77 protein-coding genes, 5 tRNA genes and 5 pseudogenes are annotated in these 96,053 nt (G+C 74.9%); 40 read left to right on the top strand and 47 right to left on the bottom strand.

Annotated elements, in window-relative coordinates; translation table 11 throughout:
* Window positions 1-105: 105 nt before the first annotated feature.
* The 4 genes from ACFC0B_RS23490 to ACFC0B_RS23505 form a co-directional block, all read right to left on the bottom strand.
* Complete coding sequence (locus ACFC0B_RS23490) at window positions 106-816, bottom strand: nucleoside/nucleotide kinase family protein (protein WP_376089014.1); 711 nt, start codon at window positions 814-816, stop codon at window positions 106-108.
* A 13-nt stretch (window positions 817-829) separates the two neighbouring features.
* On the bottom strand, window positions 830-1,786 hold the full coding sequence (locus tag ACFC0B_RS23495) for an LD-carboxypeptidase (RefSeq protein ID WP_376089017.1): 957 nt from the start codon (window positions 1,784-1,786) through the stop codon (window positions 830-832).
* 92 nt (window positions 1,787-1,878) lie between these two features.
* Window positions 1,879-2,958 (bottom strand): tryptophan--tRNA ligase, encoded by a 1,080-nt coding sequence (gene trpS / locus ACFC0B_RS23500; protein ID WP_376089020.1) that lies wholly within the window; start codon window positions 2,956-2,958, stop codon window positions 1,879-1,881.
* 217 nt (window positions 2,959-3,175) lie between these two features.
* Window positions 3,176-4,807: an APC family permease gene (locus ACFC0B_RS23505; protein ID WP_376089023.1), complete on the bottom strand. Its 1,632-nt coding sequence runs from the start codon at window positions 4,805-4,807 to the stop codon at window positions 3,176-3,178.
* 293 nt (window positions 4,808-5,100) lie between these two features.
* Between ACFC0B_RS23505 and ACFC0B_RS23510 the strand changes: the two genes are divergently transcribed.
* Entirely contained in the window at window positions 5,101-6,222 is a 1,122-nt protein-coding gene (locus ACFC0B_RS23510; RefSeq protein WP_376089026.1) for an ABC transporter substrate-binding protein, read from the top strand.
* Between the two features lie 199 nt (window positions 6,223-6,421).
* Window positions 6,422-7,396, top strand: coding sequence for a hypothetical protein (locus tag ACFC0B_RS23515; protein ID WP_376089029.1), 975 nt, complete (start codon window positions 6,422-6,424; stop codon window positions 7,394-7,396).
* A 53-nt stretch (window positions 7,397-7,449) separates the two neighbouring features.
* On the opposite strand, the gene ACFC0B_RS23520 is transcribed toward ACFC0B_RS23515, so the two are convergent.
* Window positions 7,450-7,986 (bottom strand): NUDIX hydrolase, encoded by a 537-nt coding sequence (locus ACFC0B_RS23520; protein ID WP_376089032.1) that lies wholly within the window; start codon window positions 7,984-7,986, stop codon window positions 7,450-7,452.
* A gap of 202 nt (window positions 7,987-8,188) precedes the next feature.
* Between ACFC0B_RS23520 and ACFC0B_RS23525 the strand changes: the two genes are divergently transcribed.
* Window positions 8,189-9,217 (top strand): ATP-grasp domain-containing protein, encoded by a 1,029-nt coding sequence (locus ACFC0B_RS23525; protein ID WP_376089035.1) that lies wholly within the window; start codon window positions 8,189-8,191, stop codon window positions 9,215-9,217.
* Between the two features lie 71 nt (window positions 9,218-9,288).
* Here the strand turns inward: ACFC0B_RS23525 and ACFC0B_RS23530 are convergent, their stop codons facing one another.
* The gene (locus ACFC0B_RS23530; RefSeq protein ID WP_376089038.1) at window positions 9,289-13,416 is read right to left on the bottom strand and encodes an ABC transporter ATP-binding protein; all 4,128 of its coding nucleotides are present in this window, start codon (window positions 13,414-13,416) and stop codon (window positions 9,289-9,291) included.
* A 354-nt stretch (window positions 13,417-13,770) separates the two neighbouring features.
* Window positions 13,771-14,484, bottom strand: coding sequence for a TetR/AcrR family transcriptional regulator (locus tag ACFC0B_RS23535; RefSeq protein WP_376089041.1), 714 nt, complete (start codon window positions 14,482-14,484; stop codon window positions 13,771-13,773).
* 134 nt (window positions 14,485-14,618) lie between these two features.
* On the opposite strand from ACFC0B_RS23535, the gene ACFC0B_RS23540 reads away from it, so the two are divergent.
* The 4 genes from ACFC0B_RS23540 to ACFC0B_RS23555 all read left to right on the top strand — a co-directional run bounded on the left by ACFC0B_RS23540 (window position 14,619) and on the right by ACFC0B_RS23555 (window position 21,028).
* A complete protein-coding gene (locus ACFC0B_RS23540) occupies window positions 14,619-16,307 on the top strand; it encodes a carboxyl transferase domain-containing protein (RefSeq protein WP_376089044.1) in 1,689 nt (562 codons plus the stop codon).
* Between the two features lie 113 nt (window positions 16,308-16,420).
* Window positions 16,421-18,685, top strand: a complete 2,265-nt coding sequence (locus tag ACFC0B_RS23545; RefSeq protein WP_376089047.1) for a biotin carboxylase N-terminal domain-containing protein — start codon at window positions 16,421-16,423, stop codon at window positions 18,683-18,685.
* A complete protein-coding gene (locus ACFC0B_RS23550) occupies window positions 18,682-19,701 on the top strand; it encodes a hydroxymethylglutaryl-CoA lyase (RefSeq protein ID WP_376089050.1) in 1,020 nt (339 codons plus the stop codon). The genes ACFC0B_RS23545 and ACFC0B_RS23550 overlap by 4 nt, the downstream gene beginning before the upstream one ends.
* A gap of 139 nt (window positions 19,702-19,840) precedes the next feature.
* Window positions 19,841-21,028, top strand: coding sequence for an acyl-CoA dehydrogenase family protein (locus ACFC0B_RS23555; protein WP_376089053.1), 1,188 nt, complete (start codon window positions 19,841-19,843; stop codon window positions 21,026-21,028).
* A 426-nt stretch (window positions 21,029-21,454) separates the two neighbouring features.
* Here the strand turns inward: ACFC0B_RS23555 and ACFC0B_RS23560 are convergent, their stop codons facing one another.
* Both ACFC0B_RS23560 and ACFC0B_RS23565 read right to left on the bottom strand, forming a co-directional pair.
* Window positions 21,455-21,613: a hypothetical protein gene (locus ACFC0B_RS23560; RefSeq protein ID WP_376089056.1), complete on the bottom strand. Its 159-nt coding sequence runs from the start codon at window positions 21,611-21,613 to the stop codon at window positions 21,455-21,457.
* Between the two features lie 185 nt (window positions 21,614-21,798).
* Window positions 21,799-22,230 (bottom strand): annotated as a pseudogene (locus ACFC0B_RS23565) (universal stress protein); the annotation flags it as partial.
* Between the two features lie 790 nt (window positions 22,231-23,020).
* Here ACFC0B_RS23565 and ACFC0B_RS23570 point away from each other — a divergent pair.
* The 6 genes and pseudogenes from ACFC0B_RS23570 to ACFC0B_RS23595 all read left to right on the top strand — a co-directional run bounded on the left by ACFC0B_RS23570 (window position 23,021) and on the right by ACFC0B_RS23595 (window position 29,855).
* A complete protein-coding gene (locus ACFC0B_RS23570) occupies window positions 23,021-23,854 on the top strand; it encodes an HAD family hydrolase (protein ID WP_376089059.1) in 834 nt (277 codons plus the stop codon).
* Window positions 23,855-25,640: 1,786 nt separating this feature from the next.
* Window positions 25,641-26,655, top strand: a pseudogene (locus ACFC0B_RS23575) (helix-turn-helix domain-containing protein); the annotation flags it as partial.
* Window positions 26,656-27,361: 706 nt separating this feature from the next.
* Window positions 27,362-27,964 carry an oligoribonuclease gene (gene orn, locus ACFC0B_RS23580; RefSeq protein ID WP_376089062.1) on the top strand — a complete coding sequence of 201 codons (603 nt, stop codon included), beginning with the start codon at window positions 27,362-27,364 and terminating at the stop codon, window positions 27,962-27,964.
* 127 nt (window positions 27,965-28,091) lie between these two features.
* Window positions 28,092-28,167: transfer RNA gene (locus tag ACFC0B_RS23585), tRNA-His, on the top strand.
* Window positions 28,168-28,346: 179 nt separating this feature from the next.
* Complete coding sequence (locus tag ACFC0B_RS23590) at window positions 28,347-28,793, top strand: DUF4442 domain-containing protein (protein ID WP_376089065.1); 447 nt, start codon at window positions 28,347-28,349, stop codon at window positions 28,791-28,793.
* A 159-nt stretch (window positions 28,794-28,952) separates the two neighbouring features.
* Window positions 28,953-29,855, top strand: coding sequence for a hypothetical protein (locus tag ACFC0B_RS23595; RefSeq protein ID WP_376089068.1), 903 nt, complete (start codon window positions 28,953-28,955; stop codon window positions 29,853-29,855).
* A 36-nt stretch (window positions 29,856-29,891) separates the two neighbouring features.
* Here the strand turns inward: ACFC0B_RS23595 and ACFC0B_RS23600 are convergent, their stop codons facing one another.
* The 3 genes from ACFC0B_RS23600 to ACFC0B_RS23610 form a co-directional block, all read right to left on the bottom strand.
* Window positions 29,892-30,356, bottom strand: a complete 465-nt coding sequence (locus tag ACFC0B_RS23600; RefSeq protein WP_376089071.1) for a GNAT family N-acetyltransferase — start codon at window positions 30,354-30,356, stop codon at window positions 29,892-29,894.
* A gap of 60 nt (window positions 30,357-30,416) precedes the next feature.
* Window positions 30,417-31,349 carry a spermidine synthase gene (locus tag ACFC0B_RS23605; RefSeq protein WP_376089074.1) on the bottom strand — a complete coding sequence of 311 codons (933 nt, stop codon included), beginning with the start codon at window positions 31,347-31,349 and terminating at the stop codon, window positions 30,417-30,419.
* A 105-nt stretch (window positions 31,350-31,454) separates the two neighbouring features.
* Complete coding sequence (locus tag ACFC0B_RS23610) at window positions 31,455-31,955, bottom strand: hypothetical protein (protein ID WP_376089077.1); 501 nt, start codon at window positions 31,953-31,955, stop codon at window positions 31,455-31,457.
* A gap of 370 nt (window positions 31,956-32,325) precedes the next feature.
* On the opposite strand from ACFC0B_RS23610, the gene ACFC0B_RS23615 reads away from it, so the two are divergent.
* Entirely contained in the window at window positions 32,326-33,915 is a 1,590-nt protein-coding gene (locus tag ACFC0B_RS23615) for a tetratricopeptide repeat protein (protein WP_376089080.1), read from the top strand.
* Window positions 33,916-33,976: 61 nt separating this feature from the next.
* On the opposite strand, the gene ACFC0B_RS23620 is transcribed toward ACFC0B_RS23615, so the two are convergent.
* Entirely contained in the window at window positions 33,977-34,627 is a 651-nt protein-coding gene (locus tag ACFC0B_RS23620; RefSeq protein WP_376089083.1) for a histidine phosphatase family protein, read from the bottom strand.
* 219 nt (window positions 34,628-34,846) lie between these two features.
* Between ACFC0B_RS23620 and ACFC0B_RS23625 the strand changes: the two genes are divergently transcribed.
* The 6 genes from ACFC0B_RS23625 to ACFC0B_RS23650 all read left to right on the top strand — a co-directional run bounded on the left by ACFC0B_RS23625 (window position 34,847) and on the right by ACFC0B_RS23650 (window position 40,659).
* Entirely contained in the window at window positions 34,847-36,091 is a 1,245-nt protein-coding gene (locus ACFC0B_RS23625) for a hypothetical protein (RefSeq protein ID WP_376089086.1), read from the top strand.
* A complete protein-coding gene (locus tag ACFC0B_RS23630; protein WP_376089089.1) occupies window positions 36,088-37,743 on the top strand; it encodes a hypothetical protein in 1,656 nt (551 codons plus the stop codon). The genes ACFC0B_RS23625 and ACFC0B_RS23630 overlap by 4 nt, the downstream gene beginning before the upstream one ends.
* Window positions 37,744-37,751: 8 nt before the next feature.
* A complete protein-coding gene (locus ACFC0B_RS23635) occupies window positions 37,752-39,122 on the top strand; it encodes an AAA family ATPase (RefSeq protein WP_376089092.1) in 1,371 nt (456 codons plus the stop codon).
* Window positions 39,123-39,416: 294 nt separating this feature from the next.
* Window positions 39,417-39,824 (top strand): hypothetical protein, encoded by a 408-nt coding sequence (locus ACFC0B_RS23640; RefSeq protein ID WP_376089095.1) that lies wholly within the window; start codon window positions 39,417-39,419, stop codon window positions 39,822-39,824.
* 84 nt (window positions 39,825-39,908) lie between these two features.
* Complete coding sequence (locus tag ACFC0B_RS23645; protein ID WP_376089705.1) at window positions 39,909-40,496, top strand: bifunctional DNA primase/polymerase; 588 nt, start codon at window positions 39,909-39,911, stop codon at window positions 40,494-40,496.
* An 89-nt stretch (window positions 40,497-40,585) separates the two neighbouring features.
* A tRNA-Lys gene (locus ACFC0B_RS23650) sits at window positions 40,586-40,659 on the top strand.
* A 164-nt stretch (window positions 40,660-40,823) separates the two neighbouring features.
* Here the strand turns inward: ACFC0B_RS23650 and pgi are convergent.
* Complete coding sequence (gene pgi / locus ACFC0B_RS23655) at window positions 40,824-42,485, bottom strand: glucose-6-phosphate isomerase (protein ID WP_376089098.1); 1,662 nt, start codon at window positions 42,483-42,485, stop codon at window positions 40,824-40,826.
* 268 nt (window positions 42,486-42,753) lie between these two features.
* Window positions 42,754-44,337, bottom strand: a complete 1,584-nt coding sequence (locus tag ACFC0B_RS23660) for a Na+/H+ antiporter (protein ID WP_376089101.1) — start codon at window positions 44,335-44,337, stop codon at window positions 42,754-42,756.
* Between the two features lie 184 nt (window positions 44,338-44,521).
* Here ACFC0B_RS23660 and ACFC0B_RS23665 point away from each other — a divergent pair, with 184 nt between their 5' ends.
* A complete protein-coding gene (locus ACFC0B_RS23665) occupies window positions 44,522-45,430 on the top strand; it encodes an NADP-dependent oxidoreductase (RefSeq protein ID WP_376089104.1) in 909 nt (302 codons plus the stop codon).
* Between the two features lie 74 nt (window positions 45,431-45,504).
* A tRNA-Lys gene (locus tag ACFC0B_RS23670) sits at window positions 45,505-45,578 on the top strand.
* Window positions 45,579-45,637: 59 nt separating this feature from the next.
* Here the strand turns inward: ACFC0B_RS23670 and hemC are convergent.
* A complete protein-coding gene (hemC, locus tag ACFC0B_RS23675) occupies window positions 45,638-46,573 on the bottom strand; it encodes a hydroxymethylbilane synthase (protein ID WP_376089107.1) in 936 nt (311 codons plus the stop codon).
* A gap of 17 nt (window positions 46,574-46,590) precedes the next feature.
* On the bottom strand, window positions 46,591-47,334 hold the full coding sequence (locus ACFC0B_RS23680; RefSeq protein WP_376089110.1) for a DUF2306 domain-containing protein: 744 nt from the start codon (window positions 47,332-47,334) through the stop codon (window positions 46,591-46,593).
* Window positions 47,335-47,518: 184 nt separating this feature from the next.
* Here ACFC0B_RS23680 and ACFC0B_RS23685 point away from each other — a divergent pair, with 184 nt between their 5' ends.
* On the top strand, window positions 47,519-48,691 hold the full coding sequence (locus ACFC0B_RS23685; RefSeq protein WP_376089112.1) for a sensor histidine kinase: 1,173 nt from the start codon (window positions 47,519-47,521) through the stop codon (window positions 48,689-48,691).
* Window positions 48,688-49,398: a response regulator gene (locus ACFC0B_RS23690; RefSeq protein WP_376089115.1), complete on the top strand. Its 711-nt coding sequence runs from the start codon at window positions 48,688-48,690 to the stop codon at window positions 49,396-49,398. Before ACFC0B_RS23685 ends, ACFC0B_RS23690 begins: the two co-directional genes overlap by 4 nt.
* Window positions 49,399-49,435: 37 nt before the next feature.
* Here ACFC0B_RS23690 and ACFC0B_RS23695 read toward each other — a convergent pair whose 3' ends face one another.
* Window positions 49,436-50,683, bottom strand: a complete 1,248-nt coding sequence (locus tag ACFC0B_RS23695; RefSeq protein ID WP_376089118.1) for an MFS transporter — start codon at window positions 50,681-50,683, stop codon at window positions 49,436-49,438.
* A gap of 65 nt (window positions 50,684-50,748) precedes the next feature.
* Here ACFC0B_RS23695 and ACFC0B_RS23700 point away from each other — a divergent pair, with 65 nt between their 5' ends.
* Complete coding sequence (locus tag ACFC0B_RS23700; protein WP_376089121.1) at window positions 50,749-51,111, top strand: MerR family transcriptional regulator; 363 nt, start codon at window positions 50,749-50,751, stop codon at window positions 51,109-51,111.
* Between the two features lie 42 nt (window positions 51,112-51,153).
* Here ACFC0B_RS23700 and ACFC0B_RS23705 read toward each other — a convergent pair whose 3' ends face one another.
* Window positions 51,154-52,860, bottom strand: a complete 1,707-nt coding sequence (locus ACFC0B_RS23705) for a chitinase (protein WP_376089124.1) — start codon at window positions 52,858-52,860, stop codon at window positions 51,154-51,156.
* Between the two features lie 137 nt (window positions 52,861-52,997).
* On the opposite strand from ACFC0B_RS23705, the gene ACFC0B_RS23710 reads away from it, so the two are divergent.
* The gene (locus tag ACFC0B_RS23710) at window positions 52,998-56,312 is read left to right on the top strand and encodes a S41 family peptidase (protein ID WP_376089126.1); all 3,315 of its coding nucleotides are present in this window, start codon (window positions 52,998-53,000) and stop codon (window positions 56,310-56,312) included.
* A gap of 82 nt (window positions 56,313-56,394) precedes the next feature.
* On the opposite strand, the gene ACFC0B_RS23715 is transcribed toward ACFC0B_RS23710, so the two are convergent.
* On the bottom strand, window positions 56,395-56,661 hold the full coding sequence (locus tag ACFC0B_RS23715; RefSeq protein WP_376089129.1) for a hypothetical protein: 267 nt from the start codon (window positions 56,659-56,661) through the stop codon (window positions 56,395-56,397).
* Between the two features lie 206 nt (window positions 56,662-56,867).
* Between ACFC0B_RS23715 and ACFC0B_RS23720 the strand changes: the two genes are divergently transcribed.
* Window positions 56,868-57,665: a phosphoribosyl-dephospho-CoA transferase MdcG domain-containing protein gene (locus ACFC0B_RS23720; RefSeq protein ID WP_376089132.1), complete on the top strand. Its 798-nt coding sequence runs from the start codon at window positions 56,868-56,870 to the stop codon at window positions 57,663-57,665.
* 21 nt (window positions 57,666-57,686) lie between these two features.
* Here the strand turns inward: ACFC0B_RS23720 and ACFC0B_RS23725 are convergent, their stop codons facing one another.
* The 4 genes from ACFC0B_RS23725 to snpA (ACFC0B_RS23740) form a co-directional block, all read right to left on the bottom strand.
* Window positions 57,687-59,774 carry a phosphocholine-specific phospholipase C gene (locus tag ACFC0B_RS23725; protein WP_376089708.1) on the bottom strand — a complete coding sequence of 696 codons (2,088 nt, stop codon included), beginning with the start codon at window positions 59,772-59,774 and terminating at the stop codon, window positions 57,687-57,689.
* Between the two features lie 297 nt (window positions 59,775-60,071).
* Entirely contained in the window at window positions 60,072-60,728 is a 657-nt protein-coding gene (locus ACFC0B_RS23730) for a pentapeptide repeat-containing protein (RefSeq protein ID WP_376089135.1), read from the bottom strand.
* Between the two features lie 210 nt (window positions 60,729-60,938).
* Window positions 60,939-61,568, bottom strand: coding sequence for a snapalysin (gene snpA / locus ACFC0B_RS23735; RefSeq protein WP_376089138.1), 630 nt, complete (start codon window positions 61,566-61,568; stop codon window positions 60,939-60,941).
* 163 nt (window positions 61,569-61,731) lie between these two features.
* Window positions 61,732-62,379, bottom strand: coding sequence for a snapalysin (gene snpA / locus ACFC0B_RS23740; protein WP_376089141.1), 648 nt, complete (start codon window positions 62,377-62,379; stop codon window positions 61,732-61,734).
* 312 nt (window positions 62,380-62,691) lie between these two features.
* Between snpA (ACFC0B_RS23740) and ACFC0B_RS23745 the strand changes: the two are divergent.
* Window positions 62,692-63,645: pseudogene (locus ACFC0B_RS23745) on the top strand (LysR family transcriptional regulator); the annotation flags it as partial.
* Window positions 63,646-63,923: 278 nt separating this feature from the next.
* On the opposite strand, the gene ACFC0B_RS23750 reads toward ACFC0B_RS23745, so the two are convergent.
* Window positions 63,924-65,117, bottom strand: a complete 1,194-nt coding sequence (locus ACFC0B_RS23750) for a low temperature requirement protein A (RefSeq protein ID WP_376089144.1) — start codon at window positions 65,115-65,117, stop codon at window positions 63,924-63,926.
* 497 nt (window positions 65,118-65,614) lie between these two features.
* Entirely contained in the window at window positions 65,615-67,321 is a 1,707-nt protein-coding gene (locus ACFC0B_RS23755) for an ABC transporter family substrate-binding protein (protein WP_376089147.1), read from the bottom strand.
* 388 nt (window positions 67,322-67,709) lie between these two features.
* Between ACFC0B_RS23755 and ACFC0B_RS23760 the strand changes: the two genes are divergently transcribed.
* The 5 genes from ACFC0B_RS23760 (at window position 67,710) to ACFC0B_RS23780 (ending at window position 72,828) form a co-directional block, all read left to right on the top strand.
* Window positions 67,710-68,693 (top strand): ABC transporter permease, encoded by a 984-nt coding sequence (locus tag ACFC0B_RS23760; protein ID WP_376089150.1) that lies wholly within the window; start codon window positions 67,710-67,712, stop codon window positions 68,691-68,693.
* Window positions 68,694-68,806: 113 nt separating this feature from the next.
* Window positions 68,807-69,730, top strand: coding sequence for an ABC transporter permease (locus ACFC0B_RS23765; RefSeq protein ID WP_376089711.1), 924 nt, complete (start codon window positions 68,807-68,809; stop codon window positions 69,728-69,730).
* Window positions 69,727-71,829 carry a dipeptide ABC transporter ATP-binding protein gene (locus ACFC0B_RS23770; RefSeq protein WP_376089153.1) on the top strand — a complete coding sequence of 701 codons (2,103 nt, stop codon included), beginning with the start codon at window positions 69,727-69,729 and terminating at the stop codon, window positions 71,827-71,829. The genes ACFC0B_RS23765 and ACFC0B_RS23770 overlap by 4 nt, the downstream gene beginning before the upstream one ends.
* 90 nt (window positions 71,830-71,919) lie before the next feature.
* Window positions 71,920-71,993 (top strand) — tRNA-Lys (locus ACFC0B_RS23775).
* 112 nt (window positions 71,994-72,105) lie between these two features.
* The gene (locus ACFC0B_RS23780; RefSeq protein WP_376089156.1) at window positions 72,106-72,828 is read left to right on the top strand and encodes a GPP34 family phosphoprotein; all 723 of its coding nucleotides are present in this window, start codon (window positions 72,106-72,108) and stop codon (window positions 72,826-72,828) included.
* A 42-nt stretch (window positions 72,829-72,870) separates the two neighbouring features.
* Here ACFC0B_RS23780 and ACFC0B_RS23785 read toward each other — a convergent pair whose 3' ends face one another.
* Window positions 72,871-73,761: an alpha/beta fold hydrolase gene (locus tag ACFC0B_RS23785; protein WP_376089159.1), complete on the bottom strand. Its 891-nt coding sequence runs from the start codon at window positions 73,759-73,761 to the stop codon at window positions 72,871-72,873.
* Window positions 73,758-74,531 (bottom strand): DUF998 domain-containing protein, encoded by a 774-nt coding sequence (locus tag ACFC0B_RS23790; RefSeq protein ID WP_376089714.1) that lies wholly within the window; start codon window positions 74,529-74,531, stop codon window positions 73,758-73,760. Before ACFC0B_RS23790 ends, ACFC0B_RS23785 begins: the two co-directional genes overlap by 4 nt.
* A 220-nt stretch (window positions 74,532-74,751) precedes the next feature.
* Between ACFC0B_RS23790 and ACFC0B_RS23795 the strand changes: the two genes are divergently transcribed.
* The 3 genes from ACFC0B_RS23795 to ACFC0B_RS23805 all read left to right on the top strand — a co-directional run bounded on the left by ACFC0B_RS23795 (window position 74,752) and on the right by ACFC0B_RS23805 (window position 78,789).
* A tRNA-Lys gene (locus ACFC0B_RS23795) sits at window positions 74,752-74,825 on the top strand.
* Window positions 74,826-75,081: 256 nt separating this feature from the next.
* Window positions 75,082-77,571, top strand: coding sequence for a transglycosylase domain-containing protein (locus ACFC0B_RS23800; protein ID WP_376089162.1), 2,490 nt, complete (start codon window positions 75,082-75,084; stop codon window positions 77,569-77,571).
* Between the two features lie 84 nt (window positions 77,572-77,655).
* Window positions 77,656-78,789, top strand: coding sequence for a DMT family transporter (locus ACFC0B_RS23805; RefSeq protein ID WP_376089165.1), 1,134 nt, complete (start codon window positions 77,656-77,658; stop codon window positions 78,787-78,789).
* A gap of 40 nt (window positions 78,790-78,829) precedes the next feature.
* On the opposite strand, the gene lepB is transcribed toward ACFC0B_RS23805, so the two are convergent.
* The gene (gene lepB, locus ACFC0B_RS23810) at window positions 78,830-79,615 is read right to left on the bottom strand and encodes a signal peptidase I (protein WP_376089168.1); all 786 of its coding nucleotides are present in this window, start codon (window positions 79,613-79,615) and stop codon (window positions 78,830-78,832) included.
* 147 nt (window positions 79,616-79,762) lie between these two features.
* Window positions 79,763-79,867, bottom strand: a pseudogene (locus ACFC0B_RS23815) (chorismate mutase); the annotation flags it as partial.
* Window positions 79,868-80,342: 475 nt separating this feature from the next.
* Here ACFC0B_RS23815 and ACFC0B_RS23820 point away from each other — a divergent pair.
* Both ACFC0B_RS23820 and ACFC0B_RS23825 read left to right on the top strand, forming a co-directional pair.
* Window positions 80,343-80,519, top strand: a pseudogene (locus ACFC0B_RS23820) (GntR family transcriptional regulator); the annotation flags it as partial.
* A gap of 42 nt (window positions 80,520-80,561) precedes the next feature.
* Entirely contained in the window at window positions 80,562-80,957 is a 396-nt protein-coding gene (locus ACFC0B_RS23825) for a UTRA domain-containing protein (protein WP_376089717.1), read from the top strand.
* Window positions 80,958-80,996: 39 nt separating this feature from the next.
* On the opposite strand, the gene ACFC0B_RS23830 is transcribed toward ACFC0B_RS23825, so the two are convergent.
* Window positions 80,997-81,209, bottom strand: a complete 213-nt coding sequence (locus tag ACFC0B_RS23830; protein ID WP_376089171.1) for a hypothetical protein — start codon at window positions 81,207-81,209, stop codon at window positions 80,997-80,999.
* On the bottom strand, window positions 81,206-81,793 hold the full coding sequence (locus ACFC0B_RS23835) for a hypothetical protein (protein WP_376089174.1): 588 nt from the start codon (window positions 81,791-81,793) through the stop codon (window positions 81,206-81,208). The genes ACFC0B_RS23830 and ACFC0B_RS23835 overlap by 4 nt, the downstream gene beginning before the upstream one ends.
* Window positions 81,794-81,929: 136 nt before the next feature.
* Between ACFC0B_RS23835 and ACFC0B_RS23840 the strand changes: the two genes are divergently transcribed.
* Window positions 81,930-83,288: a transcriptional regulator gene (locus ACFC0B_RS23840; protein ID WP_376089176.1), complete on the top strand. Its 1,359-nt coding sequence runs from the start codon at window positions 81,930-81,932 to the stop codon at window positions 83,286-83,288.
* A 60-nt stretch (window positions 83,289-83,348) separates the two neighbouring features.
* Here ACFC0B_RS23840 and ACFC0B_RS23845 read toward each other — a convergent pair whose 3' ends face one another.
* Window positions 83,349-84,248 (bottom strand): PP2C family protein-serine/threonine phosphatase, encoded by a 900-nt coding sequence (locus ACFC0B_RS23845; RefSeq protein WP_376089179.1) that lies wholly within the window; start codon window positions 84,246-84,248, stop codon window positions 83,349-83,351.
* 148 nt (window positions 84,249-84,396) lie between these two features.
* Here ACFC0B_RS23845 and ACFC0B_RS23850 point away from each other — a divergent pair, with 148 nt between their 5' ends.
* A complete protein-coding gene (locus ACFC0B_RS23850) occupies window positions 84,397-84,906 on the top strand; it encodes a hypothetical protein (protein WP_376089182.1) in 510 nt (169 codons plus the stop codon).
* A 59-nt stretch (window positions 84,907-84,965) separates the two neighbouring features.
* On the opposite strand, the gene ACFC0B_RS23855 is transcribed toward ACFC0B_RS23850, so the two are convergent.
* The 14 genes from ACFC0B_RS23855 to ACFC0B_RS23920 all read right to left on the bottom strand — a co-directional run bounded on the left by ACFC0B_RS23855 (window position 84,966) and on the right by ACFC0B_RS23920 (window position 95,942).
* Window positions 84,966-85,229 (bottom strand): hypothetical protein, encoded by a 264-nt coding sequence (locus ACFC0B_RS23855; RefSeq protein WP_376089185.1) that lies wholly within the window; start codon window positions 85,227-85,229, stop codon window positions 84,966-84,968.
* A gap of 122 nt (window positions 85,230-85,351) precedes the next feature.
* Window positions 85,352-85,600 (bottom strand): hypothetical protein, encoded by a 249-nt coding sequence (locus ACFC0B_RS23860; RefSeq protein WP_376089188.1) that lies wholly within the window; start codon window positions 85,598-85,600, stop codon window positions 85,352-85,354.
* A 12-nt stretch (window positions 85,601-85,612) separates the two neighbouring features.
* Entirely contained in the window at window positions 85,613-86,707 is a 1,095-nt protein-coding gene (locus tag ACFC0B_RS23865) for a peptidoglycan-binding protein (protein WP_376089190.1), read from the bottom strand.
* Window positions 86,708-86,775: 68 nt separating this feature from the next.
* Window positions 86,776-87,309 (bottom strand): hypothetical protein, encoded by a 534-nt coding sequence (locus tag ACFC0B_RS23870; protein WP_376089193.1) that lies wholly within the window; start codon window positions 87,307-87,309, stop codon window positions 86,776-86,778.
* A 9-nt stretch (window positions 87,310-87,318) separates the two neighbouring features.
* A complete protein-coding gene (locus ACFC0B_RS23875) occupies window positions 87,319-90,051 on the bottom strand; it encodes a hypothetical protein (protein WP_376089196.1) in 2,733 nt (910 codons plus the stop codon).
* Between the two features lie 13 nt (window positions 90,052-90,064).
* Window positions 90,065-91,975 (bottom strand): phage tail tape measure protein, encoded by a 1,911-nt coding sequence (locus ACFC0B_RS23880; protein ID WP_376089199.1) that lies wholly within the window; start codon window positions 91,973-91,975, stop codon window positions 90,065-90,067.
* A 155-nt stretch (window positions 91,976-92,130) separates the two neighbouring features.
* Window positions 92,131-92,541: a hypothetical protein gene (locus ACFC0B_RS23885; protein WP_376089202.1), complete on the bottom strand. Its 411-nt coding sequence runs from the start codon at window positions 92,539-92,541 to the stop codon at window positions 92,131-92,133.
* 13 nt (window positions 92,542-92,554) lie between these two features.
* Complete coding sequence (locus tag ACFC0B_RS23890) at window positions 92,555-93,055, bottom strand: hypothetical protein (RefSeq protein ID WP_376089205.1); 501 nt, start codon at window positions 93,053-93,055, stop codon at window positions 92,555-92,557.
* Window positions 93,055-93,465: a hypothetical protein gene (locus ACFC0B_RS23895; protein WP_376089208.1), complete on the bottom strand. Its 411-nt coding sequence runs from the start codon at window positions 93,463-93,465 to the stop codon at window positions 93,055-93,057. Before ACFC0B_RS23895 ends, ACFC0B_RS23890 begins: the two co-directional genes overlap by 1 nt.
* A 14-nt stretch (window positions 93,466-93,479) precedes the next feature.
* Entirely contained in the window at window positions 93,480-94,211 is a 732-nt protein-coding gene (locus ACFC0B_RS23900) for a hypothetical protein (protein WP_376089211.1), read from the bottom strand.
* Window positions 94,211-94,660 (bottom strand): hypothetical protein, encoded by a 450-nt coding sequence (locus ACFC0B_RS23905; protein WP_376089214.1) that lies wholly within the window; start codon window positions 94,658-94,660, stop codon window positions 94,211-94,213. The genes ACFC0B_RS23900 and ACFC0B_RS23905 overlap by 1 nt, the downstream gene beginning before the upstream one ends.
* 17 nt (window positions 94,661-94,677) lie before the next feature.
* Window positions 94,678-95,274, bottom strand: coding sequence for a phage gp6-like head-tail connector protein (locus tag ACFC0B_RS23910; protein ID WP_376089217.1), 597 nt, complete (start codon window positions 95,272-95,274; stop codon window positions 94,678-94,680).
* A gap of 2 nt (window positions 95,275-95,276) precedes the next feature.
* On the bottom strand, window positions 95,277-95,579 hold the full coding sequence (locus ACFC0B_RS23915) for a hypothetical protein (RefSeq protein WP_376089220.1): 303 nt from the start codon (window positions 95,577-95,579) through the stop codon (window positions 95,277-95,279).
* 12 nt (window positions 95,580-95,591) lie between these two features.
* Window positions 95,592-95,942 (bottom strand): hypothetical protein, encoded by a 351-nt coding sequence (locus ACFC0B_RS23920; RefSeq protein ID WP_376089223.1) that lies wholly within the window; start codon window positions 95,940-95,942, stop codon window positions 95,592-95,594.
* Window positions 95,943-96,053 lie beyond the last annotated feature (111 nt).

Consider the following 96,053-nt stretch of genomic DNA (forward strand, 5'->3'; position numbering starts at 1 on the left):
TAACGACACGCCTCGGCCCGTAACCGGGAAGAGGTGGTGTTTCAGAGGATTGGCCGCCCCGGGACCGTCCGCGCAAACGCGTGTCCGGTGCTCCCTGCCGAGCGACTAGAGAACACTACGCCCATTCGGGTGCGAAGGCAAACGTCCTACTCGGACGATGCGGGTGCAGGCCGCACGGCCGGCCTTCACGTACTCCCCGTTGGGGTGGTCGTTGCCGGTGACCCAGTGGCGGGCGGCGGCCTCGTCCCGTCCGCCGGTGCGGTGGCGGTCGAGGAGGCGGGCCTCGCGGACGGCGTCGTCGGTCTCGACGTACCAGAGTTCGCGCAGCAGGTCCCGGGCCTCGGGCCAGGGGTGGTCGGCGGCGGCGAGGTAGTTGCCCTCGGTGACGACGAGGCGGGTGTGCGGGTGGACGACGTGCCGGGCGGCCACCGGCTCGTCGAGGCCGCGGTCGAAGTCGGGGACGTAGATGTCCTGGAAGCGCTCGGTCGCGACCCGGCGCAGCAGGGCGACGTAGCCGTCGGCGTCGAAGGTGGCGGGTGCGCCCTTGCGGTGGCCGAGGCCGAGGCGGTCGAGCTGGGCGGTGGAGAGGTGGAAGCCGTCGAGCGGGAGGTAGGCGGCGCTGCCCGGGCCCTCGTGGCGTTCGACCTCGGCGACGAGGTGCCGGGCCAGGGTGGACTTGCCGGAACCGGGCGGGCCGGCGAGGCCGAGGATGGTCCGGGCGTTGCTGGCGGGGCCGCGCAGCAGGCCGAGGGCGAGGGCCGCGAGGCTGTCCGCGTCGAGGTCGGTCACGATCCCCGTGGAGCGGTCCGCGTTCATGGGCGAACCCTACTCAGCGTTCGGCGAGGGCGGGAAGGTCCAGGGTGAGGGTGCCGGCGTCGGCGTCGAGCAGGGCGGGAACGCCGAGCGGAACGGTGAGGGTGGAGGGGCAGTGGCCGAAGCCCAGTTCCCAGACGATCGGGACGCCGAGCGGTCCGAGGCGGTCGAGCATGACGTCCCGGACCCGGTCGAGCGGGCCGCAGCCCTCCCAGGAGCCGAGGGCGATGCCGGTGACGCCGTCGAAGGCGCCGGAGCGCAGGAGCTGGGTGAGGATGCGGTCGAGCTGGTAGGGGTGCTCGTTGACGTCCTCCAGGAGCAAGATGCTGCCGGCGTAGGAGGGGCGGGCGGCGGGGGTGCCGCGTTCGGCGGCGAGGACGTGGGTGCAGCCGCCGGCGGTGATGCCGCGGGCCCGGCCGGGGACCAGGGCGGTGGCGGTGGCCGAGGTGAGGACGGTCGTGGCGGCGGGGTCGAAGAGGGTGCGGCGCAGGTGCTCGGCCGTGGGGCCGTCCTCCAGGAAGGTCGCCGTGGCGCTCATCGGGCCGTAGAGGGTGGCGAGGCCGAGGCGCTGGGCGAAGGCCTCGTGCAGGGAGGAGACGTCGCTGAAGCCGATCAGCACCTTGGGCGGGGCGGCGCGCAGGGCCTCCCAGTCGAGGAGGTCGACCATGCGGTGGACGCCGTAGCCGCCGCGGGCGCAGATGACGGCGTCGACGGTCGGGTCGAGCCAGGCGGACTGGAGGTCGGCGGCGCGGTCGGCGTCGGTGCCGGCGAGGTGGCCGAGGACGGGGTGGGTGTCGAGGACGTGCGGGGCGACGGTCACGCGCAGGTCCCAGGAGCGGAGCAGGGCGGTGCCGGCGGCGAGCCGCCCGGGGTCGATGGGGCCGCTGGTGGCGACCACGGTGACGTGGTCCCCGGGGCGGAGGTGCGGCGGGCGGGTCAGTCCTCGGCCGGAGGTGGTCGGGTGTTGGTCCATGGCCGGGTTCCTTCCGGGGTGGAGCGGGCCGGGGCGGGGTGGTCCCGGGGCCGGTGCGGGACCGGCCCCGAGAGGTTATGCCCCTGCCGCGTTCACAGCGATCCCATGACCTCGCGCACTTCGGCGAGGGTGGCGTCGGCGATCGCGTTGGCGCGTTCGGCGCCGGCGCGCAGGACCTCGCGCAGGTGGCCGCGGTCGGCGGCGAGTTCGGCCCGGCGGGCGCGGATCGGGCGGAAGTACTCGTTGACGGCCTCGGTGACGGTGCGCTTGAGCGCGGCCGCGCCGCCGTCGCCGATCTCCTCGGCGACCTCCTCGGGGGTGCGGTCCTGGCAGAGGGCGGCGAGCAGGAGGAGGTTGGAGACCTCGGGGCGGCCTGCGGGGTCGTAGCCGATGCGGCGGTCGGCGTCGGTCTTCGCGCCCTTGAGGAGCCGCGCGGTGGTGTCCTCGTCGGCGCCGAGCGGGATGGAGTTGCCGCGGCTCTTGCTCATCTTGCCGCCGTCGGTGCCGAGCAGCAGAGGGGCGGCGCCCAGCAGGGCCCGGGGGCGGGGGAAGACGGTGGTGCCGTCGGGGCGCGGGTAGCGCTCGTTGAACCGGCGGGCGACCGTGCGGGCGACCTCCAGGTGGGGCAGCTGGTCCTTGCCCACGGGGACCAGGTCGGCCTTGCAGAAGAGGATGTCGGCGGCCTGGTGGACCGGGTAGGTGAGCATCAGTCCGTTGACGGCGGCCTGGCTGGAGTGGGCGATCTCGTCCTTGACGGTGGGGTTGCGGTGGAGTTCGGCGACGCTGACCAGGCTGAGGAAGGGCAGCAGCAGCTGGTTGAGGGCGGGGACGGAGCTGTGGGTGAAGATCGTGGCGCGGTCGGCGTCGATGCCGGTGGCGAGGTAGTCCAGGACGAGGTTCTCGGTGTGCTCGGCGAGGCGGTCGGCGATGTCCCGGTCGGTGATGACCTGGTAGTCGGGGATGACCAGGAGCATCTCGACGCCCAGGCGCTGGAGGCGGACGCGGTTGCGGAGGCTGCCGAAGTAGTGGCCGAGGTGGAGCGGGCCGGTGGGGCGGTCGCCGGTGAGGACGCGGTGGGCGGCCGGGTTGCCGCGGACGCTCCCGTCGAGGTCGGCGAGGTCGTCGCGGTCGTCGAGGCCGGGCCGGCCGGTGGTGGCGGTGGTCGTGGTCACGGGGTTTCTCCTCGGTACGGCGGTGGTGGCGGCCGTCCGGGGCACGGGGCCCGTCCCGTCGGAGAAACGCAACAGGGCCGTCCATCCCGGACGGCCCTGGTCAGGCGTGGCTGGTGGCCGTCCTAGGACGGCCACCAGCTGAGACCTGCGAAGCGCTTCATGGGTTCGAGGATAGCGGGTGCCCGCTCGGGCCCGCCGTTCGGTTCCCCGGTCGCCGTCAGTCCTCGACGACGAGGGCGGGCGTGTCCTTGCGGAGCGTCTCGCCGCGGAAGAAGGCGGGCCGGTACACGCCGTAGACGGCCATGAGCACCGCGCCGAGCAGCAGGATGCCGACGCCGATGACGAACACCGAGCCGATGCCGAACACCGCGCCGCTGCCGTACTCCGGGTCCCAGGCGTCGGTGAGGGTCTGCAGGAAGACGCCGCTGAGCAGGATGCCGCCGAGCAGCGGGGCGATGCCCTTGACGACGAGGTCGCGCAGGCTGTCGCGGAGCGAGCGGCGGAAGTACCAGACGCAGGCGAAGGCGGTCAGCGCGTAGTAGAAGCAGATCATCAGGCCGAGGGCCAGGATGGTGTCCTGGACGACGTTCTCGCTGATCACGCTCATGCCGACGTAGAAGGCGGCGGTGGCGATGCCGGCCGCGACGGTCGCGAAGCCGGGGGTGCGGTGGCGCGGGTGGACGGCGCCGAAGCGCGGCGGCACGGCCCGGTAGGCGCTCATCGCGAGCAGGGTGCGGGCGACCGGGATGAAGGTGGTCTGCAGGCTGGCGGCGGCGCTGGCGACGACGGCCACGAAGAGCAGGATGCTCCACGGGGAGCCGAGCACCGGCCGGGCCAGGGCGGCGAACACGTTGTCGGCGGTGTCGGGGTTGCCGAGGCCGGTGCCGGTGGTGCCGACGCCGGCGAACATCTGGGCGGCGATCGCGACCAGCAGGTAGGAGCCGACCAGGGTGACCATCGAGATCATCGCGGCCCGGCCCGGGGTCTTGGCGCTGCCGCTGGTCTCCTCGTTCATGGTGAGGCAGGTGTCCCAGCCCCAGTACATGAAGATCGACAGGGACAGGCCGGCGGTGAACGCGCTGAACGAGCTCACTTCGAGCGGGTTGAGCCAGGAGGCGGAGAAGCCGACCGAGTCGGGCAGGTCGCCGGCGGCGGCCTTGGCGACGGCGATGGCGGAGAACAGCAGCAGGACGGCGAGTTGGAGGCCGACCAGGCTGTACTGGAACCACTTGGTGGCCGTCATGCCGCGGTAGCTCATCGCGGTGGCGGCGGCGATCAGCACGACGACGGTGGCCAGGTGGACCGCCTTGTTGTCGTTGAGGTCGGCGACGGCGCCGCTGCCGGTCATCTCGCCGAGCATGAGGTACAGGAAGTCGGTGGCCACCCCGGCGAGGTTGGACAGCACGATGATCGTGGCGACCGTCAGGCCCCAGCCGGCCATCCAGCCGATCCGGGGGCCGAAGGCCTTGACCGTCCAGGTGAAGGACGTGCCGCAGTCCGGGAAGTCCTTGTTCAGCTCCTTGTACGCGAACGCGACGAGCAGCATCGGCAGGAAGCCGGCCAGGAAGACCGCGGGCATCTGGACGCCGACGGCGGTGACCGTCGGGCCCAGGGTGGCGGTCAGGCAGTAGACCGGGGCGACCGTGGAGACGCCCAGGACCACGCTGCTCAGCAGGCCGACGGAGTTGCCCCGTAGACCCTTGTCCCCCGCTGCCCCCGTTGCCCCCGCCGCCTCCGGCGCTGTGCCGGGGGCTCCACCACTGGCGCCACTGACCGGGGCACCCTGCGGAGCGGCGGGCGCCGTTGCCCGGCCGCTGCTTCCGTGCTCTGAGAGCTGCTGATCAAACACCAGCGCACCCTAGGTGCGGGTGCCGAAGGTTGAGTAGGCCAACCCTTGGTGATCTCGGACACTCCCTTCGATTTGCCTGACAGTGGCCAGTTGTTGACCGGTGATGCATGGGTCGTTAAGGCGTGTACCTTTATTTCGAAGGGTCGTTACCGAATTGATTTGCCGGATATGCCACGGTTTGAGACGTTTCGGGGGCCGGATTCCGGACCCTCGGACGACGCGGCGGAGAGCCCGCCGTGAGCGTCGGATAGGTTTGCCTCACCTAACCCGACCCCTCCGTGAAGGAGTGCCGCGTGTCCCCCACCGCCGGCCGCCCGACCACCCCCCGCCCCACCCGCCGGACCCTGCTCACCGCGGCCCTCACCGGCGGAGCCGTACTCGGCCTCGGCGGACTGCTCACCGCCTGCGGCAGCTCGGACGGTTCGGGTTCCGGCTCCGCGTCCGGCGCCTCCGGCGGCGGGACGGCCAAGCCCTCCGGCGGCACCTCGCCGGACCAGAAGTCGGTCAAGCAGGGCGGCGACGACTACGCCACCGTGATCGAGAAGATGAAGGGCTTCGGCACCGACGCCGCCCCCGGCGTCTACCCCCGGACGATCAAGCACGCGATGGGCGAGACCGTCCTCCCCGCCAAGCCGACCCGGGTCGTGGTCCTCGACACCGGCGAGCTCGACAACGTGGTCTCGCTCGGCATCCAGCCGGTCGGCGTCGTCCACACCGACGGCTCCAAGACGATGCCGTCCTACCTCGGGGACAAGGCCGGCAGCCCCGCCAACGTCGGCACCATCAACAGCCTCAACCTGGAGGCCATCGCCGCGCTCAAGCCCGACCTGATCCTCGGCAGCCAGCTGCGCGCCCAGGACCAGTACGCGCAGCTCTCCAAGATCGCGCCGACCGTCTTCTCGCTGCGCCCGGGCTACCCGTGGAAGCAGAACTTCCTGCTCAACGCGACCCCGTTCGGCCTGGAGGCGGAGGCCAAGGCCCAGCTGGACGCCTACCAGGCGTCCGCCGCGGCGATCGGCGCCAAGCTCGGCGACAAGCGGCCGACCATCACGCCGCTGCGCTTCATGCCCGGCAAGACCCGCCTCTACGCGGAGCTGTCCTTCATCGGCACCATCCTCACCGACGCGCAGCTGCCGCAGCCCAAGATCGAGCAGGTCAAGGAGCTCGCGGTGGAGATCAGCCCCGAGCAGATCGACAAGGCCGACGCCGACTGGGTCTTCTACGGCGTCTACGGCACGCCCAGCTCCACCAACCAGGACGCAGTGCTCGGCGGGGCGCTGTGGAAGACGCTCGGCGCGGTCAAGTCCGGGCAGGCCCGGCCGGTCCCGGACGAGACCTGGTTCCTCGGTCTCGGCGTGGCCGCGGCCAACGTCGTCCTGGCCGACCTCAAGGGCTTCGTGGCGCCCGGCGCCTGACCGGCGCTTCGGGGGGCACGCCGTTCCGGGCCGAGGCGGTGTCAGGGCGTGGGACGGACGGGATGGGCGGGACGGACGGGATGAGCGGGACGGACGGGGTGGAACGGTGGCGTGGGGCACACGGGGCGGAAAGGCGCTTGGAGCAGATCGCCCGGTGCGGGAGGATCGACGGCACCGAACCCCGAAGGGCCCGTTGCCAATGACCACGCTCGACCAGACCGACGCCGACCGGCTCCCGTCGGCCACACCGCTCGCGCCGCCGTCGCCCGCCCGCCCGGACGGGGTCGCGGGGACCGCCGCGGACGGTGCGGCGACCGCCGCGCCGGTGAGCGGCGCCACCCGCTGCTCGATCGCGGCGGCGGGGACCGACGGCCGGGCGGCCGGCACGGCCGGGGTCCTGCCGGGCGGTACCGTGCCGCGGCCGCGCGGCGGCGGCAACGGGGGCGGAAGCCGGTCCGGTGAGACGGGGAGCCGGTCGGACGGCGTGGCCGGACCGGAGCGCGCGAGCGGCGGTGACGGTGGCGGCGAGGGCTTCGTCCGGCTCCAGCAGCCGCCGGCCGTCCAGGACCGGACCGTCCCCGTGCTGCGGGCGGCCCAGGAGGAACTGCGCACCGTCGTCACCCGTAGGCCGGCGCCCTCGCGCCGGCTGCGCCGGATGCACCCGCAGGCGGCCGGCGCCCTGCGGCCGGACACCGCGAGCCCCGGCCCGGTGCCGGCGGCGGACGTGCCGGCCGTGCCCGGGCCGCGTACCGGCGGCGACCGGAGCGGGACCGGAACCGCCGCCCGTCCGGTGGCGGGCCCCGAGGCACCGCTGGGCGTCCTGATCGGCGGTACCCCGCACCCGCCGGAGGCGGTGGGACGTCCCGGGCCCGCGGGGGTGTCCGGTCGCCCGGAGGAACGGCCCGCCGTCCGGGCCGCCGCCGAACTCGTCCGGCTCGGCCGGGGGACCTGTCTGGTGGTGCTGCCCGCCTGGCGGCCAGCGATCGCCGTCTCGGTGCCGACCGAGCACCTGCTGAGCGCCACCGGCCTCGCCTTCGAGCGGCTGGCCGGGGCACAGCTCTCCGTCGTGATCAACCCCGCCGCGCTGCACGACCGGGAGCTGGAGCTGCGGGACTGGCAGGCCGGTCCGCCCGGACGGCGGGCGGGGCGGCGCGGCGGGAACCGGACGATCTAGACCGGTCACCGGTCAGGGTCTGTCACCGGGCCTGTCACCGGGCCGGGCGTCGGTCAGGAACGGGCGGGCCGGGCGTTCGGGATGTAGCCGAGGTCGACCGGGTCGGGCGCGCGGCGGTCGGCGAGCCAGTCCTCCCGCACGGCGGCCAGCAGTTCGGGCAGCCGGGGCGGCCAGAGGGCGTCGGCGTCCTCGTCGGCGAGGTCCTCCGGGGTCCACCAGCGCCAATCGAGGATCTTGTCGGCGGCGTGCATGGCGCTGACGTCGCCGACCGGACCGCGGTGCGGACCGCTGGTGAGGTAGATGTGCTCGTGCTGGCGGACGGGCGTGCCGTGCCAGGTGAAGTCGTGCTCCCAGGTGCAGAGCAGCGGGCCGGGTTCGAGGTCGGACCAGCCGGTCTCCTCCCAGAGCTCGCGGCGCGCCCCCGTCCACGGTGTCTCGCCGGGCTCGATCCCGCCGCCCGGCATGGTCCAGTGCACGCCGACCTCGCTGTTGTCCGAGCGCAGGAGGAAGACGGAGCCCCCTTCGTCCAGGACGACCGTGCGGGCGGCCTGCCGCGGGATCCTTCGCGCGTTGCGCCACAGGTTTCGCATCGGGTCACTCTCGCAGCGGGCCGCCGCGGGCGTCGAGCGGATTCCGCCGGGCGTCGGGCGGGACGGGTGGGTCCGGTCGGCGGGACGGCTCCGGCCGACTGCCGACCGGGTTCCCGGGCCGGTCCGTCCGTCCGGGTCGAGGCCTGTGACGTCGGGGTTTTGACGGGCCCGACGATCAGTCGGTGGCCTTACCCTGACGCCCATGCCCGCACCCGCCTTCCTCCTCCCCTCCCATCCGCTGGACCCGCGCCGGGTCGACCCGCAGTTCGCCCGGGAGGCCAGGCTGCTGCGCGACCTGGGTGGCGAGCACCACCTGGTCGACCACGACGCGCTGCTCGCCGGGGACGCCCGCGCGGGCGTCCGCGGCGTGCCGACGGGGCGCGGGCCGCTCTGGTACCGGGGGTGGATGCTCCCCTCGCGGCGCTACGCGGACTTCGCCGCCGCCCTGGCGGAACGCGGCGGGCAGCTGCTGACGAGCCCGCCCGGGTACGCCTCGGCGCACGAGCTGCCGGGCTGGTACGAGGTGTTCGAGGGGGCCACCCCGCAGAGCGTCTGGCTGCCGCTGCCGGGCGCGGGGGTCGAAGCGGGCGCGGCCGGGCCGGGGGCCGGGATCGAGCCGCCCGGTGCGGAGCGGTTGGCACCGGCCGTCGCCCGGCTCGGCGGGCGCGGGCCGGCGATCGTCAAGGACTACGTGAAGTCCCGCAAGGAGGAGTGGGACGAGGCCTGCTACATCCCGGACCTGGCGGATCTGCCGGCCGTCGGACGGGTGGTCGCGCGGTTCGTGGAGCGGCAGGCCGAGCACCTGGCGGGCGGTGTGGTGCTGCGGCGGTTCGAGGAGTTCACCCGGGTGGTGTGGGACACCCGCGCCGCCCCGTCCGGCGGCGGTTCCGAGCACGCCTCGGACGAAGGGCGGGACGGGGGCCGCGACGCGGGTGGGGACACGGGCCGGGAGGGGCGGCGGCGGGCGGTGGAGGCCCGGGTGTGGTGGCTGGACGGCGAGCCGGTGCTGGTCGGGCCGCACCCGGACCTGCCCGGCTGCCCGGCCGCTCCCGACCTGTCCGTGGTCCGACCGCTGGTGCGGGCGCTGGGCTGCCGGTTCGTCACCACCGACCTCGCCGAGCGGGCGGACGGCTCCGGCTGGCGGGTGGTCGAGGTCGGGGACGGGCAGGTGAGCGAGCTGCCCCGGGGAATCGACCCCTCCGGGCTGCTGATCGCACTGCTCGCGGCGTGACGGGCGCGGCGTGACCGGGGTGCCGTGACGGGGCGGCGGGCGCCGGTTGCGACGCCCGCCGTCCGGCCTGGTTATCCGACGATCACGTCTGAGGCCGGTACGGGAGCGGCGCCGCTCCCGCCGTGACCCTCCGCCACGAACGCCTGCCAGAGCCGGGTGTACGCCCCGTTCTGGGCGAGCAGTTCGCCGTGCGTGCCGTCCTCGACCACCCGGCCGTGGTCCAGCACCACGACCCGGTCGGCGCGCTCGGCGGTGGTCAGCCGGTGGGCGATGACCAGCGTGGTGCGGCCGCCGCTGAGCCGGTCCGCGGCGTGGTTGACCGCCGCCTCGGTCGCCAGGTCGAGCGCCGCGGTGGCCTCGTCCAGCAGCAGGATGTCCGGGTCGACCAGCTCCGCCCGGGCCAGCGCGATCAGCTGGCGCTGGCCCGCCGAGAGGTTCCGGCCCCGGCCCGCGACCTCGTGCTCGTAGCCGCCGGACAGCCGGACGATCATGTCGTGCGCGCCGACCGCCCGGGCCGCCGCCTCCACCTCGGCCGGCGTGGCGCCGGGCCGGCCGTACGCGATCGCCTCGCGCACCGTCCCGGCGAACAGGTAGGCCTCCTGCGGCACCACGCCGAGCCGGTGCCGGTACTGCGCGAGGTCGTAGCGGGTCAGGTCCACGCCGTCGACCCGCACGGTGCCGGCGGTCGCGTCGTAGAACCGGGCCACCAGCTTGACCAGGGTCGACTTGCCGGCCCCCGTCTCGCCGACCAGCGCCACCGTCTGCCCGGCGGGGATCCGCAGGCTGATGTCGGTGAGGACGTCCGGAGCGCCGTCCGCGCCGCCGTTGTAGGCGAAGCCGACGCGGTCGAACTCGATCTCGCCGCGCAGTCCGGCCGGGACGGGCACCGGGTCGGCGGTCTGCGCCGTGCTGGTCGGGGTGCGCAGCAGGTCGCGGGTCCGGCCGAGGCCCACCGCCGCCTGCTGGTAGCCGTCGAACACCTGGGAGAGCTGGTTGACGGGGGCGAAGAACAGGTCGATGTAGAGCAGGTACGCGACCAGCGCGCCGACCGTGAGCGTCCCGGCGTCCACCCGCGACGCGCCGACGATCAGCACCAGCGCGGCGGCCACGCTGGAGAGGAACTGCACGAACGGGAAGTACAGCGAGATGTAGAGCTGGGCCCGGACCCGGGCGTCCCGGTAGGCGATGCCGCGGGCGACGAAGCGGTCCGTGTTGGTGTCCAGCCGGCGGAACGCCTGGACGATCCGCATGCCGGCCACGTTCTCCTGCAGGTCGGCGTTGACCGTGCTGATGAGGTCCCGGGAGATCTCGTACTGGGCCTTGGACTTCCGACGGAACACCAGGGTGGCCACCACCAGCAGCGGCAGGACCGCGAAGACCGCGAGGGCGAGCCCGGCGTCGATCACCAGCAGGGCGGCGAGGATGCCGAGGAAGGTCAGCAGGCTGACGACCGCCGTGACCACGCCGGTCTGGAGGAACGAGGTGAGCGAGTCCAGGTCGGTGGTCATCCGGGTCATGATCCGGCCGGACAGCTCGCGCTCGTAGTAGTCGAGGCCGAGTCGGTTGAGGTGGGCGAAGATCTTGAGCCGGAGCGAGTAGAGCACCCGCTCGCCGGTGCGGCCGCTGACCCGGTTCTCGGCGCTCTGCACCAGCCAGTCGAGCAGCACGACCGCCAGGGCGGCGAGCGAGGCGACGGCGACGCCGGTCATGACGCCCTTGCTGACGCCGTCGTCGATGCCGTGCCGGATCAGGATCGGCAGGACCAGCCCGGCGCCCGCGTCCAGGGCGACCAGCAGCAGGGCGAGGGCGAGCGGTGCGCGGAAGGGGCGCAGCAGGCGGCGGAGGCTGAAGTCGGGGTCGCCCCGCTCGGCCTCGGCGCGGGGGATCTCCGGGCTGTCGGTGGCCGGCGGGAGGGCGGTGACCTTGGCGAGCAGGTCGGGTGCGGCGGTGCGGGCCGCCTTGGCCAGGGCCGGGGTGGGCATCGCGGGGCGGGCGGGCGGTGCGGCGGGGGCCGGCGCGGCGGGGGCCTTCGCTTCCGCCGGGTCCGCCTGATCCGCCTGGTCGGCCGGGTCTGTCGGGGCGGCCGGGTCGGCCGGGTCTGTGGGGTTCGCAGCGGCGCGGGCGCCGGGGGCGCGACCGGCCTCGGGGTCGGTGATCAGGGCCCGGTACCGGGGACATCGGGCTTCGAGTTCCTCGTGCGTGCCGAGGTCCAGCAGACGGCCGTGGTCGAGGACGGCGATCCGGTCGGCCAGCTGGAGGGTGGAGCGGCGGTGGGCGATCAGCAGCGTGGTGCGGCCGGCCATGACGGAGCGCAGCGCGTCGTGGATCTCCGCCTCGATCTGCGGGTCGACCGCCGAGGTGGCGTCGTCCAGGAGCAGGATGCGGGGGTCGGTGAGGATCGCCCGGGCCAGGGCGATGCGCTGGCGCTGGCCGCCGGAGAGGGTGAGGCCCTGCTCGCCGACCTTGGTTTCGTAGCCGTCGGGCAGGGCCCGGACGAACTCGTCGGCCTGGGCGGCGCGGGCGGCGGCGACGATCTGCTCGTCGGTGGCGTCCGGGCGGCCGTAGGCGATGTTGGTGCGGACCGTCTCGGAGAAGAGGAAGCTCTCCTCGGGCACGGTGCCGACGGCCGCCCGGACCGAGTCGAGGGTCAGGTCGCGCAGGTCGTGGCCGTAGAGGCGGACGGCGCCGGCCGCGGGGTCGTAGAACCGCGGCACCAGCTGCGCGACGGTGGACTTGCCCGAGCCGGACGCGCCGACCAGGGCCAGGGTCTCGCCGGGGGCGAGGCGGAGGCTGAGGTCGTGCAGCACGGGCGAGGGGTGCTCGGGGTCGTAACGGAAGCCGACCCGGTCGAACTCCAGCGCCACCTCGGTGGTGAGCGGGCCGACCACGCGCGGAGCCGCGGCCGGCGAGGCCTCGTTCGCCGTGGACCTGTTCGCCGCGGGGGCTTCGGTGTCGGGAGTGGTGGCCGGCTCCGGAGCGGGGGCCTGGACGGGGTCGAGGGCGAGGTCGAGCGTGACGGCGTCCGGGCGCTCCTGGACCAGCGGGCGCTCGTCGATCAGCTGGAGCACGCGCTCGACCCCGGCGCGGGCCTGCTGACCGACCGTGATGACCATGGTCAGCATCCGGACCGGGCCGGTCATCTGCGCCACGTAGGTGGAGAAGGCGACGAAGGTGCCGAGCGAGACCCGGCCGTCGACCGCCAGCCAGCCGCCGAAGGCGAGCACCGCCACCTGGGCGAGTGCGGGGATGGCCTGCATGGCGGGGTTGTAGCGGCTGTTGAGCCGGATCGAGCGGAGTCGGGCCGCGAAGAGGCGGCCCGAGGCCGCCTCCAGCTTGTCCAGCTCCTGGGCCTCCTGGCCGAAGCCCTTGACCACCCGGACGCCGCCGATCGCCTCGTCGACCACGCCGGCGACGGCTGCGGCCTCCTGCTGGGCCGCCCAGGTGGCGGGGAAGAGCCGCTTGCGGCTGAGCGCCGAGACCCACCAGAGCGCCGGGGCCATGACCAGGGCGACCAGGGTGAGCGGCGGCGAGAGCCAGATCATGACGCCCAGCGACATCGCGAACATGATCAGGTAGCCGGTCATCATGGGCAGCATCGAGAGCAGCCCGTTGACCAACTGGAGGTCGGAGGTCGCGCGGCCGACCACCTGGCCGGTGTCCAGGCGGTCCTGGCGGTGGCCGTCGAGCCTGCCGAGCGAGCGGAAGAGGTCGGCGCGCAGGTCGTGCTGGACGTCGACGGCGAGCTGCCCGCCGTAGTAGCGGCGGACCTGGGTGCAGCCGAACACCACGGCGGCGGCCAGCAGCAGGATCACGGCCCACGGGGCGAGCGGGCGGCTGTGCGCGGTGATCACGTCGTCGATGATCACCTTGGTGACCAGGGGCACCAGGGCGGTGACGGCCATGCCGAGGAGCGAGGCGCCGAAGGCGAGCAGCACGCTGCGCCGGGAGCGCCAGCAGTAGCCGAGCAACCGCCGGAGCCAGCCCGGGCCGTCGGTGCCGCCGCTTTCGCCGCCCTCGCCCTCGGCACCGGGGCCGCTGCCCCCGCCGGTGTCGGAGTAGGTGTCGGTGTCGGTGTCGGCGGTGGTCGTGGGGTCCGGGGCCGTGCCCGGTCGGGCGTGCCCGTTCCCGGACCCGCCCGGGGTGTCGGTTCGGGTGCCGCTCGGGGAAAGCTCCACCGTAGATCCGTGAGTCTCAGGCATATTTAGGGATGCTAACCATTCCGTCGGGTGGCCGCCATGGAGTTTCAGGCCAGGGCGAGCCGGTGGTCCCGGCCCGACGGAGGGGGCAACAGCCCGCAACCTGCGGTGATTCCCGGCGGACCGGACCGGCGCGCTCACCACCAGGGTCGCCGACGGGCCCGGAACCGCCCACCGCCCACCGGCGCAGGAGGCCGACCTTCCTTGGTCCTAGGGCGCCGGGCCGAGCGCGCACCGCCCCGGAGCGGCCCGGCGTCAGCCCGGTGTCAGCCCCTCGACCGGCCTGCCGCTCGGCCTTCGGACGACCCTCGGACGCCGCCCCCCGGACGGCGCAACGGGCCCCGGCGGGGCGCGGGCTCAGGCCCGCGCGCCGGCGCCGGTCTCCGCCCGGGCGGCCTCGGCGGCGGCGCGGGCGGTGTCGGCGGCGACGGCTTCGGCGGCGACGGCTTCGGCGGCTGCCGAGAAGGCCCCGTGCGCCAGGCTGTGCAGCAGCGCGGCCATCGCGTCGCGCGGCAGCCCGACCCGTTCGTCGCCCTGGGCGGGGTTGGGGCCGTGGCTGTGCGGGGTGGAGTTGATCAGCCCGAAGACGGCGTGCACGGACGCCCGGGCGACCGGCTCGGCGGAGGGTGCCGCGAGCGGCGGGTAGGCCTGCCGGACCACGTCGACCCAGAGTTCCACGTAGGCGCGCTGGAGGCGGCGGACGGTCCGGCGGTCCTCCTCGCGGAGGTTGAGCAGCTCGCGGTCGTGCAGGGTGATCAGGTCGCGGTCGTCGAGCGCGAAGTCGACGTGGCCGCCGATCAGCGCGTCCAGCGCGGCGGCCGGCCCCTCGTTGCCGCCCGCCCGGCGGCGCCCCTCCTCCAGCAGCCGCTCACTGATGCCGACGAGCAGGTCGGCGAGCATCGCGTCCTTGCCGGCGAAGTGCCGGTAGAGCGCGGGGCCGCTGATCCCGACCGCCTTGCCGATCTCGTCCACGCCGACGCCCAGGAAGCCCCGGGCCGCGAACAACCGGGCGGCCTCCTTGCGGATCTGGTCGCGGCGCGGGAGCCCGGAGGCGGGCGGGACGTTCGGCATGCCGCCCATCGTAGACAGTGGGGTTATCGGTCGTTAACCTGGGCGACGGAAGTTAACGTTCATTAACGTGTGGGGGTCGCGGGCTCACCAGCCCCGTCGGCCCACCTGCCGCCGAGGGCAAGGGAGCTCTTGGAATGGTCATCTCCACCGCCGGCGCACCCACCGGCATCAACGGCAGCGCGGCGGCCGGCACCCCGGGCGCCGCCGCACCGGCACCCCGGCTCGCCACGGCCGCCGACCCCGGTTCCGAGGCGTACCGGACGAACACCGCCGCCCACCGGGCCCTGGTCGCCGAACTGCGCGAGAAGCTCGGTGCGGCCGCGCTCGGCGGCGGCGCCAAGGCCCGCGCCCGCCACACCGCGCGCGGCAAGCTGCTCCCCCGCGACCGGGTGGACACCCTGCTCGACCCGGCCTCGCCCTTCCTCGAACTGGCCCCGCTGGCGGCCGACGGGATGTACGAGGGCGCCGCCCCGGCCGCCGGGGTGATCGCCGGCATCGGCCGGGTCGCCGGGCGCGAGGTGGTCGTGGTCGCCAACGACGCCACCGTCAAGGGCGGCACCTACTACCCGATGACGGTCAAGAAGCACCTGCGCGCCCAGGAGGTCGCGCTGGAGAACCGGCTTCCCTGCGTCTACCTGGTCGACTCCGGCGGCGCCTTCCTCCCGATGCAGGACGAGGTCTTCCCGGACCGCGACCACTTCGGCCGGATCTTCTACAACCAGGCGCGCCTCTCGGCCGCGGGCATCCCGCAGATCGCCGCCGTGCTCGGCTCCTGCACGGCCGGCGGCGCGTACGTCCCGGCGATGAGCGACCAGGCCGTCATCGTCCGCAACCAGGGCACCATCTTCCTCGGCGGACCGCCGCTGGTGAAGGCGGCCACCGGCGAGGTGGTCACGGCCGAGGAACTCGGCGGCGGCGACCTGCACGCGCGGACCTCCGGCGTCACGGACCACCTGGCCGAGGACGACGCCCACGCCCTGTCGATCGTCCGCACCATCGTCGCCGGGCTCGGTCCGCGACCGGCCCGCCCGTGGCCGCTCACCCCGGCCGAGCCGCCGGCCGTCGACCCGGCCGGCCTGTACGGGGCCGTCCCGGTCGACCCGCGCACGCCCTACGACGTGCGCGAGGTGATCGCCCGGCTCGTCGACGGCAGCCGGTTCGCCGAGTTCAAGGCCGAGTACGGCGCGACCCTGGTGACCGGGTTCGCCCGGATCCACGGCCACCCCGTCGGCATCGTCGCCAACAACGGCGTGCTGTTCGCCGAGTCCGCCCTCAAGGGCGCCCACTTCATCGAGTTGTGCGACCAGCGGGGCATCCCCCTCCTCTTCCTGCAGAACATCACCGGGTTCATGGTCGGCCGGCAGTACGAGGCGGGCGGCATCGCCAAGCACGGCGCCAAGATGGTCAACGCCGTCGCCTGCACCCGCGTCCCGAAGCTGACGGTGGTGATCGGCGGCTCGTACGGAGCCGGCAACTACTCGATGTGCGGCCGGGCCTACTCACCCCGCTTCCTGTGGATGTGGCCGAACGCCAAGATCTCCGTGATGGGCGGCGAGCAGGCCGCGTCGGTGCTGGCCACCGTCCGCCGCGACCAGTTGGAGGCGCACGGCGAGCAGTGGCCCGCCGAGGCGGAGGAGGAGTTCAAGCGCCCCGTGCGCGAGCAGTACGAGCGCCAGGGCAACGCCTACTACGCCACCGCCCGGCTCTGGGACGACGGGGTGATCGACCCGATGGACACCCGGACCGTGCTCGGTCTGGCGCTCACCGCCTGCGCCAACGCCCCGCTCCCGGCGCCCGGCCCGTTCGGCGTCTTCCGGATGTAGCGCTCCTCCCCGGGCGGCGGCCCACCCGCGCCGCCGCCTCCCCGGTGCCCGGCGCCCACCAGGTGCCACCACCTCCTTCGTACGGCTCCCCTCGACCCGGAGGAACGCCTCCCATGTTCGACACAGTTCTGGTCGCCAACCGCGGCGAGATCGCCGTCCGGGTGATCCGCACCCTGCGGCGGCTCGGCGTGCGCTCGGTCGCCGTGTTCAGCGACGCCGACGCCGACGCTCCGCACGTCCGCGAGGCCGACGTCGCGGTCCGGCTCGGCCCGGCCGACCGCAGCGACAGCTCCGCCGCCGAGACCTACCTGCGGACCGACCAGATCCTCGCCGCCGCCCGCCGGACCGGCGCCCAGGCCGTCCACCCCGGCTACGGCTTCCTCGCCGAGAACGCCTCCTTCGCCCGCGCCTGCGCCGACGCCGGCCTCGTCTTCATCGGACCTCCTCCCGCCGCGGTCGAGCTGATGGGTGACAAGATCAACGCCAAGGAGGCCGTGCGGGCCGCCGGCGTGCCGGTGGTTCCGGGCAGCCGGGCCACCGCGCCCAGCGACGAGGAACTCGTCGCGGCCGCCGAGGAGATCGGCTACCCCGTGCTGCTCAAGCCGTCCGCCGGCGGCGGCGGCAAGGGCATGCGCCTGGTCCGCGACCCGGCCGACCTGCCGACCGAGATCGCCGCGGCCCGGCGCGTCGCCCGCACCGCCTTCGGCGACGACACCCTGCTGCTGGAGCGCTGGATCGACCGGCCGCGCCACATCGAGGTCCAGGTGCTGGCCGACGCCCACGGCACCACCGTCCACCTCGGCGAGCGCGAGTGCAGCCTGCAGCGCCGCCACCAGAAGCTGATCGAAGAGGCTCCCTCCGTCCTGCTCAACGCCGAGACCCGGGCGGCGATGGGCGCCGCGGCCGTCCGCGCCGCCGAGTCCTGCGGCTACACCGGCGCCGGCACCGTGGAGTTCATCGTCCCCGGCGTCGCCCCGGACTCCCCCGACACCGACGGGGGCGTGCGGGACTTCTTCTTCATGGAGATGAACACCCGCCTCCAGGTGGAGCACCCCGTCACCGAGCTCGCCGTCGCCGTGACCGACACCGCCGGCCCCGCCGCCGGCCGGCCCCGGCGGCTGGACCTGGTCGAGTGGCAGCTGCGGATCGCCGCCGACGAGCCCCTCTCCTTCACCCAGTCCGACATCTCCTTCCAGGGCCACGCCATCGAGGCCCGGATCTGTGCCGAGGACCCGGAACGGGACTTCCTGCCCACCGGCGGACGCATCCTGCTCCTCGACGAACCTCGGGGCGAAGGCATCCGGGTGGACTCCGGAGTCACCCCCGGGACCGTGATCACCAGCTCCTACGACCCCATGCTCGCCAAGGTCATCGCCTACGGACCCGACCGTCCGACCGCGCTGCGGCGCCTGCGCGCCGCGCTGGCCGACACCCGCATCCTCGGCGTCACCACCAACACCGGCTTCCTGCGCCGGCTGCTCGCCCACCCGGAGGTCGCCGCCGGCCGGCTCGACACCGGCCTGGTCGAGCAGACGGCGCAGCAGCAGCCCGGGCTGCTCGCCTCGCCGTACTCCCCGGCCGCCGGCACCACGCCGCCCGCCGAACCCTCCGACGTCCTGCCGCCGGAGCCTCCGGCGCCCGCCCACCTCCTCTACTACGCGGCCGCGCTGGCGCGGCACCTGGACCTGACCCCGGCCGCCGACACCGACGGCTGGACCGACCCGTTCTCCCTTCCCTCCGGCTGGCGCCTGGGCGGCGACCCCGCCTGGACCACCCACCGACTCCGTACCCCCGGCCAGGACCCGGTGGCGGTGCGCGTCCGATCGATCACTGCGGGCAACGTAACGGACGCCACTGACAATCCGTCCGAGCGCACCCTGGAGGTCGAGGTCCGGCTCGACGCCGGACCGGTCCACCGGGCCCGGGCCGGCCGCACCGGGGACCGCCTCCACCTGACCGTCGACGGCCTGCGGACCAGCTTCGCCCTCGCCGCCGACGGCCCCGCCGCCCCCGCCGCCGGCCCGGTGACCTGGCTCGGGATCGACGGCGACGCCTGGCCGGTGCAGACCCACGACGCGGTCGGCGAGAGCGCCACCGCCGGCACCGCCCACCACGGCGGCCTGACCGCGCCGATGCCGGGCACCGTCACGGTCGTGAAGACCGCGGCCGGGGAGGCGGTCCGCAAGGGCCAGCCGCTGCTCGTCCTGGAGGCCATGAAGATGGAACACGTCATCGCCGCTCCGCACGACGGCACGGTCAGCGAGCTGCGGGCCACCGCCGGCGCCACCGTGGCGATGGAGGAACTGCTGGTCGTGGTGACCCCCGCCGAAGCCGCCGCGGACGACCCCGCCGAGGCCACCGCGGCGGTGCGGTCGTGACCGCCCCCGCGCCGAGAGGCGCCGCCCCCGCCCGTGAGCCGGACGCCCTCGACCTGGGCCTGCCGGACCCGGTCCGCGCGCCCGGCCTGCCCGAGGAGGTGCGGATCCACGAGGTCGGCCCGCGCGACGGGCTGCAGAACGAGGGCACGCTCGTCCCCGTCGAGGTCAAGGCCGAGTTCATCGGCCGGCTCGCGGCCGCGGGCCTGCGCACCGTCGAGGCCACCAGCTTCGTTCACCCGAAATGGGTACCCCAGCTCGCCGACGCCGAGGACCTGATGCCCCGGCTCGCCGGCCTGCCGGACCGCCACCCGGGCCTGCGCCTGCCGGTGCTGGTGCCCAACGAGCGCGGCCTGGACCGCGCTCTCGCCCACCACGCCACCGACGTCGCGGTGTTCGCCAGCGCCACCGAGACCTTCGCCCGCCGCAACCTCAACCGCTCGGCGGACGAGGCGATGGCGATGTTCCGCCCCGTGGTGGAGCGGGCCGCGGCGGCCGGGGTCCCGGTCCGCGGCTACCTGTCGATGTGCTTCGGCGACCCCTGGGAGGGCCCGGTCCCGGTCGCCCAGGTGGTCCGCTCCGGGGTGCGGCTGCTGGAGATGGGCTGCGCCGAGCTGAGCCTCGGCGACACCATCGGCGTGGCCACCCCCGGCCAGGTCACCGCCCTGCTCGACGGGTTCGCCGCCGCGGGGGTGCCGACCGGCCGGCTCGCCGTGCACTTCCACGACACCTACGGCCAGGCCCTCAGCAACACGCTGGCGGCACTGCGCTCCGGGGTCACCACCGTGGACGCCTCGGCCGGCGGACTGGGCGGCTGCCCCTACGCCAAGAGCGCCACCGGCAACCTCGCCACCGAGGACCTGGTGTGGATGCTGCACGGACTCGGCGTCCGGACCGGTGTCGACCTGCGCGCCCTGGTCGCCACCAGCGGCTGGATGGCGCGCCGGCTCGGCCGCCCCAGCCCCTCCCGCGCGGTCCAGGCCCTGCTCGGCACCACGTCCACCGGATCACCGGACTGACCCGCACCGACCGCTCCGCGTGACGGCCCGCCCCCGCGTATCCGTCCGCTCATCACACCGCCCGCCCGTCACACCAGCACCGGCGGCGGTCGTCCCGACCACGCCCGCGCCCACCCGGCGGGGCCCCAGGAGGATCACCATGCTCGACCACCGGTTGAACACCGAGCACGAGGAACTGCGGCGCACCGTGGCCGAATTCGCCCAGGACGTGGTGGCGCCGAAGATCGGCGAGTACTACGAGCAGGGCGAGTTCCCCTACGAGATCGTGCGGGAGATGGGGCGGATGGGCCTGTTCGGCCTGCCGTTCCCGGAGGAGTACGGCGGCATGGGCGGCGACTACTTCGCGCTCTGCCTGACGCTGGAGGAGCTCGCCCGGGTCGACTCCTCGGTCGCGATCACCCTGGAGGCGGCGGTCTCGCTCGGCGCGATGCCGATCTACCGCTTCGGCACGGAGGAGCAGAAGCGCGAGTGGCTGCCCCGGCTGACCTCGGGCGAGCTGCTCGGCGCGTTCGGCCTGACCGAGCCCGAGGGCGGCTCGGACGCCGGGGCGACCCGGACCACCGCGCGGTACGACGAGGCCACCGACGAGTGGGTGATCAACGGCACCAAGTGCTTCATCACCAACTCCGGCACCGACATCACCGGTCTGGTCACCGTCACCGCGCTCACCGAACCGATCGCTCGTTCGAGTGAAGAGGGCGAATTCTCCTCGCCACGGCGGGAAATCTCCTCCATCATCGTGCCCACCGGGACCCCCGGGTTCCAGGTGTCGAAGAAGTACTCGAAGGTCGGGTGGAACGCATCCGACACCCGTGAACTGTCCTTTACCGACTGCCGCGTCCCCGCGGCCAACCTGCTGGGCGAGCGAGGTCGCGGCTACGCCCAGTTCCTGCGGATCCTCGACGAGGGCCGCATCGCGATCGCCGCCCTGGCCACCGGCCTGGCCCAGGGGTGCGTCGACCAGTCCGTCTCGTACGCCGGTACGCGCCGCGCCTTCGGCCGGCCGATCGGCGCCAACCAGGCCATCCAGTTCAAGCTCGCCGACATGGAGATGCGCGCCCACACCGCCCGCCTCGCCTGGCGGGACGCCGCGTCCCGGCTGCTGCACTCGGAACCGTTCAAGAAGGAGGCCGCGATCGCCAAGTTGTACTCGTCGGAGGCCGCCGTCGACAACGCCCGCGAGGCGACCCAGATCCACGGCGGGTACGGCTTCATGAACGAATTCCCCGTCGCCCGCTTCTGGCGGGACTGCAAGATCCTGGAGATCGGCGAAGGCACCTCGGAGGTCCAGCGGATGCTCATCGCGCGAGAGCTCGGCGTCTCCTGAGGCTGTCGTAGGCCGCACCCGCTTCGTCCGCCGACCCGCCCGGGCCGGCGGGCCGGCGGGCCGGCGAACCACGGCGATCGCACATCACGAGGAGGAAGGAGTCACCCCGGGCTGCCCGAGTCGATCTGGTCGTACCGGGTCAGCGCGAGTTCGAACGGCGTCGGCGTGACCTTGACGGCGCCGTCGAACGGGCCGCTGAGTTGGAACACCAGGCTGACCGCGAACGCGGCCGGGGCCCCACGAACCCCATCAGCACCAGGGTGCGCCCGGTGGTGGTCAGACCGACCACCGGAGGCGTCGCCAGCACCGACACCGACCCCACCACCGGACCTCCCAGTGCCAGGGCCGGCACCTGGGCACGGATATCGGCCAGCCTGGCGTTCCGCCGCGCGCAGACGTCCGTCAGGCTCCTCAACACATCGGCCTTCACGGCGAGTTCGGACGCGTCCCTGGCTCCGCACCGCGTCCGCAGGTCCGGATCCGGTCGGCCGCCGCCCAGGCCTCGGCGCTGCCGCGCCCACGGCCCATCTGCTCCCACTCGTCCGTGATCGCCTGACGGGTGTAGTCACGCACGCGCTGCTGCACCACCGGACGGTCCGGGCCTGGCGGCAGGCGTGCCGACCAGGCCGGTGCGGCAGCTGCCGCCGCACCGGGAGCCGTCGGGTTGGGTGGTGGCGCGGTGGCGCCGGCGTGGACAGCTCGAAGGGCCCACACCACCCCGGGCCCGTCCCGGCAGCCGCGACGGGCCGCCCGGCCTAACGGAACGACCGTCAGGGGATCACGATCACCGGACGGTTGGCCCGGCGGGCGAGGCGGCCGGAGACCGAGCCGAAGAGCTTGCCGAGCAGGCCGTGCGTCGTGCCGACCACGATCGCGTCGGCGGCGAACTCGCGGCCGACCTCCTCGATCTCGTGGCAGATGTCGCCACCGCGCTCGACCAGGATCCAGGGCACCCCGGCGAGGAAGTCCGCGCAGGCGAGTTCCAGGCCGAGCACCTCCGTGCGGTGGTCGGGGAGGTCGACGAAGACCGGCGGCTCGCAGCCCGCCCAGACGGTGGCGGGCAGGCGGTTGGCCACGTGCACGATCACCAGGCCGCACTGGGAGCGACGGGCCATGCCCACCGCGTAGGCGAGGGCGCGTTCGCTGGACAGCGAGCCGTCGAAGCCCACCACCACACCGTGCTGGAAGGCCGGGTCGCAGGCTTTGGCGGATGCCTGCCGGAGGGCCGGTTCGCCGGCCGCCCCGCCCGCGTCGGGCAGGCCGGAGGTACTCGGACGCTCGGCGCCCGGTCCAGGCCGGCCCGTCACCGGGGGCTCCGGGACGTCGGACCGCCGCTCGTCCCGCCGGTGGCGGGAGCCTGAGCCGGGGCGGCCCCGGCGCGCGAGGTGGCGAAGGGGGCGGGCGAAGCCGCCGCCCCGGGCGTCCTCGCCCGGCTCCACCGGTCGGGAGGGCTCAGAACCAGCCATGGCACAAGGCTCTTCGAAGGAGATGGGCCGACAGGAGAGGACAACGCTGCCCGGGCGGCAGGCCCGCCCACGGGAAGTCGTCGGGCTGCGCCGAACACCACCGTTTGTGACCTGTTCCTTTCAGAGTACGACGGGCCGGACACGCAGCCCAGCCGCGCGGTCCCGGGGGCGCGCTCTTCCCACGAACGAGGGATGCGCGCGCCGGCGACGGTGCGCCCCTCGACGGGTGCGAAGGCGCCCCTCCGCCGAAGGAGGTTCCCTGGAGCTTGACTGAGCGGACCGGGCGGCGCAACAGGATCCCGGGACACCGTGACCGGACTGTCATGGATCGATGACGATCCGTTGCGGACCGTCACCGGGCAGTGAAGCGGCTGGTGGGGGCGGGCGGCGGGGCGGACGGCCGGGCGGACGGCGAACGCGGGGTGCGCCGTCGCCGCGGCACCCGTTTCAGCCAAGGGGCACGGGTTCGGGACGCCGTCTGGCATTTGCCACATGCATAGGCGCGGCCGCTGGCACCATGCTCGACATGCCCCTGCTCCTGCTCGACCTCGACAACACGCTGCTCCCCAGGGACGCCGCATTCCGGGCCTGGGCTCAGGATTTTCTGACCGAACGGGCGCTGCCGCCCGGAGACGTCGACTGGCTCGTCACCATCGACGGCGGCGGCTACGTACCGCGCAGCACCGTACTGTCCGCCGCCCGGCGCCGCTACGGCCTCGACGAGTCGCTCGACCGGCTGTTCGCCCACTACCGGCACGGCATCAACTCCTACATCCACTGCCCGGCCCGCAACATCGACGCGCTGCGGGCGGCGCGAGCCGCCGGGTGGACGCTCGGCATCGTCAGCAACGGCAGCACCGGGCCCCAGCTCGAGAAGATCCGGCGGACCGGCCTCGGCCCGATGGTCGACGGCTGGGTGATCTCCGAGGAGGCCGACTGCCTCAAGCCGGACCCGCTGATCTTCGAGATCGCGGCGCAGCGGTGCGGCTTCGCGCCGACCGGGGACTGGGCCGCGCAGACCTGGATGATCGGCGACCACGCCCCCGCGGACATCGCCGGCGCCGCGCTGGCCGGCCTGCGGAGCGTCTGGCTGCACCACGGCCGCCCGTGGGCCGAGCCGGCCTACCGGCCGACGTTCAAGGCGGCCGGCCTGCCGGAGGCCGTCGGCCAGGTGCTGGCCGCCCGGGGCGCCCCGGCGGCCCGCCCGGAGGCCCGCCCGGTGGGCGTCGACACCCCGCGTCGCGCCGTCTGCGGTGGCGTCGCGGTCACGCGGATGACGGGGACGGCGGGTGCCGCGGGTGTTCCCCGCCCCCGTGAGCGCGGGCTCGCCGCGGTGCGGACGGCGGCCGCCCCGGGGTGATCGGCGGGCCGGCCGCGAACGGGGCGCGGGCCGGATCGGGGGCGGAGCGGAGACGGACGGCGCAGAGCAGCGCGCGCGACGGCGCGCCGTTCGGGACATCTGCCCCTTCCGGTCGGCACACGCCTTCAGCCGTGCACGCCACGGGTAGTGCTTCAACCGCCTCCGGGACCGGACCGGCTGTCCGAAACCGGTCCGGCGGGTTTGCCGAGGATGCCGCCACCCGCTCTGCCACGACAGAGCCCGCAACAGAGCCCCGGCAGGGCGCTCGGCAGAGCCCCGGCGGCGCTCCCGGCACGGGCGAGCGGTCGCGCCGCCCCCACGCCGTCCGGCCCGGGCCGGACGGCGGCCACCGGGACCGAGGGCACGCCGAGGTCCTGCGGGCGCGGGCACGGTGCGCGCGGCACGCCCCCGCCCGTCGAACGACCCCGGCAGCCCCAGCCGTCACCGAGGCACCAGAAACCCCACCGGTCACAAGGGTCACAATGGTCACGGCGGCCCCGCCCCGTACGGCTCACCTTCCGTCAGCGCGCCTGCCCCGCACGGGCCGTCGAAGCACGCCCGCACCGGACGGTCCGGATCCGGACCGTTCGTCGTGCAACCCTTTCGCCGTGATCGGCGTCGTCAGTTCCGCCACCCCTGTGCCCAGTTCGCGCACCGCGCGGACGCCAGGGCACGGCATCCCGCCGCCCGGACCTGCGGGCCGACCGATCGTGGCATCGCCCTTGGCTGGGAAGAGCCGGCCGGGGCCCCGCCCCGGGGCCCGGCGGCACCGGAGCCCCGGCCACCGGTCCCCGGCTCCGGCACTGGCCGGATGAAGCCTGGGAGGCGCACACCGGGCAGCCGTGCGCCCTCCCGTGCACCGCCTATTTTCGGTCAATCTCGTGCGGCTCCCCCACCCTTGGGCAAATCCGCAGCCCAGGCGCACCGGCCGGGCACCTCGGAGCCAGACGCCCCAGGACCCGTCCCGCGACAACCAGCCACCGTTGCACCGACCCTCTTCCCAGAAGGGTCGACGGGTGCCACGCTTCGTGATCGAATGCATCACGCCAAATTGCCATGTCGACATAGCGTCGGATGGTGAACTTGTCACAACGGCAACGGTCCACCCGATAGATTCGATCTTGGCCAGCAGTGCCGCACCACCACACCACACCACCGAGGGGGCTTGAGCGCCTTGAGCAGGGTGAGCAGGAGCGACGCGGGTCCTGACAGCGGCCAGGCCGTGGCCGGTATCGCGGGTCGTTCCGCGAGAAGCACCGGCTCCCAGGCCTCCACCGCCAACACCCGCCACTCCGGCACCGCCTCGTACCCCTCCTATTCCCCCGCGGCCCCGTCCGCCCCGGGCACCCCGCCCGCATCGGGTGCCACAGGCGTCCCGGGCGTCCCGCAGAGCCCGGGTTCCCCGTCCTTCCCGGCCTCCCCCGAGCACGGCGGACGCCACGTCAGCCGACCGTCCGTCAGCCACACCGGCGGGTACGGAAACGGCTCGGACGGGCGGGCCGGGGCGTCGGTTACCGGCCATTCCGGCGGACACCCCGGCAGCCATCCCGGAGCCGACAACGGCTACGCGGCCTTCGCCGCAGCCCCGGCCGCCGCCGCCTTCGCCCCAGGGGCCCCCGGCACCGGCCTCGGCCCGGCTGTGCCCGGACTGCCGGGCCCCGCGGCCGTCGGCGGGCTCCCCGCCGGACCGCTCGGCCTCGGCACCGTCGGGCACGGCATAGGCGGCCACGGCGCGGCGGGCCACGGACCCGGCGGCCACGGCGGCCTCAACGGCACCTCGGCGCCCGTGCCGGCCGCCGCGCCGCGCAAGCTCTCCGGCCGCCGCCGCCGCGAGACCGTCGCCGTCCTGATCTTCGGCGGCGGACCGATCTTCGAGAGCTCGATCCCGCTCTCGGTCTTCGGCGTCGACCGCCAGGACGCCGGGGTGCCGCGCTACCGCCTGCTGGTCTGCGCCGGCGAGGAGGGCCCGCTCGCCACCACCGGCGGCCTCACCCTCTCCGCCCCGTACGGGCTGGAGGCGCTGGCCAGGGCCGGCACCATCGTCGTCCCGGCCTGGCGCTCGATCTCGCAGCCGCCGCCGGTCGAGGCGATCACCGCGCTCCGCAAGGCGCACCACGAGGGCGCGCGGATCATCGGCCTGTGCACCGGCGCGTTCGTCCTCGCCGCCGCCGGCCTGCTGGACGGCCGCCCGGCGACCACGCACTGGATGTACGCGCCGACCCTGGCCAAGCGCTACCCGCGGGTGCACGTCGACCCGCGCGAGCTGTTCGTCGACGACGGCGACGTGCTCACCTCGGCCGGCACCGCCGCCGGCATCGACCTCTGCCTGCACGTGGTCCGCAGCGACCACGGCGCCGAGGCGGCCAACGCGCTCGCCCGCCGGCTGGTGGTGCCGAGCCGACGCGGCGGCGGAGGACAGGCCCAGTACATCGATCAGTCTTTACCTGAAGAGATCGGCAACGACCCGCTCGCCGAGGTGGTCACCTGGGCGCTGGAGAACCTCAACCAGCAGTTCGACGTCGAGGTTCTGGCGGCTCGCGCCTACATGAGCCGGCGGACCTTCGACCGGCGGTTCCGCACGCTCACCGGCAGCGCTCCGCTGCAGTGGCTGATCACCCAGCGGGTGCTGCAGGCGCAGCGGCTGCTGGAGACCTCGGAGCTGTCGGTGGACGACGTCGCGCGCCGCTGCGGCTTCCGGTCGCCGGTGGCGCTGCGCGGGCACTTCCGGCGCCAGCTCGGGGTCTCGCCGGCCGCCTACCGGACGAGCTACCGGGCCCGGCGGCCCGGAACGGCCGGTCCGGCACCGGCTTCGCCCGCCGGCGGCGACCTGCGGACGGCCGGGGCGGTCTCGGCGTCGGCCGCGGCGGGCGGGTCCCTCCCGGGCCAGCACGGCGGGCACGGTGTGCCGGCCGGGCACGGGTCGGCCGCCGCCGCGGGGTTCCCGGGCGGGCCGGGTGCCGCGCACCCGGGCCAGCACGGACAGCCGTCCGGACCCGGCGTGCACGCGCGGGCCGGGCAGCCCTACCCGCACCAGGCGGCCGGGCACCAGGCGCACCCCGGGCAGCCGGGGGCCGGTCGCGGTCCGGCGCGTCCGCCGATGGTCCCGGCGCAGGCCGGGCCGGGTGCGGGCCGGCCGCCCAGGACGGCGGAGCACGCGGCCGCCGAGGACGGGATCCCGCAGCCGGGGGCCCGCGGGCAGGGCCAGGGGCACCGGAGCGCGGCCGAGCGGCCGCAGGACGCGGCGTCGGAGGTCCGGGCCCGGCAGGCCCGGGCGGGCCAGCTCCGTCCGCAGGCCGGACGGGGCGCCGCGGCGGAGGCCCGGGAGGCCCGTGAGGCGCGGTCCGGGCGGGACGTCCGCCCGGCGCACCCCGTCGGCCATCCGGCCCGGGAGGCCCGGGAGACGGGCGGCCACGCCCAGGACGAGCACGGTTCCGAGGGCCGCACCCCGGCGCCGCGCTCGGCTCCATCGGTGCCCGCGGCGCGTGATCGCGCCGTAGGGTGAGTGGTGTGAATGACCGTTTGGTATGGATCGACTGTGAAATGACAGGCCTCGACCTCGACCGGGACGCCCTGGTCGAGGTCGCGGCGCTGGTGACGGACTCGGAGCTGAACATCCTCGGCGAGGGTGTGGACGTCATCATCCGCCCGCCCGCCGAGGCGCTGGCGAACATGCCCGAGGTGGTGCGGGCGATGCACACCTCCTCCGGGCTGCTGGAGGAGTTGGAGCACGGGGTCACGCTGGCCGAGGCGGAGGCGCTGGTCCTGGCGTACGTGCGCGAGCACGTGCCGGAGGCCGGGCGCACGCCGCTGTGCGGGAACTCGGTGGCCACCGACCGCGGGTTCCTGAGCCGGGACATGCCCGCGCTGGAGAGCCACCTGCACTACCGGATCGTGGACGTCTCCTCGATCAAGGAGCTGGCCCGGCGCTGGTACCCGAAGGCGTACTACAACAGCCCGCAGAAGGGCGGGAACCACCGGGCGCTCGCGGACATCCGCGAGAGCATCGACGAACTGCGCTACTACCGCGAAGCGGTGTTCGTCCCGCAGCCCGGCCCGGACACCGACACCGCGCGCGCGATCGCGGAGAAGTACCAGCCGCCGGCGGACTGAGCCCGGGGACTGCCGAGGTGCTCGCGCACGGGGGACGGAAACCCTGGCGCGAGCACCCTTCCGGATCCTGTAGAGTTCTTCTTGTCGGAGCGGGAACGCCGAAGAGCGGGAACGGTCCGGACAGATGGTGGGTGTAGCTCAGTTGGTAGAGCACCTGGTTGTGGTCCAGGTGGCCGCGGGTTCGAGTCCCGTCACTCACCCCACTGGCCCGAGGGGCCGGTTCCGTCAAGGAACCGGCCCCTCGGGCTTTTTCGCGTTCCCTCAGATCGGCTGCGGCCGGGAGGCGGTGGTGTGGCGCGCGTCGCACTGTGGTCCGCGTCTCACCCCTTTTCCCCGGGCGCGACCCTGCCGCCGGAAGCTACTGACTAGTAACGTTGCTGCCATGACCACTCCTTCGATCGGCCGGCTGCTCGACTCCACCGTCCCGATGGCCCGGACCCTCAAGCTCGAGTACCTGGAGACCACGCCGGAACGCGCCGTGCTGCGGCTGCCCGACCAGCCCGAGTACTACAACCACGTGGGCGGCCCGCACGCCGGCGCGATGTTCACCCTCGCCGAGTCGGCCAGCGGCTGCATCGTGCTGGGCGCCTTCGGCGACCAGCTGTCGCGCGCGGTGCCGCTCGCGGTGAGCGCCGAGATCGCCTACAAGAAGCTCGCCATGGGCGCCGTCACGGCCACCGCCGTGCTCGGCCGGCCGGCCGCCGACATCGTCGCCGAGCTCGACAAGGGCGAGCGCCCGGAGTTCCCGGTGACCGTCGAGATCACCCGCGCCGACGGCGCGGTGACCGGCGTCATGACGGTCGTCTGGACGCTGCGCCCCAACTCCTGAGCGCACAACTCCCGAGCGCACAACGGCGGAGCGCGACGCGGAAGCACCGCGCGGGGGCAGCCGGCGGAAGCACCGCGCGGGAGCACCGCGCACACCCCGCGATGACTGTCCGTGACGGCGGCCGTGTCCTCCCGGTCCGCCCGCTCGTTCTCGATTCACGTGGGAGCCAAACACCCGGCCAGGGGCCCGGAACCCGTCCGACGGACCGTCGGCGGCGGATGGCGCGCGGCCCGGCGGTGGCTGTCCCGGCCGCGGGCCGTCGCGGCGGGCGGGGCGCTCCTCGCGCAGCTCTGGGGGTTCGGCGCCCCCGCCGCCTGCGCGGCCGGCGCCGAGCCCGTCCCCGAACCGGCCGGCCGGACCGTCGGCCGGACCCTGACCGGCGCGGCGGCCTCCGGCGATCCGGCGGAGCGGACCGGGCCGGACCCCGCCGACGGGCTGCTCGACGGGCTCGCCGGCGCCGTACCGGAGGTCGCGGCAGGCGTCCTCGGGCCGGAGCTGGACGCCGCGACCGGCTCGATCGGCCGGGCGCTCCAGGACCGGATCAGGGCCGGCGGCCTCCCCCTGCCGGGGCAGCGGGCCGCCGTGCCGGACGCGTTCGCGATCGCCTCGGGACTGTTGGGCACCGTTCCCGCGCAGGTCCGCCCGGCCGAGGCGCCGCCGATCCGCGGCGAGGTGTCCGACGGGCCGTCGGGCGCCGGCGCCCGCCCCGCCGGGACCGACCGGCCGCACCGGCCGGGCGGCACCCCGCACGGCCCGGCCGCCCCTCCCCCGGCCCCCGCCCCGCCGGACCGGCTTCCGCCTCCCGCCGCCGGGCCTCCGGCCCCGGCCGGCGGCGGAAGCGGGCGGACGGACGGCCGGGACCGCGCGGCCGGCGCGGACGGCGTCCCGGCGGCCGGCGCCGCGGCCCGGTTGCTCGCCGGGACCGCGACCAGGACGGCCGCCGTCACCGTCGCCCACGACACCGCGGGCACCACGACCGCCGTCCTCGCCCCCATCACGGCCGGGCTGCTGCTGACCGGCGCCGCGATGTACAAGCACCGGGGCCTGCCGAAGGGCCACTGAGCGGCCCCGGCAGGTCGGGGGGCCGCACGTCGGGGATCACGCGTCGGGGGTGCGCACGTGCAGGGTGAGCAGCGGAAGTTCGCGTCCGGGGACGGATCCGGAGGGGGCCGTGCCGGTGCGGACGGCGCCCATGGCCAGGTAGAAGGGCTCGGCGTTCGGGTCGGCCTCGACGGTGATCCGCTCGAAGCCGAGGGCCGCGGCCTCGGCGCGCAGGTGGTCCATCAGGCGCCGGCCGACGCCGCGGCCGATGGCGGCCGGTTCGACGAAGATCATGCCCAGTTCGCCCTCCGGGGGCGCCCCGGTGAGGGTGACGAAACCCAGCACCCGGCCGTCCTCCTCGGCCACGGCCGCGCGGTCCGGACCGATCCGGTCCGGGTGCACGGTGAGTTCGGCCCGGCAGGCCTTGATGAACGCCGCGTCGTAGCCCCAGTGCGCCTTGGAGCGCAGGGCGAGGGCGCTGAGCGCCGCCGCCTCGTTCGGCCGGGCCGGTCGGATCAGCATGGCGGGTGTCCCTCCTGGTCGCCTCGTCCGGGATCCGGACATGGTGCACCGGGAGCCGGTCTAGCGGAAGACCCCCGGCGGCGGGGCGGGGGACGGGGTGGCGGTGGCGTCGGTGGCCGGGGCGGCGCCGGCGGCGAAGTCGGCCAGGGCGCGGCCGTGCTCGACCCGGCCGTGGGCGGCGTCCGAGGCCACCCGGCGGGTCAGTTCGGCCAGCGGGAGCGGGGTGTGCGCGGCGGCCAGGACGAGGTTGCCGAAGCGCTTGCCGCGCAGCACCGCCGGGTCGGCGACCAGGCAGAGTTCGGGGAAGACCGCGCCGAGGGTGGCCACCTGGGAGCGGGCGAACGGCAGCGCGGAGCCGTCGGCGATGTTGACGGCGTACCGGCCGCCGGGGGCGAGGGCCCGGGCGGCCAGCGCGGTGAACTCGACGGTGGCGCAGTGGGCGGGCACCCGGGCGCCGGAGAAGACGTCGGCGATCACCAGGTCGACGGTGCCCTCGGGGGTCCGCTCCAGCACGCCGCGGGCGTCCGCGCCGCGCACCTTGACCTGCCAGCCGCGGTCCAGCGGGAGTTCGGTGCGGACCAGTTCGGTGAGCGCGGTGTCGATCTCGGCGACCTGCTGGCGCGAGCGCGGGCGGGTGGCGGCGACGTAGCGGGCCAGGGTGAGGGCGCCGCCGCCGAGGTGCAGGACGGTGAGCGGGCGGCCGGGCGGGGCGGCGAGGTCGACGAGGTGGCCGAGCCGGCGCTGGTACTCGAAGCCCAGGTGGGTGGGGTCGGCGAGGTCGACCAGGGACTGGGGGGCGCCGTCGATCAGCAGCGACCAGGCGGCGGGGCGGTCGCGGTCGGGGCGGAGCTCGGCGAGGCCGGAGTCGACGGCGCGGGTGAGCGGGCCCTGCGCGTGGATGCGGCCGCCGGGGCCGGTGGCGGCGGGCGGTCCGCTCTCCGCGGCGGCGCGGGCCCGGTCCGCGGTGCGGCCGGCTCGGTTGCTTCGTCCCATACCCGCCATTATCGCCGCTGCCCGGAAGCGTCCCCCGGGAGGTCCCCGCAGCTCGGCGGGCACGGGACGGGGGCGGGGCGGGCGCGCGGCCGGCGCGGGCCGGGGTCAGGACGGGCCGAGGCCGCCCGCGGTGAGGGTGCAGGCGGCCTCGCAGAGGGCGGAGCGGAGGACCCAGGGGTCGGTGGGGCGGGTGGTGCAGTCGGCGCCCGCCGGGGGCATCACCCAGCGCGGGTCGGTGGCGGGCAGCAGTTGCGCGCCGGCCGTACAGGAGCTGCCGGGCAGGTGCCAGGTCGCCGAGGTGCCGGGCGGGACGAGGAAGGAGACGGTGGCGCCGTTGCGGCTCTGCAGCACCGCGCCGCAGGCCCGGCGCAGCCGCAGGATGTCGACCGCCTCCAGGCCGTGCCGCAGGGCGACCGTCACGGTGTCGAAGGTGGCGACCAGGACGGCGTCCGCGTCGGCGCGCGGGCGGCGGACGGGTCCGCCGCCCGACGGGGACCGGCCGGGGCCGCGGTCGTCGGCCGACTCGGGCAGCAGGGCGGGGGCCGCTCCGTCGAGCACCCCGCCGACGGCCAGACGGCGGAACTGCGGTACTCCAGTGGCCGGCATGGGCCCTCCTGTCACCTCGTCGGTACCGGAAGCCGCGCCGCCCCGGGTGGGGGTGCCGCCGGGGGAGCGGCCGGGGACGGCGGCGGGGGCTTCCATGTACCAGGACAACGCCGGGCCCGTACCGCAGGCCACGGGGCGCCTTACAGCAAGGCATGGCATTTCATGGCAGATCCCGGCAACGATGCCCGATTTGCCCGCAATTGGTGGCACATCGACCGCGAACCCACTGTGTCCGCCCGGTGACTCCCGGTACTGTCGTGGCGCCCGGCCGTCCACCGGACCCCACCGGACCCACCCGCGGCCGGGCGCCCCCGCCGTCCCACCGCCGCCCGACCCCCGCACCGCCGCCCGCACCACCACGGAGCGCACCATGGCAGCCACCCCACCGGCCGAGCCGAACCGCCCGTCCCCCAACACCGCGATGCGCGCCCTGCGCGGCGACCGCTCGCCGGGCGAGTTCGCCGTGGCCGTGCGCCGGGCGGCCCGCGAGATCGGCGAGCACGTCTCCTGCGACGCCCGGTACGTCGGGCGGGTCGAGTCCGGCGAGATCCGCTGTCCCAACTACGCGTACGAGCGGGTGTTCCGGCACATGTGGCCGGACCGCTCGCTCGCCGACCTCGGCTTCGCCCCCCGCACCGCCGTCCGCCGCCGGCCGCCCGACGGCGGGGGCGACTCCGACCGGGGCCCCTGGGCGCCACCGCCTCTCCACCCGTCGTTCCCGCCCCTGCCCGCCCCGCGCTCGCCGCTCTCCACCCAACTCCCGTACGCTGCCTCGCCGTACGCGGAACCACCCCCACCGGTCGGGGTCCCGGTGCCGAGGTTCGCGACGGCGTCCGGGGGGCCCGACGAACCGCACCCCTGCGACGAGGAGAACGACGACGTGCGTCGCCGTACGTTCCTGGCCGGCGGCTCTGCCGCGCTGGCCTCCGTGATCGGCATCGACCGGCCCGGTCCGGCCGCCGCGGCCCCCGCCCCCCACGGCGCGGCCGCCGCCCACCCGGCACCGGGCCGTGCCGTCCTGCCCGGCCGCCCCGGCCCCGTCCCGCTGCCCCGCAAGGTCGGCGCGGCCGAGGTGCTCGGCGTGGAACAGGCCGTCCGGGACATCCGGCTGGCCGACGACGCGCACGGCGCCGACGCCCTGTTCGAGCAGGCCAGCCGCTCCCTGCGGGAGGCCTACCTCCTGCTCGACGCCTGCGAGTACTCCACCGAGACCGAGCGCCGACTGCAGGCCGGCGCCGGCGAACTCGCCATCTCGGTGGGCTGGTTGGCCCACGACTCGAACCGGCTCGGGGACGCCCGCTCGTACTACGCGGAGGCGCTGGCCACCGCGCGGATGGCCGGCGACTCCGCGCTGGAGGCGCACGTCTTCTCCAACAGCGCCTTCCTCGCCCGGGACGCCGGCCGCCCCCGCGAGGCGCTGCGCGCCGCCCAGGCCGGGCAGTCCGCCGCCCGGCACCTCGACTCCCCCCGGCTGCTCGCCCTGCTCACGATGCGCGAGGCCGGCGGCTGGGCGCTGCTGCGGGACCGCGGCGCCTGCGAGCGGGCGATCACCCGGGCCCGCCGGTTGTTCGAGCAGGGCCCCTGCCCGGCCGACCCGGAGTGGATGTCGTTCTTCGGCGAGGCCGAGCTCGCCGGGCTCCAGGCGCAGTGCTGGTCCGCGCTCGGGGACTGGGACCGGGCCAGCGACCACGCCCGGCTGGCCATAGCGCTCCAGCAGCCGCACTTCGTCCGCAACCGGGTGCTCTACACCGCCGAACTCGCCCACGACCGGCTCGGCCGGGGGGACCTGGCGGGCGCGGGCGAGCACGGGTCGGCCGCCGTCGCGCTGTTCGGCGACGTCCGCTCGGCGCGGATCCGCTCGATGCTCGCGGACACCGCGCAGCGGCTGCGCGAGCACCGGCGGGTGCCGGAGGTGGAGCGGTTCCTGGCGGAGTACGGCGCGGCGACGTCGGCCGCCTGAGCGGGCGCCGGCGGCCGGCCGGCCGGCGGGCCGGCCGGCGGGTCAGCGGCGGCAGGGCGGGTCAGCGGCGCAGGGTCTCCAGGTGGCCCTGGTCGTTCCACAGCTCGACGGCCGGCGCGCCGTACTCCCAGGACAGGACGCAGAGCGCGGCGGTGCCGAGCTTGAACCGCTGGGCGAACTCGGGCGGCAGGCCGAGCCAGCGGGCGGTCAGGATGCGCAGCAGGTGGCCGTGCGCGAAGAGCACCACGTCGCAGTCGGCGCAGTGCATCACCGTGGTGTCCGGATCCGGCACGCCGTGCTCGGTGTTGAGGTCGGCGAGCAGGGCGTCGACCCGGGCGGCGACCTCGGAGAGCTTCTCGCCGCCGGGGACGCCGTCGCGCCAGATCAGCCAGCCGGGCCGGTCGGTGGCGCGGATGTCGGCGCCGGTGCGGCCCTCGTACCGGCCGTAGTCCCACTCCAGGAGTTCGGGGCGCTCCACGGCCCGGTCGCCGAGGCCGGCCAGCTCGCAGGTCTCCTTGGCGCGGCCGAGCGGGCTGGTGTAGACGAGGGCGTCCGGCAGGCCGTTCCAGGGGGCCGCGGCGAGCCGCTCGCCGAGCGCCAGGGCCATCGCCCGGCCGTCCTCGGTCAGCGGGATGTCGGTGCGGCCGGTGTGGCGGCCGGTGGCCGACCAGTCGGTCTCACCGTGGCGGACCAGCAGGATTCGGGCGGGCATGGGCAGGCTCCTCGCGCTCGGGGCGGTGTCGACGGTCGGCCTCGCCATTGAGCACCGGACTCCATGATCCCCCACCGGCGGACCTCCCACGAGCCCGGCCCTCCGCCTCCCGGGGGCGGCCGTCACGCGGCGGACGCGGTGGGTCCGGCAGCCCGGGTGCGCCGCCAACGGCCCTTTCGGGGCGGATTGTCGGAGCCGGATGCGACACTGGGCCGCACCATGAACGTCTCGACGAACGCCCCGCTCCGCGGGCCGGCGGAGCCGCTCGCCCAGCGGCTCGCCGAGCTGCGCGGACCGGCGCCGCAGCGCAGTCTGAACGCCCGTGCCCTCGCCGCCCTGGCCGGCAATCCGGGGTGCCACCGCCGCGCCGTGCTGGACGCCGCCGGGGTGGACAAGTCGGCGCTGGCCGCCCGGCTCGGCCGCCCCGCACCCTTCGGCCGGTCGCCGTTCGCGCTGGCGCGCGGCGTCGTGTTCGAGGCCCGGCTGAAGGAGAACGCCTACGCGGCGCTGCTGGAGCCGCTGCGCGCCAGGCTCGGCATGTCCGACGAGGGCGGCCCGCTGCTCGTACCGGACCTGCTCCGCTCCTCCGGTCCGGCGGTGCGGGCCGACCGGACGGCGGCCGCGCTCGCGGAGGCGGCCGCCGAGGAGCACGCCTGGACGCTCCTCGACCACCCGATGCTGCGGCTGGACGTGGCGGGCTCCACCGCCTACCTGGAGCCGGACGCCGTCGTGGTGCACGGCGGCCGCTGCACCGTCGTGGAGATCAAGTCCTTCCCGGTGCTGGACGGCGGCGCGGACCCGGGCAAGGTGGGCGCCGCCGCCCGGCAGGCCGCCGTCTACGTGCTGGCCCTCCAGGAGGCCGCCGCCGCGCTGGCCGGCCGGCCGGTGGACCCGGACCCGTACACCGAGCAGCGGCTGCCGGGCAGCCCGCACACCAGCGTGCTGCTGGTCTGCCCCGAGGACTTCGGCAGCCGGCCGACCGCCGTACCGGTGGACGTGCGCCGGGAGCTGTCCACCACCCGCCGGCAGCTCAGCCGGATGACCGGCATCGAGCGGCTGCTGGCGGTGCTGCCGCCGGGAGCGGACTTCGACCTCTCCCCCGCTCCGGACGGCGGGCCCGTCCGGTCCGCCGAGGAGCTGGAGAAGACGGTCGGGACGGTGCCCGCCGCGTACAGCCCGGACTGCCTGTCCACCTGCGAACTCGGCTTCCACTGCCGCGCCCAGGCGCGCTGCGGGGACCGGGTCGAGCAGCTCGGCCGGGGCGTGCGGGGCGAGCTGGGCAGCATCCGCACGGTGACCGAGGCGCTGACCGTCGCCCGCACCGGCCCGGGTGGGACCGGCGGGGACGGCGAGGGCGAGGGCGACGGCGCCGACGAGGCCGCCGCCCGGCTGGCCTACGCCGCCGCGCTGCGCGCCGAGGCGCTCGGCCGGCCCGCGCCGGCCGCCGCGGGGGCCGAGCGGTGAGCCTGCTGTCCACCCTGGCCCGGCTGGAGGCCGTGCGCAGCGGCCGGGCCGAGCCGCTGGCCACCGTCCGCCACCGGCACCTGTCCGAGCGCCCGATGGTGCTCGTCCCGCTGACCTCGGCCGGCGAGGACGGCGCGCCGCTCGCCGTGCTGCTGGGCACCGACCGGGACGCGCCGACGCTGCACATCGTGCCGCAGCCGCTCAACCGCACCCTGCGCTCGGACTTCCTGGCCGACCTGGCCGCCGACCTGCTGCCCTACCTGGAGTCCTTCGGCGACGAGGTCGAGCTGATCGAGGGCTCCGAGAAGGACCCGGAGAGCGGCGAGAGGACGCCGGTCGTCCGCGAGCTGTGCGCGGACGCGCCGCAGCTGATCGTGCCGAACAGCGGGGGCGTGCGGCACCTGGCGCTGCTCGGCCGCTCGACCCGGTTCCGCCGCACCGCCGAGGACGAGGACCCGGGCCCGTTCCCGGCCCCCGCCCGGGTGCCGCTGCTCGGCCGCTGGCTGACCCACCTCGCCGAGCGCGCCATGGTGCCCGGTTCCAGCCTGCTGCTGCCGATGACCGGCCTGCTGGCCCGGCACTGGGCCACCGGCCAGAGCCACCTGGAGGACCAGCACCTGGCCGCCCGGCTGGCCTGGCACGCCCCGCCGGAGGGGCTGAGCGGCGCGGAGGCTGCCGAGCTGGCGGAGACCGGGCGCGGCGCCGACGGCCGGCTGGTCCACCCGCCGGCCGGTCCGACCACCGACCCGGTGTTCGACACCAAGGTGCTGGCCCCGGCGATCGCCCGCTACGACGCGGCCGCGGCGGCCCTGCGCGCGGCCGACGGCGCGGGCGGGCCCGGCGGCACGGGCGTCACGGGCGGCGGGGACGCCGCGGCGGCCCGGGAGGCCGTGCGGGTCGCCGTCGGCCGGCTGCGCGCCGCCCTGCACGAGGAGCTGCTGCCGACCTGGCACGACGTCTGGCACGGCCTGGACCTGCTGCGCGCACTGCCCCCGGCCGGCCACCTGCCCGAGCGCTGGACCGGCGACCGCTGGTCGTACACCGGCCACCGGGACCGGCTGGCGGCGGGGGAGCCGCCGCAGCCACGGCTCGACGACGCCGTGACGGCCGCCCGCAAGCTCGCCCAGCGCGAGCGCGAGCAGACCCGGCTGGACGTCCAGGAGGCGCTGGACGATCCGCTGGCGATGGCCGAGCACCGGCTCGCCGGGGAGGCGTTCAGCGGCGTGGTGACCGAGGTGGTGCCGGACTACGACACCACCGGCCGCTCCCCCAAGCCGCGTCCGCTGCTGACCGTCCGCACCGACGACCGCCCGCACGCCGACCTGGGCCGGGAGGTGCACCGGGTCCGCGAGCCGGCGGCGCCCGAGGCCGGGGCGGGTCCGGCGCAGAAGGCCGTGATCGCGGCGGCCGACCCGGAGGCGGGCACCATCACCGTGCGGGTGCTGTCCGGCATGGGGCGCAGGAGGGAGCCCGAGCCGGGGAGCCTGCCCGAGCCGGGCGAGCGGGTCACCTTCACGCTGTTCGAGCTGACGGTCCGGCAGGCCGCGCCGCTGCCCGAGCCGGACGACACGCCGTGGACGCACGGCGGCCCGCCCGGTGCCGCCGTCACCGTGCTGCCGGTCGTGACCGGCGCCGCCGAGGACTGGGAGTGATCCGCCCGATGAGCACCGAGCAGGCCGCCGGCCAGAGCCCCGGCGCGGCCGCCGACGCCACGGTGGCGCGGATCCTGGAGGCGACCGTCCGGCCGGCCGCCGGCGCGCCGCGCGGCGTGGTGGTGGACTCGCCGCCCGGCGCCGGCAAGTCGACCCTGGTGGTGCGCGCCGCCCGGGAGCTGGTCGGGGCCGGTGAGCGGCTGATGATCGTCGCCCAGACCAACGGCCAGGTGGACGACCTGGTCGACCGGCTGGCCGGCAAGGCGCCGGAGCTGACGATCGGCCGGCTGCACGCGGCCGACGCCCGCCCGGGGCCGGAGGTGCTGCGGCACGCCAACGTCACGCCCTCGGACAAGGTCGCCGAGCTGGCCGAGCTGGACGTGGTGATCTCCACCTCGGCCAAGTGGCAGTGGGTGCGGGCCGAGCAGCCGTGGCGGCACGCGATCGTCGACGAGGCGTACCAGATGCGCTCGGACGCGCTGCTGGCCGTGGCCCGGCTGTTCGAGCGGGCCCTGTTCGTCGGCGACCCGGGCCAGCTGGACCCGTTCACGGTGGTCGGCACCGAGCAGTGGGCGGGCCTGTCGTACGACCCGTCGAGCAGCGCGGTGGTCACCCTGCTCGCGCACAACCCGCAGATCGAGCCGCACCGGCTGCCGGTGTCCTGGCGGCTGCCGGCCAGCGCGGCGCCGCTGATCTCGGGGGCGTTCTACCCGTTCACGCCGTTCCGCTCGGGCACCGGCCCCGAGGACCGCTCGCTGACCGCCTCGGTGCGGCCGGACGGCTCGGCGGTGGACGCCGCGATCGACCGGGCGGCCGAGCACGGCTGGGCGCTGCTGGAGCTGCCGGCCCGGCACACCGTGCGCACCGATCCGCAGGCGGTGGCGGCCGTCGCGGCCACCGTGCGCCGGCTGCTGGACCGCGGGCTGACGGCGCACTCCGAGCAGGGGTCGGCCCCGCTCACGGCGGACCGGGTGGCGGTCGGCACGGCGCACCGCGACCAGGCGGCGGCGGTGCGGGCCGCGCTGGTCAAGGCGGGGGTGCCGGTGGACCCGACGGCCGGTCCCGCGGTGACGGTGGACACCGCGAACCGGCTGCAGGGCCGCGAGTACGACGTCACGGTGGTGCTGCACCCGCTGTCGGGGCGGCCGGACGCCACCGCGTTCCACCTGGAGACCGGCCGGCTCTGCGTGCTGGCCTCCCGGCACCGGCACGCCTGCATCGTGGTGGCCCGGGCCGGGATCGCGGAGCTGCTGGACGAGCATCCGGCCACCGAGCCGGTGCAGTTGAACGTGCCGGTCGCGTTCCCCGACGGCTGGGAGGCCAATCACCGGGTGCTGCACCACCTGGCCGGGCACCGGGTGCGGCTGGGCCGTCCCTGACGGCGGCGGGCCGGCCCGCGCGCCCGTCCGCGTGCCGGGCGAAACGCCGGGCGAAGCACGGGGCGACGGGCAGGGCACGGGCGGGACGACGGGCGTGCGGCGGTCCGGACCGGCGCGCGGCCGGCCGTCGGGGCCGACGCGCGCCCCCGGCGCGCCGGGCGGGAATAGCGCCCGGACGCGCACCGTTCCGTTACCGGCCGCCGCCGCGAGACAATGGACGGCGGCCGTGACCGGGCGGCGCCCGACCCTGGCATCCGTCGCCCGACCCCATCGAGCACCCGGAGGTGTCCGTCCATGCCCGACTCCCATGCGCAGGCGTCCGACCAGAGCGGCCCCGCCGCGGCGGCCGGTCCCGGCGCGGGCGCCGGTGCGGCGTCCGGCCGGCGGCAGCGCCCGGTGCAGCTGCTGTTCGAGCCGCAGGCCGCCGAACCGGAGCCGGAGCGTTTCTTCGACCTGGAGTCGATCGACGACCCGGCCGAGCTGCTGCGCCGCTCCACCGAGCTGGCGCTGGCCTTCCGGACGGCCGCCGAGCGGGCCACCGACTTCCAGGCGGTCGCGGCCGCGCAGCTGGCCGACCCGCGCCGGTTCGACGCGCTGTCCGAGGCCGAGATCGCCGGCCGGGCGGACTGGACGCCGGACTACGCGGCCAAGATGATCGAGTACGGCCGCACCCTGCTCCAGCCCCGGCGGCACGAGGACTGATCCGCCCCGGGGCGCCCGCGGTCCGGGTCCGTCGCCCCTGGCATATGCCGGAGGACGCGGCAGGGTACGCCCCCGCCCGCTCCGCTGTCCGGCGAACCACACTTTCCCTCCCGGACACGCCCCGGACACCCCACCCTTCTGTCCGTGGACATCTGGACCTATCAGTCGGTGGAGCACGTGACCGTGGCCGGAGAGGCCTGGCTCGCCTCCGCCAGCGAGTACCCGCGCAGCATGCGCGCCCTCTGGGAGTCCCGCCCGTGGGCACCCTCGGTGCTGCCCTGCGGCCGGGCCTTCGACGTGATCAGCATGCCGGCGCTGTTCGGCCGCCGGGTCCTGGACGAGCTGTGGGCCTCCGGGCCCGGCTGCGGGCCGGTGGCGGCCGTCCGGGGGCGGACGCTGCTCTTCGTGCAGCCGGGGGCGGCGCCCCGGCTGCGCCGGCTGCTGGCCTGGGAGGAGTGGGCCCGGGACGTGCCGCCGCTGCTCTGCCACGGCAAGGGCGACACGGTGGCGGTGCCGCCGCTGCGGCGGACGGCGGGCGGTCCGGACGCGCCGGGGCACGGCCCGGGGCGGTGGATCGTCGCCCCGGAGAGCCGGGAGCCGTGGCTGCCGGGGGCCTCCGTCGTCCTCTGGGCCTGCGTCCGGGCGGCCCGCGAACCCGTCGACGCGCCCTGAGCCGCGGGACCGGCCGCGGGACCCGGGAGGTGCGGGTATTCGATTTTGGCCGGACCGCGCGCCGCTGCTAGAGTCTTCTCTGTCAGCAGGCGCCGCTAGCTCAGTTGGTTAGAGCAGCTGACTCTTAATCAGCGGGTCCGGGGTTCGAGTCCCTGGCGGCGCACAGACAGCCGGAAGGCCCCTCGTGAGAACGAGGGGCCTTCCGGCGTTTCCGGGTTCGCGCGGAACGGGCCGACGCGGGACGACACGGGTCGGCGCGGCACGAGCCGGCACGAGCCGGCGCGGGACGCCCGCCGGGGCGGACGGCCCGCGAACCGGCCCGGCGGGTCAGCGGCCCCGCAGCTCGCGGTAGCGGGCGACCAGCGCGGCGGTGGAGCTGTCCAGCGCCTCCGTGCCCTCGCCGGTCAGCAGCACCGGCTCGATCCGCTTGGCGAGCACCTTGCCCAGCTCGACGCCCCACTGGTCGAAGGAGTCGATGTTCCAGATCGCGCCCTGGACGAACACCTTGTGCTCGTAGAGGGCGACCAGCTGGCCGAGCACCGAGGGGGTCAGCTCGGCGGCCAGGACCGTGGTGGTCGGGTGGTTGCCCCGGAAGGTCTTGTGCGGGACCAGCTCGGCCGGCACACCCTCGGCGGCGACCTCCTCCGGCGTCTTGCCGAAGGCCAGCGCCTGGGTCTGGGCGAAGAAGTTCGCGAGCAGCAGGTCGTGCTGGGCGACCAGGCCGGGCGGCAGGTCGGCGACCGGCTCCGCGAAGCCGATGAAGTCCGCCGGGATGACCTTGGTGCCCTGGTGCAGCAGCTGGTAGTAGGCGTGCTGGCCGTTGGTGCCGGGGGTGCCCCAGACCACCGGGCCGGTCTGCCAGCTCACCGGGCGGCCGTCGCGGTCCACCGACTTGCCGTTGGACTCCATGTCCAGCTGCTGGAGGTAGGCGGTGAACTTCGACAGGTAGTGCGAGTACGGGAGCACGGCGTGCGCCTGGGCGTCGAAGAAGGCGCCGTACCAGACCCCCAGCAGGCCGAGCAGCAGCGGGACGTTCTCCTCCGGCGGGGCGGTGCGGAAGTGCTCGTCGACCAGGTGGAAGCCATCCAGCATCTCGCGGAAGGCGTCCGGGCCGATCGCGATCATCAGCGAGAGGCCGATCGCCGAGTCGTAGGAGTAGCGGCCGCCGACCCAGTCCCAGAACTCGAACATGTTGGCGGTGTCGATGCCGAAGTCGGCGACGCCCTCGGCGTTGGTCGAGAGCGCGACGAAGTGCTTGGCGACCGCGTCGGTCTCCGCGCCCAGCTCGGTGAGCAGCCAGTTCCGCGCCGAGACCGCGTTGGTGATGGTCTCGATGGTGGTGAAGGTCTTGGAGGCGACGACGAAGAGCGTCTCCGCGGCGTCCAGGTCGCGGACCGCCTCGTGCAGGTCGGCGCCGTCCACGTTGGAGACGAAGCGGACGTCGAGGTCGCGCCGGGTGAAGGAGCGCAGCACCTCGTAGGCCATCGCGGGGCCGAGGTCGGAGCCGCCGATGCCGATGTTGACGACGGTGCGGATCCGCTTGCCGGTGTGGCCGCGCCACTCGCCGCCGCGGACCTGCTCGGCGAAGGCGGCCATCCGGTCGAGCACGGCGTGCACGGCGGGGACGACGTTCTCGCCGTCGACCTCGACGACGGCGCCGCGCGGGGCCCGCAGCGCGGTGTGCAGGACGGCGCGGCGCTCGGTGGTGTTGATCTTCTCGCCGCGGAACATGGCGTCCCGCAGCTCGGCGACACCGGTGGCGGCGGCCAGCTCGCGCAGCAGCGCCAGGGTCTCGTCGGTGACGAGCTGCTTGGCGTAGTCGACGTGCAGGTCGCCGACCTGGAGGGTGTAGCGGCGGCCGCGCTCCGGGTCGGCGGCGAACAGCTCGCGCAGGTGCGTGTCGCCGAACTCCTCCCGGTGCTTGGCGAGGGCGGCCCACTGCGGGGTGCGGTCCAGCGGGGTACGGGCGTCGGCGCGGGTCTCCGACATCGGTGGCTCCTCGTTTCGTCTGGGTGCAGATACCGGCAGGGCCAGGCGGGAGGGTTTCGCGAGGTCGTGCGGGTCCTGGGGGTGCGCCGACTCCGTTGACGGCCTTGCCCGGGGCCACCCTACGCAACGGCGGGACCCCGGGCGCACATTCCGTTCGGCGACGACCCGTCGGGATGCCCGCCGTTCGGGCGCGCGTCGCGGGGTGTCCGTCCGGCCGTCACCGGTCGGCCGCCCGGCCCGCCGCGGGGCCGGCCGGGCGGACGCCCCGTCACCGCCGTTCGGAGCGCAGGTCGAGCCCGCGCAGCACCTGGTCGACGAGCTCCGGGTCGGCGCCGGGTTCGGCGCGGGCGACCACCATCTCGCGCCGGGAGGCGGCGATCATCTCCTGTTCGACGCTCTGCGCCGCGCGCCACTGGGCGAGCCGCTGCTTCGCCTCGGCGGCCTCCTCCTCGGCGTAGTTCTCGGGGCAGAGGCGGGCCAGCCGGTCGTGCTGACGGTCCCGCAGGCGGTCGGCGACCTCGGCGGGCAGCCGGTCGGCCTCCTCCAGCTCGCCGAGCCGCCGCAGGCCGGCCTTGGCGGCCCGCCACCAGAGCCGGCGGACCTCCTGCTCGTGCCGGTCGTGGTCGAGGTCGAGCTCGAACCGCTTGGCCAGCCAGGGCAGCGTGAGTCCCTGGACCAGCAGGGTGAAGAGCACCACGCTGAACGCGATGAAGACCAGCCGGCCGCGCTCCGGGAAGGCCGCGCCGGAGTCGAGGGTGAGCGGGATGGCGAGGGCCAGGGCGACGGTGGCGACCCCGCGCATCCCGGACCACCAGAGCAGCACGCTCTCCTGCCAGCTGATCGGGGTGTCCTCCTCGGAGCCGGAGCGCAGCTTCTGGGAGAGCCAGCCGGCCGGGAGCAGCCAGAGCAGCCGGACCACCACGACCACGGCGATCACCACGGCGGCGTCGCCGAGCATGCCGGTCCAGCCGGAGCCGGCCTCCTTGAGGACGGTGGCCAGTTCGAGGCCGATGAGGCCGAAGGCGACGCCGGTGATCAGGATCTCGACGATCTCCCAGAAGGCGTTGCCGACCAGCCGGTAGGCGACGGCGTCCGCGTCGGCGGCCCGTTCGGCGAGGTAGAGCCCGCAGACGACGACGGCGAGCACGCCGGAGCCGTGGATCTCCTCGGCCAGGCTGTAGGCGGCGAAGGGCACCAGCAGGTTGAGCGCGACCTGCTGGGTGGGGTCCTCCAGCAGGGAGGCGAGCTTGGTGTTGGCCCAGCCGAGGGCGACGCCGATGACGACCGCGAGGACCGCCGAGAGGACGAAGCGCAGGACGGCGTGGCCGCCGGAGAAGTCGCCGCCGACCACCGCGTCGATGGCCAGCGAGTAGACGACGATCGCGGTGACGTCGTTGAACAGGCCCTCGCTCTCCAGGATGGCGACCAGTCGGCGGGGCAGGCCCACGCTGCCGGCCACCGCGACGGCGGCGACCGGGTCGGGCGGGGAGACCAGGGCGCCGAGCGCGATGGCGGCGGCGATCGGCAGTCCGGGCAGCAGCCAGTGCACGGTGCCGGCCACGGCGGCGGTGGTGACCACCACCAGGGCGACGGCGAGCAGCAGGATGGAGCGGATGTTGGCCTTGAAGTAGCGGACCGAGGAGCGCCGGGCGACGGCGAAGATCAGCGGTGGCAGGACCAGCGGCAGGATCAGCTCGGGTTCGATGGAGATGTCGGGGATCTGCGGGATCAGCGCCATGGCGATGCCCAGCAGGGTCATCAGCACCGGTTGGGGCACGCCGGTCCGGCGGGCCAGCGGCATGGTCACCACGGAGGCGAGCAGCACCAGGAAGAGCAGGGGCAGCTGGCCCACGGGGAGGTCCTCTCGGTGGCGTACGGGTGTGCGGGTCCGGACATGGCCCGGGCCGCCGTCGAGGATAAATCTGACAATGATCTCAACTGGGACGACACGCCGGGGAGGGGTTGACCTCAAGTGCGCTTCACCCCGCAGGATCGGGGGACCCGAGGCTCGACAGGACCCGACAGGAGTGCCCGCGATGAAGGCAGTGACCGTCCCCCGGTTCGGCGGCCCCGAGGTGCTGCGGGTGACCGCGGTGCCCGACCCCGACCCCGGCCCCGGCCAGGTGCGGGTCCGGGTCTACGCCGCCGGGGTGCAGCCGGTGGACCTCGCGATCCGGGAGGGCCTGGCCCCGGTCGGCGTCGAGCTCACCCCCGGACTGATCCCCGGCAACGAGTTCGCCGGGGTGGTCGACCGGCTCGGGGAGGGCGTGGACGGCTGGGCGGTCGGGGACGAGGTGCTGGGCTTCCGGCTGCTGGGCTGCGCCGCCGAGCTGGTCGCGGCCGACGCCGCCCAGCTGGTGCGCAAGCCGGCCGGGATGCCCTGGGAGCACGCGGGCGCGCTGTCCGCCTCCGGGCAGACCGCGCACCTCGCGCTCACCGAGCTGAAGGTCGGCGCGGGCGACACCGTCCTCGTGCACGGCGCCGCCGGCGGGGTCGGCACGGTCTCCGTCCAGCTGGCCCGGGCCTGGGGCGCCACGGTGATCGGCACCGCGAGCGAGCGCAACCACGGCTACCTGCGGGAGCTGGGCGCGATCCCGGTCGCGTACGGCGAGGGACTGGTCGAGCGGGTCCGGACGGCGGCTCCGCAGGGCGTGGACGCGGCCTTCGACGCGGCCGGGCGCGGGGCGCTGGAGGCCTCCGTCGAGCTGGTCGCCGACCGGACGCGGATCGGCACCGTGGTCGACTACCCGGTGGCCCGGCGCCTGGGCGCCCTGGGGATCCGGGGGCAGCGGACGGCGGCCCGGCTGGCCGAGCTGGTCGGCCTCTGGGAGGCGGGCGGGCTGCGGCTGGAGATCGCCGACACCTTCCCGCTGGGGCGGACGGCCGACGCCCACCGGCTGGTCGGCACCGGCCACGTCCGGGGGAAGGTCGTGCTCACCCCCTGACCGGCCGCGGGGGCGGGGCCCGGGCCGATTGTGTGTTTCGGCCGCTGACCAGGTAATGTCTTCCGGGTCAGCAGGCGCCGCTAGCTCAGTTGGTTAGAGCAGCTGACTCTTAATCAGCGGGTCCGGGGTTCGAGTCCCTGGCGGCGCACAGACAGCCGGAAGACCCCTCGTGAGAACGAGGGGCCTTCCGGCGTTTCCGCCCCCGCCTCAGTGCGGGATCGCGGCGATCAGCTCGGAGGCGCCCTGCCGCTTGAGGGCGAGGGCGGTCGCGGTGCCGAGGTCCTCCGGGTCCAGCGAACCGGCCCACTCGTGGGCGTCCAGGACCTGCTTGCCGTCCGGGGTGAAGACCCGGCCGCGCAGCGACAGGCGGCCGTCCTCCTCGGCCCGGGCGTAGCCGGCGATCGGCGAGTTGCAGTGGCCCTGGAGCACGTGCAGGAACATCCGCTCGGCGCTCGCCTCGCGCCAGGTCCGGTGGTCGCCGAGGCCGGCGACCGCGTCGATGGTGGCGGTGTCCTCGGTGCGGCACTGCAGGGCGAGGATCCCGGCGCCGATCGGCGGGCACATCACGTCGAGCGGCAGCACCTCGCTGATCCGCTCCGTCTCGCCGATCCGTTCGAGACCGGAGAGCGCGAGCAGCAGCGCGTCCGCCTCCCCCGCCGCGAGCTTGGCCAGCCGACTGTTGGCGTTGCCGCGCATCGGCACGCACTCCAGGTGCGGGTGGGAGGCGGCGAGCTGGGCGCGGCGGCGGACCGAGGAGGTGCCGATCCGGGTGCCGGGCGGCAGCTCGTCCAGGGCCAGGCCGCCGGGGTGGACGAGCGCGTCGCGGATGTCGTCGCGGCGCAGGTGGGCGGCGAACACGGTGCCGGCCGGCAGCGGGCGGTCGGCCGGCACGTCCTTCAGGCAGTGGACGGCGAGGTCCGCCTCGCCGGCGAGCAGCGCGGCGTCCACCTCCTTGGTGAAGGCGCCCTTGCCCCCGAGCCGGGCGAGGTCGCCCATCCAGCGGTCGCCCGAGGTGGTCACCGGCACCACCTCGGTGCGCACCCCCGGGTGCAGGGCGGCGAGTTCCGCCCTGACCCGCTCGACCTGGGCGAGCGCCATCGGCGAGGAACGGGAGACGATGCGGATCAACTCTGCGGTGGTCATTGCTGGATGATAGGTCGTCACACCGCCGCGGCCGGTCCCGGGTCACCCGGGCGGCGGCGCGGCGCGGGCCCGGGGATCCGGGCGATCAGGTGCTCGGCCAGCACCAGGTTGATCAGCCAGCAGGTCCAGGCGGCGGTCGCGTAGGCCTGTTCGAACGGGACGCCCGCGAGGTCCATCACCGGCAGCCAGATCCGCAGCGTGGCGGCGGCCAGGATCAGGGCGAAGGAGCGGACGGCCCAGGCCCGGTGCCGGGCGAGGTCGCGGCGCAGCGCGGCCCGCCAGGCCAGGGCCGAGGAGAGCAGCAGCAGGACGGCCAGCGCGGTGAAGCCGATCGGCGCGACGGGGCCGACCAGGCCGGACGGCGCCAGCAGCAGGCCGCCGGTGCCGGCGGCCAGCACGGCGAGCAGGTAGAGCCGGCCGGTCAGCCGGTGCAGGCCCGGGCGGCGGGCGCGCAGCCGGGGCAGGAACTGCCAGGGGCCGAGCAGGATCGCCAGCACCCCGCCGCCGACGTGCAGGGTGAGCGGGAGGCGGTGGGCCAGGTAGACGGCGCGCTGCTGGTCGAGGTAGGTCTCCGGGTCGAGGGTCAGGTAGCGGGCGGTGAGCAGCGCGGTGGCGAAGGCCAGCACGGTGACCGTCCACCAGCCCGCCCGGCCGGCCCGCCCGGACCGCGGCGCGGCACGGTCGGCGGACGGGGCGGGCGGGGCGGGCACGGTCGTCGGGCCGGGGGCACCGGTCGGGGCTCGGGGTTCGGGAGCGTTCATGGTCCGGACGCTACGGACCGCGGCGGCCCGCCCGCGTCCGCCCGGCGGGGTCCCTCGGCCTGCCCCGAACGGGGGTCCGGAATACCCCACCAGGGCGATGCGCGGGCCGGACGGCCGCCGCTACCGTACGGCCCGTGCGCCCGCACCACCGCGCGGCGGCCACTGCCCCGACACCGGAGCCGCCATGAGTTCCCCGCCGTACGTCCGGGCGATCCCGGCCGCCCCGCCGTCCCGGCGGCCGATCGCCGCGCTCCGGGCGGTGCCGGCCGAGCGCTGGGACGCGGCACTGGCCGGGACGTTCCTGCTGCTCATGGCCGTCGAACGGATCGGCGCGGCGGACCGGCTGCACGGCGGCCTGCCGCTCGCCCTCGCGCTGAGCGCGGCAGTGGCCGGCCCGCTGGCGGTGCGCCGCACCAGGCCGCTGGCCGGGTACCTGGTCGGGGCGGCCGCGCTCTCGGCGGAGGCGCTGTTCGTTCTGCCGAGCCCGGTGTCGCCGTACGCCGACCTCATCGGCCTCTACTCGCTCGGCCTCTACGCGCCCCGGCGGCTCGCCTGGTGCGGCCCGTTCGCGGCGCTGCTCGGGATGGCCGCGTACTTCGCCGACCTCGGCCGGGCCTACCCGGTCATCCCGGCCGGGGTGCTGTTCCTCTGGCTGCTCGGCTGGGCGGTCGGCTACGGGGCGGCCCGGCGGAGCGAGCAGCGCGAGGCCGCCCGGCTGCTGCTGCGCCGGGAGGTGGTCGCCGAGGAGCGGGCCCGGCTGGCCCGGGAGCTGCACGACTCCGTGGGCCACACCCTGAACGTGGTGCTGGTCCAGGCCGGGGCCGCCCGCCGGCTGCTCGACCGGGAGCCGGAGCGCACCCGGGAGCTGCTCTCCGGGATGGAGCACACCGGGCGGGAGGCGCTCGACGACCTCGACCGGGTGCTCGGCCTGCTGCGGCGCGGCGCGGGCGACGGGGACGAGGAGGAGGGGGCGGCGCCGCAGCCCGGGATCGCCGACCTGGAGCGGCTGGCCGAGCGGCTCGGCGGGGCCGGGCTGCGGGTGCGGGTGCGGATCGACCCGGCCGCCCGCCGGGTGCCGCGCAGCCTGGACGTGTCGGCGTTCCGGATCGTCCAGGAGGCGCTCACCAACACGGTCAAGCACGCGGGCGCCCGGTCGGTCGGGGTCACCGTGCGGTGCGCCGCCGGCCGGCTCGCGGTCGAGGTGAGCGACGACGGGCGGGGTGTGCCCGCCGGGTATGCGCCGGGCCGCGGGCTGCTGGGCGTGGCCGAGCGGGTCTCGGTCCTCGGCGGCCGGGTGGAGCACGGGCCGGGCGAGCCGGGCGGGTTCCGGCTGCGCGCCGAGCTGCCCGTCCCGTGACGGCCGCGCGGGGGCCGGCGGGCGGCCGGGTGCGGGTCGTGGTGGCCGACGACGACGCGCTCCTGCGCGCCGGGGTCTCCCTGGTGCTGGAGACCGACGACCGGATCGAGGTGGTCGGCCAGGCGGCGGACGGGCTGGCGGCGGTCGCCCGGTGCCGGGAGCTGCTGCCGGACGTGGTGCTGATGGACGTCCGGATGCCCGGGGTCGACGGGGTGGAGGCGACCCGGCGGATCACCGCCGCCGGGCTGCCCACCCGGGTGCTGGTGCTGACCACCTTCCACCACGACGACTACGTGTGGGGGGCGCTGCGGGCCGGGGCGGCCGGGTTCCTGCTGAAGCGGGCCTCGGCCGAGCGGCTCGTCGACGCGGTGCACACGCTGGCCGCGGGCGAGTCCGTGCTGGACCCGGCGGTCACCCGGGACCTGGTCGCCCAGGTGGTCGGCCGGGGCGGCGTGCGGCCCCCGCCGCACCCGGAGGACACCCGGCTCGCCCAGCTGACGGCGCGCGAGCGGGAGGTGCTGCGGCTGGCGGCCGAGGGGCGCTCCAACCGGGAGATCGCGGCGCTGCTGGTGCTCGCCGAGTCGACGGTGAAGACCCATATGAAGCGGATCCTGGCGAAGATCGACGCCCGCGACCGGGCGCAGGCGGTGGCCATCTCCTACCGCGCCGGGCTGATGCCGCCCCCGGACCCGCTCGGCGGGGCCTGAGGAGGCCGACCCGCTCGGCGGGGCCTGAGGAGGCCGGTCACCGGGCGCCGCCGGGGCGGCGGGCGGGGAAGCCGTGGGTGCGGGCGGCGAGGACGACGGCGAGCACGGGCAGCAGCAGGAGCAGCACGGCCCACGGGAAGGAGCCGGTGCCGAGCCGGTCGAGCAGCAGGCCGCCGGCCACGCCCCCGCCGGCCATCGCCGCGTTCCACAGGGTGACCAGCATCGCCTGCGCCGCGTCCGCCTGCTCGCCGCCCGCGTTCCCGGCGGCGGTCTGCAGCAGGGTCGGGACGCCGCCCCAGCCGAGCCCCCAGAGCACGGCGGCGGCGTACACGGCGGCGGTGCTGCCGGTCGCCAGGCCGAGCACGGCGGCCGCGGCGGCGACCAGCAGGGTCGAGGCGACGGTGAGCGCGCGCAGCCGGCGGTGGATCTGCGCGCCGGTGTACCAGATGCCCGCCAGCGAGGCGACGCCGAAGGCGAGCAGCACCGCGCCGGTGGCGCCGCCCAGGCCACGCCGGTCGAGGAAGGGCGCGATGTAGGTGTAGAGGACGGTGTGGGCGAGGACGAAGACGAAGGTGACGGCGAGCACGGGGGTGACGCCGGGGACGGCGAGGGCGCGCAGCACCGGGGTCCGCTCGCCGCGGGCCCGGCCGGGCACCTCGGGGACGGACGCGGCGATCCAGCCGGTCACGCCGAGGGCGATCGCGGTCATCAGCAGGAAGGCCACCCACCAGCCGAGCACCTTGCCGAGGAAGGTCCCGGCGGGCACGCCCAGCGACAGGGCGAGCGGCGCTCCGGTCATCGCGATGGCGATGGCCCGGCCCTGGAGCTCGGGCGGCGCGAGCCGGCGGGCGTACCCGGCGAGCAGGGCCCAGGCGAGGCCGGCCGCGACCCCGGCGACGAACCGGGCGGCCATGGTGAGCGGGTAGTCGGTGGACAGCGCGGTGACGGTGTTGGCGGCGGCGAAGCCGAGCATCGCGGTGAGCAGCAGGCGCCGCCGGCCCCAGCCGGCGGTGGCCGCGGTGAGCGGGACGGCGGTGAGGGCGGTGCCGAGGGCGTAGACGGTGACGGACTGGCCCATGGCGGACTCGCCCACGCCGAGGTCGGCGCTCATGGCGGGCAGGACGCCGGCGGGCAGGGTCTCGGTGAGGGCGGTGACGAAGACGGCGGTGGCGAGGGCGAGGAGGGCGGGCAGGGGCAGGCCCGTCCGCCGGCCGGGGCCGTCGGGATCGGTGGGATCGGTGGCGGCGGCGGTGGGGCGGTCGGTGGTCCGGGAAGTGGTCCGCATGGCGGTTATGCTCGAAGCCTCACATTGGTGTGAGGGTCAACGCGGCCGGCTGTGAGGTGGGGCACATGCGGATCGGTGAGCTGTCCGAGCGGACCGGGGCGTCCCGGCGGCTGCTGCGCTACTACGAGGAGCAGGGGCTGATCGTGGCCGGACGCTGCGCGAACGGCTACCGCGCGTACGACGGCACGACGGTGGACCGGGTGCTGCAGATCCGGGGGCTGCTCGACGCGGGGCTGCCGACCCGGATCATCAAACAGATCCTGCCCTGCCTCAGCAAGCCCCGGGCGATCCACTTCGAGGACGCCACCCCGGAGATGATCGCCACCCTGGAGCAGGAGTTGGCGGGGATGAGCACCCGGATCGCCTGCCTGACCCGCAACCGGGACGCGATCGCCGAGTACCTGGCGGCGGTCCGGGTGGACCGCTGAGCGAGGGGTCCGCGCCCCGTCGCCCAGCGGTCCGAGGGTCCGTCAGCGGCGGAAGTAGGAGTCGAAGTTCTTCGAGAACTCCCGGCCGCCGAACTGGTCCCAGTTGATCGACCAGGTCATCAGGCCGCGCAGGCCGGGCTGGGCGCCCGCCTTCGGGACGTAGCCGCCGCAGTTGGCCAGCTTGGTGAGGCAGTCCAGGGCCTTGTTGACCTCGGCCGGGGCGACGTAGCCGTTGCCGGCGTTGGTGGTGGCCGGCATGCCGATGGCGACCTTGGAGGCGGGCAGCGCCGGGAACACGTTGTTGGTGTTGCCCGCCACCGGGAAGCCCTTGAGCAGCATGTCGGTCATCGCGACGTGGAAGTCGGCGCCGCCCATCGAGTGGTACTGGTTGTCCAGGCCCATGATGGAGCCCGAGTTGTAGTCCTGGACGTGCAGCAGGGTCAGGTCGTCGCGCAGGGCGTGGATGACCGGCAGGTAGGCGCCGGCCCGCGGGTCCTGGCCGCCCCAGGGGCCGGAACCGTAGTACTGGTAGCCGAGCTGGACGAAGAAGGTCTCCGGCGCCATGGTCAGCACGAAGTTCGGGCCGTACTTGGCCTTGAGCGTCTTGATCGCGGAGATCAGGTTGACGATGACCGGGCTGGTCGGGTTCTTGAAGTCGGTGTCGCCGGTCTGCAGCGACAGCGAGTGGCCCTCGAAGTCGATGTCCAGGCCGTCCAGGCCCCACTTGTCGATGATCGCCGAGACGGAGCTGACGAAGGCGTCCCGGGCGGCGGTGGTGGTGAGCTGGACCTGGCCGTTCTGGCCGCCGATCGAGATCAGCACCTTCTTGCCCTTGGCGCGCTTGGCGGCGATCGCGGCCTTGAAGTCGGCGTCGGACTCGACGGTCGGGCACTCGGTGGCCGGGCAGCGGTTGAACCGGATGTCGCCGGAGGTGACCGAGGTCGGCTCGCCGAAGGAGAGGTTGATGAAGTCCCAGGAGTCGGGGACGTCGGCCACCCGGGTGTAGCCGGCGCCGTTGGCGAAGCTGGCGTGCAGGTAGCCGACCAGGGCCTTGGAGCCGGGCGGCGGCGTGGTGGGCGTGCCGGTGGGCGTCTCGGTCGGGGTCACGGTGGGCGTCACGGTCGGGGTGACCGTGGGCGTCACGGTCGGGGTGACCGTGGGCGTCACGGTGGGGGTGACCGTGGGGGTGGGCGTGATGGTCGGGCTGGGCGCGCCGGGGCCGTCCAGCGAGACGTCGTCCGCGTAGTAGGTGCCCTGGCCGTACCAGCCGTGGGTGAAGACGGTGGCGCTGGTCTGGGTGGCGCCGGTGGTGAAGGTGGTGCTCAGCTTCTGGTAGGCGCCGCCGGTGCCGGGCGTCCAGGTCGAGGTGCCGCCGTCCACGCCGAGGTAGACGTAGGAGCCCTTGAGGTGGGCGCTGAGCGTGTAGGTGGTGTTGGGCGCGACCGTGACGGTCTGCGCGCAGCGGGCGGTGTCGCTCGCCGAGGCGGCCGCGGCCAGGGCGTAGCTGCCGCCGTGGGCCTGGCCGGTGACGACGCTGCCGGTGCCGGCGGTGCAGCTCCACGGGCCGAGGGAGCCGCTCTCGAAGCCGCCGTTGACCAGGAACTCGCCGGCCGAGGCGCTGGGCGCGAGGCCCAGGGTGAGGCCGACCATGGTGGCCGCGGCGACGGCCGAGGCGGTGCCGGCGGCCAGCGCGGTGCGCGAGCGGCGGCGGGGGGCCGCGGGGGCCGGGGAGACAGGGGTTCTGCGCATGTGGGGGACTCCTTGCGGAGGGCGCGGTCGTGGGGGTGTCCGGGCATGCCTGGGCGCGCACCGGTGGTGGGGGAACGGCGCGGCCGGGCAGCTTAGTTGGACTAGACCACTGAAGTGGATTCGGCCGTACGGTGTCAATGGTCCAGACCGGTTCCGGCCGCGGGGGCGGCGGCCGGGAGGCCCTTCCGGTTGCCGCGCGTGACACCCCGTCGAAGCATGGAGGGGTGACGTCGCCCGGCTACCTCCGCTACCCCCACCTGCGCGGGGGCCTGCTGGCGTTCACCGCCGAGGACGACGTCTGGATCGCCCCGCTGGACACCGGCGCCGCCGCCACCGGCCGGGCCTGGCGGGTCAGCTGCGACCGCACCCGGGTCAGCCACCCCCGACTGTCCCCCGACGGCCGCACCCTCGCCTGGACCGCCTGGCAGAGCCTCGCCCCCGAGGTCTGGACCGCCCCCGTCGACGGCGGCGGGGCCGTCCGGCTCAGCCACTGGGGCAGCCAGGACACCCGGCTGCGCGGCTGGCTGCCGGACGGCGAGCTGCTCGCCGTCACCTCGTACCACGAGCCCTTCGGCCACTACACCTGGGCGCACGCCCTGCCCCCCGACGGCCGCCCCGCCCGCCGGATGCCCTGGGGGCCGGTCGGCGACGCCCAGGTCGGCCCGGCCCACACCGTGCTGCTCACCGGCGCCGCCCCGCACGAGCCCGCCGCCTGGAAACGCTACCGGGGCGGCGCCACCGGCCGGCTCTGGGTGGACGGCGAGCAGATCCTCGCCGGCCTGCCCGGCCACCTCGCCTCACCGATGCCGGTCGCCGCCGCCGACGGCGACCGGATCGCCTTCCTCTCCGACCACGAGGGCGTCGGCAACCTCTACTCCTGCCGCCCCGACGGCACCGACCTGCGCCGGCACACCGACCACGCCTCCTACTACGCCCGCGAGGCCGCCACCGACGGCGTCCGGATCGTCTACCAGCACGCCGGCGACCTCTGGCTGCTCGACGGCCTGGACGCGCCCGCCCCGCACCGGCTGCACGTACCGCTCGGCGGCGCCCGGGCCGGCCGGCGCCCGTACCAGGTGAGCGCCGCCTCGCACGTCAAGGACCTCGCCTGCGACGCCACCGGGCGGGCCGGGGTGATCACCGTGCGCGGCAGCCAGTACTGGCTCACCCACCGCGACGGCCCGGCCCGGGCGCTCGCCGACACCCCCGGTGTGCGCACCCGGCTGCCCGTCGTGCTCGGCCGCACCGGTGAGGCCGCCTGGATCACCGACGCGCAGGGCGAGGACGCGATCGAGATCGTGCCGCTGCCCGGGCACGAGCACGCCCCCGGACAGCACGGCCACCGGCTGCTCGCCGCCGGCCGGATCGGCCGCGTCCTGGAACTCACCGCCGCCCCCGACGGCGCCCGCCTCGCGGCCACCACCTCCGACGGCCGACTGCTGCTGGTCACCGCCGCCGACGGCACCGTGCGCGAACTCGCCGCCTCCGGCCACGGACCGGTCACCAGTGCCCGCTTCTCCCCCGACGCGCACTGGATCGCCTGGTCCCAGCCGGCCGCCGGCCGCTCGCTGCGCCGCATCCGGCTCACCCGCGCCGACGCCCCCGCGCCGGTCGTCGACGTCACCGACGGCCGCTTCGAGGACGAGCAGCCCGTCTTCACCCGGGACGGCCGCTACCTGGCCTTCCTCTCCTGGCGCGGCTTCGACCCCGTGCACGACGTGCACACCGGCGACCTCTCCTTCCCGCTCGGCTGCCGCCCCTACCTCGTCCCGCTCGCCGCCGGCACGCCCTCCCCGTTCGCCGCCCCCGACGAGGACGGCGCCCCGCACGGCGACGGCGGCGGCGACGGCACCGTCGAGGTGGACGCCGAGGGCATCGGCGAGCGGCTGATCCCGTTCCCGGTGCTCGCCGGCAAGTACTCCGCCACCGACTCCGTGCGCGGCGGGCTGCTCTGGCTGCGCTGGCCGATCTCCGGCGTGCTCGGGCAGACCTTCACCAACCCCGACGACACCTCCGGCCGCCCCGCCCTGGAGTACTTCGACCTGGCCCGCGGCTCCCGCTCCACGCTCGCCGACCGGCTCGACGGCTACGCGGTCTCCGGCGACGGCGGCTCGGTGGCCGTCTACTCGGCCGGCACCCTGCGGATCGTCCCGGTCGGCGCGCCGTCCGCCGGCACCGGCGTCGACCTGCGGCGGATCACCCACACCGTGCACCCGGCCGCCGAGTGGCGCCAGGCCTACGCGGAGGCCGCCCGGATCGTGCGCGACCAGTTCTGGGACGCGGGCATGAGCGGGCTGGACTGGCCCGCCCTGGTCGCCCAGTACGAGCCGCTGCTGGAACGGATCGCCGGCCCCGACGACTTCGCCGACCTGCTGCGCGAACTGCTCGGCGAACTCGGCACCTCGCACGCCTACGTCACCCCCTCGCGGCGCGGCGAGGGGCCCGCGCTCGCCCAGCTGCCGCTCGGCCTGCTCGGCGCCAACGCCCACCGCTCCCCCGACGGGCGCTGGCTGTTCGACCGGGTCCTGCCCGGCGAGTCCTCCGACCCGCGCGCCCGCGCCCCGCTCGCCACCCACGGCGTGCGCGACGGCGACGAACTGCTCGCCGTCGCCGGGCGGCCCGTCGACCCGGTGCGCGGACCGCTGCCGCTGCTCGCCGGCACCGGCGGGACGAGCGTCGAACTCACCCTGCGCCGGGGCGGCCCGGACGGCCCGCTGCGCCGGATCACCGTCACCCCGCTCACCGACGAGCGGGCCATCCGCTACCAGGACTGGGTGGCCAAACGGCGCGCCCTGGTCCGGGAGTTCAGCGACAGCCGGTGCGGCTACCTGCACATCCCGGACCTCGGCGGCTCCGGCTGGGCGCAGTTCAACCGCGACGTGCGGCGCGAGCTGGACAAGCCCGCGCTCGTCCTGGACGTGCGCGGCAACGCCGGCGGCAACGTCTCCGAGCTGGTCCTGGAGAAGCTCACCCGCCGCGTCCTGGCCTGGGACTTCAGCCGCGGCCGGGAACCCGTGCGGTGGCCGCGCGACGCACCGCGCGGGCCGGTGGTGGCACTCGCCGACGAGGCCACCAGCTCGGACGGCGACGTCGTCATCGCCGCCATCCGGCTGCTCGGGCTCGGCCCGGTGGTCGGCAACCGGACCTGGGGCGGGGTGGTCGGCATGACCGGGCGCCACCAGCTCGGCGACGGGACGCAGATCTCGGTGCCGAAGAACGCCTCGTGGTTCACCGGCGGGCTCGGCTGGTCGGTGGAGAACCGGGGCGTCGAGCCGGACGTGCACGTCGTCCGCGCGCCCCGGGACTGGGCCGCGGGGCGGTACCCGGAGCTGGTCACGGCGGTGCGGCTGGCACTGGAGCTGCTGGACGACCTGCCGGCCGCCGTCCCGCCGCCGCCGGACACACCGCGCCCGGACCTGCGGCGGCCCCCGCTGCCGCCCCGGGAGCGGTGAGCGCGGGGGCGGCAGCGGGGGCCGCCGATCGGCCCGGGCGCGCGGTCGGCCCCGGGGCCCGTGGTCGGCCCCGGGCTCGTGGTCAGCCCCAGGGGTCGCCCTCGGACGTCATGTCCTGGCGGGCGCGCTCCTCGGCCTCCCGCTCGCCGACCGCGGAGGCCTCCTGCGCCTCGCGGGCCTTCTCGGCCTCGGCGCTGAAGGCGTCGGCGGCCTCGTCGTGGGCCAGGGCCGCGCGCTGCGCGGCGTCGGTCATCGCGGTGGTGTCCCGCTCGGCGCCCCCGTCGAGCGAGGACCTGGTCTCCTCGGCGGTGTGCTGCGTCCTGTGGCGGAACCTGTCGAAGATGCCCATGACTCCTCCTCCGGGCGAATTCCGGACTGCCCCCACTCTCACACCGCCGCGCCGGGCCCGCACCCGCTGCCCCGGCAGGGGCTCCGGCGCACGCTTTTGAGTCGTTGGTCCCTGGTCGCGGGCGCCGAAAGGCCGTAGCCGCCCCGGTGGGGCGGGAGGAGGGTGGAAGCCGTCAGCCGGTCCCGATCCCACCCCTGGAGCCTGCCGTGACCGTCGCCGCCCACCCCCGCGTCCCCCGTCCGAGTGAGGAACTGCACGGCGGACCGCGCCGGCTGGTCGGGCCACTGGCCGCACTCGACGGACGGCTGCCCGGCGTCCACGACCTGCTGCTGATGCAGTGCCCCAGCTCGCTGCGCCCGCTCGGCGGCGGCGAGCTGCCGGACTGGGCGCGGCAGGTGCTGCGCGCGCACCCCTGGGTGACCGTCGGACGGGCGCCGGCCGTGGCGGGCGCGCCCGTGGACACCCCGCACCCCGTGCGCTGCACCCGGGACGTGTCGGCCGCGCCGGAGACCTGGGTGCCGGTGACGGTGCGCGGGCCGCAGCGCGGACAGCGGCTGGACGCGCTGGCGCCCCGGGCGGCGGTGGCCCGCGCGCTGCGCCCCGAACAGCTGCCGGGACGGCTCTCCCTGCTGTCGCCCGAGCGGGTCGCGGCGATCCCCGCGCTGGCGGTGCTCCCGCTCGCCGGGCAGCTGATCGCCGACCACCGGCTCGCCTGGGGGCCGATCGGCGCGATCGGCTACGAGCTCGCCACCGGCGAACCGGTGGCCGGCCCGCTGAGCCCGCTGCGGCTGGTGCTGCGCGCGCCCCAGCCGGTGAGCCGGCGCGACGCCCTGCACCTGCGGCGGGCGCTCAGCCGGCTGCGGGTGCCGGTGCAGGCCGAGCTGGAGACCCGGCACGGCGCGGTGCTGCTGGCCGAGTACGCGGCGTCGCCGCTGACGCTGACCCTGCTCACGCCGTACGGGCCCCGGGAGGTCCACGATCCGTGGTTCCCCCGGGGCCGGTGAGCCCGGGCGGCGGCCGCCGGGTCAGCCGCTGACGCTGGCGGCGCCGGTCTCCAGGTGGCCGGTGAACCGCTGCGACCAGGTGCTGTCGGCGTCCACGGTGACGGTGAGGTCGTACCAGCCGTTGGTGTAGGCGACGACGTTGAAGAAGTCGCTCACGCTGCCGCCGGCCGGCACCTGGTAGGTCCAGGGGCCGTCGGTGCGGTAGTTGGTGGACGTGATGGTGAAGGTCAGCGCGGTGCCGCCGGTGTTGGCGAGCTTGAACCAGACGGCCGGCTTGCCGGTGCCCGGCTCCACGGCGTAGGAGCAGGTGACGGCCGCGTTCCGGCCGGCCTTGGTGGCGTCGCCCCTGAAGCGGCGCAGGAAGCGGTTGGGGCCGACCACGCTCAGGTCGTACTGGCCGCCGCCGTAGCCGGTGCCGCAGTTGAAGAAGTCGCTCTGGCTGCCGCCCGGGTCGACGGTGTACTGCCAGGGGCCGCCGCCGCGGTAGGCGTTGGCGTACGCGGCGAAGTGGGCGGACTTCGTCGCCGGCGCGCCCTGGTTGGCCATCGCCAGCCAGACCTTGATCGCGCCGGCCGAGCCGTACTCCAGGCGGTCCAGGTTGGCGTTCGGCTGGACCGGCACCGCGCGGGCCGGGCGGGTGCCGGGCTCCTGGGTGGGCAGCTTGTTGTCGACCGGCGCCGGGTTGGGCAGCGGGCCGCAGGTCGACATGCCGACCACCGCGCCGGCCGTGTCGGGCAGCCCGGGCAGGCCGTAGACCGGGTTGGCGAAGTCGAACAGGCCGGTGAGGTCTCCGCAGACGCGTCGGCGCCAGTCGCTGATGTTGACGCAGGTGGCGGGCTTGCCGATGGCGGCGGTCCACTTCTCCAGGAAGCGCAGCACCGAGGTGTGGTCGAACACCTCCGAGGAGACCCAGCCGCCTCGGGTCCACGGGGAGACGGCGATCAGCGGGACCCGGAAGCCGAGGCCGATGTTGGTGCCGCCGTAGAACTCGCCCGGGGTGCCGGCCGGGGCGGCGGGCGGCGGGACGTGGTCGAAGAAGCCGTCGTTCTCGTCGTAGTTGAGGAACAGGACGCTGGAGTTGAAGACGTCCGCGTCCGCGTTGAGCGCGTCGATCACCCGGTGGACGAAGTGCGCGCCGTCGGCCGGGGTGGCGTAGGGGTGCTCGGAGACCTCCTGGTTGGGGACGATCCAGGAGACCTGCGGCAGGGTGCCGGCCAGCACGTCGGCCTTGATCGCGGCGACGATGTCGTCCGGGGTCCTCCCGGTGACCTTGGGGACGGAGCCCATGCCCTTGACGGCCAGCGGGCTGCCGGCGGGCGCGCCCGTGAACTGGACGAAATAGCCGAGAGCGTTGTCGCCGTAGTTGTCGGCGGCGTTCTGGTAGACCTTCCAGCTGACGCCGGCGTTCTCCAGCGCCTCGGCGTAGGTCTGCCAGCGCAGGCCCTTCTCGTCGCCGCCGTCGTAGGCCGGGCCGCCGGCGGCTCCGGTCGGGTCGATCTGGCCGGACCAGTGGTAGGTGCGGTTGGGGCCGGTGGCGCTCAGCACCGAGCAGAAGTAGGCGTCGGCGATGGTCCAGTTCTCGGCGAGCGCGTAGTGGAACGGGATGTCCTGGCGGGTGAGGAAGCCGAGCGGGCGGACATTGCCCTTGGCCGCCACCCAGGCGTCCATCCTGCCGCTGTTCCAGGCCTTGTGCTGATCCCCCCAACCGTGGGCGAGATCGCCGTTGCACTGCGCCAGGCGCTCCGGGTCGGCGCCGCCGGCCGGCTTGGTGAGGCTGAACTGCCACGGGTACTGGCGGGCCAGCAGGCCGTTGGGCTGGTTGAACACGGAGTAGCCGCCGGCGATCTGGATGGCGGAGCGGTCGGCGAAGCCGCGCACACCGCGCAGCATGCCGAAGTAGTGGTCGAAGCTGCGGTTCTCCTGCATGAGGATCACGATGTGCCGCGCGTCGGCGAGGGTGCCGGTCTGCGACAGCGCCGCCGACGGCGCGGCGGCCGGCGCGGCGGCGGGGGCCGCCCCGGCGCCGGTGGTACCGGCTCCGGCCACGGCGACACCCGCGGCGGCGGCACCGGACAGGGTTACGAACTTCCTACGACTCAACTCGGCCATCAGCCCAGCCCGTCCCTTCACTGGCGATGTTGTGCACACAAGTCGGGGCCCACTCGATCGCGCAGCATCCTCCACCCGCACCGAACCGCCCCACCAGGGGCGGGCGGCAGGGTTGGCGGACTGTTCTCCCGGCCGTCACCGAACGACCGGGAGCTGAACGCCCGGACGACCGCCTCCGCACTCCGCCGGACACACAGGACATCGAGGCCGACCGCGGCGAACCGGGCGGCGCCCCGGAGATCCCCCTGCCGGCCTCGGCGCGCCCGATGCTCCGGGCGGCTCCCGGTCCGGCCCCGGTCAGTCCTTCACCGTGATGCCCAGCGCCTGGGCGAACTGGGGCGCCAGTTCCATGAGCTGGAGGGAGCTGATCAGGGCGCCGCGCAGGCCCTGGTGGCCGTCGGGCAGGCCGAGGGCGACGGCGCCCCGCAGGTCGACCTTGCTCAGGGTGGCGCCGCGCAGCCGGACCTCCTCCAGGGTGGAGCCGGGGAAGGCGACGTCGGTGAGCTTCGCGTCGCCGAAGTCGACGTCGCGCAGCAGGCAGTCCTCGAAGACGACGTCGCGCAGCACGGCGGCGCGCAGGTTGACCGCCTCCAGCTTGCAGCCGCGGAACACCACCCGGCGCAGCGCCGAGCCGTGCGCGGCGATGCCGGCCAGGACGCCGCCGGTGACCGCGCTGTCCTGCCACTCGCTGTCGGCGAGGTCGCAGGCCACCCAGCGGCCGGCCTGCACCCAGACCTCGTTGAACCGGGCCTGGCGGAGCTTGACGCCGCTCAGGGCGACGCCGGTGAGGGCGGACTCCAGGAAGGCCGCGCCGGCCCCCGTCTGGTCGGTGTACTCGCCGCCGTCGAAGTGGACGGTGTCGTAGCGCCCGTCGCTGCGCAGCGGTCCGCTGTGCCGGGTCAGGTGGTCCGCGTAGGGCAGGTCTTCCAGGCGGTCGGGGACGTGCTGGGGCATGGCGGGGGCACCTCGCGGTCGACGGCGGACGGGTCCTGGTCCGCATGCTCGCACGGGGTACCGACAACCGGGCCGGGCGGGCGCGGCGGTGGCACGGTGGGGCGCCCACCGCCGGCCCTGCTCGTGTGCGCCGCGAGGGGCGGGAACGCACGCGGGGCGGCCCGGTCGCCGGGGTTCCGGCGACCGGGCCGTCACTGCGGTGCGGGAGGATCAGCCGGCCAGGCCGTTCCGCCAGAGGGTGTTGACCCGGCTGCGCTCGGTGCTGTTCGGGTTCGGGTTGGTGCAGGAGGTGCCGGGGCCGCCGCCGGACATCAGCTCGCTGCACGGGCCCGAGTAGTGGTCCGGCAGGCCGAGCACGTGCCCGGTCTCGTGCGCGACGACCCGCAGCGAGCTGTACTGCCGGTTCTGCGCGTAGTCGAGGAAGACGTAGCCGCGGCCGTGGCCGTCGGTGCTGGCGTAGGAGCCGCGCGAGTCGTTGCCCTCGTAGTAGCGGAAGTCGGCGGCCGAGCCCGAGCGGAGCTGCACGTTGGCGACCGAGCTGTTCCAGATCTGCGCGCTCTGGGCTATCTGGTTGCGGAACGTGGGCGCGCTGCTGGCGTCGTAGGTCACCGTGACGGCCAGGAGGTACGGGTTGGCGGCCTGCTTCGCCCGCGCCGACGCCATGACCGCCTCGAAGAACGCCTTGTTGTTGGCGTCCTCGGTCGCCGAGCCCGCGTAGGCGGAGCCGGACGCCGTGTAGCCCTGGGTCGGCGCGGCGGCGGCGGTGGTCGGCAGGGCGGCCAGGCCGGCGGCGAGGGCCAGACCGACGGCGGCGGAGAACATGCGTGAGACACGGTTCATGTGGGGGCTCCCGTTTCACGGAATGAGGGGTGGAGGCGGTGCGCTCGCGCGCACGGGGAACGACGGTGGTGCGGGTGGAACCGCGTCCGCCCGGTCGGAGGGGTCGCCCGGGCGGCGCGCGTCAGGGGCCGCCCGCCGGAGCGGCGGGCGGCGGGGTACCGGGTCAGCCGGCCAGGCCGTACCGCCAGAGGGAGTTGACCCGGCTGCGCTCGGCGCTGTTCGGGTACGGGTTGGTGCACGACGGGCCGGGGCCGCCGCCCGACATCAGCTCGCTGCACGGGCCCGAGTAGTGGTCGGGCAGGCCCAGCACGTGGCCCGTCTCGTGCGCGGTCACGCGCAGCGAGGAGTACTGCTGGTTCTGGGTGTAGTCGAGGAAGATGTAGCCGTTGCCGTGGCCGTCGGTGCTGGCGTAGGAGCCGTTGGACGGGTCGTCGCCCTCGTAGTAGGCGAAGTCGGCGTTGGAGCCCTGCTGGAGCCGGACGTTGCCGACCGAGCTGTTCCAGATCTGCGCGCTCTGGGCGATGACCGGGGCGAAGGACGGCGCGTTGCTCGCGTCGTAGGTCACGGTGACGGCCAGCAGGTACGGGTTGGCGGCCTGCTTCGCCCGCGCGGACTTCATGACGGCCTCGAAGAACGCCCGGTCGTCCGCCTTGCCCGCGCCCTTCGCGGCGGTGCCCGGGGTGTAGTGCCCGACGGTGCCGGCGTCGGGGGCGCTCACCGGGGCGGCGGTGGCGGCGGTCGGCAGGGCGGCCGTTCCCGCGGCCAGGACCAGTCCGAGCGCGACGGAGAGCGTGCGCGAGACACGGTTCATGTGGGGGCTCCGATTCGCGAGTGCGCCGCGCCCGGTGGGGGCCGGGCCGCGGGGCATCGGATGAATGCTTGCTGCCCCCAGAGCTTCGGCCAGGCCGGCGGCCCGGCGGATGATGTCAACCGGCGATAGCCCGGGGCAATCACCGCGCCACCCGGCGGCCGGTCCGGCGGCCGGTCCCGGGATCCGCCCGACCGTCGGGCCGGTGGATCCCGGCGGTCGGAGCGCCGTCGGCGCACCGTCCGACCCGACTGCCTGTCATGTCCCTGGCGTCAGCCCGTTTCGACCGTTACGCTCCCCGATGTGGAGCTCGACGTGAGACACCTGCGGGTGCTGTGCGCGATCGCCGACACCGGAAGCCTCCGCAAGGCAGCGCTGCGGCTCGGCATGACCCAGCCGTCGCTCACCACCCAGCTGCACCGCATCGAACGGGCCGTCGGCGGCACGCTGTTCACCCGGGAGCAGACCGGCAGCCGGCCCACCGCGCTCGGCCACTCCGTGCTGTCCCGGGCCAGGCCGGTGATCGCCGAGATGGCGGCGTTGGTGGCCGCCGCCCGCCAGGAGGCGCGGGAGGCGGCCGGTGGCGAGCGGGCCCGGCGACTGCGGATCGGCAGCGTCGGCAGCCGGGCGGTGGCCGCCTGGCTGCGCCGGCTGCACGACCGGCTGCCGGAGACCGACACCACCATCCAGATCGACATCTCGGCCAACGCCCTGCTCCGGATGATCGCCGCCGACCAGTTGGACGTCGCCTTCGTGCACGAGAGCGAGGGCTTCCCGCTGCGGCTGCCCCCGGACGCCGAGCACCGGGTGCTGCTCGCCCGCGAGCCGCAGTTCGTCGCGCTCGCGGCCGGCCATCCGGCGGCCGCCCGGCCGGTGGTCCGGCTGGCCGAGCTCGCCGAGGACACCTGGATGGTGGACCCGACCGCCGACCACGAGTACGCCGCGATGCGCCGGGTGTTCCGCGCCGCCGGGCTCAACCCCCGGGTGGTGCAGGTGCGGGACAACGCCACCGCCGCCGAACTGGTCGCCTCCGGGGAGGCGGTCCGCCCCTGTCAGCCGACCTCGCTGCCCGGACCGGGCACCGTCGTGCGCCGGCTGCACGGCGACCCGCTGGCCGTGCGGCTGCTGCTGGTCTGGCGGCCGCGGGCGCTCGGCCCGCCGGGCCGCGAGGCGCTGTACGAGGAGCTGCAGGCCGCCTATCTGGACCTCGCCCAGGCCAGCCCGGTGTACCGGTCCTGGCTCGCCGGGCACGATGAGGTGCTGCGGGCCCTGCTGGGGCCGCCGCCGCTGGACCCGCTCCGGGCGCACGGACCGGTGTTCAACGGGGCGGCGCTCCGCGGGCCGGGGTCGAACGGCTCGGGGCTCCACGGGGCGACGCCCAACGGCTCGTCCCCCAACGGCTCGGCGCTGCGCGGTCCGGTCCGCACCGGAACCGGCGGACCGAACGGGCCGGGCCCGCCGAACGGGGCCGCCGGCCGGACCGAGGAGCACCCCCGTGACGGGCAGCCGCGGGAGGGCTCGGGGCAGCGCCGTCCGCCCGCCCCCGCTCAGCGCTCCCTCGTGTGCAGCGCCACCCCGACCGCCACCGCGGCCGCCGTCACCAGGCCCGCCGCGAGGACGCCGGAGCCGCCCGCCGCGGTGCAGGCGAGCACCACCACCGAGGCCACCGGCAGCACCGACAGCTGAGCCGCGCCGGTCTTGGCGTGCCTGGCGTGCAGCGCCCAGACGGTGAACAGGTAGAGCGCGGTGGGCACGGTCACCGTCGCGGTGGCGGCCGTCTCGGAGATGTGCGCCTTGTGCACGGCCGATTCGACCGCCACCTCCAGCCCGGAGCCGATCGCCGCCGCCGAGCCGAACACCAGGTAGTGGCCGTACCCCCAGAGGAAGGCCTGGCGGCTGGACCGCAGGTGCTCGTGGACCGGCCGGGCGAAGTAGATCCACCAGGCCGAGAAGCAGATCAGCAGACCGCCGCCCGCGACGGGCAACAGGCGGCCCAGCCCCTCGTGCTCGTCCACCGCGGACTGCACCGCGACGGTCGCCGCCGCCACCGTCTCGCCGAGCACGATCAGCGTGAACAGGCCGTACCGCTCGGCGATGTGGTGCGGGTGCCAGGGGGTCCGCAGCCGCAGTTCGGCGATCGCCGGCACGGCCACCTCGGCCAGGATCCCGAGCGGGATCACCAGCGATCGGACGTCGTGCGGCAGCAGCAGCACCAGGCCCCAGCCGATCTGGCAGAGCGTGATCCCGACGGCGTAGCGCAGCGCCACCGTGCGGGCGAGCCCCTCCTCGGCGGCCGCCGCGCGCAGCCACTGGGTGACCATGGCCAGCCGCATCACCACGTAGCCGAGCACCACCAGCACGATGTCCTGGTCGGCGAAGAGCCGCGGCACCCCGGCCGCGAGGACCAGCACGCCGGCGATCTGGACCAGGGTGGTGATCCGGTACGGGACGTCGTCGCAGTCGTAGGCGGAGGCGAACCAGGTGAAGTTCATCCAGGCCCACCAGATCGCGAAGAAGGCGAAGAGGTAGCCGGTCAGGCCGTCGCCCCAGTGGCCGCCCGCGAGGTCGTGGGCCAGCTCCCGGCCGGCCTGGCCGACGGCGACCACGAAGCAGAGGTCGAAGAAGAGCTCCAGCGGGGTGGCGACCCGGTGCGGCTCGTCCCGGCTGCGCGGGACCATCCGGCGCACCGGGCGCGGGTCGGCGGGGTGCGGGCGGGGGGATGCGGTGGAGTCGCTGCTCATGGACGGTCTCCGGGCTCCGGACGGGCGGGCGGTATCCGCCGCATCCTGGCAGCGCGCCGGGCACCGCGCACGCACCACAGCGCACCGGGAATCGTCCGGGAGTGCCCGATGACGCCCTCGGGTGCGACAATTGATCCGTTGTGTCGCAATATGCCCTGACGTCAGCGAGAGTTGACGGCCCGGTGCGCGAACCGGGTGACAGCACGGCGGGTTTCCGGGCGCGCCCGCGCCGTACGGCGCGACGGCCCGGACCGCCCCGCTAGATTCGTCCCCGGTTCGAAGCGAACGGGGCCCGGGGACGAGCCCTGCGGCACGGGCGGCCTGCGGGCATCGCGGAAGGTCAAGACGGGTGGCAGGACAGCGGGGGCGGCGACGCCGGCCTTCCGCTGTCCGCACCACCCGCCTCGTGATCACCGCGCTGCTCGCCAGTGCCCGCCGTGCGCCCGCCCGGCCGCCGGGGGCCGCCCCGCCGGCCCCGCTCCCGTCCCCGGCCCCGGTTACTTCTCCCAGCCGACCTTGGTGTAGTCCGTGCTCGCCAGCCCGAACGCGCCGTAGTTGGCGAGCCCCTTGCGGGCCGCCACCACGGTCGGCCGCTGGTACAGCTCGTAGGTGTGGCCGAGCTCCCAGATCCGGGCGTCCGCCTGGTTGTAGAGCTTCGCGGCCTCCACCGGGTCGATCGTGCCCGCCGCCTTCTTCAGCAGCCCGTCGATCTCCTCGCTGCCCAGCTTGGAGTAGTTGCCGAAGACGTTGTCGCCCTGCGGCAGGCGGAAGTTGGTCAGGCTGCTGGAGAGCGGGAACGAGTCGGTGTTGCGCCAGCTGGCGATGTCCCACTTGCCGGGGTTGACGTACTTGGTGAAGAAGTCGTTGGCCGCGACCTTGTCGACCTCCACCTTGACGCCGGCCGCCAGCCACATCGCCTGGGCCGCGGTGGCGAGGTCGACCTGGGCCTGCGGGGCGGACTCGTTGAGCACCCAGTGCAGGGTCAGCGCCTGGCCGTCCTTGGTGCGGGGCTGGCCGCTGCCGGCCTCCTTCCAGCCCGCCTCGTCCAGCAGCTTCTTCGCGGCGGCCAGGTCGAACGTCGCCCACTCGCCGGAGTTGTCCCGGTAGCCGGTCTGGTTGGGCATGAAGATGTGGTTGCCGAGCGGCTTGAACTCCACCGGCACACCGTTGTTGGCGATCTTGACGAGCGCGCCCCGGTCCAGCGCCCTGCCGAGCGCCTGGCGGACCTTCACGTCCGCCAGCGGACCACCGCCGCCGAAGGAGATGTGCACCTCGTCCCACGGGCTGGCGGACCGGATCACCGCGTCCTTGGCGTCCTTGAGCTGGCCGTACGCGGTGGCGGTGCCCGCGGCGGCGAAGTCGATCTCGTTGTTGAGGAAGGCCTGGGTGGTCGCCGACTGCGCCATCACCCGGAAGGTGATCCGCTCCGCCTTCGGCTTGGCGCCCCACCAGTTCGGGTCGGGGACGAGCGTGAGGGTCTGCGCGGTCTTGTCGGCGGTGCCGATCTTCAGCGGACCGGCGGTGATCGGGATCTTCTCCACCCAGCCCTTGTTGAAGTCGTCGGCGGTGGCGATCCCGGCCGCCGGGATCAGCGGGCGGAACAGGTTCTGCCAGTCGGCGTACGGCTCGGAGAAGGTCACCTTGACCTCGGCCGGGTCGGCGCCCTGCTCCACGGCGGAGATCAGCTCGTAGCCGGCCGAGTCGGCGATGTTGTAGCCGTCCTTCTTGCCGTTGGTGGCCTCCCAGTCGGCCTTGAAGTCGAGGTAGCTCAGCGGCTTGCCGTCCGACCACTTGGCCTTCGGGTTCAGCTTGTAGGTGATCACCTGCGGCGAGGCGGAGGTGACCTTGGCGTCCAGCAGGTAGTCCGCGGCCGGCTTGAAGGTGCCGGTCCCGTCGGTGGTGAACAGGCTCGGCTCCAGCGTGCGCATGATGTCGACCGCGTCGCCGTAGCGGCCGTCCACCTGGAACGGGTTCCACTGGGTGATCCACTGGTAGAGCGGGAAGCGGACCTCGCCGCCGTCGCGGACCTGGTCCAGCGGCTTGGCGTTGATGTCGATGGACCCCTGCCCGGGCGCCTCGCTCTTGACCGCCGTGTCCGCCGAACCACCGCCGCCCGAGCTGCACGCGGCCGCCGCCAGGGCGACGGCGAGGGCGAGGGCGGCGGCGCGGCCGAGTCGGCGCGCGGGCGTGGCGGAAGCGTCCATGAGGGTCCCCCCGTGATGTCCGGCGAGTGGTGAGAGGTGAGCGTCGCGAGGTGTGGCGAGGCTTGAGCGTGGGCAGCCAAGTCGGTGCCGGGGACCGAACGTAACAGCCGATCAGAACGAGTACCAGGGGGCCGAGTTGACACCTGTTCCAAACGAAACGGGGTGCAACACCGCCGCAACACCGCGGCCGCGCTCCGGTGCCACACTCTGACCTGCGTTTTCCTGACCACGGTCAAGAACCACGGCCGGCCGCCCCTCGCACGGACTCCCCGCCCCTGCGGCGAGGCCCCTCCGGCGAGCCGCTCCCGCACCCTCGCCCCCGACCCGAAGGCCACCCTCCGATGCCCACCAGACGCGTCGGCACCGCCCCCACCCCGGGCGGCCGTTGATGCTCCGCTACCTGACCAAGCGGCTCGCCTACTACGCCGTCCTGCTGGTCGCCGCCGTCTTCCTGGCGTACGCGCTGGCCGGCGCCGCCCTGCAGCCGCGCGCCTACTTCGAGGCCAAGGTGCCGCGCCCGGCCGCCGCCTCGGTCGAGCGCCAGCTCACCGACCTCAACCTGAACGACCGCACCCCGGTCGTCCAGCGGTTCGGCCGCTGGGCCGGCGGCCTGCTGCTGCACGGCGACCTCGGCCGCACCATCCACGACACCCCCGTGATGGACGACTTCCGCCGCCGGGTCTGGGTCTCGCTGCGGCTGCTGCTGGTCGGCAGCCTGCTCGGCATGGTGCTCGGCGTCGCCGCCGGGGCGTGGAGCGCGGTGCGCCAGTACCGGCTCTCCGACCGGCTGCTGACCGTGCTGTCCTTCGTCCTGCTCTCCACCCCGGTCTTCCTGGTCGCGCTCTTCCTCAAGAACGGCGCCATCGCCGCCAAGGACGCCGTCGGCCACGAGGTCGTCCCCTTCACCGGCTACGAGACGCCCGGACTCGCCGGCGGCCTCGGCGCGCACCTCGCCGACTGGGCGCTGCACCTGCTGCTGCCCACCCTCTCGCTGGCGCTCGGCGGCCTCGCCACCTACAGCCGCTACCAGCGCGGCACCATGCTCGACGTACTCGGCTCCGACTACCTGCGCACCGCCGAGGCCAAGGGCCTCACCCGGGGCCGGGCGCTGGTCAAGCACGGGCTGCGGACGGCGGTCATCCCGATGTCGACGATGTTCGCCTACAGCTTCCTCGGCATCTTCACCGGTGCCGCCTTCACCGAGACCATCTTCGGCTGGCACGGCATGGGCGAGTGGTTCATCCAGTCCGTCAACGAGCAGGACGTCAACGCGGTCGTCGCGGTCAACCTGTTCGCGGCGGTCGTGGTGCTCGCCTCCGGTTTCCTCGCCGACACCCTGCACGCCGCGCTCGATCCGCGCGTGCGGTCCTGACCCGAGGAGGAGAGCCCGTGACCGCCGCGATAACCGGACCCGCCGAGCCGGCCGACCCCGTCGGGTCCGGCTCTCCCGTCGGGTCCGCGCCGGGGCCGGTCGGCCGGGGGCGGATCGTCCTCGCCCGGCTGCTCGCCGCCCGCGGGGCGGTGGCCGGCGCCGTCGTCGTCCTGCTGCTGTTCCTGCTCGCCTTCGGCGGCCCCTACCTCATCCCCTGGGACTACGCCGCGCCCGACTACGGGGCGCTGCGCCAACCCCCCTCCACCACCCACTGGTTCGGCACCAACGGGATCGGCCAGGACGTCTTCGCCCAGACCCTGCGCGGCCTGCAGAAGTCGCTGGTCATCGGCCTGCTGGTGGCGCTGTTCTCAACCGTGCTGGCCTCCCTGGTGGGCGCCTGCGCCGGCTACTTCGGCGGCTGGACCGACCGGCTGCTGACCTTCCTGGTCGACCTGATGCTGGTCTTCCCCAGCTTCCTGATCATCACGATCGTCTCGCCCCGGCTGAAGGGCTCCGGCTGGCTCGCCTTCGTCCTGCTGCTGGCGCTGTTCAACTGGATGATCACCGCCCGGGTGGTCCGCTCGATGACGATCTCGCTGCGCGAGCGGGAGTTCGTCCGGGCCGCGCAGTTCATGGGCGTCCACCCGCTGCGGATCATCACCCGGCACGTGCTGCCGAACGTCGCCTCCTTCCTCATCATCGACGCCACCATCGCGGTCGGCGGCGCCGTGATGAGCGAGACCGCGCTCTCCTACTTCGGCTTCGGCGTCAAGGCGCCGGACGTCTCGCTCGGCACCCTGCTCGCCGCCGGCACCAGCGAGGCGCCGGTCTTCCCCTGGCTGTTCTACTTCGCCGCCGGGCTGCTGGTGCTCTTCGTCCTGGCCGTCAACCTGATCGGCGACGGCCTGCGCGACGCCCTCGACCCCACCGCCGAGGCCGCCCGGCGGCCCCGCCGCGCCCGCGGGCGCGACCGTGACGGCGCCCGTGACCGTGACGGCGCCCGTGACCGCGCCCCGAAGAAGAGGACCCGCGCGTGACCAGCACCGCCGAGACCACCACCGCGACCACCCCCGCCGGCACACCGCTGCTGCACGTGCGCGACCTGCGGGTCGACTTCACCGGCCCGCGCGGCACCGCCCCCGTCCCCGCCGTGCGCGGCGTCGACCTCGCCCTGCGCCGCGGCGAGACCCTCGGCATCGTCGGCGAGTCCGGCTCCGGCAAGTCCGTCACCGCGCTGGCCGTCCTCGGACTGCTGCCCGGCACCGCCCGGGTCCGCGGCTCGGTCCGGCTGGACGGCCGGGAGCTGGTCGGCCTGCCCGGACGCGAACTGGCCGCCGTCCGCGGCCGGCGGATCGCCATGGTCTTCCAGGACCCGCTGTCCGCCTTCACCCCCGTCTACCGGATCGGCGACCAGCTCGTCGAGGCGCTGCGCGTCCACCGGGCCGGCCTCGACCGGACCGCCGCCCGCAAGCGGGCCGCCGACCTGCTCGACCTGGTCGGCATCCCGGCCCCCGACCGCGCCCTGGACAGCTTCCCGCACGAGTTCTCCGGCGGCATGCGCCAGCGCGCCATGATCGCCATGGCCGTCGCCAACGACCCCGACGTGCTGCTCGCCGACGAACCCACCACCGCCCTGGACGTCACCATCCAGGCGCAGGTGCTCGACGTCCTGCGCACCGCCCGCCGGGAGACCGGCGCCGCGCTCGTCCTGGTCAGCCACGACCTCGGGGTGATCGCCGGGATGGCCGACCGGGTCGCCGTGATGTACGCGGGGAGGGTCGTCGAGACGGCCGGCGTCGACGAGCTGTTCGCCGCGCCGCGCCACCCGTACACGCTCGGCCTGATCGGCGCCGTCCCCCGGCTGGACGGACGGCGCGGACCGCTGGTCCCGATCCCCGGCACGCCCGCGCCGATGGCCGGGCTGCCGGCCGGCTGCCCGTTCGCCGCCCGCTGCCCGCTCGCCGAGGACCGCTGCCGCACGGCGGAACCGCCGCTGGCCGGCGACGGTCACCTGGCCGCCTGCGTCCGGGCCGACGAGCTGGCCGAACGGCGGCCCGCGCCCGGTGCGGTGTACCCCGTGCCGGAGCTCCCGGCAGCGGCCGACCCGCCGCTCCCCCGGGAGCAGCGTCCGGCGGTCCTGGAGGTCACCGGGCTCACCAAGACCTTCCCGCTGCTCAAGGGCACCGTCTTCAAGCGCCGGATCGGCTCGGTCCACGCGGTGGACGGCGTCGAGCTGTCGATCCGGGAGGGCGAGACGCTCGGCCTGGTCGGCGAGTCCGGCTCCGGCAAGTCGACCACCCTGTTCGAACTGCTGCGGCTGGCCGCCCCCGAGTCCGGCCGGATCGAGCTGCTCGGCCGGGACACCGCCGGGCTCTCCCGCGCCGAGGCCCACCGGATGCGGTCCCGGCTGCAGATCGTCTTCCAGGACCCGATGGCGAGCCTCGATCCCCGGATGCCGGTCGGCGACATCGTCGCCGAACCGCTGCGCGCCCAGCGGGCCGCGAAGGACGAGATCGCCCGCCGGGTGCCCGAACTCCTGCGCCAGGTCGGCCTCGACCCGGCGCACGCCGTCCGCTATCCGCACCAGTTCTCCGGCGGGCAGCGGCAGCGGATCTCGATCGCCCGCGCGCTGGCCGTCCGGCCCCGGCTGCTGGTGCTCGACGAGCCGGTCTCCGCCCTGGACGTCTCGATCCAGGCCGGGGTGCTCAACCTGCTGCAGTCGCTCAAGGCGGAACTGGGCCTGTCCTACCTCTTCGTCTCGCACGACCTCTCGGTGATCCGGCACCTCGCCGACCGGGTCAGCGTGATGTACCTGGGGCGGACGGTCGAGCAGGGCGAGGTGTCCGCCGTCTTCGAGCGCCCACGGCACCCCTACACCCGGGCGCTGCTCTCCGCCGTCCCGCTGCCGGACCCGGCCGCCGAGCGCGCCCGCACCCGCGTCCTGCTGGCCGGCGACCCGCCCTCCCCCACCGTCCGCCGCACCGGCTGCCCGTTCCGGGCCCGCTGCCCCGTCCACCCCCGGCTCGACGCGACGGCACGCGACCGCTGCGCGACCGAGGCGCCGCCGCTCGCGCCCGCCGCCGCCGGTCCGGTGAGCACCGACCACCGGGCCGCCTGCCACTTCCCGGAGGGCTGACCGAACCCGCCCGCCGGTCACCCTGGGTCACCGGATGGTGCCGATTCGGCGGATCGGCCGGACGGCGTGTAATGTCTTCCAGGTCAGCAGGCGCCGCTAGCTCAGTTGGTTAGAGCAGCTGACTCTTAATCAGCGGGTCCGGGGTTCGAGTCCCTGGCGGCGCACCGACGGTCGAAGGGTCCTCTCGCAGCAGCGAGGGGGCCCTTCGGCGTTTCCCCGGCACCGGGACGGGAACGTGGACCTCCGCCCACTCGTCGCGTCAGAGGTGTTGTCGCCTTGGCTCCCCTCGAACCGCCCGAGCCGCCCGGCCCGTCGGGTCCGTCCGGTCCGTCCGGTCCGTCCGGGGGGCGTCCGCTCGCGGAGGAGCTGGTCCTGCTCTGCACCGACCCGGCCCGCGGGCTGCTGCGGGGCTCGTCGGCCTCGTTCCAGCGGATGATCGCCGGCGCCGTGCTCGCGGAGCTGCTGCTCACCGGGGCGATCACCGTCGAGGGCCGGCGGATCACCGGGTTCCAGCCGCTCGGGGCGCACGACGGGATCGGCGCGGCCGTGCTCGCCCGGCTGGGGCGGGCCGGCAAGGGGCGCCGACCGGGGCTGGACGCCGCCGTCCGGCACATCCCGCGTAGCGCGACGGTCCGGTACTACCGGGAGCGGCTCGTCGTGCAGGGCGCGATGACCGTCGAACGCCGCCGACTGCTCCTGGTTCCGTACCGCGCCCTGCTGCCGGTGCGGGCCTCGGCCGGGCAGGAGATCGCCGACCGGATCGCGGCGACCCTGACCCGGACCGGGGCGGGGGCCGATCCGGAGTCCGCCGCGGCCGGCGAGCGGGACCGGCAGCTGGCGGGCCTGCTCTGGGCGGGCCGGATGGACCGCCGGGTCTATCCCGGCCGGGAGCGCGCCGCGCTCCGGGACTCCGCGCGGCGGGCGGCCCGGAACCTGCCGATCGCCCAGGCCGTCCATCGGGTGATCTCGGCGGACAACTCCGACGGGGGCGGAGGCTGAGGCGGGCGAGGACAGGGGCGGGGCCTGGAGCCGCCCGCCCGGTCAGCGGGCCGTGTCCAGCACCGCCGAGGCCACCGCGTCCGGGCGGTCGAACATCAGCAGGTGCCCGGCCGGGGCGGTGCTGCGGTACTCGGCTCCGAGCAGCGCGGCCAGCCCCCGCTGGGCGGCCAGCCACTCCTCGGTCCGCCGGCCGCGCAGGCCGTCGTCGGCGGCGAGCACGGTGACCGGCAGGCCCGCCGGCAAGGGTGCGGTGCCGCGCAGTCCGGCCAGTTCGGCGGCCATGTCCAGGTAGCGGGTGTTCTCCCGGAGCAGCGCCCGCAGGGAGCGCCTGGTCCGGTAGCAGCGCCGGACCAGCGGCGCCGGGGCGAGGTCCTCGCGCCGCACCGTGGTGGCCCGGGCGGCCAGCCGACGCACGGCGGGCCCGAGCAGGTACGGCACGGCGGCGGCGGTGGCCGCCCCGGCGGCGGCGCGCGCCGCGAGGTCGCGCAGGCCGGGGGCCGGGAGCGGGCGCGGCTCGGGTTCGACGCTGCCGTCCAGCAGGACCAGCCCGGCCGTCCGTGCCGGGTACAGCCGGGCGAAGGCCTCGACGTGGAACGCGGCGAGCGAGTGTCCGGCCACCGTGCACGGCCCGGGCAGGGCGAGCGCGTCCAGGACGGCCCGGATCCGGTGCGCCTCGCCGGCGGCGGTCGGCAGCGGCCGGTCGGCCGGCTCGGGCGCGCTCAGGCCGTAGCCGGGCCGGTCGAAGCGGACCACGGTGCGGTAGGGGGTGAGGAAGGGGACGACGAGGTCCCAGTCGAACCAGCTGCTGCCCAGCCCCCCGGTGAGCAGGCACACCGGGCCCCGTCCTTCGACGCGCGCGTGCAGGGGGGTGCCGTCGATCCGCAGGAAGACCGCGTCGGCGCCGTGCTCGCGGTGCGGGTGCGCGCCGGTCATACCGGGTCCCGCCGGTCGGGCCGGGGGCCGTCGGCGGCGGCGCCGGCAGGGGCCGGGAGGGCGGAGCGGCTCCCCCCGGGACCGGCGCCGGGATTCGCACCGGGGTTCGCGCCCGGGCGCAGGGCGGCCGCGAGCAGGGCCAGCCAGAGCGCGACGAGCAGCACCTGGAGCCGCTGGCCGGCGCCCAGCGCCCAGGTGCCGCGGCCCGCCTCGAAGGCGGCGATCGCACCGAGGCTCCACCCGGTGGCGAGCAGTTCGGCGCCCAGCAGCCACGGCCCGTACCGGCGCACCGGCGGCCACCAGCCGTGGCGCCGGGCGGCGACGGTGAGCGCGGTCAGCCCGCCGAGCGCGCCGAGCACGGCCAGGCTGCTGGTCACCGCGTGGGCGGTGTGGGTGGCGGGGACGAGGCCGGCGGTCTCGCGCGCGGCGCACATCTCGTCGCTGGTGGGCGCGCAGCTCAGCGGCAGCCGCGAGTCGGCGGCGGTGGCCGCGCCGAACAGGGCGAGCGCGGCCCATCCGGTCACCGCCCAGGGCCGCCCGCCGCCGGACCCGGCGCGCTCCCGGCCCGGACCGTGGAACGCGGCGAGGGCGAGGACGGCGGCCGCCAGCACCGCGAGTCCGGCGACCAGGTCGGTGGCCCGGAAGAGGCCGCCCAGCGGCTGGTCCTCGGCCGCCAGCTCGCTGAGGTACGCCTGGACCGGGTCGAGCCCGGTGCTGAGCACCACTTCCAGGACCCACGCGGTGTACGCGACCGCGCTGAGCAGCAGCAAGGCGGCGACGGCGGCACGGGTGGCGCCGTCGCCTGCGGCGGGGGCGGGGGCGGGGATGAGCCGAGCGTTCCGCCGACCGGGGTGGGAGCTGGGCACTAATCCACCCTAACCGGCGGTAAACCCCACCCCAACCGGTCGGAAACGGACAGCCCGGCCCCGGTGGCTCCGCCGGTGGTGCGAGGCACCCCCCGGAAGCGTGTATTGTTTTCCCCGTCAGCAGGCGCCGCTAGCTCAGTTGGTTAGAGCAGCTGACTCTTAATCAGCGGGTCCGGGGTTCGAGTCCCTGGCGGCGCACCGACACCGGGGAGCCTCTCGTTTCACAACGAGGGGCTCTCCGGCTTTTCGCTGCCCATTGACGTCCGATTTGTGTGTGATGTCGGTCTCGCTTCCCGCCGCCGTGGAGCCAACCGGTACCTTCGGCGCGTTCTGGGCTGTAAACCGGAAAAGGGACAAAGGTCCCCGACCGCCGACGATCCCGTCTGCGCGAAGCCGGCACGCCCCCTGCGTCGTGCCGCCGCGCAGCCGCCCGCCCGCAGGAAAGGCCGCCGCTTTGCCCCGTATCGCCCTGAGCGGCGCGCCGCGCACCCGGAAACCCAAGGTCCGCCGCCCCCGCAGACCCCGCCGCACCGGCTGGCGCAGACTGATCCCCACCTGGCGGATGACCCTGGCCGGCTTCGCGACCGCGCTGCTGCTCGGGGTCGGCCTCTTCGCCCTCGGCATCGCCCTGGTGAAGGTGCCCGACGCGCACGCCGCCGCGACCGCGCAGAGCAACACCTGGCTCTACCAGGACGGCTCGGTGATCGCCCGGACCGGCCAGACCAACCGGCAGAACGTCGGGCTGGACAAGGTCTCCCCCGCCGCCCAGCACGCCACGCTGGCCGCCGAGGACCGCAACTTCTACCACGAGGGCGCCGTCAACATACCCGGCCTGGTCCGCGCCGCCGTCAACACCGCCAAGGGCGAGGGCACCCAGGGCGGCTCCACGATCACCCAGCAGTACGTGAAGAACACGTACCTGAGCCAGAAGCAGTCGCTCACCCGCAAGGTGAAGGAACTCTTCATAGCGATCAAGGTGGACGCCACCGAGGGCAAGGACGAGATCCTCTCCAGCTACCTCAACACGTCCTACTACGGGCGCGGCGCGTACGGCATCCAGGCCGCCGCGCAGCAGTACTTCGGCGTCGACGCCTCCGAGCTCAACGCCGCCCAGGGCGCCTACCTGGCCGCGCTGCTGAACGCCCCGAGCGCCTACGACGTGGCCACCGCCACCCCGGCGGGCAAGCAGAACGCCGTCAACCGCTGGAACTACGTGCTCGACGGCATGGTGAAGGAGGGCTGGCTCTCCGCCGAGGAGCGGGCCGCCACCACCTTCCCCGAGGTCAAGGACCCGCAGGCGCAGCTCGGGCTCTCCGGCCAGGCCGGCTACCTGGTCAACGCCGCGACCGAGTACCTCACCGGCAACCAGATCATCAGCGAGTCGGAGCTGGCCAGGGGCGGCTACACGATCAAGCTGACCGTCGATCCGGCCCGTCAGCAGGCCCTGGAGGGCGCCGTCCAGGCCCAGCTGCACGACACCCTGAACCCGGAGAAGCGGAAGAAGGACGCCGCCGCCCAGCCCGGCGCCGTCTCGGTGGACCCGAAGACCGGTGCCGTGGTCGCCCTGTACGGCGGCGTCGACTACACCAAGCACTACGTCGACAACGCGACCCGGCGGGACTACCAGGCGGGCTCGACGTTCAAGGCGATCGCGCTGGCCGCGGCGCTGGAGAACGACGCCAAGACGCAGTCCGGCCAGACCATCACCCCGCGCACCGTCTACGACGGCACCAGCGGCCGCAAGGTCCGCGGCGGCAAGGGCACCCCGTACGCGCCGCCGAACGAGGGCGACAAGAGCTACGGCCAGATCACCCTGCAGCAGGCCACCGACTGGTCGGTGAACTCGGCCTTCGCCCAGCTCGCCCAGGACACCGGGCTGGCCAAGGTGCGGGAGACCGCGATCGCGCTCGGCCTGCCCAGCAACACCCCCGGGCTGGACCCGGTGCCGTCGATCCCGCTGGGCACCGCCACGCCGAGCGTGCTCGACCTCGCGGGCGTGTACGCCACGCTGGACAACGGCGGCAAGCAGATCACCCCGTGGCTGGTGCAGGAGGTGAACCACGAGGGCGAGCCGGTCGCGCTGCCCGCGCACAAGGCCACCCAGGCGATCAGCGAGCAGACCGCGCGCGAGGTCACGGCGATGCTCCAGGGCGTGGTCAGCGACCAGGGCGGCACCGGCTGGCGCGCGAAGGCGCTGGGCCGGCCCGCGGCGGGCAAGACCGGTACGACGGACGACCAGAAGTCGGTCTGGTTCATCGGGTACACCCCGGAGCTGGTCACCTCGGTCGCGCTGTTCGGGCAGGACCCGGGCACCGGCGCCCAGGTCAGCCTGAGCGGCACCGGCGGGATCGACGGCGCGGCGGGCGGCCAGTTCCCCGCGCAGATCTGGACCAGCTACATGAAGGCCGCCCTCAAGGGCCAGCCGGTCAGCGACTTCCCCGCCCCCGCGGGCGCGGAGGACGCGCGCGGCGGCTCGGGCTCCTCGGGCCCGGGCACCTCGTCCGGTTCTTCGAGCACTCCGCCGTCCACCCCCGACGGGTCGGCGACGCCGTCCGGCGGTGCGTCGCCCCAGGGCGGTTCCGGTTCGGGCGGCGGCGCGGGCTCGGCGCCGTCCACCCCGCCGTCGGCCGACCCCACCACTCCGCAGTCCTCCGGCGGCACCGGCTCGGGTTCGGGGTCCGGCGGGTCCGGCTCCGGCGGCTCGGGCTCCGGCTCCGGCTCCGGCGGTGGGGGCACCGCGCCGACCCAGCCGGCCACCCCGCAGCCGAGCGGCAAGCCGACCAGGCCGGGGCCGAGCACCGGCCCCACCACCGCTCCGACCACGGCACCGCCGGCGACCGGGGGCAGCGGCTCGGGGTCCGGGTCCGGCGGTTCCGGCTCGGGTTCGGGATCCGGCACCGGCAGCGGGACGGACGCCGGCGGCGGGACCGGATCGGGCGGGTAGCGGGCGTTCGCCCACGGCACCGGGCAGGACCGAATGACGGAATGACCCCTTACCGAAAACCGGTAAGACTGTCACAATTCGTCGGTGCACAGCTCCAACCCCCTGCTCGGCCGCTCTCCCGGCCGGACCCTCGGTCTCACCCTCGCCCTCGTCTCGGCGTTCGCCTTCGGCGGCTCCGGCACCGCGGCCAAACCACTGATCGAGGCCGGGCTCTCCCCCCTCCACGTGGTCTGGCTCCGGGTCACCGGCGCCGCCGTCGTGCTGCTGCCGCTGGCCTACCGCCACCGCGAGGCCGTCCTGCGGCGGCCCGGCCTGCTGATCGGCTTCGGCCTGCTCGCCGTCGCCGGCGTCCAGGCCTGCTACTTCGCGGCGATCTCCCGGATCCCGGTCGGCGTCGCCCTGCTCATCGAGTACCTCGGCCCGCCGCTGCTCATCGGCTACGTGCGGTTCGTCCAGCGCCGGCCGATCAGCCGGGGCTCGGCGATCGGCGCGGGGGTCGCCGTCGCCGGGCTCGCCTGCGTGGTCGAGGCCTGGAACGGGCTGAGCTTCGACGCGCTCGGCGTCCTGTTCGCCCTGGGAGCGGCCTGCTGCCAGGTCGGCTACTTCGTGCTCGCCGACGCCGGCAGCCGGGGCGAGCGCCCGGTCGACCCGATCGCCGTCAGCGCCTACGGCCTGCTGATCGGCTCCCTCGTGCTCACCGCCCTGACCCGCCCCTGGCAGGCGGACTGGGGCAAGCTCGGCGGGGACGTGGTGATGAACGGGCACAGCCTGCCCGCGCTGCTCCCGGCGGCCTGGATGGTCCTGGTCGCGACCGTGCTCGCCTATCTGACCGGTGTCGTCGCCGTCCAGCACCTGTCACCGCCGGTCGCCGGGGTGGTGGCCAACCTGGAGGCCGTCGTGGCCACCGTGCTGGCCTGGGTCCTGCTGGGCGAGCACCTGGGCCTGCCGCAGATGGCCGGCGGTCTGCTGGTGCTGGCCGGGGCGTTCGCCGCCCAGGCCGGCAAGCCCGCCGAGGCGGCCGAACCGGACCGGGCGCAGGCCGCCGGGACGGGGGCGTCGGGGACGGAGACGTCGGACGCGCGGACGGGGGCGGGCGCGACGCCGGGCACGGGCACCGGGGCGGGCACGGTGCCGGCCGGGGCGACGGCGCTCGGCGAGCGGCTCGCCCGGGCGGCCGAGGCCGAGGGCCGCCGCGGCGGGGAGCGGGACCGGCGCTAGCCGGGCTGCCCGGGGCGGGGAGCGGTCGTCCCGGCGGGGATCAGCGGCCGACCCAGCCGAACCAGTCGAGGTGGCCGAGCGGCCACACGACGGCCGACACCGGGCCGACCACGTTGTCCACCGGCACGGCCCCGCCACCGGGGCCGCGCTGGTGGTAGCGCGAGTCCGCGGAGTCGCTGCGGTGGTCGCCCTCGACCCAGACGTAGCCCTGCGGCACCGTCACCGGACCGAAGTCCAGCCCGGCACAGGAGTCGTCCCCGGGGTGCAGGTAGGGCTCGTCGAGCTTGGCGCCGTCGACGGTCAGCGTGCTGCCCGAGCACTGCACGGTCTGCCCGCCGGTCGCGATGACCCGCTTGACCAGGTAGTTGTCGTCCTTGGGCGGCACCAGGCCGACGAAGGAGAGCACCGAGCCCAGCGCGCTGGTCACGGGGTTGCCGTCGTTCGGCTGCGGCGGCAGCCAGTCCCCGGGGTCCTTGAACACCACCGGCTGGCCCTGCTCGGGCTTCCACCCGGTCAGCGGGGCGAGCTTGTTCACGCCGACCCGGTCGCCGACCCGCAGGGTGTTCTCCATCGAACCGGAGGGGATGGTGAACACCTGGAAGAAACAGGTCTTGATCAGCAGCGCGACCACCAGGCCGACCGCCGCCATCGCCGGGATCTCGATCCACCATGGCCGCGGCCGCCGGCCGGACCGGCGGTCCTTCGGCGACCTGCTCCGGCGCCCCTCGGCGGCGCGGCGCGCCCGCCGCGCCTCGGCCCGGCCCCCGACCGGGGCGGGCGCTGCCTCGGCCTCGCCGCCGTGCGTATCGGGCAGGTTCACCGCCATCGTCGCTGCTCCACTCTCCGGCTGCGGGGGAACCTGCACGCTACGCCAACCGGGGATCGAGGCGAAATCGGGCGTTTACCCCCGCCAGACATCCCGGCGGCCCGGGCGCGGCTCCCCCGGGGGCTCCCGGCCCGGCCGGCCGCGCCGTCAGGCGGAGGCGTTCCCGCCGGTCACGGCGTCGCTCGCGATGGCCTCGTGGTGGCGGATGACCTCGGCGATGATGAAGTTGAGGAGCTTTTGATGCTCCGCTGGGGGCGGCACTGACCAGCGACAACCCCGCCATCCCTGCTGGTCAGACCACACAAGCGGCCTCCGAAGAGTGCGCGGTGTGCTTTAAGAGCACTTTGCCTACAGCTTGAGTAGCTCCGAAGTTCCCAAGATCATCCCCAAATTATCTCCCAAATGATCTTGATAGCTCCGCAGGTCAGCGCACGAAAAGGCCCCCGCCTGCCGAGGCATGCGGGGGCCCTTCGGCATCGGGATAGTGGGGGGTCGATTCACCTGTCCCGATGCAGTTCGCGGGGAAGATCGCCCCTCCGGCTGAGCGCGAGCTACGCACGCGAACCTCGGTCGCGCCAAGTTTCGCATGCGTGTTCGGTTTGAGCGATGGATCACTTCCCGCTCGATCATGACCGGGAGGGTGCGAGCTGTCCAGATCTGCGTTAACGCAGATCAGAGCGGGTCTCTACGGTGAAGCGGTCAGACCACGTAGTGACCGAGGGGGCCGATGGAGCCCGCGCCCTACCAGCGCGTAGCCGCCGAGATCCGTCGACGGATCGTCAGCGGTGAGTGGGCGCCCGGGCACCGACTACCCTCGCAGGCTGACTTAGCGAGCGAACTTGGTGTCTCGATCGCCGAGGCTCGCCGCGGCATGGCAGGCCTCCGGCAGGCTGGAGTTCTCGAAGGACGGTCTCGCACCCGCCTCTGGGTGGCGCATCCTCCTGCTGTGCGCACACTCCTCGATGTCGACGGAGCCTGGCCCCACCCCCGCGGCGAGGGAGCCACCGGCAGCCAGCGCGCTGGCGCGGACCTCGCCGCCCGACTCCACGTCACCGAGCGCACCCGGCTCCGCTGGCACCGCGAGGAGCTCCTCGACCCTGACCTGAGACCGAGCCACCTCGTCACCACCTGGTGGGCCGGCGCCCGACAGGAGCGGTGGGCGCGCGTCGAGGCCGAGGTCGGACTGCACCACCTCACATCAGCAGAAGGTGAGCACCTCGGTCTGCCCGGCGGCATGGCGGCCTGGCTCATCGAGCGCACCCGATACACCTCTGCCGGGCACCCCATCGAGACCGCGGCCATGGTGCTGCCCGCGGACCGGTGGCGAGTGCGCCTGCGGTAGGCCCTGGCCGGCGTCCGGCGGCCGCCAGCCAGGGAGTCGTCAGGCCCACACGTCGCCCGGCTCTCGACCCGTCTTCGCCGGTTTCCCGGCGGTCGCCGCGGTGCAGCCCTTGTGCCTGGTGATCCAGTCGGTGAGGGCGGTGCGCATGCCGGCGTAGACGCCGTACCCGTAGTCGCCGCAGGCCTGGCAGTACCCGCCCGTCCCCTCCTCGGCCTCCGGCTCCTCGGGGGACGCGATGGTGTGGTCGGTCACGACTTCTCCTCGGGGGCGGTGGGGCACGGGCCCGGGTGGGCGGCGACGGGCCAGCCCAGCGGGGCGCCGGTAGTAGGGGTGTAGGCGTAGCCGACCGGCGTGAGGTCTCTGCCGGCGCGGCCGCAGATGATGCACGTCTCGCCGCGGACCTGGGCGGACGCGTAGTCCGCCGCGAGGCGGGTCTTGCCCAGCCAGATGCGGCCGGGCATGACGGCGTCGAGCAGGTACCGGTCGACGTCGGCCCGGGTGGCTCCGGCGGCCAGGGCCTGCTCGCCCAGGATGACGATGACGGTGCCACTGCGGCGGACGAAGTCGGCCCAGCCGGTGTCGGCGGGGATGCGGAGGGCGGTCTCCGCCTGGGGCAGGATCACCATCGCGTAGCCGTCGTGCAGGACCAGGCGCAGGCCGGGGCTGGGCAGCGGTTCGCTCGGCTGTCGCAGGCCGACTCGCTCCGCGAGCGCCCCCAGGCCAGGAGGCCCGTCGGCGGCCGGGGTGATGAGCACCATGCTCACCAGGCCGTCCGGCGTGGAGTCGATCCACGTCCACGCGGACAGCTCGCGTAACGGGTGTTCGGCTGCTGCCAACACGGGCCCCCTCCTGGGTTGCTGGGTCTACCATCACCACCAAGAGTCGACCTGTGATCACCTGATGGTGAGCCCCTGGGGGGTGGCACAGGGTGGCACTTCTGCGCGAGGTGGCAGACGAGGGTAGGACAGGGACATGCAGACGAAGAGGGAGCCGAACGCCCGGCTCGCCGAGTGGCTGGCCCGGGCGGGCCTGAGTAACGGCGAGCTCGCGCGGCGAATCAAAGCCGCAGCTCAGCAGGCCGGACACCCGCAGGTAGCACCCGACGCGACCGCCGTTCGGCGCTGGCTCAAGGGCAACAAGCCGCGCCGACCGATCCCGGGGATCATCGCCGACGTCATCTCAGACGCCGTCGGATACCGGGTCACATCGTACGAACTCGGACTCGGCGAGAGCCCGGCCGAGGACCGCTCGCTGCTGTACAACCGCAGCTGGGTCGTTACGGTGGAGACCGTCTCCGACCTCGGGAGAGCAGACGTGGACCGTCGCCGTTTCCTCGCCGCCGCGCCCTTCGCCGCCGTCGCCGCCACCGGGCCCTCCCGGGACTGGCTCCTCAACGTCCTCGACCAGGAACCCGAACCCGGGCCCCGCGTCCGTCTGGAGGACGTCACGGCCGTGCGCAACATGTTCGGCGCGTTCCAGCGCATGGACATCTTCCAAGGTGGAGGCAGCGGCCGGCTCCTCCTCGCCCAGTACATGAACGTCCACGTCTACCCGCTGCTGCGGCGCCCGCAGCCGGACGACGTCCGCCGCGCACTCTGCGAGGCCGCCGCCGAGCAGACCTACCTCCTCGGCTGGATGGCCTACGACTCCGGCGAGCACGGCACCGCCCAGCGCTACCTCATCCAGTCCCTCCGCCTCGCTGAGGAATCGCAGAACGTCCCGCTCGGCGCCCACGTCCTCGCCGGTATGGCTGACCAGGCCACTCTCCTCGGCCACCCCGAGGAAGGCCTGCGCCTCGCCCAGTCCGGTCGGCAGGGGCTCCGCGGCACCTCCGCCGCCGCCCTCGCCGACCTCTGGGCCCTGGAGGCCCGGGCGCTCGCCGTGATGGGCGACAAGACTGCCGCCACCCGGGCCGTCGCCCAGTCCGAGACCGCCGCCGAGACGATCGACCACGAGCGCGAGCCGGAGTGGGCGCTCTTCATCGACCCCGCCTACCTGCACGGCGAGCACGCCATGACCCTGCGGGACACCGGCGACCACGCCGGCGCGGCCGAGCACGCCCGCCGCAGCATCGATCACGCCCGCGCCCAGCAGCGGGCCCGCCGCGGGGCCCTCTCGCAGGCGGCTCTCGCGGCATCCCACCTCCAGCGCGGCGACCTGGAGCAGGCACACGCCGCCGGCCTCCGGACGCTCGCCCTCGCGGGGCAGGTCAAGAGCAGCCGGACCATCGAGGCCATCAGCGACCTCCAGCAGCGCATGCAGCCCTACGGGCAGAACCGGCTCGTCGCCGACTTCGCCGAGCGCGCCCGGGTCCTGACCGTCGCCGCGTGAGCCGCTGACCTGCTGTGTCGGTGCCTCGTCGTAGGCTGCACGCCGCGGCGTAGGGCCCGGCTACGCGCTGCGGGTTGCCGCGACCAGCTCGTCCAGCAAGGTGTCCAGCAGGGCGCACACGGACGCTGCCTCGCCCGCCCCGGTCTGCATGGCCTGCTCGATGGCCTGCTCGACCCGACCCCGTACGCCAGGCGGGAGATCCCGCACGGTGGCCGCCATCCGGCCGAGCTGCATGGCCACGTGCAGCGGTGCCTCATCGACGTCCGGAACCGCCGGGCTGGCCACCGCCGCCACAACCACGGCGGTGGCGTCGTCGCGGTAGCCTTCCGGGGTCGACGAGGCGGCAGCCACCAGCGCATCGGCCAGGGCCTGCGGGTCGGACGCGTGCTTGCGGACGAGCTCCTCGATGAGGTCGGCCGGCACCTGGTCGTGCACGCCGTCCGAGGTAAGGATCAGTGTCCCGCCGGCGGGCACCCCGACGAAGGGGGCCGTCGCCGGTACGGCCAGGCCGAGCGTCACGCCCACGTAGTCGGCCAGCGCGGCGACCGGCACCTCGCCCGCCCCGCGCGCCGCCCGGGTCAGGTACGCCGCGAGGTTGTGGTCGGTCGTCAACTGCTGCAGCTCGCCGTCGACCCAGCGGTACGCCCGGCAGTCGCCCGCCCAGACCACCTGCGCGCTGCCGTCCTCACGCACCACCGCCAGGACCCCGACGCCGTCCGGGCCCGGGTCGTTCACCAGCAGCCCCGCCGACAGCAGGCCAGCGAGCGGTCCGCGAGCGGCCCCCACCCGGGCGGCCGTCTCGGCGAGCATCGGCGCCAGACGCACGATGTCCGGGTCGTGGCCCATGCCGTCGACCAGGGCGACGGCGGTGTGGCCGGTGGCATCGGAGGTGTAGGTGGCGGCGGCGTCGGCGATGGGGCCGGCGGTGCCCTCGCGCTGGGCGATCCCGATGGTGGTCATGTCCGCCATGATGGCCCGCCGTGGTCCCCGTCCGGGCCGGAACCCAGGAAGCGGGGGCGCGGGAGGTGATTCCTCTTCACCGGTACGTGCTCCCACGGCGCCCGCGCGCCGGTATGGTCCCCTCACCACACCACCACCTGGGGGGACCATGCGCACCCGTACCACCGGCCTCGCCCTCGCCGCGGCTGCCCTGCTCGCCGCCGGACTGACTGCCTGCTCCAGTTCGGCGAGCACTGGCGCGAAGGCCTCGACCGCGCCGACCTCGGCGGCCGCGAGCTCGGCGCCGCCCGCCGCCGCTGCGCCGGAGGCCGCGCCGACCACCCAGACGCCGGCGTCCGCCGGGACGACCGCGGCCCCGCCGACGGCGACCGGTGCTGGCGTGGCCATCCCGCCGAAGCCGGACGCGGCCACCGAGGCCAAGTACATCGCGGCCCTCACCGCGATCGATCCGGAGATCGTGGACGGTAAAGCGGACAGGGCGGTCAGCCGCGGTCGGGACCAGTGCAGGTCGGTCGCCGAGCACCCGACCGACCAGGCGAAGCTCGTCGCCCTGGCTGCCCAGCGCTTCACCAGCGCGGGACATCCGCAGGGCTTCGGACCGGAGAAGAGCGCCCAGATCCTCGCCGCGGTGCGCACGCACATCTGCCCTACGGTCTGACCCCGGGTACGACGAAGCGCCCCCCGTCCGGCACGTGGCCGGGCGGGGGGCGTGGTGGTTCAGCGGGCGCTGAGGGAGATGAGCGTGGCGGCGATGGTCAGGGCCGTACCAGCCAGCCCGACGAGGCCGATGATCTGCTGGAGTCGGCGGCGGTCGGACTGGCGGACCTCCTCGGCGGCCGCGCGTTCGCGCTCGCCCTGGGCGATCCGGCGGTCGTGGTCGGCGATCTGCGTGCTGTGGTCGGCGATGGTCTGCGAAGTGTGGCTGTCGGACTGCCGTAGGACGTCCAGGACGCCGCGGACCTCGGCGAATCCGGTGCCCACATCCCCCCTGATCCCTGCCAGGCCGGCGCCCACGTCACCCCGTAGCGCGGCCAGGCCGACGGCGAGCGCGGTGAGCGCGGCCTGCGGGTCCGTAGGCGGGTCGGCTCCAGGGGTCGGGACGGTCACTGGCGGCTCGCCGGGTCGGACCGGGCGGGCAGCAGCGAGGCGGTCTCCGGGTGGCCGAGGTACCGGCCCAGGGCCCCCTTGATGAGGGCGAGGCCGGCGGGGATCCCGCCGACGGCGGCGGCCTGGAGGCTCGACAGGCCGGTGATGCCGCCGACGAGCAGCAGACCGATGACGGACTCCGCGTAGGTGGCGGCGGTGCGCTCGGCGAGGTCGCGGGCGTAGCGGGGCAGGCGGATGCGGATCATGGTGATCTCCAGTCAGTCGGTGACGGTGAAGCGGCCGGTGGCGAGCCGCTCCAGGCTGCGGCGGCCGGGGATGCCGTCGGCGTCGGTGCCGACGTAGCCGAGGGAGCGCTGGTACGCGGCGTAGGCGGCGACGGTGCGGGTGCCGAACGAGCCGTCCACCCACTGCTGCTCCAGGTGCCCCTCGTCGGCGAGGGCCTGCTCGACGGCCAGGGCCTCGGCGCCGTAGGTCTGGTGGCCCTGGGCGGCGCCGGGGTCGGTGCGGGCCGCGGCGACGACGTGCGCCAGCGACACCTCGGGCTGGCCGGGGAGCCGGCCGAGCAGAAGCTGCAGGGTGACCTCGCCCGGGACGCCGTCCGCGTCGCCGCCGACGTAGCCGAGGGAGCGCTGGTACGAGGCGTAGTTGAGGGTGTCCGCGTCCGACCAGTCCGGGCCCGGGCCCACGCTGTAGTGCGTGCCGTAGCCCTGCCGGACGAGGGCCTCGCCGACTGCGGTGACCTGGGGCCCGTGCGCGCCGTATCCGTACTCCAGGCCGTTGATGGTGACCCGGTAGCGGGCCGGGATCGGCGTCTCGGCGGGCTGCTCGGGCGCCGGGCCCGGCGGCGGCCCGGCCGCGTCCGGCTCCAGCGCGCCGGAGGTGACCAGCTGGTAGAGCGGACCGCCCGGGCAGTCCGTGGCGTAGCCGTCGCGGTGGCCGCGGATCTCCCGGCCGGCGCCGTGGGCGCGCAGGTAGGCGATGGCGTCCCGCAGGCCGGCGGTCTGCTCGGCGGTCGGGCTGGTGTGGCCGCTGTCGCCGACGAAGGCGAGGACGGCGAAGTGGGTGCGGTTGAGGGTGGTGGTGCCGTTCGCCGCGTTCTGCGCGTTGCGGCCGCGGCCCTCGAAGACGTACCCGTGCTCGCAGACGGCGAGGTTGTACGCGAAGTCCGACCAGCCGTTGCCGTCCATGTGGCTGTTCTGGACCTTGCGCATGTAGGCGGCGCAGGTGCCGTGCTCGCCCGCGCTGTACGGGGCGCCCAGGTAGTGGACCTTGACGCCCTGGTTGGCGGGCACCGCGGGGTGCCCGTTGCGGGGCGGGCGTGCGCCCCACTCGGCGCGGCTGACGAACTTCATGAAGTTGCCTCCAGGCATGGGAAAGCCCCCGGGCCTGGGCGGCGCGGGGGCGGGGTGGTGGGGTGCGGTCAGGCGCGGCGGCGCAGCTCCAGCCAGCTGCCGGACATGACGCGGGTGGCGGTGCCGGAGGGCGAGTTCTGTGCCCACATGAGCGTCAGCGCACCGGCGGCCGTGGTGATCAGGATGGCCTCCAGCCTGATCCACGTGTTGAGGCCGCTGGAGATGCCGAAGGCCAACGAGGTGCCGCCCCCGCCGTTCGGCTGCGCGTTGCGGATCCCGAAGAACTCGGCGTCACCGGACGTGCTGCCGGTGAGCGCACCCGTGTGCGCGCCGGTCCCGCCGAAGTGCAGCGTCCCGCCGGCCGGGAACGACCAGCCGATCTTGATGTCCGCGGCCGAGTCGCCGGCGCTGACGAACAGCTGGCTGTGGACGGTGTAGGTGGCGCCGGCCTCGACGGGCAGCGTGAGGTGGTCGTCGAGCTGGAGTGTCGAGGAGGAGGTGACGATCTCGTCGGCGCTCTTGCTGACCCAGTCGGGCAGGCCTGCGCGCAGGCCTGCGGCGGTGATGCGCTGGCCGGCCGCCCAGGGCGGGTACGTGCTCACGGGGGTCTCCTACAGGGCGAGGGTGGCGGGCTGCCAGAGCCGGACCCGCGTCCCGGCGCTCTGTGCCTTGGTGACGCCGTTGGCGGCGCGGGTGACGGTGGCGGCCTGCGGGCTGGAGGTGCCGGTCATGGCGGTGACGGTGACCCGCTCTCCGCCGATGTCGAGGTCGAGCGGGTAGTCGCCCGGGGCGGTGGACCACAGGGGGCCGGTGCTGGTGGCGATCTGGAGGGTGGTGGCGGTGGCCGTCGCCGCAGCGGCGAGGGTGCTACCGGCGGTGTCGGCCCGGCCGAGGACGACGTCGTCGAGGAGGCCGACCGCCCAGGGCCCGGCCGGGGCGGTGTTGAACTCCAACTCCCAGTCGTAGGAGCCGAGCGTCTCGCTGTAGCCCTGCACCAGCAGGTCCACGCTGCCCGGGCCGTCGGTCATCGGGAGGCCGACAAGCCGGATCAGGTCGCCGACGTCCACCGCGGTGGCCGCCGCGATGAGGTGCGGCGCGGCGGCGAGGTCGACGGTCACCCGCGGGTAGCGGGCGGCGTCCCAGGTGCCGAGGTGCAGCCTCCAGGATGCGAGGTCGGCGAGCTGGGTGTCCCGGTACAAGTTGAGCTCGGGCGTCTCGGAGTAGCGGCCGAGCCCGGCGGGCGGGGCCTGGACGGACAGCGGGCCGCTGGCGAGGGTGGCCCGGGCCGCCGAGCCGCCGCGCCGTCTCACTTCGATGTCGTTGCGGACGGCCTGGTCGTCGTCGGCCGGCTCCAGGGGCGGGGCGATGTCTCCGGCGGCGAAGTCGAGTACCAACGAGGGGGTCTGGTTGTAGAGCTGGTGGCCGGGCCGGTAGTGCAGGGCCGCAGCGTCCCGGGCCTCACCGAGCAGGCCGCCGTCCACCTCGCCCGCCTCCTCCAGGAGGTCGAGCAGGGTGCCGGCCTGCTGCGGGCCGAGCGCGACCTGCGGCGGGACGGCGGCCAGGCTGACGAGCGGCACGCCCTCCTCGGCGCACAACCGCTCGATCCGCTGCGACCCCCGGTCCCCCTCGAACCCATTGTCCGCGTGGGAGTAGACGTCGGCGTCGATCGCCAGAACGCTCAGGTGCCCGACCTGGAGGTCGGTGATCCCCGGGCCGATCCGGGTGTCGACAGCGACCGGCCGTCCGGCCGTGCCCGCGTGGGAGCCGAAGGTCGTCCCGAAGGTAGCGCTGCCGATGATGAACCAGTACAGGGCCCAGTTGACGGTGCCGCCGCTCTCGCGGACCTCCAGGCGCAGCCGGGCCCAGCCCCCGCTGGCGTCGGCGCCCGGCGGCGAGCCGGTGTTGGTGACGAACGCGCCGAGCGCGTCGTAGCCGCGGACGGCGACGACGTCGGCCGCGATCGAGATGGTCCACAGGACGACGGTTCCAGTGCTGGCGATCTGGAGGAGCTGCGGATAGGTCCCGGCCGGAGGCAGCGTGGCGAGGTCGTAAACCATCTCCACCTGCCAGCCGCCGGGCAGGGCGGGGGTGGGCGGGATCGCGGCGGCGAGGGTGGCGCCTGTCGGGACGCGCGGCAGCGCCAGCGAGCCGGTCGGGCCGCCTCCGGCCGCGAACTCCACGCCGCCGGCAGCGCGCAGGGGCTCGCATCCGGGCACCGGGGAGTAGGCCTGAGTGGAGCCTCGGGTGTCCTCGCACGGCCAGTAGGCCACCGGCGAGCCGGACATGATCGAGCGGCGCAGGCTGGAGGCGAGCGGATCCGACCCCTGCCCGAGCCTGCGTTTGATGCCGGCGGCCTGGGCCTGGACCCAGGCGTCGGCGCCGGTGACGTCGCGCCGCGGCGGCCACGCGGACACCTCTCCGACGAACCGCACACTGCTGCGGGGCGGGATCGAGGCCGCGCCCTGGAGGGTCCAGGGCCGGCCGGCCGGGTCCGTGAAGGCGGTGATGCCGGGCGTCAGCGTGGTGAAGTCGGGTGCGGCGACCAGCGTGCCCGCGCTGTCGCGCAGTTGGAGGGCGTGGACGCGGCCCAACAAGGGCGGGGTGGTCTGGCCGGGGTTGTCGCCGATGGTCAGCGGCGAGGTCGAGGCGTAGACGCTGGTCGTGCCCGCGCCGGTGATGGGGTCGCCGACCGGCGTCCAGGGGCCGGTGATCGTCGGGCCGCTCCAGAACTTCAAGGTCCACCCGCCGGCGCCGTTGTCGACGTCGAGGGCGACGCGCAGAGCGATCCGGCCGCTCACGGGAATGGGCAGTGCGGCGGTCGCGAAGCGGTCCACGAAGGCCGTGCCGTCGGTGCTCCACCGGAAGGACGGCAGGTCGTTGTTGTAGAGGGAGAGCTGCCAAGACCTTTGGTTGCCCGCCTGGGTGTACTTGCCGGCGAGCTCGGCGAAGGCGCCGGACTGCGGGGTGGTCAGGGTGAAATCCACCCGGACGTCGAGGTCGCCGGTGATGTCGAGGGCGGCGGTGTCGGGGGTGGAGGCGTAGCTGCCGGTGCTCGGCAGCGCGAGGTAGGTGGGGACGGCGGGGTCGTTGACGGCGATCCTGACCGGGGTGTTGCGGCCGATGAGCCCGTAGTACGGGCCCATCGGGTTGCGGGGGCTGAAGCGGCCGTCGCGGTTGTCGAGCGTGAGCGTGGCCTGGCCGGGGTCGATGCGGGATCCCTCGTCGTGGCGGCCGCGTTCGATCGAGATCGGGTCGCGCAGGTAGGTGCGCGCGGTGACGTCCGTCCAGGTGCCGCCGAGGAGGAGCTGGACCTGGACGGACAGGGGCGTAGCAGGGAAGCCCACGGTGCCCTCCTTCCTAGGTGAAGGCCTTCTGTGCCGAGCCACCGCCGGTGACCCGGACCATGTTCCGCAGCAGCCGGCGCAGTTCGGTGTCGGCGCCGGTGACGTCCAGGACGACGCGCACGGTGCCGCCGCCGGCGGCGGCGCGGGAGAGCGGAGTGACGGTGGCACCGCCGGGCAGGTCGAGGATCTCGGGTCCGGCCTCGCCGACCAGCACGCTGCCCGCGCCGGTGATGTGGCCGCCGGAGGCGAGCATCGGGATCCTGGGCATCGAGAAGCCGTTACCGCCGACGCCGGGCACCCAGTCCGGCATCATGAACGACAGCTTGCCGACCGAGCGGTTCCAGAGGCTGGCGATCTGGTTGAAGCCCCACCGGAACGGGGCGGTCAAGATCTCACCGAGGGTGGCGAACCCGGCACCGATCTTGCCGGGCAGGCTGGTGATGTAGTCGAACACGGCGCTCGCACCCGACTTGATCGAGTCCCAGTTGCGGGTGATGACGAGGACGGCCATGCCGATCGGGCCGGTCAGGAGCGCGAGCAGCAACGGCCAGTTCTGCGCGACCCAGTCCCAGACGAACTTGATCCCGGACCAGACCACCTGCCAGCAACTGGTGACGATGTCGCGGAACGTCTCGCTGCGCTGCCAGAGGAGGACGACGGCGGCGACCAGGGCGACGACCGCGATGATGATCAACCCGATCGGGTTGGCGGACAGGGCGACGTTCCACGCCCACTGGGCCACGGTCGCCGCGGTCTGGATGCCGGTCCAGATCGCCTGTGCCGCGGACCAGGCCATCGTGGCGCCCTGGACGAGGAGGATCGCACCGGCGATCACCCCGAGGGTGATGGCGACCGGCTGCAGCCAGGCGGAGTGCTGCTGCCCGAAGGCGATCAGCGTGGCGCCGACCTCCGCCAAGCGCACCATGGCCTCGCGCTTGAACCGCTCAAGCGCGGCGGCCGGATCGCTGCTGAGGGTCTTGGCCATCTGGTCGGCGGCCCCGGCGACCTCGCCCAGGGCGGCCTTCGCCGAGGACGGGTCAAGTGCCAGCAACGCCTTCTGGACGTCCTCGCTCTTCGTCCCGAACAGCGCGAGCGCGGTGTTGTTCCGCTCGACGGGGTCCTTCATCGCGCGCAGCCGATCGAATACCTGGTCCAGGGCGGTGGCGGCGGCCGGCCCGCCGGTGACGAAGACGCGCTGCATCTCCTTGCCGGACAGGCCGATCTTCGCGAACGCCTCCGCCGTGGCCTTGTCACCGGCCTGGGCGATGAGCGTGAACTCCTTCAAGCTGTCGGCGACCACGTCCGCGTCGCGGGCGCCGGCCTTGAGGCCCTGGGCGAGCAAGCCGGCGGCTGCGTGTCCGTCGAGGCCGAGCTGGCGGAACTGCGTCGAGTACTCGCCGACGGTGTCGATCAGGTCGCCGGACTTGTCGACGCCAGACTGCATCGCCTTGGTGATGATGTCGAACGCTTCGTCCGCGTCCTTGGCCAGGCCGGTGCGTAGGAACTGCCCGGCCGCCGCAGTGCTTCCGGCGACGTCGACGTCGAACGTCTTGGACAGCGCGAGCGCCTTGGTGGTGATCTTCTCCAGGCCGGTGGTCGCGGCGTCGCCGCCGATGTTCTGGACGACGCCCTTGATGGCCTCGTTGACGTCGGACGCGCTCTCGCCCCACGCCTTCTGGTAGATGGCCGCGCTCGTCTTGGACAGCTCGGCGGCGCGCTCGACCCCGACGCCGAGTTGCGCGGTCAGCCGACTGCTGGCGGCGGACATGTCGAGAGCCTCGGCGACACCGACGCCGAGCGCCCCAGCGACGCCCGCGGAGATACCGGCCGCCGCCGTGGACAGCTTCTCCTTCATCCGCCCGAGCGTCTCCGACGCCTGGTCCTTCGCCACCAGGTTGAAGACGAGCGAGGTGTCGCTAGCCACAGATCACCTCCTCCTGGCCGCGGCCTGGTTGGCCTCGTCGATCTGCTTCTCGTAGCCGTCGAGCCAGTCGTGCAGCTGCTCCGCCTCCTCGACGGTGAGCAGCTGCCACTCCCAGGGGCGGACACCGAGCAGGTGTGCGGCGTCGCCGAGTCGCCTCAGTCGGCGACCGGCGGCGGTGCTTTTCCCTCGGAGGGCTCCTCGTAGGCGCCGGCGATCTCCTCGGCCATCTGCGCGAGGGTCGCCGTCTTCTCGTCGCCCGCCGGCATCTTCTCGTCGTAGTCGTCGCGCATCTGCTCCAGCTCGGCGCGGGAGAACTCGGTGCGCACCTCGTCCCAGGCGAACGACACATCGGCAAACCGCATGGTGGGGTGCGAGCGCTTCAAGTAGACGAACAGCAGCGCGCGCCGACACAGTGCGCTGCCCTTGATGACGCCCTTGGTCACCTCGGCGTAGGTCAGGCCGGTCAGCTTCTCCAGCAGCTCCTGCTCCGGCGACATGAGCTTGTTCGGGTCGTACTTCCAGCGGGTCGGCTCGTCCTGACCAGCCGGGTGATACACCAGGTACATGGGTGGGTGTCTCCTATCGGGCCCGGTCGGCGATCCGCCGGGCCATCTCTTCCATCGCGTCGTGGACGGCCTGGCGGTACCGGCCGCTGCCGGGGTCCATGGCCCGGTCGAACCAGTCCGTCTTGCCCTGCTGCGTGCGCCAGGTGCCGCGGCCGAAGATCTGCACACGCCAGCCGCCCGCGGCCTGGGTGCGCTTGGCGGCCTGGGCGAAGCCGCGGATGCCGGGGGTCTTGCGGGCCTTGACGCGGGCGCCGGACCAGCGGCCGCCCAGCTTCACCTCGGGCTTGATCCGCTTGGCGATCGCACTGCGCAGCGCAGGCGACTCCGACATGCTCGCGGACATCGACATGATCCCGGACTTGGCCTGGACGGCAGCGGGCTTGAGCGCCTCGCGCATGCCCTTCGCGAGCTCCTTGCGCAGCTGCTTGCCGTCCTCCTCGGCGCGCAGTGCGGCCGAGAGAGAGTCGAACCCCTCCAGGGAGACGCTGACGTCGACCGGGTTGCGGCCGGCCATCAGGCGGTGGCGCGGATGACCGCGCCCGAGGTCGGGTAGCTCACGCCGACGCTCGCCTCGTCGCCGACGCTGCCGGAGATCGGCTGCCACTCCTTCACCAGCACGTCGCCCGTGTACTTCGGGTTGGAGGTGCTGACGGCGGCCTGGGTGGGGCGGACCTCGAACGGCACGACCGTTCCGAGTAGCGGCCACATGATCGAGTCCAGCTTGGTGGCGGCGAAGTCGTTGAGGAACTCCAGGCCGAGGTTCCCGCTCTTGAGGCCGCCGATCACGAGCTTCCAGCCGTTCGAGATGTACGTGGTGACGTCCTTCTCCTCGACCTCGACCGCGACCTCGCACTTCTTCGTGTGCTCGTTGAGGACGTTGCCAGCGAGGCTCAGGTGGACGCCGGTGAGGACCATGGTGGGCATGACGGGGCTCCTTCTCAGGCGAGGCCGAGGGCGGCGACGAAGGTGAAGCTCGGGGTGGTGCCGGCCACCGTCCAGGCGACGCGCCACCAGGTGTCGGTGACCGGGCCCTGCACGGCGAGCGCCTGGCCGCCGAGGCCGGTCGCGGCGCCGAACGTCGCCCGGACGGTCGGGTCGGTGAAGCCGCTGGTGTCGTCGGACTCGATGCGGACGGTGAGGGACGGGGTGGTGCCGGCCGCCGAGAGGACGTGCAGCGCGGCGTAGAGGGCGCGGCCGTCCGGGACGGCGCCGAGCTGGAGCGCGGTGCCGGCGCCGGCGCTGGAGCGGGCGGTGCCGGGCGGGTGGGCGATCTGCCCGCGCGCGGTCAGCCCGCTGCCGGACCCGCTGCTGCTCCAGGGCGCGAGGTCGCCCACGCTGCCGCCGAGGGTGTAGTCGGCGCGCAGCGCCTGGGTGAGGTAGGCGAGGGACCCGACGGTCGCGAGGTGCGGGCAGATCGTCCAGGGGCCGACGCCGCCGAGCTGGGCCCAGGCGGCGTCATCGATGAGGCCCGGATCGCCGGCCTCCCACAGACCTTCGGCGCTGACCTTGCTGGAACCGAGGCCGCCCTGCACCCGCTTCCACCCGCCGCTGCCGTAGGTCGTCCTGTCCTTCTCCTCCACCTCGCTGGACAATTCCACCTTGTTGGAGGCGCTGGTGAGGTCGACGCCGCCCGTGAACAGGCGCACGTCGGTGAGCACTTGGTGTGCCATCAGGTCCTCCCGTCGCCGATGACGCGGACGATCATCTCGGCGCCGACGTACTGGACGCCGGCGTGCTCGTACCAGCGGTAGCCCTGGACGCGCTCGACCCTCAGGTCGTGCGCCAGGCCGCCGAGGGCGGGCTCACCGGGTCCGCCGCGGGCCGCCTCGATCGCGGCCTTCAGCGCGGCCGGGCCGGCCCCGGACAGCAGGGCGTCGAGCAGCTGCTGTGCGGCGCGGTCGTCAGCGCGGCCGACAAGGACACGGCAGGTGATCTCCAGCTCGTCGACCCCGCGCCCCATGGTCTTGTCGAAGTCGACGTTCACCTCGGCCGTAAAGAAGTGCGGCTCGGCGATGCTGTCGGGGGTGTAGCCGGTGGCGGTGAGCTTGCGGGTGCCGACCGGGAGGGTGACGGTGCGCGCGGCGTCGGCGATGGCCGCGCGGACCGGGGCGATCTGCATCGGGCGCTCCTCTCGGGTCAGCCCATCCCGGGCAGTTGGAGGCGCTCGACCAGCGCGGCGACGTCCGGGTCCACGCGGGACAGGCGCACGACGCCCCACTCGGCGGAGCCCGTGACACCGTCCGGGGAGTCCTTGCGCCGGTACAGGCGCAGGGCCTGGATCTGGGTGGCCTGGGCGACCTCGTCGGGGACGGCGGGCCAGCCGAAGCGGGCGGTGACCCGCACGCGGGTGCTGTGCCCTCCCCAGCGCCCGGCGGGCAGGACGAGGGAGGTGACCGGGGCCCCGTCGAGGTGCGCGTTGTCGGGCGCGGTGAGGTAGCCGGTGACCGGGCTCCAGGTGGCGCCGCTGCCGGTCTCGACGACCAGGCCGTCGAGGGCGCCGATGTCGTCGACGACCAGGCGGTCGCCGTCGGCGCCGGCGGCCACGCGCCCGGTGAGGCTGTAGACGCGCTGGACCGGTGCCGGGTCGAGCCAGAACCGGCGGCCGGTGAGCCTCTCGATACCGCGGCTCGCGGCGCCGAGGGCCTGGGTGAGCAGCGTGTCCGAGGTCGGGTCGCCGTCCGCGAGGTTCAGCATGGCCTTGACCGTGGCGAGGTCGGCGTACTCGTGGGCCACGGTCAGTCCCTCGCACTGCCGCCGCCCGCGCCGGAGCGGGCGCCGCCGCGGCCGCGCTTGGCCTCGGCGGGCGCCGGGGCGCTGTCGGCGGGGCCGGGCTGGGCGGCGGTCTGCTGGCCGCTGTCGGCGGTGCGGCCGGCGGGGGCCTGGCCGTCGGCAGCGGGCGGGGTGAGGGGCTCGGCGTCGGGCTCGTAGCCGAGCTGGATGAGCTGCTCGTCGACCTGGGCGACGCGGTCGTCCAGGCCCCGGCGCTCGTAGCCGTCGCGCTCGCGGCGCAGGGCGGCGATCATCCGGTCGTCGGTCATGGCGGGGGCTCCTCAGTTCGGCAGGACGTGGACGGCGGCGGAGAAGGTGAAGCTGGGGGTGGTGCCGCCGATCGTGGCGGCGACCCGGACGAAGTTCTTGGCGACCGTCGCGAACGCGGTCCGGTTTCCGGCGGCGGTGAGCTGCGCGGCGGCGCTGCCCGCCACGGCGGTCCAGGTGGCGCCGTCGGCGGACTCCTCCAGGGCGACGTCGAGGGTGGGGGTGGTGCCGGTGGCGGCGGTGCAGTGGACGCCGAGCAGCACGGTGGTGGCCTGACCGGCGGCGGCGACCGGGCCGCTGGTGACCGAGGCGGTGCGGGCGGCGGGGGCGAGGGCGAGGTCGGCGAGGACGGGGCGCTGGGCCATGGTCGGTTCCTGTCTGGGCGGGGCGGCCGGGCCGGCGGGGCCCCGCCCCCCGGGGGTCAGAAGGTGGGGGTGTCCAGGCCGGGGGCGGTGGATTATAAAAATAAACCAGAC

Source organism: Kitasatospora sp. NPDC056184, from assembly GCF_042268405.1.
Taxonomy (GTDB): domain Bacteria; phylum Actinomycetota; class Actinomycetes; order Streptomycetales; family Streptomycetaceae; genus Kitasatospora.

What these genes read in the sequence shown, in the direction of transcription:
- ACFC0B_RS23490 (WP_376089014.1), bottom strand. Translation starts at nt 816, where the DNA reads ATGAACGCGGACCGCTCCACGGGGATCGTGACCGACCTCGACGCGGAC.
- ACFC0B_RS23600 (WP_376089071.1), bottom strand. Translation starts at nt 30,356, where the DNA reads ATGCTGATCCGACCGGCCCGGCCGAACGAGGCGGCGGCGCTCAGCGCC.
- snpA (WP_376089141.1), bottom strand. Translation starts at nt 62,379, where the DNA reads ATGAACCGTGTCTCGCGCACGCTCTCCGTCGCGCTCGGACTGGTCCTG.
- ACFC0B_RS23605 (WP_376089074.1), bottom strand. Translation starts at nt 31,349, where the DNA reads ATGGGACGAAGCAACCGAGCCGGCCGCACCGCGGACCGGGCCCGCGCC.
- ACFC0B_RS23615 (WP_376089080.1), top strand. Translation starts at nt 32,326, where the DNA reads ATGGCAGCCACCCCACCGGCCGAGCCGAACCGCCCGTCCCCCAACACC.
- ACFC0B_RS23915 (WP_376089220.1), bottom strand. Translation starts at nt 95,579, where the DNA reads ATGACCGACGACCGGATGATCGCCGCCCTGCGCCGCGAGCGCGACGGC.
- ACFC0B_RS23515 (WP_376089029.1), top strand. Translation starts at nt 6,422, where the DNA reads ATGACCACGCTCGACCAGACCGACGCCGACCGGCTCCCGTCGGCCACA.
- ACFC0B_RS23890 (WP_376089205.1), bottom strand. Translation starts at nt 93,055, where the DNA reads ATGGCCGGCCGCAACCCGGTCGACGTCAGCGTCTCCCTGGAGGGGTTC.
- hemC (WP_376089107.1), bottom strand. Translation starts at nt 46,573, where the DNA reads ATGACCACCGCAGAGTTGATCCGCATCGTCTCCCGTTCCTCGCCGATG.
- ACFC0B_RS23530 (WP_376089038.1), bottom strand. Translation starts at nt 13,416, where the DNA reads ATGCCTGAGACTCACGGATCTACGGTGGAGCTTTCCCCGAGCGGCACC.
- ACFC0B_RS23715 (WP_376089129.1), bottom strand. Translation starts at nt 56,661, where the DNA reads ATGGGCATCTTCGACAGGTTCCGCCACAGGACGCAGCACACCGCCGAG.
- ACFC0B_RS23860 (WP_376089188.1), bottom strand. Translation starts at nt 85,600, where the DNA reads ATGATCCGCATCCGCCTGCCCCGCTACGCCCGCGACCTCGCCGAGCGC.
- ACFC0B_RS23710 (WP_376089126.1), top strand. Translation starts at nt 52,998, where the DNA reads ATGGTCCAGACCGGTTCCGGCCGCGGGGGCGGCGGCCGGGAGGCCCTT.
- ACFC0B_RS23625 (WP_376089086.1), top strand. Translation starts at nt 34,847, where the DNA reads ATGAACGTCTCGACGAACGCCCCGCTCCGCGGGCCGGCGGAGCCGCTC.
- ACFC0B_RS23590 (WP_376089065.1), top strand. Translation starts at nt 28,347, where the DNA reads ATGACCACTCCTTCGATCGGCCGGCTGCTCGACTCCACCGTCCCGATG.
- ACFC0B_RS23920 (WP_376089223.1), bottom strand. Translation starts at nt 95,942, where the DNA reads ATGGCCCAGCGCCCCGTCCTCGCCGACCTCGCCCTCGCCCCCGCCGCC.
- ACFC0B_RS23725 (WP_376089708.1), bottom strand. Translation starts at nt 59,774, where the DNA reads ATGGCCGAGTTGAGTCGTAGGAAGTTCGTAACCCTGTCCGGTGCCGCC.
- ACFC0B_RS23750 (WP_376089144.1), bottom strand. Translation starts at nt 65,117, where the DNA reads ATGAGCAGCGACTCCACCGCATCCCCCCGCCCGCACCCCGCCGACCCG.
- ACFC0B_RS23900 (WP_376089211.1), bottom strand. Translation starts at nt 94,211, where the DNA reads ATGGCACACCAAGTGCTCACCGACGTGCGCCTGTTCACGGGCGGCGTC.
- ACFC0B_RS23535 (WP_376089041.1), bottom strand. Translation starts at nt 14,484, where the DNA reads ATGCCGAACGTCCCGCCCGCCTCCGGGCTCCCGCGCCGCGACCAGATC.
- snpA (WP_376089138.1), bottom strand. Translation starts at nt 61,568, where the DNA reads ATGAACCGTGTCTCACGCATGTTCTCCGCCGCCGTCGGTCTGGCCCTC.
- ACFC0B_RS23840 (WP_376089176.1), top strand. Translation starts at nt 81,930, where the DNA reads ATGCAGACGAAGAGGGAGCCGAACGCCCGGCTCGCCGAGTGGCTGGCC.
- ACFC0B_RS23635 (WP_376089092.1), top strand. Translation starts at nt 37,752, where the DNA reads ATGAGCACCGAGCAGGCCGCCGGCCAGAGCCCCGGCGCGGCCGCCGAC.
- pgi (WP_376089098.1), bottom strand. Translation starts at nt 42,485, where the DNA reads ATGTCGGAGACCCGCGCCGACGCCCGTACCCCGCTGGACCGCACCCCG.
- ACFC0B_RS23755 (WP_376089147.1), bottom strand. Translation starts at nt 67,321, where the DNA reads ATGGACGCTTCCGCCACGCCCGCGCGCCGACTCGGCCGCGCCGCCGCC.
- ACFC0B_RS23695 (WP_376089118.1), bottom strand. Translation starts at nt 50,683, where the DNA reads ATGCGGACCACTTCCCGGACCACCGACCGCCCCACCGCCGCCGCCACC.
- ACFC0B_RS23665 (WP_376089104.1), top strand. Translation starts at nt 44,522, where the DNA reads ATGAAGGCAGTGACCGTCCCCCGGTTCGGCGGCCCCGAGGTGCTGCGG.
- ACFC0B_RS23570 (WP_376089059.1), top strand. Translation starts at nt 23,021, where the DNA reads ATGCCCCTGCTCCTGCTCGACCTCGACAACACGCTGCTCCCCAGGGAC.
- ACFC0B_RS23680 (WP_376089110.1), bottom strand. Translation starts at nt 47,334, where the DNA reads ATGAACGCTCCCGAACCCCGAGCCCCGACCGGTGCCCCCGGCCCGACG.
- ACFC0B_RS23495 (WP_376089017.1), bottom strand. Translation starts at nt 1,786, where the DNA reads ATGGACCAACACCCGACCACCTCCGGCCGAGGACTGACCCGCCCGCCG.
- ACFC0B_RS23545 (WP_376089047.1), top strand. Translation starts at nt 16,421, where the DNA reads ATGTTCGACACAGTTCTGGTCGCCAACCGCGGCGAGATCGCCGTCCGG.
- ACFC0B_RS23730 (WP_376089135.1), bottom strand. Translation starts at nt 60,728, where the DNA reads ATGCCCCAGCACGTCCCCGACCGCCTGGAAGACCTGCCCTACGCGGAC.
- ACFC0B_RS23700 (WP_376089121.1), top strand. Translation starts at nt 50,749, where the DNA reads ATGCGGATCGGTGAGCTGTCCGAGCGGACCGGGGCGTCCCGGCGGCTG.
- ACFC0B_RS23525 (WP_376089035.1), top strand. Translation starts at nt 8,189, where the DNA reads ATGCCCGCACCCGCCTTCCTCCTCCCCTCCCATCCGCTGGACCCGCGC.
- ACFC0B_RS23905 (WP_376089214.1), bottom strand. Translation starts at nt 94,660, where the DNA reads ATGCAGATCGCCCCGGTCCGCGCGGCCATCGCCGACGCCGCGCGCACC.
- ACFC0B_RS23610 (WP_376089077.1), bottom strand. Translation starts at nt 31,955, where the DNA reads ATGCCGGCCACTGGAGTACCGCAGTTCCGCCGTCTGGCCGTCGGCGGG.
- ACFC0B_RS23685 (WP_376089112.1), top strand. Translation starts at nt 47,519, where the DNA reads ATGAGTTCCCCGCCGTACGTCCGGGCGATCCCGGCCGCCCCGCCGTCC.
- lepB (WP_376089168.1), bottom strand. Translation starts at nt 79,615, where the DNA reads ATGGCGGTGAACCTGCCCGATACGCACGGCGGCGAGGCCGAGGCAGCG.
- ACFC0B_RS23895 (WP_376089208.1), bottom strand. Translation starts at nt 93,465, where the DNA reads ATGCCCACCATGGTCCTCACCGGCGTCCACCTGAGCCTCGCTGGCAAC.
- ACFC0B_RS23620 (WP_376089083.1), bottom strand. Translation starts at nt 34,627, where the DNA reads ATGCCCGCCCGAATCCTGCTGGTCCGCCACGGTGAGACCGACTGGTCG.
- ACFC0B_RS23850 (WP_376089182.1), top strand. Translation starts at nt 84,397, where the DNA reads ATGCGCACCCGTACCACCGGCCTCGCCCTCGCCGCGGCTGCCCTGCTC.
- ACFC0B_RS23760 (WP_376089150.1), top strand. Translation starts at nt 67,710, where the DNA reads ATGCTCCGCTACCTGACCAAGCGGCTCGCCTACTACGCCGTCCTGCTG.
- ACFC0B_RS23705 (WP_376089124.1), bottom strand. Translation starts at nt 52,860, where the DNA reads ATGCGCAGAACCCCTGTCTCCCCGGCCCCCGCGGCCCCCCGCCGCCGC.
- ACFC0B_RS23865 (WP_376089190.1), bottom strand. Translation starts at nt 86,707, where the DNA reads ATGAAGTTCGTCAGCCGCGCCGAGTGGGGCGCACGCCCGCCCCGCAAC.
- ACFC0B_RS23885 (WP_376089202.1), bottom strand. Translation starts at nt 92,541, where the DNA reads ATGTACCTGGTGTATCACCCGGCTGGTCAGGACGAGCCGACCCGCTGG.
- ACFC0B_RS23540 (WP_376089044.1), top strand. Translation starts at nt 14,619, where the DNA reads ATGGTCATCTCCACCGCCGGCGCACCCACCGGCATCAACGGCAGCGCG.
- ACFC0B_RS23555 (WP_376089053.1), top strand. Translation starts at nt 19,841, where the DNA reads ATGCTCGACCACCGGTTGAACACCGAGCACGAGGAACTGCGGCGCACC.
- ACFC0B_RS23640 (WP_376089095.1), top strand. Translation starts at nt 39,417, where the DNA reads ATGCCCGACTCCCATGCGCAGGCGTCCGACCAGAGCGGCCCCGCCGCG.
- ACFC0B_RS23845 (WP_376089179.1), bottom strand. Translation starts at nt 84,248, where the DNA reads ATGACCACCATCGGGATCGCCCAGCGCGAGGGCACCGCCGGCCCCATC.
- ACFC0B_RS23520 (WP_376089032.1), bottom strand. Translation starts at nt 7,986, where the DNA reads ATGCGAAACCTGTGGCGCAACGCGCGAAGGATCCCGCGGCAGGCCGCC.
- ACFC0B_RS23785 (WP_376089159.1), bottom strand. Translation starts at nt 73,761, where the DNA reads ATGACCGGCGCGCACCCGCACCGCGAGCACGGCGCCGACGCGGTCTTC.